Raw genomic sequence first — 114533 nt, forward strand, 5'->3', positions numbered from 1 at the left:
AGCCGATCACTTCGAACATCGGCGGGCAGGACTACACCACCGAACCTGTCGTCACTGACACCTCCTTCACGGACGAAAACGGAACCAGCTGGTCTGGCACAGCCTCGAAGGTGCCGAACGTATGGAGTTGGACGTACACCGACGCACAGGGAGAAGAGCACGACCTGCAGGTCACCTACGACGAGCAGGGTCGCCCGCATCGGGTTTTCGACAACTACACCTCCACTCTGTACCTGTACGACTGGAGCACCGGCGAACCCGTTCTGATCGGCGACCCGCACTATCTGGACCCGGGCGTTGCTTTCGATCAGCCTTACACCGGCGAGATCATGAGCTTCGTTCTCCCACCATTGCGTGGGGGGCGTCTGATTGCTGGCGCAGTCCGGGCCGAAGACCTGATCGTCTCGAACCGGACAGCACCGACCCGCCCCCCGGTTACTTCACCAGCTGTTCCTGCGCAGAGTGTTCCCCGTCCGGGTGCAGTGCTACCGCGCGGGATACCCATCATCGACGGTACCGTTCCACCTGCCGAGCATGATCAACCCTCTGTTCCGTCCGTGAATGAACCTGCACGCCCGGATCCCACGATTCCGGAACCCTCGCAACCCACTTCGCCCGGCGATCCCGATCGTGGCGAGTGGGAATCACCCTCGCCCGGTGAGATTGCTGATCCGGGGTCGAACCCAGCACCGAAGGCTCCCTCGCCAGGTCACGTCGAGGAACCGAGTGTGCCGACTCTGCCCGATGTCGGTCAGGTGCCGGTGAATCCGGATGCTCCCGGCGCTCCGCAGCAACCTGGACCACCGGAATTCGACCCCTTCGCCACCGATCCGAGCACGATCCCCCAACCAGGGGTCATCGATGATCCGACCGAGCGGCCGTCGACCAGCGTAGTTACACCGCCACAAAACGAGCACGAGCCAATCCAGCCGGGGGCCACGTTTGCTGGTCCGCCCGGAAGTGAAGGCGATCGGACGCCAGGCACCAGCCCAACTGTGGAGCAACCTCTCGACAGTACGTGGCCTTTGGGCACCGACTTCCCGTCTGGCGATACAAGTGACAGTCCGGGACCGACCGAACATGTTGACATGCCAGACTTTCCATGGCCACCTGCAAATACTTGGGGTCAAGTATATCCAGCTATTCTTGACCCCAGGACGTTCGAGACGATCCGACCGTTCCCATACGGAATGCCCAGCGTCCCACCAGCGGACCGAGTAACCTGGTCCTCGAGTGCACGTCAAATATTCTTGGCCGAATGGGAGGAAAGAGGTTTTCCTGTTCCGGAGCCGGCCGCCCCCGGAGCGGACCCCTGGGCAGGATGGGAGGTGCATCACATACTTCCCCGGAAGTACGGAGGCACGAATGACTTCTGGAATCTAGTTCCCCTGCCCACTTCTATACATGCACTCTTCACTCGATGGTGGGAATTTTATGCCGATATCTATAACTGATGCGCTGGAGTCCTATCCCGACATCCAGCGGGTCCTAGTCCCGACGCATCCAGGCCGATCATTCGACGTCTACAACACCTACGACCCGCCGGCAGAGGCTGAAGAGGTGTCTCAGTATTGGAACCTAGATACCCTGCCGAGAGATCTCTTCGATTTATGGAGAAGCGCGAGAGAATGCAGACTTCACCACGATAGGGGCTCAGGAAAGGACGGAATAACACTCCTTTCTCCGCCGAAAGCTCGAGAAGTTACGGAACGCGAGCTGGAATTCTGGGATGACGAGGATGGGCGCTTCTTGAAGAGTGACATAATAATCGGCACAATGGTGGTCGAGCCAGATTTCATTGTATTCGACACAAGAAAAAACGACTTCAATGTTCTGTTAGCTTCAACTCTCGACGGACGTGAGGACTGGCCTATCGTGGGGCGGAACATTTCCGACTTCTTGCTGCGTTATCGTGATTTACCTGGAGAAAGCCACTGGCAGCGCTCGATCGTTTGATGCACCGGAGAGCGAAGTTGGCTTCCATCCTCGAGGGAATCGATGGCTTGGCCATGGCGACCCCGAGGAAGGTGCGCGGTTCTGCATGGGAGCGGGTGTTGAAGGCTGCGGCGAGCAACCTTGGCCCAGAGTGGGTTGTGGCACGATCTGGCACCCAGGGGGAGTTGATCCATCTACCAGTGCGATGGTGGTTCAATTCCATTGGGTTGGATCCCAAACCGAACCGGGAAGAGTTGACCTTCAGTCATGTGCCCCTGATGAGAGAATTCACGCCGGGCACTATCACCTTTCGACAGAGTTCATATCAACCTGGTCCCACAGATTCTGGACCACCGAACATGCAGATGGACATCTTCGATACCCGCGGTGCTGCGGAGATCGTGCGCTGGTGGGCGCTCGGTCCGTCCACCAAGTTCTTTGCTGCACCGCCGCTTCCCGACTCGGTAGCTGCAGCCGAGCAGGCTTATGCCGACCGCAAGGAAGAGCCTTGCCGGGATTGGATGATTTCGGCTGGCCTGCGGGTGATAGCTGACACCGGTTCGCCAATCGAGGTCATCGACAGCGTCCTCTGGGAGTTGGCTCGCCGTGACGTCGGTGGCCACGTCCAAAGTTTCTGACGAGAATTTCGCGCGGTCGCGGAAAACAGAGACCGACTAGCGACATTGCAGTGGCTGGACGAAGAACGACGTCGTTCTGTAAAGGATGCATACGGGCTTCGGGATTCTGCGTTTGCAGATGTGATTTTCCGTACTGAGGACTCGTAGCCGAGGGAAGTAGGCGTGAGGGAGTGGAGTCGGATGGATCGCGCGCCGCGTCGGAGAAACCGCTGTCGGTGCGCACAGTCGCTCCTTTTCGTCTACCAAATAATATGAATGGTCCTTTATGGCAAGCATGCACATGAGCGATGACAAGCCTAAGCCACCGAAATCGGTCACTGAGGTCCTTGAGTCCCTGGGAATGGACCGGGATCAGTTGCGGGAGATGGCGAAAGATGCGATCGCAGACTTGACTCCGAAAAAGGGGAGAGGCGCTGCGTGGGAGAAGGTGTTGGGAGCGGCGGTTGAGAAGCTCGGGCCGAACTGGACGATCATCGGGAGCGGGTTGCGAGCCAAGCTGCTGCACACTCCGGTGCGATGGTTTTTCGACACCGTCGGGATCGATCCGATTCCCAACCGTGAGAAACTGACGATTACTCACCTACCACTCATCGAACCCCTCGATCCCGGAACACTCACTGAGTGGCAGGACCACTACGACAGCAGGCATAGCGGACACGACTACCATGGCCGCCAGATTGATATCTTTGATACCGTCTCCGCTGCCGAGCTAGTGATCTGGTGGGCTGAGGGGCCAGCATCCGACCTGTTCGACGCACGATCGGTGGAGGCACTCACCCCACTCCGTGAGAAGCAGTACCTTGAGCGCAGTCAGTCGGGTCCAGCACGCTGGACAATCTTGGCGGGGCTGCGTGTGATCACTGACACCGGTTCACCGCTCGAGGTTATCGACAACGCAATTGAATACTTCCGCGGCCGGGTTGCCGACCCGAAAGCTCCACTTGTGATGTTCTGGACGCAGTTTCGTGAGGTCGCTGCTGCCGGTGATCGAGAGAGGACACTGCGGTGGCTCGACGAGCATCGACGTGCCACGGTGCGTGAGCACTACCCGTTACCGGATTCGGTGTTCGCCGACGTTCTCGAAGACCTGGGCGACGGCTAGCCATGTGAGTACAAGAATCTCGAATTTACTTCGACCACAACACTTCAAGAGGAGAAATCAATGGACCACTGGGTCGTCGTCCCGGAACAGCCAGGGTTTGTCGGGGATCGCACAGTTGTCGACACCGCAACCTCGCCGCCGACGGTAGAGAGGGCGCACTTCGTGTTCACCCGGCAACCTACCGACGGACTGATCGGCGCCGGACCGCTGGTGTTGGCGGACCGTGAGACCGCGGAAGCGCTCGAGGACAACGTCTTCGGCGAAGTGTCCTTTCATCCGGCGTACCTCGATACGGACCCGGCGTCGGGGTTGTTGCGGGTTCCCGACTTTGTGTGGTGTCAGGTGCATGGGCAAGCGGGGATGCTCGATATCGGCCTCACCGAGGACGGTCGCCTGGTGATGTCGGGGCAAGCGTTGCTGGTGTTCCACTCTTTCGGTGGCGGTATCGACAACGCCACCATCTCCGAATGGCTCGGCTGAACCAACTTGCCCTACATATGCTTTGCTGTGGTGAAACTATGTGATGGCATGCCTTGAGCGCAGCGCGCTCCCCCAAGCCGCCGTGATCGAGGAACTACCCACTGACACGTTGATCCGGTTGGGAGACAAGCCTATGCACGTCGGTGCCGCCGACATCGTGGCAGTGCGCGCAGTGTCGGGCTATGGAGATCAGGTCGGATTGGAAAGGACGGGGCGATGAGCTTTTTCGGGCGGCGGCCGACGGTAGCCGGATATTGGGGCACGCGGGTGCAGTCGAGTCAGGAAGTGGCGCAGACGATGCGCGCTTTCCTCGACGACCTGGAAGCGATCGACCCGGAGTTGGCGTTGTCGTTGGTCTCGACTGCCGAGTTCGCCAAGGTGCCAGCAGATCTCAGTGTGGACGGGTTGGTGCGAATCTTCGAGCATTCCCGCTCGAAGGAGATGGGGTATTCGGACACCCCGGGACCGGGCTACGACATCGACTTGTCGCCCGAGGACGGGACCGCGCGCCGGGTCGGTGCCTGGGTCGGCGGGCTGGAAACCAGTGCTCCCAACAGTGTCCGGGTGTCGTTGCCGACGGAGACGCAGCTCACCGACAGTACCCGGCAGCTGCTCGACCCGGATATCGGAGACGCGATCGTGAGAGTGATCGTCAAGCATTGGGAACCGGATCGGGCTCGGTGGAGCATCGGCGACTACCGGCACCTTCAGAATCGGTCGAAAGGTGAGGTGGAGGTGGGATGGGAAACATACTTCCATTCCGGAGTTACGTTCGATCGCAGCGCGCTGCCCCAATCTGCGGTGGTGGAGGAACTGCCCATTGGCACGTTGGTTCGGTTGGGGGACAAGCCAATGGAGGTCGCTGCCGCCGACATCGTGGCGGTGCGGGCGGCGTTGGGTTACCCGGTGTAGCGCCAGAGCCTGTTCCAATTGGTCGATCGTCTTCGAGCAGGAGTGACGTTGTCTGCTTTATCTTTACGTCGTGATCCGACGTCCGGATTGACCTTGAAAGTCATGGCGCGAAAGGGACCGCCGGAAGCCGAATCGGTCACCGCGGCGCTGGCAGCGCGGTCACTGCAGTTCCTTCGAGAGCTTGACCCAGTCTTTGACGTCGACATGTATCGCGCCGTGAGGAATGACCTTCCCGACGGCGTTACGGTCGAGCAGGCTCTGGCATCGAATGGTGGACGGATCCTCACGCTTCAGGCAGAGGACTCCCTCGAGGCCGCAATGATCGAGGGCAGAAAGTCTCCTTATGCCGCAGGCGGGATTTACCCACTCTCATTCGGGCATCAACTCAGGTTGTTCACCGACAACGGAAACATCGAAATTCTCATCGGATTCGGGGGTACGGCAGGAGCAGGTTCCTTACTTTGCACCTTCATCTGGCCGTACCCAGGGGGCTTCGCCGATGAATCTCTGATCTCACTGTCATTGAAACTCGTCCAGGGCATGGCCGATATCTGGGACGCTCCCACGGCCGTGCTCTACCGGGATGCGGAGCTCACACCTCAGTACAACGTGCCCGGCGACGCAACGGTGGGCAGTTGCACCTACTTCGGCCCTGAGATGCCGATCAACGAAACGCAGATCCCACCCACTGTCGAAGCGTTTCCGTACAAGAAAGGAACGATCGTCATCCAGCGTGATCCACGCGCCCCGTTGGTTGCCGACGATATCCGAAGCATCCGTGCAGCAGTCGGCCTGCTGACCGAACGACCGGAGGTTCGCCTACCGAAAGGCTCGCGCCGGCTGTGACACCAGAAGTTACGGCCAAGCTCACGTCCGCAGGTGATGGTGTTCTTAAGAACAAGCTGCGCAGATAATGGAGGATGCGTTCGACGAGGTCATCGGGCTGGAGAACATCAACATCATCGTATTTGGAGGGGAGTGAAGAGTGCCTACATCATCACTGCGCCGCAATCCCATGGCAGGCTTGACGGTGAACGTCATTGCACGCAGCGGCGTACCTGCGGGCGAAGCTGTCACGGCCGCGCTCGCAGCGCGCTCGCTGCGGGTTCTTCGAGAGATCGATCCTGTCTTCGACGTCGACTTGTACCAAACAGTAGGCGATGCCCTCCCCGACGGTGCCGGAGTCGAGCAAGCCTTGGCGTCGAATATCCGTCAGATCCTTGTGCCTCCGACGGAAAAATCGATCGAAGCCGCATTGATCGATTGCAGACGATCCCCCGATGCCACTGGCGGTGTGTATCCACTCTCACTTCCGCAGCAGATAACCCTGTACTCAGATGCCGGGGATCTCAAGGTCATGATCGGTTTCGGGGGCACCTCACGCACCGGCTCGTTCTCGTGCACCTTTGCCGACGAATCACTGATTTCGCTGGCATTGAAGCTCGTACAGGGACTAGCCGACATCTGGGACTCGCGTGTCACCGTGCTCTACCGCCGAACCGAATCATCGCCTCAGCGCAACGTACCGGGTGACGCAATCGTGGGCAGTTGCACCTACTTCGGTCCTGAGTTGCCGATCAAGGAAACGCAGCTCCCGCCCAGCGTGGAGGCATTTCCCTACCAGGACGGCACAATCGTCATCCAGAAGAATCTGTCCACGCCGTTAACCGTCGAGGACATCCGAAGCATCCGCGCAGCAGCAGGACTGCCGACCGAACGACCGGAGATTCCTCTACCCAAAGGTTTCAGACGGCTGTGAGCCCTACGTTGGGCGCACTCGGGGCTGCCTGCAGGTAGGGATGGCGCGGACCGACCAGCCTGCCCGCAATTACCGCGCCGCGATCCCGATCCGGCTACGCACCAGCTGATCGACGCTCCGGGTGGAGTGCCACCGCGCGGCATACCCGCCATCGACGGCACAGTTCCACCTGCCGAGCATGATCAACCCTCTGTTCCGTCCGTGAATGAACCTGCACGCCCGGATCCCGCGATTCCGGAACCCTCGCAACCCACTTTCCCGGCGATCCCGATCGTGGCGAGTGGGAATCACTCTCGCCCGGTGGGATTGGCGATCCGGGGTCGAACCCGAGACCCGAGAACTCCACCCCGGAGGCTCCCTCGCCAGGTCGCACCGAGGAACCAAGTGTGCCGACTCTGCCTGATGTCGGTCAGGTGCCGGTGAATCCGGATGCCCCCGGCGCTCCGCAGCAACCCGGACCACAACTGTTCAATGACAATGATTTGCCGAGAACGACTATGACGATCGCAGAGTGGCTGGAAAGGAAAGGTCGATGAATTCGGATCGTGGCGCGACAGTGATCGGGTATTGGGGCCCTCGGACGCAACCGGTAGAAGGCATTGCAGCGGAGGTGTTCTCGTTTCTTCATAGTCTGAGGAACATTGATCCAGCACTTGGACAAGCTTGGGTGTTTTCGCCCGAGACTGCCTTCGAGTCGACCGATCTAAGCGTGGAAGGCCTAGCGAAAATCTTCCGGGCAGCGAAGGATGTCGAAGGGCAATCCGTTGCTGCCTTCGACCTTGGCTACATCGTGAGTTTGTTGCACCCGGACAGATATCAGTTCTTGAGAATCCAATTCTCTCTCGGCCGGAATGTTCCGAGGGTTCCGAATCTCGTCAACGTCACCCTCCCTCCGGAGAAACAAGCAATTGGGGAGGCATCGCGGTTGCTAACCGCAGGCGTCGGTGACGCCATCATGAAAGCGATCATCGAACAGTGGTCTCCAGACAAAGCCCGTTGGGGAACGCCGGTATACCAGAAAGCCCAAGGGAAAAAGGCTGGAGAGGTGGAAGTCGGGTGGGAGACATACATTCGGTCCGGGATCGATCTCGATCACAGCAAACTGCCCGTCGTCGCCGCACTGGAGGAACTCCCCAACGGAACGCTGATTCGGTTGGGCGAGAAACCGTTAGACGTCGATATTGCCGACATCCTGGCGGTGCGGGAAGCACTGGGTTACCCGGTCTAAGACGCCGCGTGACCGCCGACCCTTGCTCATGTCGCGACACGTAGTCGGACGGAGACTATTACGCAGTGGTTGGAAAGGACGGGGCGATGAGCATAGTCGGGCGATGGCCGACCGTGATCGGATATTGGGGCACGCGGGTGCAGTCGAGTCAGGAGGTGGCGCAGACGATGCGGGCTTTCCTCGACGATCTGGCGGCGATCGACCCGGAGTTGGCATTGGGTGAATACGAAGCAACGAAGTCGAGGCATTGCGGATCTCAGTGTGGACGGGTTGGTGCGAATCTTCGAGCACTCCCGCTCGGGGGAGATGGGGTACTCGGACACCCCCGGACCGGGGTACAGCATCAGTTTGTCACCGGAAGACGGAACCGCGCGCGCAATCATTGGCTGGGTCGGAGGCTTGGAAACCAGTGCACCCAACAGTGTTCGGGTGGCGTTGCCGACGGAGACGCAGCTCACCGACAGTACCCGGCGGTTGCTCGACCCGGATATCGGAGACGCGATCGTGAGAGTGATCGTCAAGCATTGGGAACCGGATCGGGCTCGGTGGAGCATCGGCGACTACCGGCACCTTCAGAAGCGGTCGAAAGGTGAGGTGGAGGTGGGATGGGAAACATACTTCCATTCCGGAGTTACGTTCGATCGCAGCGCGCTGCCCCAATCTGCGGTTGTAGAGGAGCTGCCCACTGGCGCGTTGATTCGGTTGGGGGACAGTTTAATGGAGGTTGCTGCCGCCGACATCGTGGCGGTGCGGGCGGCGTTGGGTTACCCGGTGTAGGCCCCGCAACGGGTCTGGAATTCACCATTGCATCAGATGGCGAGAAATGTGTTAACCGGATGGCCTGCTTCGCCTTTCGATAGTATTGCCAGATGGCATCCCGAACCGACTTGCTCGCGTGGCTCCTCGATTCGGATCCAGCGATTCGGTGGCAGGTGGAGCGCGACCTGCTGAACGAAGCGCCCACTGTGTGGGCGGCGACGCGCGCGTCGATCGCTACCAAAGGATTTGGCGCACGCCTGCTTTCATTGCAGGGTCGAGACGGTCAATGGGCGGGCGGGGCGTTCTTCCCGGCAGAATTCGACTTTGCGGGACCCGAAGCAGCAGAACAAGGTTCGCAACCCTGGACGGCAACAACCTGGACGCTCAACTCATTGCGTGAGTGGGGCCTCGACGCCGGTGTTCTGCGAAAGCGTCGTACCGCAGAACTGCTCGCGGAGAACTGTCGCTGGGAGTACGAGGGCCGGCCGTACTGGGACGGTGAGGTCGATTGCTGCATCAACGCCTGGACGGTGGCAAACGGTGTGTGGCTCGACATGCGTGTTGATGAACTGGCTGATTGGTTTGTGCAGCATCAACTTCCGGATGGTGGGTGGAACTGCGAGTGGATCGAAGGTTCGACGCGATCGTCGTTCCATTCGACGCTCAATTCACTCAAAGGGCTTCTCGCGTACGAGATCGCGACCGGGGGAACAAATGAGACGTGCGCGGCTCGACGATCCGGTGAGGAATTCTTGCTGCAGCGCGGTCTGTTCCGGAGACTCTCGACCGGGGAACCGGTGGGGGACTGGATCGGCCGGTTCGCGTACCCGTTCCGGTGGCGTTTCAACGTGCTCAACGCAGCCGACTACTTCCGCGAAGCGTCGTTGTCGGATGAAAATGAGCCTGATCCGCGAATGGCGGACGCGATCGAGATGATCCGGGCCGCTCGAGCCTCGGATGGGACGTGGCTCCAGGCCGGTCGCCAACCGGGGCGGGTGTGGTTCGAGGCCGACGCAGAGGTGGGGGAGCCGTCGAAGTGGCTGACTTTATCCGGCATCCGAGTGCTCGCCTGGTGGGATCAATCCTCCCCTCTAGGTTCTGCATAACAAAAGAGTTACAGCGAAAGTCATTTCACCTTTAAAGGTTATCGAAAGGTGATCTTCGGCCTTCCAGTCGAAATATCCAGTACGGATGAAGAACATATTAACGACAGGATTGCCCTCAGTGCGGTGAAGGTTAATCATCTGAACAGGTGAGAAGATGTTCGGTGAAATTACCTACCCGATTGGATAGGCGGGTCACCGACGTTGGTAATCAAATAAGGTACTCGCAGCTGTCTTGGTTAGGGAGCTAAGTCCCGAGCTGGAAACGGTATTTCTGCTCCAAAATGGCGCTCACCTGCGGCTACCTTCCCCATTTTGCAAGACTTAAACCACTTTCGGCGAGAATTAGTCCCGGAATTCTAGGTTGTGGAGCGTCCGCAATGTTTAGGCAAAGTCCCATCTTTTCCCAGAACAATGCTCTACTAAACGTGAAAACCGGATGTTCCCCCGATTTTGCTGAGAAGGTGCAACTATGGGGCGTAGCGTAACTGTCGCAGCGAACCGGAACATCGCGAATTGCTGCTCTAACCAATGACTTTGTTCAGGTCCGAATAATGCTCGGAGGTCGTCGATGTCGATGGAAATGGTGTTAGCCGAAGCAGTGATAGACAGTGGGGACACGGCGTGGGTGCTGATCTCCGCCGGCCTGGTTCTCTTCATGGTTCCCGGACTCGCCTTCTTCTACGCCGGTCTGGTGCGTGGTAGCAGTGCGCTCGTCATGTTGCAGCAGAACCTCGTCCCACTCGGACTCGTCTCGATTACCTGGGTCGTGTTCGGATACAGCTTCGCGTTCAGTGGAGACTGGGGTTCCGGCTTCCTCGGTGACCTCAAATTGTTCGGCTTGCAGGACATACACACTGCCGCCGCCCCGGGCTTCCACCTGATCGAGGGTGCAGTCGCGGTACCGACTCTGGCGTTCGTGGTCTATCAGATGATGTTCGCGATCATCACGCCCGCGCTGATCACCGGTGCGACCGCAAACCGGCTCAAGCCCTTGGGCTGGGCCGTTCTGCTCGTGCTGTGGTCGATCATCGTCTACCCCCCGATTGCGCACTGGCTCTTCAATCCCGAAGGCTGGTTGGCGCTCCGCGGAGCTCAGGACTGGGCCGGCGGAATTGTCGTCCACGCATCCGCCGGTGCCGCCGCCCTGGCAATCTTGCTGGTGGTCGGTAAACGTCCGGGATGGCCCAACGCCGAGGCAGTCCCGCACTCGGTGCCTCTGGCGTTGATCGGCGCAGGCATCCTGTGGTTCGGCTGGTTCGGATTCAACGCAGGCGACGGATTGGCCGCCGATGGTGTTGCGGCACAAGCCTTGATGAACACTCACATCGCCGCAGCGGGTGGCATGGTCGTCTGGCTCGTCATCGAAAGGTATACCGAGGGCAAGGCCACGGCGATCGGTGGAATCACCGGCGCGGTAGCCGGTCTCGCGACCGTCACCCCCTGCGCCGGCTTCGTCAGCACCTTCTCCGCGTTGGCGATCGGCGCGCTTGCCGGACTGGTCTGCCACTTCGCGCTCGCGCTCAAGTCGATCTTCAAGTTCGACGACGCGCTCGACGTCATCGCGGTCCACTTCATCGGCGGCATTCTCGGTTCACTCCTTCTCGGTTTGTTCGGCGAAAAGGCGATCAATTCGATCGGCCGCGATGGACTCTTCTTCGGCGGCGGCGCAGGACTACTCGGCGAGCAGGCGCTGGCGTTGATCGTCGTCATCGCTTTCTCGTTCGTGGTGACCTGGCTGATCGCCACGGGCATCGAGAAGACCATCGGTCTCAAGCTGGCCCCGAAAGACCAGGTGGACATCGACCGTCGTCAGCAAGGCATGGACGCATACCGCTACAACGCCGCATTCGTCGACGCAGGTGGTGCGCCGCAGACCAGCGGGTTCGACTCGGGGGTCCTGGTCGAGGGGGCAAAACTTGTTCCGAACCTCGGCGCCCCGAAGCACGAACTCATCACCGCGGTATTGCAGACCATCGAGTCCGAGAAGCTACGGGAGGCGCTGCTGGCCGCCGGAGCGGAGTCGATAGTCGTATCGGAAGCGCATGTCTCCGCGAGTGACTCGGCCTCGCTCAAGTTCCGCGGACAACGCAACGACGTCGTGTTCACCGAGCGGTTGCGTGTCGAGGTGCTGGTCGCCGCGGAACATGCCCAGGCAGTTCTGGACGCGATCAACGAGTACTCGGGCGGCAGGAGGAGCGGTTTCGTCCAGGAGGCGGCCGAACCTCTCACCGAAGCGACGGAACAGGGGAGCTGACATGTATTCGACGACAGGGAGTTACCGCATGATCGACAAGGAGCGTTCGGAATGCATCTGACACCGCGAGAACTCGACAAGCTGACAATCCTCATGTTGGCGGATGTCGCACTGAGGCGAAAGGCCAAGGGGCTCAAACTCAACCATCCGGAGTCCGTCGCAGTCATCACTGCAGCCGCTCTGGAGGGAGCTCGGGAGGGCAAGACTCTCGAGGAGGTCATGGCCGACGCATCGCACGCCTTGACGGTCGACGACGTGATGGACGGTGTCGCGGAGATGATTCCGCGTGTGCAGGTCGAGGCGGTGTTCCTCGACGGTAGCCGGCTCGTCACCGTGCACTCTCCGATCCAGTAGCCCGACCGAGATGTCAGGAGCACTCCAAGATGGCAAGCAAATCGACGAAGAAGGATTCCGGCGGCGAGAAGAAAGTACCGGTCGGCGGATACGTGTTGCGGGACGAGCCGATCGAACTCAACGAGGGCCGTCCACGTTTGAAGCTGCGAGTCCGAAACACCGGTGATCGTCCCATCCAGGTGGGTTCGCACTACCACTTCATGGAAGTCAATCGCGCGTTGTCCTTCGATCGTGAACAGTCCTTCGGCTGGCGCCTCGACATTCCCGCGGGCACGGCGGTCAGGTTCGAGCCGGGCGACGAGAAGGAAGTGACGTTGGTGCCGTTCGGCGGCAAGCAACGAGTGCAAGGCTTCAACGGACTTGTCGACGGTTGGGCGCCGACCCACGCCGCCTACCGGCCTCGGTTACCCGGAGCCGTCCAGCGTGCCGAAGAACTCGGCTTCCTGTCCGAACCTCAAACCGACTGATTCTCGTTCACGGCGGACGAAGGAGAGCAACACCCATGACAAGCATTTCGAGACAAGAGTATTCGGGTCTGTTCGGGGTCACCACGGGTGACCAGATCAGGCTCGGCAACACCGACCTGTACATCGAGGTGGAGGAAGATCTTCGAACGATCGGCGACGAGTCGATCTACGGCGGCGGCAAGACGCTGCGCGACGGCATGGGCCAGGATCCGGAGTCGTGCAGCATCGACGGTGCCCTCGACCTCGTGATCACCAACGTGGTCATCGTCGATGCAACCATCGGCGTCGTCAAGGCAGACGTGGGAATCAAGGACGGCAAGATCGTCGGCTGGGGCAAGGCGGGAAACTCCAGCACGATGGAAGGCGTCACCCCGGGGCTGACCACCGGTCCGGCGACCGACGCGATTTCCGGTGAGCAGATGATCCTCACTGCCGCCGGCATCGATCCACACGTTCACCTCGTGTCACCACAGCAGGCGTACCACGCACTCAGTGGGGGAGTGACGACGCTGATCGGTGGCGGCATCGGCCCGACCGACGGAACCAACGGCACCACCATCACTTCCGGTATCTGGAACATGGAGATGATGCTCAAGGCCAACGAGGGTTTGCCGGTCAACGTCTGCATGTTGGGCAAGGGGAACTCGTCCGGGCATCAGTCGCTGGTCGAACAGATCAAGGCCGGTGCGGCCGGTCTGAAGGTCCACGAGGACTGGGGCGCGACACCGGCCACAATTCGTGAGTCTCTGCGGGTGGCAGACGAAATGGACGTTCAGGTCGCCATTCACACGGATACCCTCAACGAGGCCGGATACGTCGAGGACACCATCGCGGCCTTCGAAGGCCGTACGATTCACACCTATCACAGCGAGGGTGCGGGTGGCGGTCACGCACCCGACATTCTGCGAGTGACGGGCGAGGACAACGTACTTCCGGCGTCGACCAATCCGACGTTGCCGTACGGCATCAACACTCAGGCCGAGCTCTTCGACATGATCATGGTCTGTCACAACCTCAATCCCAAAGTGCCCTCGGATGTTTCGTTTGCCGAGTCCCGCGTTCGCGCCGAGACGATCGGTGCCGAGAACGTACTGCAGGACATGGGCGTCATCTCGATGTTCTCGAGTGACTCACAGGCGATGGGCCGGGTTGGAGAAAACTGGCTACGCGCGATCCAAACGGCGGACTGCATGAAGCGGTCCCGCGGCAAGCTGCCCGAGGATTCGCCGACACACGACAACTTCCGCGTGTTGCGCTACGTCGCGAAGGTCACGATCAATCCAGCGTTGACGTTCGGTCTTTCGCATGTGGTCGGGTCGATCGGTGTCGGGAAGATGGCGGATCTTGTTCTCTGGGAGCCCGCATTCTTCGGCGCGAAGCCGAAGACGATCATCAAGAACGGTCTGATCAGCTGGCACGCCATGGGAGATCCGAATGCGTCGCTCCCGACACCACAACCGGTGATCTACCGGCCGATGTTCGGTGGATTCGGCAAGGCGTTGCCGCAGAGTTCGGTCTCGTTCGTCTCGCGAGCGGCGCTCGACGACGGCATCAAGGATCGACTCGGACTCGAACGTCAGGTTGTCGCCGTCGAGGGCACGAGGACGGTCACCAAGCGTGATCTGGTTCGTAACTCGGCTACTCCGGAAATCAAGGTGGACCCGGAGACCTTCGCGGTGACTGCGGACGGCGTCCATGCGTACGTCGAACCCGCCGAATCCATTCGCTTGAACCAACTTTACTTCTTCAGTTAGGGGTCTCCAGTGTCGGGAACTATCACACACACGCACGGCGCCGATGCGGCGCCACACACGCACGGCGAGATGACAGCGCCGAGCGGCAAGCCGACGCGAGTCGACGCGCTTCTCGGGAAGGAGACCGACGAGGAGTGGGCCGGTCGACTCGAAAAGGCTGTAGTGGACGTCTTGTCGCTCGATCAGTGGGAAGCGCAGAAGAGTCGATTGCGACGCACCACGATCGGTGGCCGTGAACTGGCCGTCTCGCTCGACCGTGGTATTCAGTTGCAGGACGGCGACATTCTGCTGTGGGACGAGCCGGCGAACACCGTCGTCGTGGCGAGGATCAACCTCAAGGACGTGTTGGAGATCGACCTGAGCGCACTGGTCGACGTCACGCCCGAGAAGATGATTCAGACGTGTTTGGAGTTGGGACATGCCGTGGGTAACCAGCACTGGCCTGCGGTGGTGAAGGGAATGAAGGTCTACGTTCCGTTGACCGTCGACAAGGCAGTCATGGGCTCGGTGATGCGGACACATGCTTTCGAGGGCATCGAGTACACCTTCATCCCGGGCGCCGAGGTCATTCCCTACATCGCTCCACACGAGGCACGCCGTTTGTTCGGTGCGGCCGCGCGTGAGGGCGAGGGGCATACCCATGACCCTCTCGTCTGAGGGATCTGGGCTCAGCATCAACCGCGCGATGCGGATGATGCAGTTTTCCGATTCCATGTTCCCGGTCGGTTCCTTCTCGTTCTCCAACGGTTTGGAATCGGCCGTGGCGCAAGGAATTGTCACGGGTGGTCCGTCGCTACGGGAGTTTGTGCTCTCGGCCACCCATCAGGGCGCGACGTGTGACGGTATCGCCGTACTCGCGGCGCACCGGGGTGCGGCAGCCGGTGATTTCTCGGCGATCCTCGCGGCCGATCATGCAGTGATCGAACGCAAACTCAACGAAGAAGCACGCACGATGAGTACCCGCATGGGTAAGAAATTGGCCGAACTCGGTGGGCGCTTGGCCGGTGAGACCCTGTTCAACAAGTGGTTGGCCGCGATCGCATCGGGGGAGACGCCGGGTACCTACCCCGTCGGCCTCGGAATTGCGTTCGCGGAGATGGGTTCTCCGGAAGAGGACGCTTTCACGGTCAATCAGTACGGTGTCGCGATGACGTTGCTCGGCGCTGCCCTTCGCATCGTCCGAGTCGATCACCTCGCGACACAGGAGATTCTGTTCGAGGTCAATCAGACCGCCGGCCGTGAGTACGACGCAGTGCGTGACTACGGACTCGGCGACATGTCCAATTTCGCCCCGATGATCGACATTCTGGCTGCGGTGCACGTCAAGGCGCACGTCCGAATGTTCATGAACTAGAAGGAGAACGATGAAGAAGACAACGCGCATCGGAATCGGCGGACCCGTGGGTTCGGGTAAGACCGCGCTCATCGAGGCGATCACACCGGAGTTCATCAAGCGGGGCACCAGCGTTCTGATCATCACCAACGACGTGGTCACCACCGAAGATGCCAAGCATGTGCGCAAGGCTCTCAAAGGTGTTCTCGTGGAAGAACGTATCGTCGGCGTCGAGACGGGGGCTTGTCCACACACAGCCGTCCGCGAAGACCCGAGTATGAATCTCGCGGCCGTCGAGGACATGGAGAAGACGTTCCCCGACACCGACGTAGTGTTCATCGAAAGTGGTGGTGACAATCTGACTCTGACATTCAGTCCGGCTCTCGTCGACTTCTTCATCTACGTCATCGACGTGGCCGCAGGGGACAAGATTCCGCGCAAGAACGGTCCGGGAATCTCGCAGTCCGACATCCTGGTCATCAACAAGACCGACCTCGCACCGTACGTCAACGCCGATCTCGGCGTCATGGATCGCGACTCCAAGGGAATGCGCGGCGACAAGCCGTTTGTCTTCACCAATTGCATGACCGGGGAAGGCATCAAGGAAGTGGTGGACCTCATCGTGCACGGAGTCCTCTTCGACGAAGAGGAAGTGGGAGCGAGCGTACCGTGAGTGCACCGCCCGTCCCGGGAGCATCGCGGTCGCTCCCGGGGCCGATCCCGACCATCCCGGAACTCGATCAGTACCAGGATCAGCCGAAGCAGGCGCCGGCCGGCAAGGTCGGTAAGACCGGCGTTCTCGAGATGCGATTTGTCGACCGCGGCGACAAGACGATTCTGCGGGACATGTACCGCAAGACACCGCTGCTGGTTCAGCAGGCGCTGTACTGGGACGAGGCTTTGCCGACCATGCCGTGCGTCTACATGATCTCGACGTCCGGCAGTGTGCTGCAGGGCGATCGGTTGTTCCTGACGATCGAAATGGAGCCAGGTTCCCTCGCACACGTGACCACCCAGTCGGCCACCAAAGTCCACCGGATGGATGCCAATCACGCGTCACAACTCCAGAAAGTGGTGCTGGCCGAGAATTCGTATCTCGAACTGATGCCGGGAGTGACGATCCCACACCGCAACGCGAGGTACTACGCGCGCACCGACGTCACGGTGGATCCGACTGCAACGCTATTGTTCTCGGAGATCGTGATGCCGGGTCGCAAGTATCACGACGGCGGAGAGATGTTCGTCTACGACCTGTACTCCACATTGATCAAGGCGAAGCGTCCGGACGGGAAGAATCTCTTCACCGAGAAGTTGGTGATCGAACCGGCACGCTTCCCCGTGCGATACGGCGGAATCATGGGTGACCACGACGTGTTCGGCAATGTCATCCTGCTGACGCCGAAGGAGCACGCCGACGCCATTCTCGAGGAGATAGTTCCGGGCCGTGACGGCAAGGTCGTTTCCGGAGCTAGTCGGCTACCGAACGACGCCGGTCTCATCTTCAAAGTCCTCGGCCCCGAGAGCGAACCCGTCAAGGCGAAGGTTCGTGATTTCTGGGCTCTGGTACGAAAGGCAGTTCTGGACACCACCATTCCGCCCGTCCCGCTCTGGGGATGACGCGGATCGCCGGATATGGATCGAGGGACGTGCGATGACCACCATCACCAAACCCTGGGACGACGTCGCGGACAAAAACGTCGTGCTCAGATTCATCGACACGAATCTCAAAGGCTCCGGGCAGGTGATGTTCCAGGGCAATGCGCTGACCGGCCTGCTGTTTCTGGTCGGCATCTTCTGGGGCGCGATAGCCGCGGACACGATCACCGTCGCAATCGGTGCCGTGGTGGGTCTGGTGGTATCTACCGTCACGGGCATGATGCTGCACTCCGACGACGGTTCGATGCGCATCGGCCTGTATGGATACAACGGAGTTCTTGTGGGAGCAGCCTTTCCGACGTTCCTTGCCGGTGGCGTGATGCTGTGGATCTACCTCGTGGTGGGAGCTGCTGCGTCGACCATCGCGTTCCTGGCTGTTGCCAATGTCTTCAAGACCTGGGGCGTACCGGCGCTGACCTTTCCGTTCAACCTCGTCAACTGGTTCTTCCTTCTTGCGGCGTTCCAGTTCCTGCGGATCGAAACATCGGACCTCAGCGCGGGCCAGTTTCCTCAGCACATCGGGGACGCGTCGGCCCATGCCGACATCACCTTCAGCTTCCTGTGGGACACGCTGTTCCGCAACGTGTCCCAGATATTCCTGATCAACAACACCATTACCGGAATCATCTTCGTGATCGCGCTGCTGGTCGCGTCGCGTTGGGCGGCGGTGTTCGCGCTCATCGGTTCGGCGATAGCAATGGGTTCGGTGCTCGCGCTCGGCGCCAACACCGTCGACATCGGCAATGGTCTGTACGGGCTCAGTTCGGTGCTGACGGCAATCGCCCTCGGTTCGGTGTTCTACAACCCGTCGTGGCGCGTGTTCGTCTACACAGTCTTCGGAGTGCTGGTGACTGTTGTCATCCACGGCACCCTGGTGTCTGCCTTCGCTCCGATCGGTCTGCCGGCGGGCACCGGTCCGTTCGTCTTCGCGACGTGGCTGTTCCTGCTGCCGAAGAAGAAGTTCGTTCCTGTCCAGCACGACACCATCGAGGGTGGAGCGGCCGAGGGCAAGGACTCGATCGCGAAGGCGAACGGATAGAAACGTGATTGGCGAGGCGCCCGTACGCTGGGGCATGCGATGAGTTCATCTATTCGTCCTGCCGCCACCGTCGAACAGAAAGCATCCACATGACAGACGCCAGCACCCCTCGCATCCATCTCGGTCCTGTCGACGATCCTCACCTTGCCGACGGGATTCGCCGAGCCGGTGGAGTTCTCGTTCCACTCGCAGAGGCGGAGGGTGTCGTGTGGGCAGACGGGCCGGACACGTTCCCGTCGTCGCTACCCGATTCGGTTCGCTGGGTACAGTTGCCGTTCGCCGGGATCGAGCCATGGTTCGACGCCGGCGTGATCGACGAGAAGCGGGTCTGGACTTCCGCTGCCGGAGCGTATGCGGGCAACGTGGCCGAACATACGATGATGCTCCTGCTCGCCGGAGTACGCTCTCTCCCCGAACAATTGGCGGCACAGTCGTGGCGCAAGGAAGAGTTCGACCCGCGAGTGGGCACCCTGCAGGGCTCGAGCGTGGCGATCATCGGTTGCGGCGGAATCGGCCGGGCATTGATCCCGTACCTCGCCGCCTCCAAGGTCAAGGTCATCGCAATCACCCGCTCGGGCACTCCCGTCGAAGGTGCTGCCGAAACGCTCTCGGCCGACCGTACCGGTGAAATTTGGTCCACGGCAGATCACTTCGTGATCGCAGCACCGTCGACATCCGCGACGCGGCATCTGGTCGGCAAGGCAGAACTGGACCAGATGTCGGAGTCGAGCTGGATCGTGAACATCGCACGCGGCAACCTCGTCGACACGGACGCGCTGGTCGATGCTCTCGAAGCGGGTTCGATCGGCGGTGCGGCACTGGACGTCACCGACCCCGAGCCGCTGCCGGACGGGCACCGGTTGTGGAAGCTCCCCAACGCGATCATCACTCCGCACGTCGCTAACCCGGCTACGTCGCTCACTCGTGTGCTGGCAGATCACGTGGCTGCCAACGTCGCTCGATTCGCTGCGGGTGAGGGTCTTGCTGCGGTAATCGACCCGTCGGCGGGCTACTGAACCGACAGAACGCGCAGATCCTCGAGACCGTCCACGACGGGAACTCGCCACGACGCAAGCTCTTCCGGTCCCTGCTCGTCCCACAGCTCGAACAGTTCCGAATCGGTCGATGCGATGGTGCGCTCCACCATTTCGATCAGCCAGGTGAGCCGTTCACTGGTCAGGGCCGAGGTGAAGGAGTCGAGATCGAGGTCTTGGGTGGCAGGGTCACGCTTGCGGTCGGCACGCACGATCAGTACCAATTCGAGCAAGGCGACGGCGATTTGACCGCCGTCGACCTCGAGGTAGTCGTCTTCGAATGCCCACTTCACCGATTCGAAGGTGAAATCACCGTGCCCGATGGACGCGATCAAATCCCCTGCACCGTCGTTCTCGAACGGTCCCGATCCCCACGCGCCCACTGTCTGCTCTTTTCCGATTGCCGTCTCAGCGCGCTTCGAGCGCGATCTTCGCTCCGAATCCTAGAAGAACTGTTCCGGTTATGCGCTCCAGTGCCTGTCGCACTCGGGGCTTCTCGAAGGTGCTACGTGCCCGCGAGAGAAGGACCACGTAGCCGCTGAGCCACACGATGGTGATGGCTGCGTGGATGAGCACCAGCAGTGCAAGCGACGGTCCCGTGGGCCACCCGGCCGGAACCAACTGTGGCAACAGTCCGGTGTAGAAGACGGCGATCTTGGGGTTGAGCAGGTTGGTGGTGAAGCCCGTCTTCCACGTTCCGGCCTTCTGCGACCGTGGAGTGCCGACATTGTGTTGCATGCGCGAAGACCGGCTCTCCCACAGTGCTCGTACCCCGAGATAGATCAGATAGGCGGCGCCAGCGAGCTTGACGACGGTGTAAGCCTCTGCGGATGCGGCCAGGATCGCTGAGAGCCCGAGAACGGTCAGCAGCCCCCACACGAGGAGGCCGGAGACTATGCCGGCCGCAACCCGGAATCCGGCGGATCTTCCGGCGCCGAGCGCAGCCTGCGTCACGACGGCCATGTCCGGCCCGGGGACCAGAGTCAGTAGGGCGAGCACAGCTGTGGCAGCGAGCAGAGCGGTCAGCATGCAACAAGTATGAAGTCGGGGTGGGGAGCGTTGTCGGCCGGTGGTGTCGTGCCTGTGAACAAAGAATGGCGCGGTGGTGTGAACTGCGTGGACACGCCCGGAAACCGGCGTCTCGCGAGCCCTGTTCGACAAAGTTATACACACTGTGGGGAAACGGATCGTTGCAGGTAGGAGGAATAACTCTGTTGTAATTCATCCTTTTGTCCACAGGTTATGCACAACTGGGAAGTGGATGTGAATGAAGTTATCCACACCTGTGTGTGCATCGGTGGAGAACTGTCCAACTCCATTGGATACCCGCGAGTAATAAATCCCAACCAGTGGGTTGACCCCGGGACGTTCGTCCTGTCCAATCGAGGGTTAGCGATAGTCGTGCGATGCTCAGGGGGCGCTTGACGGATGCGGAGATTTGGGTTTGTCGGAATTGTGTTGGTCGTGCTCGCGCTTGTTGTGGGCGGAGTGGCGTATGCCGAACCGGCGCCTGAAAATCCACCAGGAGATCCGGCCGGTCAGACCGGCGCCCACATCAATCGCATAGAGCGGTTGTCGCCCACTCGCAGTGCCGTGTTCGTCGATTCGCCGGCGATGCGACGCGAGGTGCAAGTGCAGGTTCTGCATCCCGCGACCGACGCCGGCACGCGTCCGTCCTTTTATCTGCTCGACGGCGTCAGCGCCGGATCGGAATCCGGATACTCCGAGAGCACTTGGACCCAGAAGACCGACATCGAAACATTCTTTGCCGACAAGAACGTCAACGTCGTTCTCCCCGTAGGCGGTACCGGCAGTTTCTACACCAACTGGAAGAACGACGATCCGAATCTCGGCGTGAACAAGTGGGAATCGTTTCTCGCCGAGGAGCTTCCGGCATTGATCGATTCGGCGTTCTCCGGAAACGGGACGAACGTGGTCGGTGGGGTGTCCATGGGTGCGCTCGGCGCGGCCAACCTCATCACTCATCATCCGAAGCTTTACACCGGATTAGCCTCGTACAGTGGCTGTCTCGACAACTCCGAGTCGTCCTCGCAGGATTCCGTGCGGCTCACCGTGGCCAGCAAGGCCGGCGATGCCACCAACATGTGGGGCCCGGCATCGGACCCCGACTGGCAAAAGCACGACCCGTCCACCAACGCGGAAATGCTGCGCGGGAAAACGATCTATGTTTCCTCGGGCACGGGTGCGCCCGGAGAATACGACAATATCTTCACCCTGAGCGGCCTGCAGACTGCCATCGAAGGCGGACCGCTCGAGGCGCTCGCGAACACCTGCACACAGCTGTTCGAAGCGACGTTGGGGGAACTGTCGATTCCCGCAGTGTTCGCCTATCGGAACGACGGCACCCATTCATGGCCGTACTGGCAAGACGCGCTTCACGATTCCTGGCCGACGGTGAAGACGGCGCTGGGAATGTGAACTGAGAGTTACTCGGCCAGTGCCAGTTCGAGCAACTGGAGTGCGCCGTCACGGGTCTGTGCAGCTGCGATGAACCCGGCCTTGTGGCAGAACACCGAACTGTCGACGCCCGTCTCGGCGGCAAGATCCGAGCCGTTGAGGCCGCGCCACTGCTCCGGCAACAGCTTTCGTGAACCGAATTTGGAGTCGGCGGGCTTCACTGTCTGAATCGACCAGCCGCCGTTGGTGTTCGGGAAGATCGTGAACAGCAGTTCCGGTTGGGCCGATGCGGCGCGGCCGTGGGGAACGAAACGTTCCAACACGACGAAGCGCGGATCCGTTGCCTTCTCGTAGGTCTCGGTGAACTCGCGTTCGGCGGCCGCGTCGCCGGCGTACTTGGCGCGCAGGCGAATCAAGACCTGAGTTGCGAGAACGACGGCCAGCTCGAACTGGGTGTCGAACTCCTCGTCGGTGGACGAGATGGGGTTGAACAGGTCCAGCACGGACGACAGATCAAAAGGCTTGGTGCCGAAATCGTTGAGGGTGTAGATCTCCTGGCCGTTGTCGACGGCGTCGATGCCCTCGACCAGTCGGCTGTCGATCCGTCGGAAGACGGACGCGTCGCCTTCGCAGAACTTCAAGCCGTATTCCTGCCAGAGCAGGCCGAAGGCGGAGTACAGAATGCCGTTGCTGCGCTCGCCGGCATCACGCTGGTGATGGTCGAAGCGGCCTTCGGCCGGGTTGTAGCGACCGCCGACGTCGAGCACGATGTCCGCGCTGTCGAGGACGTCCTCGTCACGGCTGCGAACGACGGTGGCGTCGGGGTACAGCTGCTTGAGCAGCGATACGCCGAAGACGTCGTCTGCGTGGAACTTGCCGTTATGGGTCGCGATGATCACTCGTCGAGACTAGGCAATCGAGCGCGGGGATGCCTATTCAGCCGATGGTGCGGATGCGGTCGGTGGCAGGTGGCGAGACCGGTGACCCGGCTGCGAACAGGGCGGTCAAGGCGTCGAGGTCGTTGCCCGCGCCGGTCATCTGGGTGGAGTTCTTCAGTGCGGTGAAGCCGTCCCCGCCCTCGGCGAGGAACTTGTTCACCACGACGCTGTAGACGGCGTCGGGTGCGATGTCCTGCCCGTTCAGGCGCATTTCCGAGATTCGCGTACCCGGCGCTGCCCGTCGGTCCAGGGTGTAGGTGAAGCCCGCGGACGGTGAGAGGATGCGCTCGGTAGCGGTGCCGTCGAGGTCGATCTGGAATTGCTGTTCGAGAGCGTCCTTCAGTACCGCTCCTGTGACGGAGAGCACCTCGAGGCTGTTTCCGAAGGGTTGCACACCGTAGGCCTGGCGGTAGGTGATCTGGCCGGAAGTGCCGAAGTCCAAGTCCTCGCGCATGCCGCCGGGGTTCGTCAACGCGAGTTGAGCGCCTCGTGTCGATCCGGCTGCGAGTTGAGCGTCGGCGACCAGGTTGCCGAGTGTGGATTCACCGCTGGGTACCCGGTCCCGGGTCAGGTCGGCGGTGATGGTCCCCACCGGCCGCTGCGCGCTTTCCGACGCCTCCGACCAGGCGCGGTCGGCGAGAGCCTGAATATCGGGATCCGGCGAAATATCGTGTGTCACTATCTGATTGAAAGCGGACGTCTGATCTCGAACGACCTCGCGGGTGTTGCGATCGATCGTCACATCTGCGACGGACACGATCCGGCCGTGCGAAGCGCCCTGCATCACGACTCTGGGATTGCCTGCGGGATCAGGGAATTCGCAGTTGTACTGCTGGTGGCTGTCGGCGGTGAAGATGACGTCCACCTTCGGTGATGCGCGTAAGGCGATGTCGCGGGCCGGCCCGGACTCGACGTTGCAGTCGTTCGGCCCGCCCTCGACGGCAGGTTCGTCCCCACGGTGCAGGAGGACGGTGATGGCTTTGACACCGAAGAAGTCGAGGACGTCGGCGGTGCGGTTGATCGCTTCGACCTCGTCGCCGAACTGCAGATCGGCGATCCCGCCAGGGGTGACGATCTGCGACGTGTTGGCGGGGGAAATCGCGATGACTCCGAGCGGAATGCCGTCGACCATGTTCACGGTGAACGGCAGCGTGGCCGGAGCGCCGTTGGTGTACGTCATGTTCGCGGCCATCAGTGGGAAGTTGGCGCCGCCGAAGGACGGGCTGAACGTGCATGCGTCGACGGCGGAGCAACCACCGGACTGCATGCGGCGGAACTCGGCGAGCCCTTTGTCCAGCTCGTGGTTGCCGATCGCGGAAGCGTCGATCTTCATCCGGTTCAGGAGTTCGACCGTCGGTTCGTCGTTGAACATCGCCGACTCGAGCGCCGACGATCCCCAGTTGTCACCGACCGAATACAGCAGCGAGTTGGTGGCTTGGCTGCGAAGTTGTGTCACGTAGGCCGCGAGATACGCCGCGCCACCTGCGGGAGTGAGCGAGCCGTCGGACTGCCTGATCTCGCTGCGAACACCTTCCGGCGGGCGGAGGCTGCCGTGCAGATCGTTGAAGGCCAACAAGCGGACCGACACCGTGTCCTGCGACTGGGCAGTGGCGACGCCACTCAGGGAGGTCGCGGTGGTGGCGAGAAGGGTCGTTGCGAGCACGGCACACGTTCGTGTCATGCGTCGCGTCATGCGTCGTGCTCCCTCACTCGGACCGGCCTCGAACCTCCCTGAGTGTGCCCGTCCGCCGAAACGAATTCCAGTCCTCGGCGTAACAGTTATGTATCGAGTGTCACGCGGTGACGCCGATGCCCGCCGCCTGCTTCGCGACGGCAGTGTTCGCGAAAGCGAGGAACGCGTCGTTCTCGTGTGGGTCGCCGATGGTCATCCGGACGCCCTCGACGCCGTACTGACGGATCAGAATGCCCGCTTCGGTACTTGCCTCGGCGAAACCGGGCGAGAGCTCTCCGAGGGGGAGATAGACGAAGTTCGCCGACGACTCGGGGACGGTGTAGCCGGCTTCGATCAGAGCGGTCCGAACTCGGGTCCGCTCGGCAATGACGCCCTCCGTGCGCGCAAGCAGTTCGTCTGCGGCAGCCAGGGAAGCGATCGCGGCGGCCTGGGCAACGGCGCTCACGGTGAACGGGGTGTGCACCTTGCCGAGGGCCACGATGATCTCCGGATCCGCGACGGCGTAACCGACGCGGATGCCGGCGAGGCCGTACGCCTTCGAGAAGGTGCGCAGAACAACGACGTTGGGGCGGGTGCGGAACAGTTCGATGCCGTCGGCGTCCGAGCGTGAGTATTCGAAGTACGCCTCGTCGAGTGCGACGACGACGTGTGCCGGGACCGCGTCGAGGAAGCTTTCGAGTTCCGCCTTCGACAGCGCATTGCCGGTCGGGTTGTTGGGGTTGCACACGAAGATCAACCGCGTGCGATCGGTGATCGCGGCCAGCATCGCGTCGAGGTCGTGGCCGAAGTCCTCGGTCAGCGGAACCTTGACCGAGACGGCGTGGCCGACCTGGGTGACCACGGGGTACGCCTCGAACGAACGCCATGCGTAGATGACCTCGTCACCCTGATCGCACGTGATCTGCACGAGTTCCTGGCACAGCGTCACGGAGCCACAACCAGCGGCGACGTTGGCAGGCTCGACTTTCAAGAAGGTGGCCAGCGCCTCGATGAGGGCGACCGCAGCGTTGTCCGGGTAGCGATTGGCATTCGCGGCGGCGTCGGCGACGGCATCACGCACACCGGGCAACAGGCCCACCGTTGTTTCGTTGCTCGCCAGCTTGATCGCACCCGGAAAATTGCGTCCGGGAACGTAGGCGGGAATGGAGGCGAGGTCGGGGCGAATGTGTGCGGTCACGAGTCGATTATGCGCGCACTGATTTGGTGCGATGCGGCCGTCTGCGTGTCACAGTTGGAAGATGTCGGAAATCTTCCGGGCCACCGCATATCTGCGCGGAGCCGAAGGGGAGGTCGCCACGGCTGTTCCACTGACGGTGGTGGAGCCGGACGGCCCGACACGAGGCGGAATCGTCGTGCTGCACGAAGCCCGGCAGTTCAGCCCGGCTCTGCTGAATCTGATGTGCGCACTCGCCGGCGAAGGGTGGGTGAGCGTCGCACCGCACCTGTTCCATCGCGAACCCGAACACATGCAGGGCGAGGTGTTCGGTGACAACCTCTTCGCCGACTTCGACGCGACCCTCGATTGGCTCGTCGCGCGCGAAGTTCTCGCTGACACCATCGGGGTGCTCGGGTTCGACGACGCCGGTACCGCCGCGATGCTCGTGGCCACCAGCCGTCCCGTCGGCGCCGCGGTGAGTGTCGCCGCGCGAGGAATCGTCGAAGCCTTGTCGGTGGACGCTCAGGCGCTTGTCGATGCGGCCACGTTCCTGCAGGCGCCGTGGCTGGCTCTGTACGGGGAGGACGATCCCAGCACGCCTCGCGAACACGTGACGCTGCTCCGGGAAGCGACCGCGAAGGCCGACGTCGCGACGCTGGTGGTCAGTTACGCCGGACTGGCTCACCGGGCCGACGAACCGCCACAGCTGTCCGAGGACGCCGACCTCGACGACCCGGGTTCGGCCTCGATCATCGAAGCTCAGACCCGGATCTTCGACTGGTTCGACAGCCACCTGCGATAAGTCGACAAAACAGGGCGCTGACCACACGTTTTGCCTTTGGTGGCGAAGGGTGTGTAATCTTTCGATCCGGCGGTCCGAAAGGATCGGAACCCCCAGGGAGGCGTGCCAGAGCGGCCGAATGGGACTCACTGCTAATGAGTTGTCCCTTTTACGAGGGACCGGAGGTTCAAATCCTCTCGCCTCCGCCAAGCCGGTGATTTTGACCGGCGGGTTAGAAATGATAGAAATTACGACGGCAAGACACGCAAGACCAGCAAGACAACAGAACATGCGCCCGTAGCTCAACGGATAGAGCACTTGACTACGGATCAAGAGGTTAGGGGTTCGAATCCCTTCGGGCGCACAACAGAAAGCCCCTCACCCGCAGAGATGCCGGTGAGGGGCTTTCTTGTTCTTTCGTGGCGACGTTGGTCACATCTTGACCTGGTTGGCGGCTGACCAACCTGACCTCCGAATTGACGTTCTCGATCCTCGTATCGCGCCGCGGCGTCTCGGGCGGGCGGGCTCGCGACTCTCGGGACTTCGCCAAATCGCCATTTAGCGGTCCGATCGGTCTGGTATGCATTGCTGATGAATCGGACTATCTCGGTTGTGCTCGTGAGTGGTGTTGCGGTGGGAGCTCTTGTTGGGTGCTCGAGTCAGTCCGACACCGTTGTAGTTTCATCGACGCAGTCGCCCTCGTCATCCGCAGCGACAACGATTGAGGCCGCACCGCAGCGTGGCGATCAAACGCAGGAGGGCTTGGAGGCCGCGCTGGACGAGCAGTGGGCACTCGCGCAGAATGCGGACTGGGCTGGGATCTATGAATTCAGTTCGCCTCGTTGCCAGGTTCAATACTCGGTCGAAGAGTTTGTGGCAGCGCTCGACGATGCGTACGCGGATCGGGACTTCAGCGGGACGCCCGAGTATCTGATCAACATGAACGGTGACTCGGTAGCGACCGTTGTCATCAAGGCTCCGGACGGCAAGAGTCCGATGACGCCGGGGACATGGAGTTACATCAACGGTTCTTGGTACGACGACGACTGCTAGGCCGATCCTGCGAGCGAAGTTGTGGCGTCCGTCGAAGCGGCCTGCTCCCGAGGACGCACTGAGCTTGCGGGACATGACCGCCGAGCAGCACAGCGTGCGCGTCGAGGACCTCGAACCAGCCAGACAAGAGGCATACCGCAAGCACCTGTACTGAGCGCAGATTTGTCACCTATGTCCGATAATGATCCGTGCCTTCAATTGCCTCCTCGCTGTTCTGGATTGCGCTGATCGCGGCCATCGCGCCGATAGTCGCGGGCCTGATCCCGCGTCGGCTGGTTCCCGAAGTGGTGTTGCTGCTCGTCGCGGGCGCAGTGGTCGGGCCGTTTGCCCTCAACATCGCAGCTGACAGCGAAGCGATCGGCATCCTTCGCGAACTCGGCCTCGGCATGCTGTTCCTCCTCGCAGGCTACGAGATCGACCGACAAGAACTCAGTGGGCGCGGAGGACGTCGAGCGCTCTATACGTGGCTGTTCTGCCTCGCCCTGGCATTTGCGGTGGTCGCGCTGCTGGGCATGAGAAACGTGATCTCCGCGGAAGCCGCTGTTGCCATCGCGATGACGTCGACGGCTCTGGGCACGCTGCTGCCGATCCTCAAGGACAACAAACTCCTCGACACGCGCTTGGGTAAGACCGTCCTCAACCACGGGGCCGTCGGCGAGCTCGGGCCGGTCGTCGCGATGGCTGTGCTGCTGAGCGCTCGTGGTGCCGTTCTGTCACTGGTCGTGCTTGCCGTCTTCGCCTTGATCGCCGTCATCGTGGCGGTGCTGCCCGGCAAGCTGATTCACGAAGGTTCGTGGACACATCGGCTGGTGCGGGCAGGGGCGGACACCACCGCGCAGACGACAGTCCGCCTCACAGTGCTGTTGTTGGTCAGCCTCGGTGTGCTGTCGGCAGTGTTCTCGCTCGACGTCATTCTGGGCGCGTTTGCCGCCGGCTTCATCCTGCGTCGACTCATGCCCGAAGGCGACGAGCGCCTCGAGATCAAGCTCGACGGAATCGCCTTCGGGTTCCTCATCCCGATTTTCTTCATCACCTCCGGCATGGCGATCGACGTCTCGGCAGTCGCCGCGAGTCCCGGCATACTGATTGCGTTTCTGATCCTGATCGTTGTGGTCCGCGGCGTGCCGGTGTTCTTCGTGACGAAATTCGAGAAGGTCGAGCCACCCTTCACCACGCGTGAGAGTGCGCAAGTCGCGCTGTACGGAGCTACCGGGCTACCGATGATCGTGGCTGTCACGGGCGCCGCCGTCGACGCCCATCAGATGTCGTCGGACAATGCGTCGATTCTTGTCGCGGCCGGTGCGATCACCGTTCTACTGCTGCCGATGCTCGCCACTCTGTTGACGAAAAAAGAGAAAGTGTCTTGATTCAGATATCCAACTGCTCGTCGAGCCAGTCGAACATCCGCTGATCCGTCAGGCGCCTGGCCATGGGCTGGCAGTGAAAGTTCGCGCCCTCGGCAGCGGTGAAGGGGACAACTGTCGTCGGTCCGCCGGAGAGGGCGGCAAGGCGCTTGGATTGACCCGGCCAGAACTGCTCGCCCTCCGGATCGGTGATCAGCAGGGGAGTGGAGATCGAGCCGGCGACGTGTTCGAGGTGATACTTCCGAACTGCGGTGAGGGTGTTGTAGTAGCCGTCGGCGAGGTACGGACGCGCTCGGAAACGCCAGATCCGGGCGCTGTCCTTGGAGAATTTCATCCCCAGCCCTATCGCCATGTCGCGGTCGAAGGCCTCCGACTTCTCCTCGTCGAGCAGCTTCTGCATGTTCTTGGGCATATGGGCGAGCCACGACGCGGCCACGTCCACGACTCCAGGATCGGCGATCGCTGCCGCGATCCGATGCTCGAACGCCAACGACTGCGGCACCCAGTAACCGCCCTGACTGATCCCGTACATCGCCAGCTTCGACGCATCGACGTCCGGCCGGTCCACCAGATAGTCGACGACGGGCGTGATGACGGCTTCCCAGTCGTGACGGAACGGGATGTTGCGCTCGAAGAGCATCGACTGCTGACCGGGACCGTCGAACATCAACACGTTGTAGCCCCGCTCGAGGGCTCCGGCGCCGCCGCTGCCCCACAACCCGCTGATCGGGCCGTCGCTGCCGTTCACCATGATCAGCGTCGGCCGACGTACATCTCCGGGCGGCCGGAAGAAGTACCCGGGCAGGTCGGTGTCCTCGTAGGGGATCCGGACGCGCTCGACGGGCTGGGCAGTGGTGTCGACAAAGCGATCCCACGCTTGTCGGTGGCGTTTGAAAGTGGGGACCAGAACGGAGTCGTCACTGAGACCGTCGACGGCGTTGATCGCCACACCGAAGTACGATGCTGCCCGCAGATACGCGTTGGACGCGCTTCGTGAATGCCCGGCCTCGGCTGACCCTTCGGCCTGCCCGAATACCCGTGTGCCGAGGTCGAACCAGGCCTCGTACCAGCCTTCGAGGTCCTTCTCGCCGACGTGAGCGATGGCCGAGAGCACTTCGCCGGTGTCTGCCGCGCCGTAAGTGGCTTGCCCGAGAACGACTCGTAGCTCGAAGTCGAAAGATTCGTTGCGATAGAAACCAGCGGTGAACGCCTGGTGCGGATGGGCGAAGAACGACGACGCGAGAGACATGGGCACACCTTCGCTAGTTCGGGGCAGCCATTTTCAGTTGTAGTTCCAGGATCGCCCGAATCGCTTGCCGGAAAACCTGTCAGCGCGGCGACGCCGGGAGCCCGGTGGACGGCGGCCTCGACATCGCAAATGCCAGGGTGCACAACCACAACGACATTCCCAGCACCTGCGCACGTTGAGCGATACCCAGTCCGAGATTACCGCCGCCCGAGACCTCAATGCTGTTTGTCGTCAACATCCACACCGTCGCAAGGGAAGTCAGGATCAAAATGGTCAGGCCGGTCGTGCGCAACGACCGGTGTTCGCGATACCTGAACGCCCCCACGGTGAATGCGATCATGGCGGTGAAGATCGCGAACACCGCCACGCTGCTCGTCAATGCGTGAACATGGTGAAGCTGCGGAAGCAGGCCGTCGGGTGCGCTCGACGGGCAGCCCTCGCCCGAGCATTCGAGAGGGAACGACGCGTCGGCGATTGTGGCGACGCCGAACACTGCAAGTGCAATCCAGCCCGTGACGTAGAGCCTGCGCCTAGGCGTGATCAGCAGACCAAGCGCTCCCGAGATCAACATCAAGATCGCGGACAGGACGTCGGCATTGCCGAAGACATCACGGTATTTCTGGTTCTCGGCATCGAGTTCGCTGAGGAACGATGTCACCGGGTCGAGGCCGGTGTCGAGGAAGAATTCGAGAATCCACGACGAGTAGACAATTCCGCCCAGAGCCAGCGCAGCCACCAAACCCCACCGCGCAACATTGCGTTCCTTCACGGAATCGAGCTTACGGACCGAGCAGGGCTTTCTGGACGCGTTCGGCTGCTACCAGCGGATCTTCGTGCTCCCAGATGCGGATGACGGTCCAACCCTGCTCTGCCAGACGTGCATCGGTGTCACGGTCGCGAACCACGTTGGCCGCCAACTTGTCCGTCCACCACTGAGCGTTGTTCTTGGGGAAGGTCGCATGCTGCGGGCAGCTGTGCCAGAAGCATCCGTCCACGAACACCGCGACTTTGCGGCGTGGAAATACCAGATCAGCGCGTCGGCGAACACCTTTGACCGGCGCCCGGTCCACGAAGTATCGCAGCCCGCGCCGATGAAGCTCGCGTCGAAGTGCGATTTCGGGTTTGGTGTCGCGCCGACGCTGAGCGCTCATCCGAGCGCTGGTGGCAGGATCCGTCGCAGGCACTGTGGTTCTCTCAGCCGTCGGAATCGTCGCTGTCTTCGGGATCGGACCAGGTAGGCGCAAACCTGTTGCGACGCTCCACTTCACCGTGCACGACGGTCACGAAGTCGGTGAACGAGAGCGTCTGGCTCTCGGTGGGGCGGCCGTTGCGCGGCGGCGGTTCGTCGACATCGAAGAACCGAACCGCACCATCGGGTTCGTAGAGTCCGATGTAGACCTTCTCGAAGAGGTCGTAGCGGGTGTCCTCGGCGCCGAGATCCACCCAGGCCTTTCCCGGAACGCCGACCACCGCGCGCTTGCCCCGACCCGAGCGCTTCGAGAGTGTCGTGACGTGGTGTGCAAAAGAGGATTTGCCGGTGTCGCTGGTCTTGGTCGGGTCGCCGTCGTCGCAGGTGGCGTACGGCTCGAACATGACGGCGACCAACACGCTGTAGGGCTGGCGCTGATGCAGAACCATTGCCTCGCCGCGTAATTCGTGGTCGTTGCGGACGATGTTCTTGGTCCACCGTCCCAGCTTGCCGCTGCGCGGACTGTAGTCCTGGAAGTTGTACGTCTTGATGGAGACACAGAGAATCAGGCCGAGGGTGGGGTCGAGTGCCTTGACGTCCAAGCGCTTTCGGCCCTTGGCGACATCGACCGTTGCCTCCTGGCCTTCGCCGGATGCCGTCGGGGTGATGTTGGGATACAGCGGACGCAGAGCATCGGCCACCGTCTGTGCCAGTTGATTGGACAGTCGCTGCGCGTAGTTCTTCTTCTCGCCGCGATCGGCGTCGGCCGGGGGTTTGTCACCCGCGAGTTGCAGTGCGCTCCAGAGTGGTTCGTGGTCCGGCTCGGAAAACAGTGTCTCCGGAAACAGGGGTTCGGGAAACAGTGAGTCCGTCATGCCGCGGCCTCGGGATATCCGCCCATCCGCTCGAGATGGCTTTCGACGTCCTCGATGAAACCGGGGATGAACCGAAGATTGCCCATGCGTGCGCGCTTGAGGAAGCCGGCCGTCGCCCGCGCCGACAGCAACCGCGTGTCTTCGAGGAAACCGCTCAGATCTTCGTAGTCGTACTGCACCGGCCACGTCGACGTGTGTACGCGGAAAGCCTGACGATTACGACCCCAGGCCGCGCTCGGCCACGCGTCGCCGGGCTCGAGGGGCGTCTCGCCGGCGGCGTCGTATTCGATGGGATCGCTCAACCGGCCGCCGACCCACGACGCCATTCGCACGCTCACGGCATTGCCGACGAGCTTCCAGCGATGGCTGTGGCGAAGGCCGGGGACCTCGACGGACGGCAGCGTCCAGTCGGGATCGAAACCCTGTAAGCGTTCGGCGTCGACGAGGCCGGGGGTGACGATCTCGCCGGACGGCAACCGGACTGCCGGTTGGCTGGGGATGCCGACGGACGAGCCGCCCTTGAGCGTCGGCACGGCGTTGACGGCCCATCCGAGTCCGCGTGTGCCTTCGGTCCAGTAGAAGCCGCACGGGTAGTCCGCGGGATCGCCGCCCAGGCGCTCGCCGGCGTCCTGGCCGAACAGGATTTCGCGGGGATCATCTGTGCGCGAGGCGAGCATGATGACCCGCTGGCGACGCTGGGGGAGTCCGAAGGCGCGGGCGTCGACCACCCGGTACGCCCACGTGTATCCGAGGTCTTCGAGCGCGTCGGTGATGTGCCGCATGGCAGCGCCCTTGCCGAGCTGCAGCATGAACGGAACGTTCTCGATCAACAGCCAGCGCGGGCCCTTCTTGCGCTTGACCAAACGGAACACCTCGTCCACCAGGCCCGAACGTGCGCCGGTGATGCCTGCGGTCTTGCCGGCCTGCGAGAGGTCCTGGCAGGGGAAACCGGCGGCAACCAATTCGATGTCACTGGGCAGCGCACGCAGTTTGGTGACGTCACCGTGCAACGGCACGTCAGCGAAACGCGAGCGGAGAACTGCCTGGGCGCCGGGATCGATTTCACACAGCAGTTCGGTGTTCCACCCATGCTCCGAGAGCCCCAACTCGAGCCCACCGATACCGGCAAACAAACCCACCATGCTCCGCGACGACGTCACAGCACCCTTCCTCACGAACCGACCTAGAAGCACGGTACTCGAGAACTCCGACACCATTTGCCAACTATTCGGTCCGCGGCGTGCTCCTTACGGAAGAACCGTTGTGAAACGCCTTACATCGAGATCTTCGGGGCCGATCGAAGTCCCTGAAAGGTCCCTGATCCGGCCAATAACCCGAACCAGCGGTGCTCCGCGCCCGTTCGTCCATTACCGTGGTCGGGTGAGCATCCAACCTTCCGGTGACGCGTCCTGGCCCGCGGTATTGACCTGGCAGGCCCACAACGCTCCTCGTATGGAGTCTGTTCGTGTGCAGCTGAACGGAAATCGCATCAAGGCTTCCGGCCGAATCATCGGTGGAGCCTGCAGCGAGCACCCGGCATTCAGCGCGTCATACGACCTGGTCACCGACGAGGCCGGCATCACCCGCAGGCTCTCCGTGCGGACCGCCTTGGCCGCCGGTGAGCGTCAGATGTCGATCAGCCGGGACGAAGAGGGCACCTGGATGGTCGAGAACGGCGCCAGCCATCAGCGCTCGGCGTTCGACGGTGCACTCGACGTCGACGTGATCCTCAGCCCGTTCTTCAACACGCTGCCCATCCGCCGCGTCGGTTTGCAGAACGACATCGAAGACGCCGAGGTTCCGGTCGTCTACGTCAACCTTCTCGACCTGCGCGTCGAGGGTGCGACCATCACGTACAGCAGCGGCACCGACGGAATCAGTGTGTTGTCCCCGGTGTCCAGCTCGACGCTGTCCGTCGACACCGAAGGCTTTGTCCTCGACTACCCGGGTCTGGCAACTCGTATCTAGGTTTCGTAGTTCTAGGTTTCGTAGTTCTAGATTTCGGATCGCCGGATGACGCCACCGCGTCGACCGGCGTCTCGCATTCGGTCGATCCAGTCGGGTTCACCGACCTGAACGTCTTCGATGTCCCAACGCTCGTGCGACTCGTAGGCGCCGCGCGCCGCGAACCCTGCGTCCACCAATCGTGCCGTCGAGCCGTTGTCGAGCAGATCGGTACGTGCGCCCTGCAGAAGGTCGAGCGCTTCGTCCAGCGCGACCAGCAGGGCGTCGCGGTTGCCCTCGCACATCGCCCGCACCAGGCCGGGTGCGCTTCCCGCCACGCGAGTGCCGTCGCGAAATGATCCGGCAGCCAGCCCGAGTGCCAGTTCGCCGCCGGCCGCTCCCGTGATCGCAAGTGTTTCCGCCAGCAGGTGAGGCAAGTGCGAGATACGCGCGACTGCTCGATCGTGCTCCAGAGATTCGGCAGGCACGACCACCGAGCCGCAGTCCAGCGCGAGATCGGCGACCTGCTTCCACACGTCTGCGTCGACGCCCTCGTCGGTGGCAACGACCCACACCGCGTCGACGAACAGATCGGCATCTCCGACCGCCCAACCTGACGCCGACGTCCCTGCCATCGGATGTCCGCCCACGAACTTGGCGCTCAGACCCGCTCGTTCGACAGCGGCCTTCACTTCACCCTTGACGCTGACGACGTCGGTGATCGGATTGTTCGGCGCATGCGCGGCGATGACCGCCAAGGTGGCGTCGACGGCGGGCATGGGCACGGCGATCACGATGACGGCACCGCTCTCGTTCGCCCTGCGCAGTGTGGAAACCAGGTCGGTGTCGGCGTCGAAACCGTCGGCTCGGGCTGCCTCGGCGGACTCGATGGAACGGTTGTAACCCCATGCTCGACGGCCGGATCGGACGGCGGCGCGAAGTAGCGAACCGCCGATCAATCCGAGGCCGAGAACGCAGACTGGTGGGGCGGAATCGATCGCAGACACGAGTTCAGGTTGGCACATCGATGCTCGGACTTCACTCACTGGCACCAGGCGGGCTACCGTTGCGCCATGGGTGCACAGCGCGCGGGTAACAAGAGCGCCTCTTCGAACCAGTCGGAGGAGCTTGAAGGCTTCGGTGTCGCGGTGGTCCGTGAAGAGGGGCGTTGGACGGTCAAGGCACTGACGCCCGACGCGTTGACCTCGCTCTCGGCCGCCGAAACGCAGCTGCGTGAGCTGCGAAGTTCGGGTGCCGTCTTCGGTCTTCTCGACGTCGACGACGAGTTCTTCATCGTGTTGCGTCCGGCTCCGTCGGGCACGCAGTTGTTGATTTCCGACGCGACCGCCGCCATCGACTACGACATCGCCGCTGACGTCCTCGACGCCTTGCACATCGAGATCCCCGACATCGACCCGGACGACCTCGATGATGTCGAACCCTGGGAAGAGGGCGATCTGTCCGTCCTCGCCGATCTGGGCCTGCCGGAACCCGTCCTCGCCGTCATCGCGGCCGAGACCGATCTCTATCCGGACGAGCAGTTGGGGATGATCGCGCAGCGACTCGGGTTCGCGTCCGAGTTCGGCGCAGCGCTCGACAAGCTCCCGCGCTAGATGACTCTCGCTGACGATCAGCGCATGATCCGTGCGGCCATCGTGGCTGCGCGCTCTGCTTCCGACGCAGACGTCCCGGTCGGGGCCGTCGTGTTCGACGGCGACGGCGTCGAAGTTGCTCGCGCTGCCAATGCCAGGGAAGCGTCGTCCGATCCGACTGCGCACGCCGAGATCGTCGCGTTGCGTGCTGCCGCAAGAATCTACGGCGACGGTTGGCGACTGGAAGGTGCGACGCTGGCCGTCACCCTCGAGCCCTGCACGATGTGCGCAGGCGCTCTGGTCCTCGCCCGGGTCTCCCGAGTCGTTTTCGGGGCGTGGGAGCCGAAAACCGGTGCCGTCGGATCTTTATGGGACGTAGTTCGAGATAAAAGATTGACCTACCGGCCGCAGGTGCGCGGCGGGGTCCTCGAGGACGAATGCGCTGGGCTTTTGGAAGATTTCTTCCGCGAGCAGCGAGCCTGAAATCGCTATTCCCCATCGAGAGTGATCGCACACTCGGGTAGCCGGAACCGGTAAACGAGGGCATGGTGGAGGCAGATGCCGTCAGGGTATCGGCGGATCGTCGGAAGGCGATTCGTTCGCGTTCACGGAGGAGAACTCATGGGAATCGCAGACAAGGCTCAGAACAAGGCCGAAGACCTCGGGGGCAAGGCCAAGGAAGCTGCTGGCAGCGCTACCGGTGACCGGGACCTCGAAAACGAAGGCAAGGGCGACCAGGTGAAATCGGCCGTCAAGGATGCAGGCGAGAAGGTCAAAGACGCCGCGTCCAGCATCAAGGACAAGCTCACGTAATACCGCTCCACCTGGCGATTTCAGCCACGGGCACTCCATCCGGTAAAGTCACCAGCGGTGGCGTGTCCGAGCGGCCTAAGGAGCACGCCTCGAAAGCGTGTGACGGGTAACCCCCGTCCGAGGGTTCAAATCCCTCCGCCACCGCCAAAGCTCCCCACCTGTTCACACAGGTGGGGAGCTTTTTTTGTGCGTAGATCTCGACTGCGAGCGCTGCCGACTGTCGGGGACGGACACGCTCCGGCTGGACTGTCGGGCGACCGGCCAGGTCGAAGCCCGTGTCCATTCATCCGGGGCGGATCCGTCGTTCCGAACGTAATCCGTAGTCAAGGAACAAATATTCGGATTGGGTGGAAATCCGTCGTTGGGACGAGAGCGGCTCCCGACCTCGGGGGAGATCGGGAGCCACACTCGTTCTTATAGGGGAGGCCCGCCCCAGTCGCGGTGTAAAACCCGTTCAACGACAAAGCCGTTCGTTACTTCGAAGGTCGGGCTGTTGTCGTTCCTCTGGGACCTGTTTCTGCCGGGCGGCCCAACCTCTCTTTGTGTGGCGGATTGAAACGTTCTGCCGGACGAGCACTACTGACCGTCGGCGAGTTCCCTCAGTTTTGCGCGAGATACTTTGCCGGCGGCCGATCGCGGAAAGTCCTCGACGAAGATGTATTCGCGCGGGCGTTTGAATCCGGCGATCTGTTCACGTACGTGCTGCTCTAGCGCCGTGCGAAGGTCGTCGTCGCCGTTGAATCCAGATGCCAACTGGACAACCGCCACAACTTTCTGGCCCCACTCGGGGTCGGCCACACCGACAACTCCGACATCGTTGACGCCGGGATGTTGGAGCAGTGCGCCCTCGACCTCCGCCGGGTACACGTTCACGCCGCCGGTGAGAATCAAGTCCGCACGGCGATCCAGTACGTACAGGTAGCCGTCGTCGTCGAAGCGTCCGACGTCTCCTGACGTGGTGAAGTCACCCCAACGCGCAGCAGCGGTCTTCTCCGGGTCGCCCAGGTATTCGAAAGGGCTGGCCTTGAAGTAGATAGTGCCCTCTTCGCCCGGAGCGGCCTGTTCTCCGTCCAGTCCCCGGAGCACCAGGGCACCTGGATCCGGTCGCCCGACAGTGCCCGGATGTTCGAGCCACTCTTGCGAGGAGCACGTGGCCGCGCGGCCCTCCGTGGAGCCGAGATACTCCCACAGGACCGGCCCGAACCAATCGATCATCGCGCGCTTGGTCGCCGGAGGACACGGAGCGCCGGCGTGCAGCAGAACCTGCATGCTCGAGACATCGGCACCAACTCGAACGCCTGCCGGCAAATCGAGGAGTCGTTGAAAGTGCGTCGGAACCATGTGGGAGGAAGTGATTGCGTTGTCGCTGATCGACCGAAGAACATCTTCGGCATTGAAGCTCGGCAGGATGTAGATCGTGTGCCCAGAGTGCAAAATCAACAGTGAAGTGGCACCGGGTGCAGCGTGGTACACGGGCGAACAAACCAAATGACGTCCAGGCTGCCCTGGTGGAATCCCTATCGTCGCCAAAAGCTGCCCGCCCGGCCCGAGCGAACTCTCGGGCGTTGCGTCGGGGAGCGGTCGGCGTACGCCCTTCGGCCGTCCAGTGGTCCCGGAGGTGTACATCATGAGCGAACCGAGTGAACGTGTCGCAGGAGTGTCGTCCGAGACGTCGGTAAAGGATTCGTAGCTGGACCAGCCGGCCGGCGAGCTACCGATAGTCACGAGATGTTGCACTGCGTCGTCGACCCTGCCGATGACCTTGTCGGCGAGTTCGGCGTGCGCGATGAGAACTGACGCATTGGAATTGCGCACTATGTATTCAACTTCGGGCGCAGCCAGATGGGTATTGATCGGAACGAAATACAAACCACTCTGCGTGCATGCCAGGGCAATTTCGTAGTACTCGGAACCGTTCAACAGCAGACCCGCGACGACGTCGCCTCGGCTTAGACCCAACTCCATGAACTTGTTGCTTAGCTGGTTGACCTTGCTGATGAGCTCGCCGAAAGTCTTTGTCTTGCCGTCGATAACGATCGCGGGACGGGTGGGGTCGCGTTGGCCAAGCAGCCAGGCTCCAGGCGTCGAAGGAACAGACGGGTGTTGGGGATCCGCGCGCTCGCTGTTGACCACGGTAGACATGAGAGTCCTCTTTCTGGAGGGATTTTGGTGACTATTGCGAAGTATTCGTAGTTTTCGGGTTTGTGCGTTGTCGGGAACGCAAACGGGTTCTGATCACCCTCACCACTGGAAATTCGACGGCAACCAACGTCCAACTTTCTGGACATTGGTTGCCACGGGTCGACCGCACCGTTGTGTCGATGCGGCGTGGCCGCCAGCCGCTTCTCTGTCGAGCGCGCATCCAGTCGACGATCAGACTTCGATCTTGTCCCGCAGACGCTTGACTGCCTTCGGGGTGAACCCGGAGCTGATGATCTGGTGGAATCGCGTGTGATCAGGCGGATCCATCATCACGAAATTCGGGGCCCGGACATTTCTGGATCGCTCGGCGGACGGAAGTGAGGTGGTCATGCAGATACCTTTCTGTGGCTCCAGCGGTGCGGGTTGTTCGGTCGACGAAGTTCCCAGGCTTTACGGGCGCCGGTTCGACAGGACCAAACTGCCGGCGGCACCGAAGAAGAACCCGACTCCTTGGACGAAGCTGATCTCGACTCCGGGAACCTGCTCGCACGCTTCCCCACGTAGTTGGCGCACAGCCTCTTGAATGGCGAACATCCCGTACATTCCGCTGTGTGTGTACGACATTCCACCGCCGTTAGTGTTCATCGGAAGTCGACCACCCTTGGACGTATGTCCCTCGGCGACAAAGTCTCCCGATTCGCCGAAGCCGACAAACCCGAGGTCCTCGAGCATGTAGAGCGGGACGTGGGCGAAGGCGTCGTATGCCATCAGATGGTCGACGTCGGCATGAGTGATTCCCGCGGTGGCGAAGGCCTCGGCGCCGGCGCGACGGAAGGCACCGAACGATCCGGGGTCCTGCATCTGGGAAACCAATGGAGCTTCGGCAGATTCACCGGATCCGAGAAGGTAGAGATGTCGATCGGACCCCGGCATATCTGCTGCTCGTTCTGCGCTGGTCAGGATCACGGCGCCGCCGCCGTCGGTGAGCACACAACACATGTCGCGGGTAAACGGGTAAGCCACGCGTGGTCCAGCCAGCACTTCGTCTACCGTGGTCGGCTTGCGGCGGAAAGCGCGAGGATTGTCGAGTGCCCAGTTACGCTGCGAGACAACGAGCTCGGCCATGTGTTCGACGGTCATTCCGCGCTCGTGCAAAAAGCGCAAGGCGGGAAGTGTGAAGGTCGAATACGGCATGGTTGCGCCGTACACAGTCTCGAACTGACCCGTCATGGAGTCCAAACTCCGCGGATACGGTGGGGCGCCGACGCGGGACCTACCCGACTCTCCGTGGGTCACGAGGACAACGTCAGCGGCACCAGAAGCAATGGCGGCTGCCGCATGGCGCACATGCAGCATGAAACTGCATCCGCCGACGCCTGTCCCGTCCAGCCAGCGAGGTGTTATTCCCAGGTGGTGAGAGACCTCGAGGGAAAGCGGTCCGGTGGTAGCGACGCCGTCGATGTCCGCCGGTGTGAGACCGGCGTCGGCCATCGCGTTGCGGGCGGCATTGGCATGTAGATCGAGGACCGACGTGTCCGGCAATACGCCGATTTCCGTTGTCTCCGAAGCACCGATGATCGCGATGTTTCCGTTGTGTATTGATGTCATCGGGCCGACTCCTGCAATGGCGTGAACATCGGGAGCTTCATTTCGCCACGCTCGATGAACGTGACTTCGAGCTCTAGGTCGAGTGGCAGGTGCTCGGGTTCTGGATCCACCCCGATCACGTTGCTCATCAGACGGGGTCCCTCTTCGAGTTCGACCAGGGCGACGACGATGGGAGTCGTGGGGTCGAATGGTGGAGTCGGTCGGTAGTTGATCACGTAGGACACCAGTCGGCCTCGGCCGCTGACAGGGGTCCACACCACGTCGTCGGAGTTGCAATTGGGGCAGAAAGGGCGAGGGTAAAAGTAGTGCTGTGTGCACGACTTGCATTGTTGAATGGTCAGTTCCTCCCGCTGTGCACCTTCCCAATAGGGAGCGGTCGCTGGCGTCGGAACCGGTACAGGCCCTGTCAAGGGACAGTCCTTTCGTCGCGTGTTTCTACGATGGGTTATCAAGACATTCAACGGATTACGTTCCGCGAAGTCCTCTAAGTAGAACGCGTTCCGCTGTGCTCGTTGGTCGGAACACCTTCCGTTACATTTCTTTCAGCGGGGCGAAGTATGTGTCGCTCTCCTAAACGGAACGCGTTCTGTCACGATCAGATTGATCCAGTTCATGTCGGATGTCAAGACTTGGGTGTGAAGTCCGAAAAATCAGGTTGCAAGCGCGCGAATGGGACTTGCCAAGAACATACGTAACGTGTTCTCTTTAAGGGGAGTGAGTTGTCGGACAACACTTTCGGTGCACAGGCTGATTGGTGTCACATATACCGTCCGGTAACCCCGCTTCACTCCCGCAAATATCTACTTGGATGAAATTGAGGTCCTTCATGCCTATCGATAGCTCACTCGTCGGACTTACCGGCAAGCCTGTCTGGAAGACGTGGACGTCGACAGATGCACTGCTGTACGCCCTGGGCGTCGGGGCTGGTCAGGCTGACCCGCTCGACGAGTTGGAGTTCACGACGGAAAACAGTGACGGCATCGCGCAGAAGGTTCTCCCGACGTTCGCCAATGTCGCATTCTCCGGCGGCGGAGACGGACCCTCGCTACCCGACGACATCGACTACAGCAAGCTCTTGCATGCGTCGCAAGCGTTCAGCCTGACGGGCCCTCTCCCGACCGCCGGTCGCGTGGAAACTACCCGCACGATCACCGGCGTGTACGACAAGGGATCCGGCGCCTTGGTCACGACGGAAATCGTCGCCCGCGACTCTGTCGGTCAGGTCGTGGGAACCATCGAGTCCGGGGCGTTCTTCCGTGGCTACGGAGGGTTCGGCGGCGAGCGCGGGCCGGCAACCTCATGGGAAAAGCCGACTCACAAGCCGGATTACGTGGTCACGTACACAACTCGACCGGATCAAGCGCTTCTCTACCGACTCACTGGTGATCGGAATCCACTGCATTCGGACCCCGTATTCAGCGCCCGCGGCGGGTTTTCCACTCCAATTCTGCACGGCATGTGCACCTACGGCTACGTCGGCCGGGCGCTCCTGCATGCTCTCGCCGATTCGGATCCGACACGTTTCACCGGTATGTCGGGGCGGTTCACAAAGCCCCTGTTGCCCGGACAGGCCATCACTACCTCGATCTGGGTTGACGGCACGGGTGCTCGGTTCCAGACGGTCGATGATGTCGGTGACGTGGTCATCGACTGCGGCACCGCCACGATCCGCTGACGGTGCCGCCGAAATCCACTGACACCCAACCCCATTACAGACTCGTTGCGAAGTTTTCGCGACATGAACAAAGGAAAGATTCATGGGTTCACTCGAAGGTCGCGTAGCGATCGTGACCGGCGGCGGTCGCGGCATCGGCGCGTCGATCAGCAGATTGCTCGCCGCCGAAGGCGCCAAACTTGTCATCAACGACCTCGGCTCGTCCACGGACGGTCAGGGCGGGGACCAAGGACCGGCGCGTGACATCGCTGCCGAAATCGTTGCCGGTGGCGGTGAAGCCATTGCCGACGGAGGCGACATCGCCGATGTCGCGACCGGTCAGCGCCTGGTCGATCTCGCCCTGGAGCACTACGGCAAGCTGGATATTCTCGTCAACGTCGCCGGCATTCTGCGTGACAAGATGATCTTCAACCTCCCGGAAGAAGACTGGGATGCGGTCATTCGAGTCCATCTACGTGGCCACTTCAGCACGATCAAGCCGGCGGCGGCCTATTGGCGAGCGCAGCGAAACCCGGACGGTCACTACCGCATCATCAACTTCACTTCCGATTCCGCGTTGCAGGGGTCGCCGGGCCAACCGAACTACGCCGCAGCCAAGATGGGCATTGTCGGTTTGACTGCGTCCACGGCCAATGCACTAGGGCGATACGGCGTCACTGCCAACGCAATCGCTCCGGGCGCCGTCACGCGTCTGACGCAAACCGTGCCCGAAGAGAAGAGCATGGGAGGTGGCCTCGACGGCTCCGTCTCGCCGGACAACATCGCGCCCATCGTCGCGTACCTTGCCGGTACGAGTTCCGATTGGCTGTCTGGCCGCACCATCGGCGCCGCGGGCTATGCGGTAAAACTGTGGAACAGCCCTGAGGTCGTCTCCACGGTCACATCGGACGGGCCGTGGAACCTCGAAGACCTGGCCGCAAAGGTCGAGCAGGACTTCCGTCCATTGGCTGACGGTCTGCACCCGTCCATCTTCATGGCCCAGGTTCCGTCCTGACCGTGGTGAAAGCCGGATGAAAGGGGAGGCGCTGCCCTGAGGGCGTGCGCTGGTGTCGGGATGGGGGCGATATCGTGGTGGCTGACGCGACGGTGTCTTTTTGGTTCACGATGGGGGAAGGCTGGATGGCCGCAGCGAAGGTGAATGGCCGCACGGCTGAGGCCAAGGCATTCCGTGTCGAGCGAGTCGTCAGAGCGACCCATGAGCTGGCATCCGCAGGAGGCTATGAAGCCGTGCAGATGCGTGAAGTCGCACGCGTTGCCCAAACTGCCTTGTCAACCCTGTACAAGTACTACGCATCCAAAGATGACCTCATCTCAGCAGCTGTTTGGTCGGAACTGGATTCCCTGGCTGACGACCTACTCCGCCGTCCGCCGCGGCAGCGGACGGAGGAGGGCCGGGCTGGAGAGGTCTTCGTCCGGGCATTTCTGGGGATGGTTCGAGATCCGGGGTTTGCTCACGCTGCGATGTCCGCGCGCAAAACGTTGCGTGAGTTCAGTCCCGATCTCGGTGAGCGTCCTGATGAAAGCAACGAGATAGCGGCCTGGTCCACTCCGTTTGGTTTGATTGCCTCCACTCAAGCGTGGGGCCCGGACCATCGTTGCACTCTGATGCAGTCCCGCACATTGGCCATGCTGGAGACCCTGTGGGTCGCCAGCGTGGTCGGGTGGCTGAATGGTGACATGTCGGTCGACGAGGTGAAACGGCGTCTCCGGCTGGCTGCGAAGCGTTTGCTGGCCTCCGACCCTGCTGTCCTGGACGGCAAGTCGGTAGACGACAGCTGACGCTATCAGTCGCCGTGATGCGAGTTCCAAATCGGCTCTGCGAGTGAGCTTTCAAGACTTACCGTTGAAATACGTGCGGGCTTGACGACGCTCAGGAGTGTCGCGCGATCCATTCTGCAGCGGCGGCATCGATGTCCTGCTTCAGCTTTTCGAAGAACGACGGTGACGGGGTAGGGATCAAATCGGCTGCGGTCGTAAGAGATTGACTGAGGGCGATTCGACGCTCACGCAACTCGTCGTCGCTCAGGAGGCTCAGGTCCGGCATCGCGAGCCCCCTCTTCCAGTGCGATTCGTATTTGGGCAGACCGTGCGCATCGGGATCGATGCATGATTCGATGCGCACGGCCAGTGCACTCCAGGCTGGGGGCCGGAATGCAAAATCTACTTTACCAAATGATTACTAATCGTTGTGGACGGCCTCCTCGTCTTCAATTGCCATGGAGAGCTTTCACAGCGTTCTCCCAGGTGTTAAGTCCTGACAACCGTTGAAGCTGCAACTATCGTCGAATCCATGAAAAAGATCTGGTGGATCGGTGGAGCAGTAGTTGTGGTCGTACTCGCCCTGCTCGTGGGGCCGTGGGCGTACGGGAAGTTCATCGCTGAGGACGATGCACCGGCGGCCGTGGTGTCCACTCAGGGCGCAGAGGCGGCGTCCGGATCCATCGACGGACAGTGGACCGTCGTTGCCGGGCAGGGAGACAACCAGACGGCAGCCGGATACACCGTGCACGAGATTCTCAACGGATCGAGTGTGACCGTCGTCGGAACCACCGGCGAGGTGAGCGGAAACGCGGTTGTCGAGGGCGAAAAGCTCACGGCCGGCGAAGTTGCCGTGCAGGTGGCGAGCATCAAGACCGACTCGGATCGGCGCGATGGCCAGTTCACCGGCAATGTGATGGATACCAGCACGTACCCGACGGCGACGTTCACGATCGACTCGCCGGTGGACCTGTCGGCTGTACCGACCGATGGCACAACCGCAACGGTCACGGTCTCGGGAACATTGACCCTCAAAGGTCAGTCCAAGCCGGTATCGGTCGACATGACTGTGCTGCATTCGGGTGATTCGCTGATTGCTTCGGGCTCGATTCCGGTCACCTGGACCGATTTCGGTGTCGAACCCCCGTCGCTCGGCTTTGTCACCGTTGACGGCAGCGGCTCGGTGGACTTCCTGGTCTCGCTCGCCGCGAACTGAATTACGTCCACCCGATTCGCACTGCTTCGGGGCGGGCAGGGAAGATTAAGGACATGACCTTCCTTTCTTCTTGTCCGTTCCGAAGGCAGCAGGCGAAGTCTGCCGGGACGGAATGAACAGGTGATGCCCCGGTGGAGACCGTTCCGAACGGGTGAAGACCCCGATCCACGGTTCACTCTCGCCAACGAGCGGACATATCTGGCCTGGATCCGCACAGCGACGGCCTTTGTCGCGTCGGGCGTCGGACTCGAGGCCTTCGGCGGCGACATCCTCAACCCGACGGTTCGCGCCGGCTTGGCCGCGTTGCTGCTCGTCGGCGGCGCTCTGATCGCCATCACTTCTTTTGTCCACTGGATCAGCGCCGAGAGAGCGCTCCGTGCCGAGCGCTCGTTGCCGGTGCCGCTGATGGCGCCGGTGGTCGGCATCGTGCTGGTGATCTGCGCGACTGTCCTGGTGGTCGAGGTTGTGAACTGATTGACCGCGCTGGAACCTTCGGAAGGACTCACGCCGCCAGACAGGGGCCTGCAGTCCGAGCGCACATCGCTCTCGCTCGTGCGGACGAGTCTGTCGATCCTCGGCTTGTCCGCCGCCTGCCTGAGATGGTTGCCGCCGTTCGGTTCGGTGGCACTGATCGGGCCGTCCCTCGCTGCGGTGCTTGTCGTTGCGGTCACGGTTCACGAACGTCGGTCGCGGCCCAGACGGTTGGCCCAGTTCTCAGCTGAAAAGGCAACGCCTGCTTTGGGTATGGGAGCAGCGCTCGCGCTGAGTCTTCTGTTGCTCAGTGCGACGGGGCTGTGGATTCTGTTGACGTGACTGCAGCTTTCGGCGCCCAGCCCGGCGGGCCGAACGCGTAGCCGGCTCGCTGCCGCCACGAGGTCGACGCCTTCCAATCGCGAGCGATGGCAGCGTATTCGCGCGTTTGGAGCTTCCAGATGTTGTACGTTCCCACCGGTGTCGTGAGTCCGTAGGTGGGCCTGTGGGTTTCGGCCGCAAAGGTGCCGAATATCCGGTCCCAGATGATAAGGATCCCGGCGTAGTTTCGGTCGAGGTACTCGGCGTCGGAACCGTGATGGACGCGATGGTGCGAAGGCGTATTGAAGATGAATTCGATGGGGCTCCAAAGTTTTCCGACACGCTCGGTGTGGACGAAGAACTGGTAGACGAGGCTGACGGAGAAGCCCACGAACACCATCCACGGCGGAATCCCGAGGAACGGCAGTGGCAGCCACATGATGATCTCGCCGCTGTTGTTCCACTTCTGCCGCAGTGCGGTGCTGAAATTGAAGTACTCGCTCGAATGGTGAGCCTGGTGCGTAGCCCAGATGACTCGAACTCGGTGCGCGATGCGGTGATACGCGTAGTAGAGGACGTCGATTCCGAGCAGCAGGATCACCCAGGTGTACCAGGCTGTGGGCGACAGATGCCACGGCGCGAGGTACACCCAGATTGCCGAATAGCCGATCAGCGCCAGCACTTTCCAGAATGTGCTGGTGCCGATCGACACCAGTCCGAGGAGGATGCTGGTCCGAGCGTCGATGCGGCGGTATCCACCCTGCGCGGGCCGTGCGCGTCCGTCGGCGTCGTCCGGATGATCTTCGAGCGCACGGGCGGCGAACCACTCGATGCCGAGGAAGATGACAAACGCGGGGATTGCGAGAGTGACCGGGTCATGGAGTGGTTCGAGCAGTGACCGCCATGATTGGAGGAGGGTATCCCACACGCGATTTGTCCTATTCTCTCGCTTTAATCGTTACATCATGCATTAATATGTAACGTCGCGGAACCCTTTGGGGCAAGAATCTTGCGGGTTTGTTGCGACTTTTCATAGAACAATGGTAGGAATTGCCGGTGCATATCACCGCGAAGGTGGACTACGCCGTGCGGACTCTGGTCGAGCTTGCGGCAGTCGGTCCGGACCCGGCCAAGGCCGAGTTTCTCGCCAAATCCCAGGTCATACCCCACAAGTTCCTGGAAGCGGTGCTCTCTGACTTGCGGCGCGGCGGCCTCGTCAACAGCCGTAGGGGTCCGGACGGCGGGTACTGGCTCGCTCGGTCCGCGGACGAGATCACGATTGCCGACGTCATCCGCGCCGTCGAAGGACCGCTTGCGTCGATTCGGGGACAGCGACCGGAAGACGTCGACTACGGGGGACCGGCAACACCCCTCAAAGAGGTGTGGATTGCAGTGCGCGTCAATCTTCGCGCAGTGCTCGAAAACGTCACGCTCACCGATGTCGCAGGCGGTGAACTGCCCGAGTTCGTTCACGAACTGACGGCAGATCCCGAAGCGTGGAATCGGCGCTGATACAGCTGCGATTTCAGACTGTCCGTCGGGGACGCGGAACAGTCAGAGGCGCAGTGTTGGCCGAGTTGCCGCCCGCGGATTTTGCGTCGTACATCAGATGATCGGCCGCAACGATCGCTCGGGAGAACTCGTTGTAGTCGAACTCCTCCTGGTGAGGGATGAAAGGTAGCGTCGCTGCTCCGACGCTGACCGTGGACAGCGGACTGTCGGAGGCGCTCACCACTGCTTTGGGCAGTGTCGCGATTCGTTTGCGCAATCCGTACGGGGTGCCGATCATTACGACGGTGAATTCCTCGCCGCCGGTGCGGGCGGCGTAACCGAAACCGTTCACATGCTCCTGCAGGCGCGTTCCGGTCCGGATGATGACTGCGTCACCGACTTCATGGCCGTAGGTGTCGTTCACCGCTTTGAACTTGTCGATGTCGACGACGACAACAGCGATGTCGGCACGATTCGCCGACGCGACCGACCAGATGCGCTCCGACATGTCCCAGAGCCCTCGTCGATTCAGGAGACCGGTGAGTGCGTCCACTTTGGATCCCGTTGCGCGCGCGAGTAATTGCCGCCAAGTGAACTGAATCGTGGCTGGAATGAAAATCACGGCGCACAGTACGACGTCCGTGCGCGCAATCACGCTGGTTGCCGAGTAGTCGCCGTTCGTCAGGCCGAGCACGGTCAGGGCGATGACAAATGTCGTGGCAAAGGCGAGGTGGAAGGCCAGCCAGCGGTAGTCGAGAAAATACGTGAAGTAAGCACCGGTGGCGACGAAAAGGACCGCGCCGAACAGTGCGGCGTTGTGGTTGGTGAACGTGATGAGAATCGAGGCAGTTCCGAGATCGGCCCAGAGTCCGTAGAGCTTGAGCGTGCGCGCCCCTCTGATGCGGCCGACAAACCAGAGAAAAGTCGGGATCAGGTTGATCGTCGCGACACCGATGACCCAGGCGCGCGCGAATGGGCCGTCGGGGCCCTCGGTGCTGAATAGAAACAGGTAGGCCACGAGCGAGAAATTGAGCGAACAGAATCCGATGGTGAGGTACACGAGGCGCAAGACCGAACCTCGTCCGGCCTTCGATCCCCACAGCATGACCGAGGATGAAACCGGCCAAGTGTGCAGGAGCGGGTCCATCGAATTCCTTCGTCGAACTACTTGCGGTTAATGAATAGCAAAGTATGTCAGGCCATGTTGATTTACGCGTCAACTTGGCCGGGGCTGCCAATGGGGGGTGATGCTCGCGACCCCTTCTGTTGCCTCTGTTCAGGCATTTAGCGTGCACATGTGTGAGCCACGCCTCGAGAATCCTGGCTGTGTGTTGGATCGCACAAGTTTGCAGATCTCTGCAAACTTGCAGAGGTCTGCAAGTTCGGTACGGTGGTGGAGTGATGACCGAGCCAAGCCTTCGTGACCGCAAGAAGGCAGCAACCCGCAACGCACTCAGTGGCGCGGCGGCACGACTGGCTCGTGCTCTCGGGATCGAATGCGTCACCGCTGACGCGATCGCATCCGAGGCGGGAGTGTCGACGAGGACCTTCCACAATTACTTCTCCAGCAAGGAGGAGGCAGTCCTCGCCAGCTTCGAGGAGTCGATCGCCTCGTGGATCGAGGCGCTTGCGGCCCGACCCGCGGACGAACCCATTCTCGACGTGCTCGAGAACCTTGTGGTCGAAATCGTGAGCGATTCCGGCCCGGGTGTGGAAGAAAAAGTAAACATCTGGATGTTGTCGGACTCGAGTCCTGCTCTCTATCGGGATGCGGCAGACATGCACCAGCGAATAAACCGTGCAGTCACTCGGGCATTGGCCGAACGCACCGGCACGGACGCCGAACGGGACCTGTATCCGACCCTCCTTCTCGGGGTTGTGGCCGGAGCCTGCAAATCGGTGATCGACATCTGGACCGGAGGAAAGTCGGAGGCTTCCGGTCCAGAAGAACTGGTCCATGACGCTTTTCGTCAAATTCGAGCGGGAATGCCGGCACCGGCACCGCGTCTCTGAGACCTACACGTAATACCTGTCCACGTACACGCACCGAAACAGCAAGGAGCCCGTCGTGGCCACCTATCTCTATCGGATCGGCAAGTTCGCCTACCGGCGAAAAGGTGCGGTCCTCAGTGTTTGGCTGATAATCCTGGTCCTGATGGGCGTCGGGGCAGCCACCCTGTCCGGCCCCACCAAGGATTCGTTCTCCATCCCGGGAACCCCGGCGCAGCAAGCGCAGGACTTGATGGCTGAGCGATTCCCCGATGCTCCCAATCCGATGGATTCGCTGAGCGCCCGATACGTCGTCCAAGCTCCGGCAGGCACAACGCTGGCTGATCCGGCGAACGTCAAGGCAATGGACGCCATGCTCGCGAGTATCCGCGGCATCGACAAGGTCGCCGATTCTGCCAAGGTAGACCCGGCAACTGCCACTCCGGAACAGGCCGCGAAGGCACTGGTCAATCCGGTTACCGGCAACGACTCCATGGTTGCGATGTTCAAGGAAAAGGCAGCTGCGGCTGGAACTTCCGAGGCACAGGCCGTGGACGACGCGCGTGCGTTGTCGCCGCTCAGTGCCGACGGCACAGTCGGTTACGTCGAGGTTCCGTTTGCCGGTGACTTCGCCGATCTCGACCAGGCGTTGCGCGATTCGATCAACTCCGCAGCCGATGTCGGGCGAGCTGAGGGACTCAACGTCCAGGTCAGTGGTTCGGCCGCTCAGGAAGCTGAGATGCCCGGTGGCGTCACCGAGCTGATCGGCATCGCCGTTGCCGCAGTCGTTCTGGCCATCACCTTCGGTTCGCTTGTAGCCGCAGGACTTCCGCTGCTCACCGCGATCATCGGTATCGCTATCGGCAGCCTCGGAATCACTGTCGCCACCGGATTCATGGATCTCAGCTCCATGACTCCGACGCTGGCGATCATGATCGGCCTGGCGGTGGCGATCGACTACTCGCTGTTCATCATGTCCAGGTTCAGGCATGAGCTCACGCTCACCGACAACCGTGCCGAAGCAGCAGGCCGCGCTGTCGGAACTGCCGGTTCCGCAGTGGTATTCGCCGGATTGACAGTGATCATCGCGCTGGTTGCATTGCGCGTCGTCGGTATCCCCTTCCTCTCGGACATGGGTGCGGCAGCAGCCTTCACCGTGCTGATCGCGGTCCTGATCGCTCTGACCTTGCTGCCTGCGATCCTGGGTATGTTCGGGCGCAAGGCTTTTGCCGGCAAGATTCCCTTCCTCAGCAAGCGTGCGGAGGAGTCCGAAGACGAGGATTCGGGCAAGCCGAAGTTGGCTCTGCGCTTCATCAACGCCGTCGTCCGTCGCCCGCTCGTTCCGCTGATCGGTGGTGTAGTCCTACTGGGCGCATTGGCCCTACCCGCAACGGGATTGAGTCTGGCATTGCCGTCGGAGGCCACCGGTGACCCGGCGACCAGTGCGCGTCAGGCATACGACCTCATCGACGAGGGCTTCGGTGACGGCCGAAACGGACCGCTGATCGCCGTCGTCGACGCCAAGGACGCCAGTGTTTCTGCCGAAGAGGCGTTCGCGGAGGTCGTCTCGACCATCTCGGGCTTCGATGACGTCCAGAACGCACAGGTCGTCGGGGTCAACGAGGCCGGCGACACCGCGCAGGTACTGATCACTCCGAAGAGTGGTCCGACCGACCCCGCCACGATGGATCTGGTGTCCAGCCTTCGTGGAGCCGAAGGCGGACTCAACGATTCGATCGGCGTCAGCTACGGCATCACCGGTCAGACCGCACTCGAAGGCGACGTCTCGGACACGCTGAAGGATGCATTGGTGCCCTACCTGGCCGTCGTCGTCGGCCTTGCATTCATCTTGCTGCTCTTGGTGTTCCGTTCGATCTTGGTTCCACTGACCGCGACGCTCGGCTTCCTGCTCAGTGTGCTCGCGACATTCGGTGCGACGGTGGCGATCTTCCAGCACGGTTGGTTGGGCATCATCTCGAACCCGCAACCGCTCGTGAGTTTCATGCCGATCTTCCTGATCGGCGTGGTCTTCGGACTGGCGATGGACTACCAGGTGTTCCTCGTGACGCGTATGCGTGAGGAGTACGTCCACGGTGCAACCGCGAAGGAGGCCGTGACCATCGGCTTCAATCACGGTGCCCGGGTGGTCAGTGCGGCCGCCGTCATCATGATCTCCGTGTTCGGTGCCTTCATGGCAGAACCCAACTCGTTCATCAAGTCGATCGGATTCGCGCTCGCTGCGGCAGTGTTCTTCGACGCCTTCATCGTGCGCATGGTGATCATCCCGTCCGTCATGGCACTGCTCGGCGACAAGGCGTGGTGGCTGCCGAAGTGGCTGGACAAGATTCTGCCGAACGTCGACATCGAGGGCGAGAAGCTCAGCAAGGCCCTCCGTGACGAGAAGGAAGCGGATCTGCAGTCCACTTCCGCTTAGTCTCTGCTGTGCGCCTTTATTAACCCCCCGCGGTTAATAAAGGCGCACAGCTGTTTTCCGGGTATCGAAATATCCAGCGGCACATGTCGGCCAGGATTGGTAACCTTCGCTCACTATGCTGATCAGGCTGCTGCGCACTTATCTGACGCCGTACCGGGGTGAACTCACGGGCGTTGTCGTCCTGCAGTTTATTTCGACTATGGCGGCCCTTTACCTTCCGAGTCTCAACGCCGACATCATCGACAACGGCGTGACCAAAGGCGACACCGGCTACATCCTCTCCACCGGCGGGATGATGCTCATGGTCACGCTGACGCAGATCTTGTGCTCGGTGGGCGCCGTCTTCTTCGGTGCGCGAGTCGCCATGGGCGTCGGACGCGACCTCCGGGCGTCAGTGCTGCATCAGGTCGGGACGTTCTCGGCCAGGGAGGTCGGCCACTTCGGTGCGCCTTCGCTGATCACCCGTAACACCAACGACGTCCAGCAAGTGCAGATGATGGTCGTGATGAGTTGCACCATCCTCGTCATGGCGCCGATCATGTGCGTCGGCGGCATCATCATGGCTCTGCGTCAGGACCTGAACCTGTCGTGGATCCTCGGCGTCAGTGTCCCGCTCCTGGTCGTCTCGATGGGTTTCCTGATTGCCCGTATGGTCCCTGGATTCCGGGTCATGCAGGGCCGCCTCGACGCCGTCAACCGTGTTCTTCGCGAACAGATCACGGGCATCCGTGTCGTCCGAGCGTTTGTACGGGAACCGTACGAGGTAGAGCGTTTCGGGGACGCCAACCGCGAGCTGACGGAGACTGCACTCGGCGTCGGCCGCCTCATGGCGCTGATGTTCCCGCTCGTGATGCTGATCAGCAACGTCACCAGCGTCGCGGTGATCTGGTTCGGTGGCCATCAGATCAACGAGGGCTCGATGCAGATCGGCTCGCTCACGGCGATGCTCAGCTACATCATGCAGATCCTGATGGCAGTCATGATGGCCACCTTCATGGCGGTGATGCTGCCGCGTGCGTCGGTGTGCGCCGAACGTATCTCCGAGGTCCTCGACACGGATTCGTCGGTGATCCCGCCCGAGAATCCTGTCCTGGAGTTGAAGGACCCGGGCGTCGTCGAACTTCGTGGCGCCCAGTTCCAGTTCCCCGGAGCCGAAGAACCCGTATTGCGCGACATCACTTTCCGCGCCGAACCAGGTAAGACGACAGCGATCATCGGCGGTACGGGATCGGGAAAGACCACTCTGCTCAACCTCATTCCGCGATTGATCGACTCTACTTCCGGATCTGTATCGGTGGGTGGCGTCGACGTCCGCGACATCGACACGGAGTTGCTCTGTTCGGTGATCGGTCTGGTCCCGCAGAAGCCGTATCTGTTCTCGGGCACCGTCGCCACCAATCTTCGCTACGGAAACCCCGAGGCAACCGACGAATGGCTGTGGGAGTGCCTCGAGATCGCCCAAGCTGCCGACTTCGTCCGCGCCATGCCCGAAGGCCTGGACACACCGGTGGCGCAAGGCGGTACGACGGTATCGGGCGGTCAGCGTCAGCGACTCGCCATCGCCAGAGCGTTGGTGCGTAAGCCGCAGATCTATCTGTTCGACGATTCGTTCTCGGCACTCGACCTCACTACTGACGCGAGGCTGCGTGCGGCGCTTCGGCCGGTGACCCAGGATGCATGCATCGTCGTTGTCGCGCAGCGCATTTCCACCATCGTGGAAGCCGATCAGATCATCGTGCTCGACGACGGCGCCATCGTGGGCATCGGCACGCACGACGAGCTCGTGGTCAGTTGTCCCACTTACGGCGAAATCGTCGCCTCTCAGCTAGCCGTACAGGACGCATCATGAGCAATCGACCGACTTCCTCGCCTCCCATCGGCCCGCCCGGTGGCGGCGATCCCACCAAGAAGGCCATGAACTTCGGCCCTTCTCTCAAGCGTCTCCTCGGACGCTTGAGCCCGGACAAGCCGATCGTCGTCCTGATCTTCGCTCTGGTGACCGTAAGCGTCGTACTTTCCTCGATCGCTCCGAAGATCCTGGGAAATGCCACCAACCTGATCTTCGACGGCATCGTCAGCAAGCAACTCCAGCCGGGGACTACAAAGGAACAGGCTGTCGAGGGGTTGCGTGCCTCGGGGCAAGGTCAGCTCGCGGACATGGTGTCCGGCATGGCCGTTGTGCCCGGAACCGGAATCGATTTCGACGCCGTCGGCAAGGTCTTGATGATCGTGCTGCTGCTGTTCGTCTGTGCGTCGCTGTTCAGTTGGCTGCAGGCGTATCTGCTCAACATCGTGGTCCAGCGGACCGTTCGCCGGTTGCGTGAGGATGTCGAGCAGAAGATTCACCGACTTCCCTTGCGGTACTTCGATACCCATGCCCGCGGCGATGTTCTCTCGCGCGTGACCAATGACATCGACAACGTCGCGCAGAGCTTGCAGCAGACGCTCAGCCAGTTGGTCATGTCGGTGATGACCGTCCTGGGCATTCTGGTGATGATGCTGTGGATCTCACCGTTGCTCGCCTTGATCGCGGTGGCAACTGTTCCGCTGTCGATCATGGTCACGGCGTTCATCGCGAAGCGTTCGCAGAAGCACTTCGTCGCGCAGTGGAAGAGCACCGGCGGAATCAACGCACAGGTCGAGGAAGCGTTCAGCGGCCACGAGTTGGTCAAGGTGTTCGGCCGCCAGCAGGAGGTCGAGGAGCGCTTCCGCAAGCAGAACGAGGATCTGTACGAGTCCAGCTTCAAGGCGCAGTTCATCTCCGGTCTGGTCATGCCGGCCGTGATGTTCCTCGGCAACCTCAACTACGTTGCCATCGCAGTCGTGGGTGGCATGCGCGTCGCATCCGGAACGATGACGCTCGGCGACGTGCAGGCGTTCATCCAGTACTCGCGGCAGTTCACACAGCCGCTCACGCAGATCGCGTCGATGACCAATCTGCTGCAGTCCGGCGTCGCTTCGGCAGAGCGTGTGTTTGCGCTGCTCGACCAAGAGGAGCAGTCGGAGGACCCGAAGGGCGCGAAGTCGCCGACGGTCGACAAGGGTCGCGTCAAGTTCGATAACGTCACGTTCAGTTACCAGCCGGAACAGCCGCTGATCGAGGACTTGTCCTTGACCGCCGAGCCGGGTCAGATGGTGGCGATCGTCGGCCCCACCGGCGCCGGCAAGACCACCCTCGTCAACCTCATCCTGCGGTTCTACGAACTCAATTCGGGCCGAATCACCTTGGACGGCGTCGACATCGCCGACATGACGCGAGACGATCTGCGTTCACGCATCGGAATGGTTCTGCAGGACGCGTGGCTGTTCGGTGGAACAATCCGCGAGAACATCGCGTACGGCAAGCCCGGTGCCACCGACGAGGAAATTCGTCGCGCTGCCGAGATGAGCTACGTCGACAAGTTCGTGCACTCCCTGCCCGAGGGTTACGACACGGTCATCGACGAGGAAGGCAGCAACGTCAGTGCCGGCGAGAAGCAGCTCATCACCATTGCCCGCGCCTTCATCTCGCAGCCGTCCATCCTGATCCTCGACGAGGCGACCAGTTCGGTGGACACGCGCACTGAACTACTGGTTCAGAGCGCCACCGCGGTCCTGCGCAACGACCGCACCAGTTTTGTCATCGCACACCGTCTTTCGACAATTCGTGATGCAAACCTGATCGTGGTGATGGAGGACGGCCGGATCGTGGAGCAGGGGAGCCATGAAGCTCTGCTCGAATCCCGCGGCGCGTACTTCCGTCTGTACAACAGCCAATTCGTGGGCGCGGAGATCTAGTACCACGTTAAATTCAGAGGTCGAGGGACGGCCGGCGTCACAGATACGCCGGCGGTCCCTCGATCGTCTTCAGACGGAGTGAGACTCACTGAGTTTGTGGTACTCGGGCCACGGAATTAGGGGACTGGATGGAGCCGTGGGCCTGCTTGCGCAGCTTGCGGGTGCGGGTTCCGGCCCTCATCTCTTCGCAGAGCTGTTCGTAACCCTTGGTTACTTCGTCCCACCTGTACGTGGCAGCCGCACGCGACTGTGCCCGGAGACCACGTCCCGCGGCGGCAATCGGATCGGATTCAGTTGCTTCGAGTGCTGCGCTGAGTTGTGTCACTTCGTTGAAGAAGGTTCCGTTGTCTCCCAGTACTTCACGGTTGAAGTTCACGTCCCAGGCGATGACATTTGCGCCTGCCCCCATCGCACGCAGTAACGACGGATTAGTGCCGCCGACTGTGTGCCCGTGCAGGTAACTTGCCGCTCCCGCGTACAGAGTATCGAGGAGGTCTTGGTCCCAGACGCCACCGAGTTGGCGGATGCGGGAATCCGAAGCGGCGAGCTCGTTGACTCGTTTCTCGTGTTCGCTTTCGTACGGAACGGAGCCGACAACGATCAAGGGCAGCTGTGCGTCGCTTTGCAGATAGCCCTCGATGATCTTGTCCACTTGGTTCTCGGGCTCGAGGCGGGCAACGATCAGATGGTAGCCGTGTTCGGTCAGATCGAGCTCCGTCAGACGACTCAAATCTGTGGTGTCGCGGATTGGCGCACCGTATGGCAGGAACATGCTCGAGGTGTTGTACCGCTCGCGGTAGTAGTCCGCGATTCCTTCGGCATCGGAGATCAATTCGTCTGCAAGCCAGACGGATACACGCTCATTTGCCAGGTAGTATCGGCGGCCGACAGGGCCCCACTTTCCGCGCTTCCACTCCAACCCGTCGACGTGCACGGCCACTGGGATGCGAGCTGCGCGGATTGCGGGCAGCAGTGGTGCATTGGCAGCGTTGAAAACGATCGCCGCATCGCATCGGTGACGCAGGAGATGTCCGACTGATAATGCGGTGTGGCTCAACGTCTCCAGGATAGGGTGCTTCAAAGCGGGTAGTGGCACCCGTTCCATGCCGCGGTAGTTCGGCGACCTGTCTTTGCCGCGGCAATAGACCACTACTTCATGGCCGCCTTCGACCAGTCGTGAGCCGATTTCTTCAACTGCAGTTTCGAATCCGCCGTAGCGTGCGGGCACTCCCCGTGTCCCGATCATTGCGATTCGCATGAGCGAACCCCCCCTTGTTGATTTGTGCTCGGGATTAGTCGGATTCGGCGTCCGATGCGTATGGGTCAGGCCGTGCGGTGACCGTTCCGATATTTCCGAGATTTGGAAAAGGTTACCAAAAATCGAACCCGCATCCAAGCAATAGACAACGCTCAGCAAATAAATAACAGCAGTTAAAAAGTATTAAATATACTAATTGAGACAAATGGTTACCTGGCGGCAAATAGTCTGTTTAGTCCCCAAAGTTTCGAATCTCCCGGTACCACTTCGGTAGCGCGGCGCACAGAAACAGAGCCGTGCCGATCAGAAGCAAAGCGTACGCAACGGCGAAGATCGACTGCCAGGCGAAGAGAACGAAGATCCCGCACAGCACGCCGTAATCGGTAGGGATGACCAGAATTGATCGGAGAGTGGCGCTGGCGCTGGAATCTGCCGGTGCCGGTGCGCGATCCGGGTGTGCGCGCCGCAACTGGTCGGTCAGAATCTGGACGAAGAAAAAGACGGATGCCACCAGCGTGAAACCGATTGGAAGCAAGAATAATCCGACATCCGTGACGTCGGAGTGGCGATACCAGCCGATCAGGACTGCGAGATGCAGTGCAGTGGTCTTGATGCTGTCGACCACATGATCGAGCCACTCGCCGGCAGGCGTGCCACCCCCGCGCAGGCGTGCGAGTTGGCCGTCGGCCGAATCGAAAGCGTACCCGACAAGTAAGCCAATGGCGATGAGGATGCCGACCCACCAATGTGGCTGTGCCAGTGCAATAGCCGCGATAGAGGCAGCGCTGAAACCGGCGCTGATGTACGTCACTTGGTTGGGTGTGAGACCGACTTGGTACGCGGCTGCCGCGATGACGCGTCCGATCTTCCTGTTGACGAACCGGGAATAGGCGGGCGAACCCTTGGCCGGTGGCTTCTGCGCTCCGGCCAATCGTCGCACGGTATCGGCAAACGACTCTTCCGGTAGCGAACTATTATGGTGGACGGTCATTTTCGAATGCTCCCGATTGATGCGGTAAAGGTCTCGGCGATGTCGGTGTGATACCGCTCCGGCGAGAATCTGGTCAAGGCCTCGGTGCGCGCACCGATTGCCTGCTCACGCGTGGAGTCCCAACTCTCGATCGCCGTTTGGATTGCGTTCGCCAGTGCAACAGCGTCTCCTGGCTCGACAAGGCGACCGTTTCTGCCGTCTTCGATGATTTCGGTGAGGCCCTGAACTGCAGAGGCCAACACAGGTCTTGCAAAAAGTTGGGCTTCGACCGCAACATTGCCGAACGGTTCGGCTCTCGACGGCACCAGGGCAATATCTGCGGAATCCAGTGTTCCCCATACCTGCTCGATTACGCCGAGGTATCGGATGCGGTCGCTGACATCCGAGGCAGCAGCGATACGCCTGAGATCGTCTTCGAACCATTCGTAGCCGGCAAAGACACCGCCGACCAGATCGAGTGTCACATCCACCCCGCGTCGGACGAGGATTGCGAGTGCTTCGACCGCGACGTCTGTGCCCTTCCGTGGGGCAATGCGCCCGACCAACACGAGGCGAATCGGCCCGGTGAGGCTCTGTCTGGGTGCCTTCGGTTCGGTACTCGGACCGGCGACACCGTTGTAGATCACACGGATCCGGCGCCTCAGTATCGGGATGTCGCGCAGGATCAGTTCACGGCAGGCATTGCTGTTCGCGATGACCCGTTGCGACAACAACAGTTGGGCACTCAGCCCTATTCGGATCGGCTTGGATGCAGTGTCTTCAGCTTCGTGCACATGGAAGATCACCGGGTAGCCGAGGAGCTTCGCGACCACGGCCAACCAGGGGATGGTCACGGTGCTGATGTACACGACGTCAGGTGAGAAACGTCGAAGCGCCCGCACGATGGACGGCGTTGAGCGGGCTGCCTCCAGCGCGAGCGAGAGCAAACCGCTTGCCGACATCTTCGATTTGCGCAGAATCGGCATCGGCATGATCACGGCATCGGCACCGGATTCCTCCACGCGGGCCGCCAACGGTCCTTCGGACCCCAATATCACGGTCACGTCCCAGCCCGTAGTTGTCAGAGCAGATACCGATTCCAGCACTATTCGGTCCGAGCCGTACAGTTCGGCACCCGGATGAGCTACTAGCGCGCGGCGGGCAGGCGCCCCGATGTAATTCAAGTATTCCCCCCGGAATGTCCAACTCGGTGTCAATCGTCAGCGCCGTCTGCTCTGAAGCGAGGGGCAATCGGATGTAACCGTATAGTTGCAGAGAGGCTAGTCTTCGGCGGGGGGCAATGTCCACTTGGTCTCCGGAACTCGAAAGAAAGCGAAGAATGAGTGGAAAACATTTGGAATCTCGCTCGTGCGAGGTGGATTCTGCTGATTGCGGGCGTGTTGCTCGGGGTGATCGGTGGTGCGGTGTATGCGGAAACGATCGCCGTTGAGCACCGCTCGACGGCGGTAGTCTATTTTGCTGTCGACCGGGCCAAGACGGCGAGCGACTACACTGCAGGCAGTTCGTTCGCGCAGAGTGTCATGCCTTCGTTCGCTCAGATCGTGAAGTCGCCGGTCGTTCTCGATCCGGTGATCGAAGAACTTGACCTCCAGACAATGCCCCGGAACCTCGCCGGTCGGATACAGGTGGATGTGCCGTCGAATACGACGGTGATGAACGTGACGGTCACCGACACGACCAGTCTTCGCGCGGCGATGACGGCCAATGCGGTGGTCCGACGTCTCGACGAAGCGGTCCGCACGCTCTCGCCACGCGGTGAAGAGGACAATCCCGCAATGAGAATGTCGTCGGTATCTCCCGCGGTTGTCTCAGAGAAGCAGTCGACTGTCAATCGGGTGACATTCGAATTGCTCGGCGCGCTGGGCGGTTTGCTTGTGGCAGTGGCGGTTGTGGGAATCTGGGAATCGGTGACCAGACCTGTTCGGTCGGTCTCGGACGTCGAGAACGCGTCGTTGACTCCGGTACTTGCCGCCATCACATTCGACGGAAAGCGGGCGGTGGCGCCCGTCGACCCTCATGGATCGGAGAGTGCTACCGGGACCTTGGTTCTGCACACGAATATCGCAGCGGCATGTGGGAAACGCGGAGGTGTGAAGTCCGTTGCCGTGGTTCCGGTGACTGCGAGCGACGACGCGAGGGCGGTTGCCGTCGACCTCGCGTCGGTCATGGCTCGGGCTCGGGACCGAATTCTGTTGGTCGACGCTGATTTACGATCGGCCTCCGTCGCGGGCATGCTCGGCGTCGAATCGGCTCCCGGCCTCGCGGAGATCCTGGTCGGGTCAGCAGAGTTCGGGCAGACACTCCAGGCGAGGTTAGGGCTGGATTTCGTCGCCGCAGGCAGAGCTGAGGGAAATGCCCCGGAGTTGTTGGTAAGTTCGCGGCTGAAACCCTTTCTCAAGGTCGAGTCGACGCGCTACAAGATGCTCCTCGCGGTTGGTGGCGCGGCAATACCCGTAGCGGACGGTGCAACGTTGGCCGCCGCTGCCGAGGTCACGGTTTTGGTGGCGCGGCGTGGGCGGACCACGCGTCGTGACCTTGTTGCGGCTGTCGACCGGCTGTCATCGGCGGGAGGGATTCTCGCTGGTGTCGTTCTTGTACAACGGCGCTCGGGACTTGCGCGAGTTCTGATGCGAAGAAGGAAGCGAATTCAGGACGGTAGAAGTTGATCGCCGTATGGCGGAGGTGTTCTTCGGCCGGCGTCTCGGTAGGCGCGGATATGCGCGCGGCCGAGTTGCGGCCATTTCCTGGCCGACAGGTCAGGGGATCTGGCAGGCGAAGGAGCGGCGAGCGCAGTATCGAGTGTCGCCGTCGTGAGTGTGCCCTGATAGAGGTGGACCCAGCCGGGCCCGACCTCGTCGGCCAGCGCCCGGGTTATTTCGGTATCCGGAACCAGCACGGGGCGTTCGAGTGAAAGCGCGAGCAGCAGGGCGCCGGAGTTGTGCATGTTTTGATACGGGAGGACAACCAATTGCGCTGCGGTGATTTCCAGCGCCAAGGTGCTGTCCTCGACGTAATCGAGGACAGCACTGATTCGGCTGCTGTTGCGCACCGCAGATTCGACGACGGCGCGGAGTTCGTCGGTGCTCGGCTTGCCGACGATACGCAGGCTTGCGCCGGTAGTCGTGACATGCGCGAAGGACTCGAGCAGCAACTCGGTTCCTTTGTAGGGTCGGATCAATCCGAACGAAATGACCCGGCCGGCCGTGGGTTCAGATTTCGGGTATCCCGCAAACCAGTCGGCGTAGTCGCCGTGAGGAATGAGTACCCGTTCGGTTCCTATTGGTACAGTGGACAATTCGTTGAGCACGATCCAGGTTCGGGTCTGTCGATCGCACCACCGCAAGAGGGCGGCCTCCGTGCGGCTACCGGTTTCGTGTGCTCGAACATTGTGTGCCGTACGGACGATAGGTGTGCCGGTGAACCGCAGGCGCAGCATCAACATCATGAATCGGACTTGGGCGGCTGCCCGCGCGAGGGCACCGTCACGGCGGATCATTACCTCGGGCCAATGGATGTGCAAGACGTCGTAGCGGCCGAAAAGAGCTGTTTGCCAACTGAAGTACCGGACACTTGCACCGCAAGTTCGAATCGAGTCCGCGAGTTGTACGACGTAAGGGTTGGTCGTCTTGGATGGCCCGCGAGTGGACAACAAGACTCTCAACGCGTCTTCGCCGGACTGGCTGCCGTTGCCGATTCGAGGTGTCATGCGACCGTATCCTAAACGTATTCAATCCCTGGGCGCACTGGTGGTTCGCTGCGAACAAATCCGGGAGTACTCGTGACCTTCAGGCATTTTCGGCCGGACGTCACGGTCACGCTGATCGTTCTGGTGTGGGCGATGTACGCGATGCCACGGCTGCTGCAGTCGCTGACAGGAGTGAAACGGCGGGCGACGGTGGGCGACGCGGTGCCGATGAACCCGTTGGCAGTCAAGCTGGAATTGCTGTTACTGCTGCTCGTATTTGCCCTGTGCGCGTTTGTCATTCTCCGTGGCACAGCGACGTTGCCCACCGATAGGCGCCTGCCGTTGGTCCTCATGCTTGCCCCCTGGGTGTACGTGGTGATCAGAGACCTGTACATCGATCAGGTCCCGACGCGCGGCGGAATGCTCTATCCAGTGCTGGTGGTCGCGATCTGGATCCTGCGGCCACAGTTGAGGAAGCTCGCCGTGCTCGGGTACCTCGTTGTCCTCACCGCAGTGATGTGCATTGCGTTGGGGGTCTTCCTGCCGGAAAGTGGAATATTCATTTCGAGTGCCGGTACCGCAGTGGCACCACCGAAAGAGATTCTGCCGTTCGGCATTTTGATCGGAATATTCACCGACGGTAACAATCTCGGGCAGTACCTGGTTCTCGGTCTGCCGACAGTGATGCTGATTCCACGTCGCATGGTGCGTGCGGCGGGCATCGCCGTCGTCCTGTTTGCGATCGTGTGGACGTCCTCGAGATCGTCGTTGGCCGCAGCTGCACTCGCATGCGGCATGTGGGTGCTGATGGCCGTCACGCCGTCTGTACTCCGCCGACCCATGTCCTGGGGGCTGGTGGGAGCGGCCGGGGCGGTGATGATCTGGTGGCCGCTGTCCACTCCGGCAGACGACGCGTTGACCAACCGCGGTGCAATCTGGCGTAATAGTCTCGATGCCTGGCGGAACACGCCCTGGTTCGGTTCCGGCTCGAATTGGTATTCGGTTCTGCCGCAACACGTCGGAAGCCTCGGCGGCTTTGCGTTCCACGGGCACAACCAGTTCGTGCAGACACTCGCAACAGGCGGATTGATCTTCCTGTTCCTCGTGGTGGCGATGTTCGTGACTATCGCTTGGGCGGCTTCGCAGTGGAGTGCGCGCGGCATTTTCCAGCCGGCAACGCTGTTGGTGGCTCTATTCGCTTCATCCACATTGGAAGTTTCGTTCGGGTTCGTCGACCGAGCATTCCTCCTTGCTGTGACCGTACTTCCGTTGATGTTCGCCGTGTTTGCCCCTCTTCCCGAGCGTGGGCACGCGATGCCGGAGAGCAAGTCAGTTGCCAGGCTGTAGGTGCCTCCGGTCGGCACGGGTGCGTCGGCGGCTCAACTGCCAATCCCAGGAGACGGCGGCGATCACCGCGAGCATCAGCCCGGTGGCGGCGCCGGTCAGCAGGATCAAGCCGCGGCGCGGTGTTGACGCGAATTCAGGTACGGGTGCCCGCGTGACGGTGAACCCCAGCATGTCCGACTGTTCTATTTGAATCATCCGACCGGCGAGGTCGGCCAGCTGCTCGGCGACGGCGTCGGCGATCTGTGCCGCGCCGTCGGCCGTGTTTGCCCGGACGGTGAATTGCATGGTGATGGTGTCGGTGGGAATGGTGACTTCGATGTCGCGGGCCAGGGATTCGGCGGAGGTGTCGAGCCCTAAGCGGCCGATCACCGGTTCGAGGACGGCGGTGGACGTGGCGAGCGCGGCAAATGATCGGGTGAGCGACAGCGCTTGGGGATAGCGCTCACTTATCTGGCGCGGAGTACCGACTACGCCGAGTTGCAGGGCGGCCTCAGATCGGGCGATGTAGGTATGTGGTGTCAAGGCGATAGTGGAAAGGGCAACTGCCAGTGTCATCACCAAGACCGTCAGAAAGATGCGCCATCGGTTCTTGACGATGGTCAGGTAGTTCCACAGCGTCATAGTGCTCGCCGTTTCCGTGGACGCGAGCCCGCGGTGGTCTCGTCGGTCGGAGTGGAGAAGAGAATTGCGGTCGCCAGCTTCCTTCGGAGGACGGGGAGGACGGCCGAAGGCTCGTCTCGCGAAGTCGAGCATGGTCGTCAAATCGTTTCGTACAGTGGGAAAGACCGCTGCGGAGAAGGTGGCTCCGGCCAGGGCGGAGAATATGCCCGCTGCCAAGGACGCGGATGGTGCGACAAACAGGTGAGATCCAGCAAACGCGAGCAGTCCGGCCGGTGCGCCGAACAGAAGGATCGCACGCAAGGAGTTCCGCAGCAACATCATGCTGTCTACGCCGGCCACGCGGTGTACGTGCCACAGCGTGACCAGCCAGTCCACGAGAAAGCCGATCGACGATGCTGCTGCTACTCCGACGGCGCCCCACGGAAGACCTGCAAGCGTGATCACGATGACCGCAGGCCGGAGAAACAGGTACAGGCGCAACTGCGCGCCGGTCAGTCCATGAGACAGATAGACCCAGTAGCAGATTTGGGCGACCGAGCGGAATACGCCACCGATTGCCAGGAGCGCGAAAATCGGGGCAACGGCAGGCCACTGTTCACCGAAGGCGACGGTGATCAGCGGCTCTGCGACGCCGGCGCTGACCGCGAGGACCGAAGCGGTGAAGTACCCGCCGATCAATTGGGCTTTGGCCAGGTACCGCCCATAGATCACCGGGTTGTCCTGAACTTTGGACAGGACTGGGAGTGCGACGTTGGTGAGTGGGGCGTTGATCTGGTTGAGCGGAGTCATCAGCAATTGGTATGCGCGGTTGTACAACCCGAGCGTGGTTGACCCGTACATCGCGCCGATGGCGATGCTGTCGATGTTCTTGGTGGCATACCCGAGCAGTTGGGTGCCGAGTAGTCCACCACCGAAACGGAAGAACCGTTTGATCGACACATTTCGGTGTGGGAGCCCTGGCCGCCACCGACACATCAAGGCGCTGAGCACCAGAGTGGCAGCAGCCACCATGACCAACTGCGCGACAATGGCCCAGTATCCGACACCCGAAAGCGCAAGCAGCACTGCCGTGCCGACCCCGATGGCATTTGCCAGTACATCGGTGGTGGAGAGTGCGGTGAAGCGAAGACTGCGCATGAGTTCGGCGCGGAACTGGGTGGCCGCGCCGCTGAGGACGAACACGCCGGCCACGGCAAAAACGATGGGCAATAGTTCGGGCTTGTCGTAGATCCACACGATCAGTGGCGCCGCTGCCGAGACGACCACGCAACAGACGAACCCGATGCCGGTGTTAGCCCAGAACAGGTTGGTCCGTTCGGCGTCGCTCAACTGCTTGGCCTGCACGGCGGCGAGTGAGAGGCCGAAGTCGCGGATCAGATCTGCAGCGCCCGTGATGGCGACGACCATGGCGACGATACCGAAGTCTTCCGGCGTCAGCAGCCTGGCCAACAGGATCAACGACGCGGTCTGAACGATGAATTTCACGGCCTGGAACGCAAGCGTGACACCGCCGCCCCGTGCAGCCTTGTCCGCGAGGTTCATTGGTACTCAAGCACCGGTGGGGCGGCTGTACTCGAGGTAAGTCCGGCCAAAGGCGCCCGCGACGATTCCCGCTCCGCGAGCGACAATTCGGACGCCGTTTGCGCGATGGCGAGGACTGCGACCCAATACCCCGAGCGCGGCACGCGCTGTTCCCCCGATTACTCGGACCGATCCGGCCAGCAGCAGCGCTGCGCGAAGCCGAAGGGTGTGTGAATGTGCCGGTATCAATGCCAATTCCGTACGAGCCCAGGAGTTCCCGATTCGATAGCGCCGACGTATTACCCAGTCGCGGGTGGCTCGTTCGGCCGGAACGACATCGGTCACCACCGCCTCGTCACACCAGACCAACGTGAAACCGGCTCCGGTGTACTGGCGGGTGAACAGACTGTCGGATCCGCCACTTGCACTGAAGCTCTCGTCGAACTGCAACGACAGGGAGCGGACGAGACGCAGATCGAGGAGCAGATTGTTTGTCGCAGCCACACGCACTTCGGTGCCGGTAGGTAGGCGTCGACGGTCGAAGAAACCGCCGTCGGCGATCCAGGGGTCGAGTGGTGCCGCAAATGCCGACACGACCGGGCCGACAACTCCGTCGGCGCCGGTGCGCATGCGGGTTGCGAGCAGTGACGTCAGCCAGCCGGATGTCGGACGTTCGTCGTCGTCGATGAACACGAGGAGATCGACGTCGACGGATTCGGCAAGAGCTCGGTTGCGGGCGGCAGCGATGCCTGGAGTCGGTTCGTGTACGTAGGTGACGCCCGGGCCGAACCGGGTTACGGTCTCGCGCGCCCCACCGTCTGGGTCGTTGTCGACGACAAGCACGGTTGGTTGTCGAATACCGTACCCAACGGACGCCTGAAGGCTATGTTTCAGCAATTCGGGAAGCAATTCCATCAGATCATCGGGGCGCCGGAACGTCAAAACGGCCACAACAGCCGATAGGTTGGTCAGGTGTTTTCCGGAAACCGAATCGATGGTCGAATTGTTACGTTCGCTGCTGATCACCAGGAATATGATAGCGCTACATGTTTGCTGAAACGCGCCAATGGCGCAGCCTTGGGGGAGAATGGAAGTTTCCAGATGCTGTGGTCTACACGCCCTAAACGGTCCCTTCGTGCGATGGGTCTTGCATTTGCCGCATTGCTCGCGGTCGGTGGCTTGAACGTAGGTATGCCGGCGGTAGTCGAGGCTGCGGTGCCGACGACATTCGGGCTACCTGCAGGAACGCCGCTACGAGTGCACAACGGGGACCTGACGGTGCGGACCCCCGGAGCGGTGATCGAGAACCTGGATATTCGTGGCTTCGTCAGGATCGAGGCCAGCAACGTGACGATCCGACGGTCGATTATCCGGGGGCGCAATCCGGGGCAGATCAATGAATCGCTGGTCGCGGCCTACGGTGACCATCGAAATTTCAGGATCGAGGACACGACACTGCGGCCCTCGACGCTGTCACCGTACGTCGACGGAATCAAGGGTCGGAACTTCTACGCCAGGCGGCTCGACATCTCGGGTGTCGTCGACTCGGTGGTGATTTTCGGGGACAACGTCGATTTCGGTTACAGCTGGTTGCACGACAATTTGCACTATTCGCCCTGGCCGAAGCAATGGGACAACCAAACCCACGACGACAATGTGCAAATCGAGGGTGGCAGCAATATCTCCGTGCACAACAGTCGTCTGGAGGGTGCGCACAACGCCGCGGCGATGATCACGCAAAACTATGCGCGCGGTGTGAACATCCAGATCAACGACAACATTCTGTCCGGTGGTCAGTGCACGATCAACGTCGACGAAAAGGGGCGAGGGCCGGTCGGCTTGACGATCAAGAACAACAGATTCGGGACATCGGGAATCCGAGATTGTGGGATTCTCGCGCCCAAGACGACGGTAGGTGATTGGCCGAGGAATGTCTGGCTTGCTACCGGCGCTCTCGTTCGGGTTCGCAATCCTCGAAAAGGTAAGTAGCCTCTAGATTGCTGACGGCGGTTTCGTCGGCGAATTCAGCGCATAACGGGGGGGAAGATTCCGGGTGCGTTCCTTATCGCAACCAGGAGTACGAATGGTCGACATCGCCGGTATGCGCGCCGACGGATATCAGGATCGCCGGAAGAAATTTCGCGGTTTGGTGAACGCGTTCGTTTCGCTGGGGACAATTCTAGCGGTGGTGGGTTCGCTGGGCATCGGTGCAGCAACTGCTGACACCGCCCCAGTGGACCCTGCGATCCCCGGGACGGTGTCCGCGGATCCGTTGCCCACCGTTCAGGTGGACGGCGTGGTCTGGGCACAGATCGTTGTCGGCAACAAGGTGTACGTGACGGGCAAATTCGCCAATGCCAGACCTGCTGGGGCAGCGCCGGGCACCAACCTTGTTCCGAGGTCGAACGCGCTTGCATACGACCTCGAAACCGGCGAACTCGCGCCGTGGGCTCCGGCGCTGAACGGTCAGGGGCGCGCTCTCGAAGCGTCTGCGGACGGCAAAACCGTCTTCATCGGCGGCGATTTCACCAATGTCGGTGGCGTCAACCGGTACCGGTTGGCCGCCGTCGACGCGGAAAGTGGCACGGTACTCAACACTTTCAAGGCGCCGCTTGATGCGGGTGTGCGCGCTCTCGAAGTTCGGGGCGACACGCTGTATGTCGGCGGGATCTTCAACAGCGTCGGCGGACAGGCGCGCCAGCGATTGGCGGCGTTCAACGTAGTAACCGGCGAAGCTCTGCCGTGGGCGCCGAAGGCCAATGCCGAGGTGATGGCCATCACGGCGCCTCCTGGGAGCACCAAGGTCGTGGTCGGCGGTCGCTTCACGACGCTCAACGGTACGAACAACGTCGGCGTCGGCTCTCTCGACGGCACAACTGCTGCAACTATCTCGTTTCCCACCAACACAATTGTGCGCAACTCGGGTGTCAACTCCGCGATCTACAGCCTGAGCAGCGACGCCGGCACCGTGTACGGCACCGGTTACTCGTACGGGTCGGGAAACCTGGAGAGCGTTTTCGCCTCCGATGTGGCGACCGGAAATCTGCGGTGGGTCAGCGGCTGCCGGGGTGACACGTACTCCAACATCACGATCGGCGACGTGATGTACGTGGCCGGGCATCCGCACGACTGCAGTCAAATCGGCGGTCTCCCGCAGACGGAACCGTGGAGTTACCAGTGGACGCTGGCATTTCGCACGAATGCGTCCAGCCCGGTCAACTCGAGTGGCAACTTCCTCGGAAAGCCTGCACCAGAGTTGTTGCACTGGTTACCGACATTGGCTCCCGGAACATTCACGGGCCAGAAGCAGGCTGGTTGGTCGATCGCCGGAAACGATCGCTACATCGTCGTCGGTGGCGAGTTTCCCAAGGTCAACGGCGTGCCGCAGGAGGGGCTCGTACGGTTCGCGATCAAGGACCAGTCGCCGAACAAGGAATCGCCGAACGGTTACAACGAGTTGTTGCCTGCGATGACCGGAATGGGTCCCGGCGCGGTCCGCGCAACGTGGACGGCGGCTTGGGACCGTGACAACAGCCACTTGACCTACGAACTGCTTCGCGGCGCTCAGCTGTCGACTGCCACGGTGGCGGCTACCACCGCCAACGATGCACAGTGGTGGAACCGGGGGCGGATGGGTGCCACGGATACTTCGGCGCCGCCGGGATCGACCCAGACGTACCGGGTTCGGGTCTCGGACGCATTCGGCAACAGCATGGTCGGACCGACGGCGACGGCCACAGTGCCGGCCGGAAGCGCGTCGCCGAGCGCGTACCAGGAGTTGGTCGCCCGCGACGGTGCCGTCCATTACTGGCGACTGGGGGAGGTGTCGGGGACTCTCGCATCCGATTGGGCCGGCGATTCCGATCTGACTCTCAAATCGGCCCAGCGAAATGTCGGGGGTGCGATAGTCGGTGACCAGAACACCTCGACGACGTTCTCAGCCGGATCGAAGACCGGTGGGGCAGCGCAGTTCGGACCGCAGTCGTTCAGTGCCGAAGCATGGTTCAACACGACCACCCGTTCGGGAGGGAAGATCGTCGGTTTCGGAAGCGTGAACACCAACAACAGTAGTTCCAGCGATCGTCATGTGTATATGAGTAATTCGGGTCAGTTGTTGCTGGGTGCGAACGCGAATGGATTCCGGACGGTGGCCAGTCCGCGGTCGTACAACGACGGCAAGTGGCATCATGTCGTCGGTGTTCTGGGATCTACCGGGATGCGACTGTATGTCGACGGTGAGCAGGTGGCCGAACGTGCCGATACCGTTCAGGCCGAGTACCGCACTGCAGGATATTGGCGGGTCGGCGGTGACAGTCTGGGAGGTTGGCCATCGGCGCCGAGCAGCACCAACTTCTCGGGTGCGCTCGACGAGGTGGCAGTCTACAACTCGGTTTTGAGTTCGGCTGCGGTGCAGGCGCATTGGCAGCGAGGACAGGGCGTGGTGGCGAACCGGCCGCCGGTGGCGGCGTTCACGGAAACCGTGACGGATCTGGCAGTCGCCTTCGACGGCAGCACTTCCACAGATCCGGACGGGACAGTCGTTTCGTACGAGTGGAACTTCGGTGACGATGCGACGGGAGCCACGATTACGAGTGCCGACGCGAGGCTGGACCATAGATATGCTGCCGCCGGTACGTATGCCGTGACCTTGACCGTCGTGGACAATGCCGGTGCGAAAAGTACTGCAACACATTCGGTTACCGTCAAGGATGTGGTTGTTCCGGTTGACGGCGAGGTGGCCAAAGACAATTTCGACCGGGAAACGGTCTCGGGTCTCGGCGAAGCGGAGGTCGGTGGCGTCTGGTCGGTGACCGGTGGCGGAGCCAAAGCTTCAGTGGAATCGGGTTCGGCCAAAGTGACGGTACCCGCGGGCCGTTCGGCGACGATGTTGTTGCCCGCGGTTGCTCCCGGTGACGTAGACGTGTCGCATTCGATGTGGCTCGAGGCGATGCCGACCGGTGGCGGCGCCTACCTGTCGACAGTGCTCAGGAGTGGAGCTTCCGGCGATTACCGTTCGCGGGTAAGGATTCTCGCTGACGGCTCGGTGCAGGTGTCGTTGACCAAAGTTGTGGCAGGTGCCGAAACGGTACTCGGTTCGGTCGTGACATTGCCGGGCCTGACGTACACGGCTGGTAAGCATCTGCGAGTCCGCGCTCAGGTCCTCGGTGTGTCACCGTCGACCCTGCAGGTAAAAGTGTGGGACGAGGAAATGCCCGAGCCCGCGCAGTGGACCAGATCCGTCACCGATTCGACTCCAGAACTGCAAGCCCTGGGTTCGACGGGGTTGGCGGTGTACATCTCGGGATCGTCCACCGAGCCGGTAGTGGCCCGGTTCGACAACTTCGAGGTCGCTCGACCGGAGTAGACGTGCATACAACACCGCCCGCCCCTGTACGAGGAGGCGGGCGGTGTTGTATCTCGGGGAGGTGTGTCAGCGATATGCGACGCTGGCGTTGCGAAATGACGCCTGGGCGTTGTCGCCGGAATAGTTGCGCGCCAATGTGAAGTAGCCCCCGAAAGCCGTGCGGGCTGGGTTCGGAGGGCCCGGCCAGATAACTTCAGGATGAGCACATGAACCCTCGAACCCCAGCTTCAGCAAGGTAGGGGAGTTGAGTCTTTCGAGCACCTCTGAGAATGTGGGAATCGGGTGCCGCCCCAGCCCGGACCCACCCAACGGGTGAGATCCACGGGATGCGTGCTCAGCTCGTCGTGAGTGAGGTCCGCAAGGCCCAATCCGAGGAGCGTCGCAGTACGGAGCACGCTGCGCCTGGACGGCGCGGCATGCGCGACCACCTCGGCCGGTATCAGCGAGCGACGGCGATGACGTTCTGGGAATCGCTGTGGCCCACTTCGAATATGGCGGTGTCGATCCCGTCATCCGGTATCTGGAACACGTACACACCCTGTTGGTGGTCGCCAGGCGGAAGCAGTCCGCTGACTGCGGTGGCCGTGTCGGTCGCGCCGGGCGCCGCCGGCAGTCTGTCGCCGTAGTAGGCGTTGACGGTCAGACTGTCCAACGAAATGTCCGTGGCGGACTTGTTCACGAAGTCGAGCGTCACGCTCAAGCCGCTGCCCGCTATCTCACCTGGACCGTTGGCAGTGAGTTCGAGCGGTTCGGTAGCCACCGCGGTGACTTCCAGACCGTTGGACAGCGGGCTCGGGTGGTCGACCGGCACTGGCGGCAGCGTGGAGATGTTCTCGGCACGGTCGCCGGTGATGCCCGGCGGCGGTGGTGCGTCCACGGTGACGCCTGGCGGTGTGGTGCTGTCACCGTTCGATGTATCGGAAACTGGGCTGGAACACCCCGTGAGCGCAGCTATCACCAGTAGAACGGACGCTCCGACCATCCGAGTCGCCGAGGCGGACTTGTGAATCACTTGTGCTGTTCTCATCGGTTGCTGCCCGTTTCGTGCTGATTTCTGTGATGCATGCGCTAGCGGGTCCCGGTTTGTCGCGATTCGACGGACTTTTCCAGAGCTGCGCGCAGCAGGGTACTGGAGGTGTCGAGCGTGTAGGGAAAATAGACCACCTCGACGCCGACGGCGGCAAATTCCTTCTCCAGTGCAAGGCCTTTCGGTGTTCCTCGCCAGTCGTCGCCTTTGAAGATCGCATCGAATCCCACGTCGCGCCAGGTGTCGATCTTGTGCGGCTTGGTTTCGGCGACAGCCTCGTCGACGCAATTGATGCTTGCGACGATCGCGATCCGCTCGGCTAGCGGAATCACCGGGTCACGACCTTTGGCCAGGCGCGCCATCTCATCGGACACAACCCCGGCAATCAGGTAGTCACATTGGCTTGCTGCGTGACTGAGGATGTTGAGGTGCCCGATGTGGAACATGTCGTATACGCCGGGTGCATAACCGATACGACGTGTCATGGAAACCTCCTTGCCTGAAGTTTGCTATGAGTGTCAGCTAGCCGCTTTTTCATGTATGTCCGGTTTCGGTGTTGTGATCACTGCCTGATTGCTGGATTGAGTATGCTCGATTCGTCTACCAGGGTGGACGCCGAACTTCTCGCTGTATGATAGAGAATAGCGTCAGTGCAGCCCGTCTGGGCAATTTAGCCGCAACATGTGTGCGGCTCGGGGGATGGCCGAATTCAATGGAGGCTCAGTGTTTGCACGACGGATAGTTGTCGTCGGTACGGGGTACGTGGGACTGACGACGGGTGCGTGCTTGGCGTCACTCGGACATCATGTGATCTGCGCCGATGTCGACGAGGAGAAGATTCGACGGCTACGGGACGGGAAAGTCGACATCCTCGAGCCGGGCCTGTCGGAACTGGTCGTGGAAGGACTTGCTGCCGGCCGCCTTTCGTTCATCGTCGGCGCTGCGGTCGCGCTCGAACAACACACTGCGGGCGTCGAGGTGGTATTCCTCTGTGTGCCAACGCCGATGGGCGTCGGCGGGGTTGCTGATCTGCGGGCCGTGGAGGCGGTACTGGACGAAATCCGCGATAGGCTCCCGGCCGGTTGTGTGATCGTGAACAAATCCACTGTCCCCGTCGGCACCGCCACCCGAACTGCGGAGTTGTTGGGGCGATCCGACGTCGCGGTCACCAGTAATCCAGAGTTTCTGCGAGAAGGTACTGCAGTTCGCGACTTCCTCAACCCCGATCGGATCGTGGTGGGTGGGGAGGCGCAGGATGCCGCAGAACGTGTGGCGGCGCTGTACTCCAGGCTCGGGGCGCCGACAGTGCTCACCGACTCGGCCAGTGCCGAACTGGTGAAGTACGCGGCCAATGGATTTCTGGCCATGAAGTTGTCGTACGTCAACGCGGTAGCTGAACTGTGTGAGCGACTGGGCGCCGACATTCTGGATGTGACCGAAGGTATGAGCTACGACCGCAGGATCGGTCGTGAGTTTCTCGATCCGGGCCCGGGTTGGGGTGGTTCGTGTCTCCCGAAGGACACTCAGGCATTGCTTCAGGTAGCGGACGCTGCTGATTTCGAGTTCCGTCTCATGCGGGCGTCGATCGATACCAACACCCGCCAACGACAGCGGATGGTGGACAAAATTCGCCTGGCAGTCACGGGCAATCGAAACGGTTCGCTCACTCACACCCGCGTGGCACTGCTCGGTTTGACCTTCAAAGCGGGAACCAATGACCTTCGCGATTCCCCTGCCCTGATGATCGCCGCTCTGCTGCGGCAGGCAGGCGCTGAGTTGGTCGGGTTCGATCCCGCACTCCCCGTGTCGACGTCGCACCAGGATTTGGAGGGCATCGAACTGGCCGCTGACGCGTATTCCGCCGTCGCACAAGCCGACGCCGCCGTGGTGCTCACAGAGTGGCCGGAGTTCCGCACGCTCGATTGGCCGCGGATCGCCGCAGTGATGGGCACTCCTCGAGTGATCGACACCCGAAATCTGCTCGACCGAGACGTCCTGACTCGAGCGGGTCTTACATGGACCGGAGTGGGTCGACGCCAAGCTTCGGACGCCACTGTTCTGGCTGCGCAGTAGAACTGTCGCAGGTGCTCGTCGCGAGCATGCCGCCGCGGCAGTATTCGCAGTTATGACAGGATTGGCACGTGAATTCTGCAGTACAGCCTCAGTCCGGCGCGTCTCCTTCGAAGCGTCCCGAGTCGATTTTCACGATAGGGACCAGGCTCGAGGACAGGCTAGGACGAACCGGCACCATCCACACACCGCACGGCGACATCGCGACGCCGTCGTTCGTGGCCGTCGGAACCAAGGCCACGGTCAAGGCCGTGCTGCCCGAGTCCATGAAGGAACTCGGTGCGCAGTCGTTGCTCGCCAATGCGTACCACCTGTACCTGCAGCCGGGACCCGACATCGTCGACGAGGCCGGCGGGCTGGGCAAGTTCATGAACTGGGACGGGCCCACCTTCACCGACAGCGGTGGCTTCCAGGTCATGTCGCTTGGTGTCGGGTTCAAGAAGGTGCTCGCGATGGAGGCCGTCGGTGTCCAGTCCGACGACGTCATCGCGAAGGGCAAAGAGCGTCTCGCGACGGTCGACGACGAGGGCGTGACGTTCAAATCGCACCTCGACGGCAGTAAGCATCGCTTCACTCCCGAGGTGTCGATGCAGATCCAGCATCAGCTCGGCGCCGACATCATGTTCGCGTTCGACGAGCTCACTACGCTGCTCAACACCCGCGGCTACCAGGAGCGATCGGTCGAGCGCACGCAGGCGTGGGCGATCCGCTGTATCAACGAGCACGAGAAGCTCACCGCTGAACGCGCCGACAAGCCCTACCAGGCACTCTTCGGCGTGATCCAAGGCGCGCAGTACGAGGATCTGCGTCGTCAGGCCTGCCGTGGCCTCGAGTCGATCGAAGGCGAGAACGGATACGGATTCGACGGTTACGGCATCGGCGGTGCCTTGGAGAAGCAGAACCTCGGAACGATCGTGCGCTGGTGCAACGAGGAACTACCCGAGAACAAGCCGCGTCATATGCTCGGCATCAGCGAACCGGACGACTTCTTCGTCGCAATCGAGAACGGTGCGGACACCTTCGACTGCGTCAACCCGTCGCGTGTTGCTCGCAATGCTGCGATTTACGTCCGTTCCGGCAGGTTCAACATCAACACCAGCCGATTCCGCCGCGACTTCACACCTATCGACGACGAGTGTGACTGCTACACCTGCGCCAACTACACCCGCGCGTACATTCATCACCTCTTCAAAGCGAAGGAAATGCTCGCGTCGACGCTCTGCACCATCCACAACGAGCGATTCACCGTGAAGTTGGTCGATGACATCCGAGCCAGCATCGAAGGCGGGTACTTCCACGACTTCAAAGCGGACATGCTCGGAAAGTTCTACGCGGCGAAGACGCCTGCACCTCAGGCGTAGGTCGGTTCGCGCTTCTTCACGTAGGCGATGACGCGGTAGGTGATCGGCATGACCAGTACCTCGACAAGGGTCTTCCACAAGAAGCCGACCAGCACGTAGTTGATGAAGTCTTCCCACGTGCTGATGCCGATGACACCGGCCGCGATGGAACAGAAGATGAGGGTATCGGCGAATTCGCCGACGACGGTCGAGCCGATCAGGCGCGCCCACAGGTGCTTCTCCTGCATGCGCTTCTTCATCATGACCAGCACCAGGGAGTTCAGGAGCTGGCCGACGAGGTAGGCGGCCAAGCCTGCGACCAGTAGCCGGGGAATGACGCCCACTACGGTTTCGAGGGCGGCCTGGTTCTCGTAGAACGCCGCCGACGGGAGCTGAACGGCAATCCAGAAGCACGCGGCAGCAAGGATCAGCGCGCCGAAGCCCAGGTAGATCGCGCGTCGGGTCGCTTTGAAGCCGTAGACCTCGCTGAGCACGTCACCGAGGACGTATGCGAGCGGGAACAAGAAGAAGCCGCCGTCGGTGATGATGGGCAGAATCTGCAAGGGGCCGAGCGAGAAGTCGGAATCCGCAAAGAAGGCGACCCCTTTGGTCGCCGCAACGTTCGAGATCAGCAGCGTCGCGGTGAAGAGCGCGACGATCGTCGGGTAATAACCCCTGCTGACGTGCGCAAATTTGGTTTCGTGGGTCGATTCGTCTTGCTGATCCTGAGCTGTCACGTCCGTCATCCAAGCACCACAAGGCGCTCGGATGCGAGTTGGCGACCGTCCAGTTGCGCAGAACACACCGAAGGCCCTGCGGTTTCACGTGGAACCGCAGGGCCTTCGGATTCAGAACATCAGGCTACGGAGCTACCTGACGACCGGTGAGAACTCGATACGCGTACGTGCTCGCGATCAGGGTCACCGGAATGGTCACGAACCATCCAAGGAAGCAAGGGATCGCACCGAGAATGTTGATGCCGATGAGAGCCAAGGCCAGCACGATGAGGCTACTGAAGTTTTTCGTGGTCAGCGAGAAGCTCGATTTGATTGCGGCAATCGGATCTTTGTCCTGGTCGACCACGAAGGTCAGTACGTAGTACAGCAAGTAGGCGACGATGAGAGCAGGAAAGAAGCACAGAACGAGTCCGATCGACGTTGCGAGACCCACGAGGAATCCTGCGACGATGACGGCAACGATATTCGAAAACTGGAAGAACGTACCGAACGCGGGCTTGACCCCGTCGACCTCACTGAGAGCGCCTCGAATAAGAGCAGCTTGAATGATGTATCCGACGATAGTTGCGACAAGGACACCAATTGATCCGATCGCGCTGTAGGCGATCTCGTTGTCGGAATTCAGCGAGGCTGGATTTCCGAAGATGAAGCTGATGAGGGCGGGGATTGCTGCGGCCAGAAGCGCCATCACCAACCAGACAACGGCATTGTCTTTGAACTTGTTCCAACCGTAGGTAATTGCCGCACCCACCGAGAGTTGCGGTCCACCGAACCCTGAGCCGTAGTCATTGGCGGGCGGCGGCGGGAAGTTGCCGCCCCCGGGAGGAGGCGGGTACCCACCAGGCGGCGGGTAGTTGCCACCGGGAGGGGGATAGCTTCCACCCTGCGGAGGTGGTGGGTAGTTGCCCTGCGGAGGTGGTGGGTAGCTGCCACCCTGTGGAGGAGGCGGATAGCTTCCGCCCTGCGGAGGACCGGCGGGAGGTGGGTAACTTCCGGGAGGAGGTGTTCCCTGCTGGCCATATGGATCCTGGGGTGGGAATTGCTTCCCGTCCTCTGGATTCTGGTTGGGGTCGTACCCGCCGGTTGTCATGTGTTCCCCTCAGTCGTAAATATCGCGCTCGAGTGTGACAGTGGATATGACCCTACTGGGATCAAAGAGCGATGTGGATGACATCTGCTCACTTGGATTCGGAGGTCACCTGTGGTTTAGGCTGCGTTGTATGACGAGTTCCGGGGGCAACAACGACGATTCTTCGAGCGATTACCAGGCAAAACCTGGATACGGAGAATTTCCGAGCCTGCCTCCCGAGGGGTACGGCGTGTCCCCGTCCGAAACGCAGTCTTCACCTGAAGTTCCCGGATATACCACTCCCAACGAGCAGTACCCGGGTTATCCGCCGCCGTCGTACAACCCGCCCGGTGATAACCCCCAGCCGGGTGGAATTGGTGAACCCAACCCGTACCTACCGCCGCAGAATTTCGGACCGCAGAATCAATACCAGCCGAATCAATATCAGCAACCCGGACAATACGGACAATCTCAGTACGGACAAGCTCAGTACGGACAACCTCCGAACCCGTACGGTCAACCGAATCAATTCGCGGGTGGGTACGCACCGCCGATGCGGCCGGTCGGCACCAATGGTCTCGCAATTGCATCGCTGGTTGTATCGCTGGTAGGTGGCTGCGCCTGGAGCATCGGCGGAATAGTTGGGATTATCCTGGGAATTGTCGCTCTGAATCAGATCAAGCAGACAGGTCAGGAAGGCCGCGGACTTGCTATCGCCGGTATTGCGATCGGAGCGGTTTTCCTTGCGTTCTTCTTGGTGATACTTGGGTTTGGGATCTTCGGTTCCTATCGATACTGACCATCGCAATCGCGCTCACACGGGAGTGACGATGGACGACGCAGGAAGTGGCTTCCCGAAGTAATAGCCCTGGCCCATGTCGCAGCCGGCTCGCAGGACGTTGGCTGCGTGTTCGGCGGTTTCGACGCCCTCGGCTATCGAATCAAGCCCGAGTTTCCGAGCGATGTCGGCGATGGACTCCATGACCATGAAGGCGCGATCTCCAGCACGATCCGCTGCGCTGACGGCCCAGGTCAACGATTGGTCGATCTTGAGAATGTCGAGCGGCAATTCCGATAACGCGGAGAACGATGCGAAGCCCGCCCCGAAATCATCGAGGGCAATTCGAATTCCTTCGTTGTGCAGGATGTGAAGGGTCTCGGCGGCATGCCGACCTACGACGCCGAGTTCGGTGACTTCCACGATGATTCTGCTCAGTGGGGTTTCAGAACTGTCGAGCGCTCCGAGGATTTCGTGAGCGGCGTGCGGGGTAGCGAGTTGGCGAGGCGAAAAGTTGACCGCGACCATCATGTGCTCAGGCCACGACGCTGTTTGAGCGCAAATCATGTCCAGAGCTTGTAATCCGATGGGAATGATGAGTCCGGAAGACTCGGCGGAGCGCATGAAATCTTGAGGCTCGATCAACCCTCGAAGTGGATGGCGCCACCGCAGAAGGGCTTCATAGCTGATAATTGCTGACGAGCTCAGATTGACCTGGGGTTGATACAACACCTCGAATTGATGGTCGTCGAGTGCCTCGCGAAGCTCGCGGACCATGCGTATTCCTTTTCGTCCTGAGTCGCCCGTGCCGCACGTGCGTGTCAGCGTGGATGCTGCAAGTGGGTACTGCGGTCGGATTCCAGGTTCAGATCCCGGGCGTCGTTTTGCAGGGACCACTCGCCCTGAATTGCCTTCGCCAGTCTCGACCGTACTTCACTATTCGAGAATTGCCAACGAATAGCTATTGCGGACGGCTTTGTCATATCGGACAATCGACCCTTTGTTCCGTCGAGGTGCCAATTGATCCTTCGCTTACTTCGCCGGGAAAATCCACGGGGTCCGGGGGACCTTCCGAGAATCGAATCGATCCGCCAATAGTGGTGGTGTGACAACTTCGCCGGGTTCGGCGAGGCCGATGCTCGACGCGATCATCGTCAGAACCTGTGCGGCACTGCGTCCGGCCTGGAGTTGATCTGCAAGAGTCACTGCGCCGTCGCGCTTCGCGAGGCGTTTGCCTTCACTGTTCAAAGCGAGAGGAACGTGGGCGTACGACGGTGGTTCGATGTCGAGCAGTCGAGCGAGGTAGGCCTGGCGTGGAGCCGAGGTCAGAAGGTCGTCGCCGCGGACCACTTGGTCGATGTTCTGGGCGCCGTCGTCGACGACAACGGCGAGGTTATAGGCGGGTACGCCGTCACCGCGGAGCAGGACGACGTCGTCGACTTGGCCCGTCACCTCGCCGAACAGTTCGTCGTGCACGGTGAACGAGTCGATGCCGGCCCGTAGCCTCAGCGCGGGGGATCGGCCGCTCGCCGCTTTCTCGACGCGTTCGGGCTCCGACAGGTTTCGGCACGTGCCGGGGTAGGCACCGTCGGGAGCATGGGGAGCGGACGGCGCCTGCAGGATTTCCTTGCGTGTGCAGAAGCAAGGATAAGTCAGGTCACGCTCGCGTAATAGTTCGATAGCCTTGTGGTACAAGGGAAGACGGTGTGACTGTAAGACGACGGGGCCGTCCCAGGTGAGGCCGAGCCCCCGCAGATCGTCGAGTTGCCGTTCCATTGCGCCGGGGCGGACACGGTCGAGATCCTCGACCCGAATGAGGAAGTCGCGCCCGCTGGTGCGGGCGAACAGCCAGGCCAAGAGGGCAGTCCGGAGGTTTCCCAGATGGAGATCGCCGGACGGGCTCGGCGCGAAGCGCCCTGCTCCTGCCACGTCAGCTGGCGAGCCCGACGGAGGCCAGCGGATTCTCGGCGTCGTGCAGGGTGAGGCGGATCGCGGTTTCCAAAGCGTGATCGAGGTACTGCGGCGGATACATGGCGGGACTTCCGAGTGCGTCGAGTGCTAATCCGTTGACGGTTGAAAGCAGAAGTGCCGCTCTGGTTTCCGCTTCCGGAGTTCCGATCCCGATCAAAACCGTCGAGATGCCGGTGCGGATTGTGAACAGAGTTGTCCGGCGGATTTCGGAGAGTGACTCACTGGTTGCGGCACGCACGGCAAAGGCGGCGAGCACATGAGCTTCGCGCGTGCGTTGTTCGTCGAGGGGCAGCAGTTGCGAGAGTGCCTGGAACAGAGAGGCATGCGGGTCCGCGTCGGCGGACGACTCGGCCAGTCTCGTCAACAATCGATCGACGAGTGTTCGCAGTGCAAATGCGAACATCTCGTCCTTGGTCGAAAAATGATGCTGCACTGCGCCGATCGAGACGCCCGCCCGTTTTGCGACCTCGCGGACGCTGGCATTTTCCAGTCCGGATTCCGCGGCGACGTCGAACAATGCCGCCGCAAGCAGGTCTGGACTCGTGGAGGATTTTCGACGCTCTGGCATACCGCGACATTACATGTGTATGGAAGTAATGCCCACGTCAGGGGTGCTTTTTCATGCCTTCCTACCGAGGAAGGCAAGGAGTTTCGTTGCTTTGTCAGCGTTGTCCGGAACCTGTATTTCCGGGCCGCATACGCCGCTCATGCGGATCGAGTCGCCCAGGCCCGCGGCGATCTCCGACACCCAGTCCACGTCCGCGTCTCGCATCGCCGTATCGGTGCCGGTTGCGGCCGCGAGGTCCCAACCGTGGATGACCAGATCGAAACACAAAAACCCTTCGACCGTGGCCCCGAGGTTGGTCCTGCCGAAGTGCCCGTCGTATTCGAGGGTGGACTTTGCCGGATCGTCCAGGATTTCCTGCATCGAATCGCGGACGGCCGCCCAGGCTGCGGACGGGTCGTCGTCAACCGACGGGCCCGACGCCAATTCCAGGCCGACTACCTTGACCATGTCTCGTTCGCTGTCGAGCACGTGTCTCACCACGTCGCGGGCGGTCCAGCCCTCGCAGGGGGAATCGTTGTCCCAGCGATCTGCGGGTACGGCGTCGATCCGCGCCGTGAATTCGGCGGCCAGATCCCGGTAGCGTCGGGCGGGGGAGATCTCTGTTGAAGTCATGCGTCGATCCTTCTCCACCGCGGAGCGTTGTGATTGATTATTTCGGACATTCATTCGATTTCCGGAGCGTCCGCCCAGATATCCATCGGTACGACGCCGGCACTCTTGCCTTCGTCATCGAGAAGACGGCCGACCCTTTTCATGGATCTGAGCACCACCGATCTGTTCAACACCACCAGACCCGGCGCTTCTTGGGCGAGTTGCACCTCGGTAATGGGGGTTTCGCGCAGGGAATGGGCGGCGATCGCGAGCAATGTGTTGGCGCGGCCTCCGGATATCCGCATGCACACGCGCATGCCCGGCACTCGATCCACCAGTGCACGGATCGTCGACCGGTCCGTGGGATCGACATATCCCCACACCCAGGTCACGAAAGGCCAGCCGGACAGCGGCAGTGACACGTCGCAGCGGAACACGATCTGGTTGCGCGACGTCAGTTCGGCAAGGCGCCGCCTGACCGTACTTTCGCTGAGGCCGGTACCGACCGTGAGTTCTGCAATCGATGATCGACCGTCCTCGCCCAGCTTCAAGATCAATTGGCGATCGACCGCGTCGAACGTCTTCCCGTGATGGCGCTGATCCGTCGGTGCATATCTGTAGCGCACAGGCCGGTCTGTCATCACCGCCCGCTGCGTGGCATCGAGTACCTGCAACTTCCAGTCGTCTCCGATCGCGAAGACTTCGGTGACGAGATGTGCACGCGAACTGATGATTCCGGGCACTGACGCGAGCGAACGAAGCATGAAGCGCGACAGGAAAGCCATGTCTCTGACTTCGACGAGAAGAGTCAAGTCGCCTGGGCCGCTTGTGTGTTCGACGCTCAGCACCTGCGGCCAGAGGGCGAGCCGCTCGGCAATCGCCAAGGCGTGCGAAGTCGTGCAGTCGACTTCCACGAATGCCAGACACGATTCCGGGCGGCCGTGGCCGGTTGCCCGCGCGGAGACCCAGGCTGTGCCGGAGTCCTGTAGTCGCTGCCAGCGGCGCGCGACGGTGACCGGATCGACTTTGAGTGCGTCACCAACCGTGCGCCACGACGTTCGCGGGTCGAGTTGCAGGCAATTGATCAGGGCGAGGTCGACGTCGTCGAGTACGGCGGAATCCTGCGTTTGTTCGATCACGATGCAAGTATCGTGCATCTTCGTTGTGTCTGGGATCACTTCATTCATGCTCGAAGCGCAGAACGCGGTGGCGAGTGCCCACCGCGTTCCTGCTGTGAGAGGAGAATCCTGATGCCGTCCACCACGTTGTCCGCCGTTCCGACCGAGAGAAGCCTCGAGTGGGTGAAGCGCCTCATCGGTATCGATACGACGAGTGCCCTGAGCAATCGGCCGTTGATCGATCTCGTTGCTGCGGAACTACGTCGCCACGGCGTTGAGCCGATACTTGTTCCCGATGACGGGGGAACGAAGCTCAACTTGTTGGCCACGTTCACGCCTCCTGACGGAAGTACTTCCGGTGGGGTGATGTTCTCCGGCCACACAGACGTCGTGCCCGTCGACGATCAAGACTGGAGCAGCGACCCTTTCACCCCCGAAATTCGCGACGGAAGTCTGTACGGACGTGGCACGTGCGACATGAAGTCGTTCATCGGGATTGTCGTCGCCTCGATCCCCGACATCGTTGCTCGGCCACTGGCGAAGCCGATTCACTTTGCGTTCTCCTACGACGAAGAAGTCGGCTGCATCGGTGCCGCGGGGTTGGTCGAGGAGATCGGCACCCGGAACCTGCGACCTGAAGTGTGCATTGTCGGAGAGCCGTCGGAGATGCGAGTCATTCGCGCACACAAGTCGATGAATGTCATACGTGTTGACCTGCAGGGCATTTCGGCCCACTCGTCGCTCACTCCACAAGGAGTCAACGCGATCGAATACGGCGCCGAGTTGATTCGATTCGTCAGAAGCGTGGCCGACGAGCTCCGCGCGTCCGGCCCGTACGACGACGCATTCGACGTGGCCTGGACAACATGCTCGGTCAATTTCGTATCCGGCGGAATAGCAGTCAACACAGTGCCCGAGGATTGCTCCGTCACTTTCGAGTTCAGGAGTATCAGCACAGCAGGCGCCGAGGATCTGCTCGAACGCTTTGCCGCCGAGGCGAATCGGATCGAAAAGCTGATGCGGGAAGAGAATCCGTCGGCCTCCGTGACGATGCACGTCTCGGCCTCGGTTCCTCCGCTTGAGACGGATGCGAATGCTTCGGCGGCTGCACTGGTCGAACAATGGGGCGGTCTGCCCACGGACGAAAAGGTCGCCTACGCCACCGAGGCCGGGATGTTCGCGAGTATCGGTGTCCCCACTGTTGTGTGCGGTCCGGGAAGCATCACTCAGGCGCATGCACCTGACGAGTACGTGACACTTGACCAATTGGCACAGTGCGAGCAGTTCGTTCGGAACGTCATCGCTCACGCTCGCGCCTGACCCACCCTCACCCCCCTAAGGAAAACCATGTCCACGGCAACTACGCCAACCTCCGGAACTGTCACCCCGGAACGCCTGGCCGCTGCTCGCAAGGCGGTGATCAGCAGTTCGCTCGGCGCTGCACTCGAATGGTTCGACGTCATCGTCTACGCATCATTTGCAGTGGTCATCGCCCATAACTTCTTTCCCGGCGGCGACAACACTCTCGGCTTGATACTGACGTTCGCGACGTTCGCGATCTCGTACGTCATCCGGCCACTGGGCGGGATGGTTCTCGGCAGCTACGCCGACCGTCGCGGGCGCAAGAACGCCTTGACGTTGACGATGATGCTCATGATGATCGGCACGCTCATCATGGCTGTGGCACCGACGACCTCGATGATCGGTCCGTGGGCCGGCGTCGTCATCCTGGTTTCGCGGCTCATTCAAGGATTCTCCGCAGGTGGTGAATTCGGTACTGCCACAACATTCCTCGTGGAAACTGCGCCACACAAGAAGGCGTTCTACTCGTCCTGGCAGGTAGCGAGCCAAGGTGCCTCGGTGTTCCTGGCGTCGTTGTTCGGTTACGTGCTCAACACCCATCTTTCGCATGAAGCGCTCTACTCGTGGGGCTGGCGCGTTCCGTTCTTCTTCGGCATCATCGTCGGCCCGGTCGGTCTCTACATCCGTGCCAAGCTCGATGAAACGGATGATTTCAAGACGAGCGTCCCGGAAAAGGCCCCGCTGAAGACGACGCTGACCAGGCATCTCGGCCGGGTGCTGACCGGTGCCGCAGTAGTGGGCGTCGCGACGATCTCGATCTACCTCATCTTGTACATGCCGACGTTTGCCGTGAAGAACCTCGGAATATCCGCCTCTGCCGGCTATCTCGGCGGCATCGTCGCCGGACTGGTCACCTTGATCACCGTGCCGTTGATCGGTCACCTTGCCGACCGGGTCGGACCGGCGAGAGTTATGACCTGGGCCGCCGTTGCGGCAATCGTCTTGGCCTGGCCGCTCTTCAAATTGATGGTCGATCACCCGTCGACTCTGACGCTCGTCCTGGTTGTTTCTGTCCTGGGTGTCATCATGGCGTTTGCCTTCGGTCCCTTGCCTGCCTTGATGAGTTCGCTGTTCCCGGCGGAGATCCGGGCTACCGGGATGTCCTTGTCGTACAACCTCGGAGTGACTTTGCTCGGCGGAATCGCGCCGTTGGTCTTGACCTGGTTGATCAGTACAACAGGCTCGCTCGACGCCCCGAGTTACTACTACATGACGGTCGCAGTTCTTTCCCTCGGCGGCCTGTGGTCTGCCAGGACGCTTTTCAGTCAAAAGTGACGGCCAGGGGACGACGGTCGCGACTATGCGACCGCGTCTCCCTCGGTCAGAGCGACGACGGTATCCGACCCGTGCCAGTCGGGGGCTTGGGTTCGGAGTAGAGCCGCCGGGGTCAGCGACGAGATTCGGCGGCATTCACGCGTCAAGTGGGCCTGATCGCTGAATCCGCAGTGGGCAGCGGATTCAGCGAGTCCCAACGCGGGTCGACTGCGAGCGAGTGCCATGAAGCGCTGGAGACGCAAGATTGCGCGCAGCGTTGCAGGACCGTACCCGAAGGCGTCGTTGCAACGACGCTGGAGTTGGCGCGAAGTCAGGGCCGCCGCGTCGGCGAGAGAGCTGACATTCCACGCATGTTCGGACAGTGCGGTGCGAACATGGTTGATCACCGGATCGTGACGGAAACTCGAACGTGCCCAACTTCGGACAGCGTCTTCGAGGATGGAGACCTGTTCGTGGTCTTCGGAATTCTCCAAGCGGTTCAACAGTATTCGTGCTGTACGTGCGTCGGTTACATCGCTGAGGTCAGCGCGAGAATCCCGAAGCTCGGACGCCGAAGTTCGCAGCATGGGCGAGGCTGATCCAGGGCGGAATCGAACACCCACGGAGCGTGTTCCTGGCGGAAGAGTGAAGGACCACGCAGCGGTTTCCGGGCCGCAGACGCGGATGCCGACGCCACGTATCCACAGCACGTCCATGCAGGCATCGGGCACGAGGAGGTGCTCGCCTTCTGCACACGCCGTCCAGCCGCACACCAGGATGTCGGAGAGATCCGGGGCGACCGATTGTGGTGTGTACCAACCCATGGCAGAAGCTTATCGAGCGGCACCGACACGAAGGTGAGTTCAGTCGACCGGGCCGAAGCGGTATCCGAACCCCCGAATGGTTTTGATGTATTTCGGTTTCGCGGGATCGGATTCGAGTTTGGACCGCAGGCTGAGAATGGTCGCGTCGACTACTCGCGTCTTTTCGTGGGCGGAACCCCAGACGTTTCGGATCAGGTGATCACGCGAGTACACACGCCCCGGCTCGGTCGACAGTTCCAGGAGTACTCGCCATTCGGTCCGACTGAGGACCAGCAGCTTTCCGCCCATCGTCGCCGTCATCGCACGTCGATCGAGGAGCAAATCACCGTGACGTTGATGTTTGCCGGCAGCGGGATGTGCGGTTTCACGAAGGATCGCGGTTACCCGAAGATCGAGCGCGTGAGAATCGATCGGGTTCAGTACAAAGTCCGAGACAGCGCGATGTGGTGCTTCGTCGATGTCCTCGTGGGTGTCCACCAACATCATGATCGGCATCGAACTGCGTAAGCGGATCTGTCGTGCGATCTCGTAGCCGTCGATGTCCGGCAGCAGAAGGTCGATCACCGCAATATCGAAACTATCGGTGTCCAGGTCGTCGAGTAGTCGACGCCCGGTGCGGACGAGCTGTATCTGGTGCCCGAAATGTATTAATTCGGTACCAAGTGTCTGGACAAGCTCCGAACGATCGGTAGCTGCAAGTATCAAGCTCACGTGAAATCCTCCCCCCGAAGGTGTTACTAGTCGTAACAGCTTGCATTGTGGCAGACCATCGACCGCGGGACCAGACATAGGGCGGCCGATCGGAAGTTTGGCGGAACCGGGGGCGTTCGTCGCTAGACTTCTTTCATGGGCACTCTGTTCGCGTTGACGCTGCCAGGCTTGCTCGTGCTTCTGGTCCTGTTCGCTTTCGCCGAGACTCTCTGGAACCGGCTCACCGGCGGCCGGGCACTGCCGTGGACTCGGGGACGCACGACTCGTCCGGTCTCGGCGGCAGGCTTCGAAGAGGTTGCTGCCCTGTTTCAAGGATCGAAGCATCATGAATTCGAACAGCGGCAGAGCGCATTGATGCATCGTGAGGACGGAACCGACGGTGACCCGCCGTGGGTGTCCGTCGATCCCGAAGCCAACAAGGTGGTTCTCCGTCGACGGAGTTGACAGTCGCCAACAGTCGCCAACAGTCGTCTGGCTCAGGCCCAGCTGCTGGGGCGGGTCAGCGAATCGGGAAGCGTGGTAGCCGAATCGCCGATCGCCGCGTTGATCTGGAACTGAGTGAGAAAGATGCTGCCGCGGAGTTTTGCACCGCGAATGTCGGTGCCGCGTAGGTCTGCACCGATCAGGTCGGCTCGATCGAGATCGCAGCCGCGGAGATCTGCCCCGATCAGATAGGTCCCGCGAAAGTTGGCCCCGCGCAAATCGGAGCCACGAAATTTGGCGCCGATGAGGTCTGCGCCGCGGTGGTCGAGTTTGCGACCCTTCTTGCCCGAGACCGGTGAGCGCACAAGGTCACTCGTCTGCACGAGCAGGGTGTTGACTGCCGCTCGGTGTGCTGAGACGTCGACGGCTCGAATCTGCGAAGGCGTGCCGTGGGTCAGGCTTTCCGTCTCGGCGAGTACTGCGTCGAGTTCCTTCCGAATCGAGTGGGTCTGCTTCAGCGAGCGGGCTTCGGCGAGATACCAGAGCAGTTCGTGCAATTGGCGTACGACAGGGAAGGTTTCGTACATGTCCGACGCGGTCTCAGTGGCGTCACGCCAGCTGACGCCGCGGTAGGTCTGCTGTGAAACCTTCTGTCCCGCACCGAAACAGTCGTAGACGGTGCAACCGGTGAAGCCCTTCTTTCGCAATCCGGTGTGAATGCCGCAACCGAAATCCTCCTGCAGGTTCTTGCAGGGGTCGCCGGCATTCTTGTTGGTCGCGAAGTCGGAAGACTTGGAAAAGGGGAGTGCGACGCAGCACAGACCGAAGCAACTGCTGCAATCTGCGAGCAGATTGGTCTGGCCGGCAATCACGCGTACTCCCGATTGTTGGGTTGGACCGAAAGTGTGTCTTCGGGTTCGTGAGTCTGTCAAACGAAATTGCGCGGTTCTAAAGCAGTCGATGCGCTGTTACGCTGCTTTTTCGCATGTCGATTCGAAGCCGGGGGGCTTGGGTGGGGAACGAAGTACTGCAAGCGGGCGGCGGTCGGATTCGGGACAAAAGGCGTTGGAAAAGGCCGGAATTTTCGGGTCGACTTCGGTGGCGACTTGGTACGGATACGATGCGCCGCAAACGATTCGACAAGCCGGGCTCGACGGGTATGCCGACGGCGGCGCCGGATCGCTCGGCCGGTTCCAAGACGGACTGCGTGCATCCCACGACGGCACGCATTCATGTAACACGGTCATCGGACACATTTGCGGATCGACCGTGATCGGCGCTGCGGCCTCGGACGGACGATCAATGGACGCGAATGATCTGTTCTTCGTGGGAAGCCCCCGAACATGTCGGTGGCAATGTGTACGCCACTGCCGCGGCCAACGATCCGGTTCCGATGATCGGTGACGTGTTCGGTGGTCTGTCGCATGGCGCGAATCCCGCGAACGATCTTCCGTTGATCGGATTCGGTGCCACTGTCGTCGATTCCGCTCGCGGGACCGGGATCGACGCGGGTCTGCTCGGTGAGCTCCCCAGCCCAGCCGCGCACAGTGAGTACTGGGAAATCAACAATCCGGCTCTTGCCGGTATGGGCCACGTGATCGCCGGACTAGGAGCGCCATGACCAACGCAACTCGACGCCGTAAAGCATTCGGCGTGAGCAGTATCGCGGTGGCAGTGCTGCTGTCTGCGTGTACGACGACGGAGAACGGAAAAGTGATGGAAGCCAACGTGAATCTGACCCGCGTGCAGGCACAGGCCAAGGTGATCGAGTACCTGACGGACACGATCGCGATACTGCCGCCGGGCGCCTATCTGACGCGGTATTCCGAACTGAACCAGAAGGTCACCCTCGATCCGGGTGGCACCGTCCCGTGCAACGACAGCAATCTGTCGAAAAACACATCCGTGGACTACGGCGTGATGTATTTCCTCGAGTCTTCTGACGCTGCGAGCATTCCAGGGTTCGGCGATACGATTCGCAATCTGTGGACTGAGCGCGGCTGGAAGTTTCGAACGTACGACTCCGCTGGGGACACGACGAGCACCGAAACTGTTTTGCCGGATGGATATCGAATGGTCTTCGACGAGCATCCACGCGGAGCGGGCCTGACCGGGTCGTCGCCGTGTTTCCCCCGACCTGCCGCGTCGGATCATCCGGACGCGCCCGTGCAGATCGATCAGTCTTGAGCGGGCCCGCATCCTCGTTTCCCGAGTTGACTGTCCTCGCTCGCCAAGCCGACGCCGAGGTCGGGAAAGTTCGCGCGCGCGCTGAAGCGGGAGGTGGTGCCGTCAGCGTCGAGGTTGATGCGTACGGCGCGATCACTGACTTGCAACTGACCGATAGTTGTCTCAGGGGCGGGGCGGCTGCGCTCGCCGCCTCGATCACAGCGGCCCATCGAACCGCTTCTGCGGCAGCAGCGTCTGCCGCGCAGGAACTACGCGCCCCACTCCTCCGTGACCCTCGCGTCGCCGGGGCAATGAATGCTTTCAATGCAGTGGACGCGTTCGATCAGACACCTGCCGCACCTGAAACTCACGTGTTGAAACGAGCCGACCGCGGGTCAGTCGATGACGACCTACCCTGCGACGGCGGTTCGTTTATGCGACGTGCCTGAACCCGGGCAAGAAAGAACCCCTATATTCAGCTCCAGTTCTTTCATGAGTCTGCTTACCGATCGGCCGATACGACGACTACGCGGGAAGAAACGCTTCAAGGGCTGGACGACATTCGCCATACCCACATCAGGTGCGATGGCATCAGCTTCACCAACCGCGTTCAACAAGGGCACGGTCGTTACTCCGGGGCAGGGATTCGAACTCAATTACAAACTGCCGCTCACAGGATCCCTGACTTGGGATCTCGTGGGCGGCAGTTTGTGCCCGTGCGCTCTTTTGTTGCCCATCGCATCGCCGCGGGGATCACCGCGACGCCATGATCCTGGGACCAGACGGATAGGAGAGATCAGCTCATTTCTTCAGCACCCATGAAGCTACCCAGGAACGGTAGCTGCAGTACGGTGCCGAAAAGGATGACGATCTGGGGCCAGTATTTTGTCAGCATAGTGATTCCGTTTCAGTTCGGAGGGAAGACGAGAGCCATTAAGAAAGTAACCAGTGCGCCGACTGTGGCGATTCCTGATCCCGATACAAGAAGTGTGAGGTCTTTGCTCATTCTGATGCTTCTTTCTACAGCTCGATGCCGAAGGAAATATTGAGAGGCATTCTGACGAGTATGTTGAAAAGCATGTCAGAAGCCAACGGTAGGTAGTCTGCCAGCGATAACATTTGTGCTCCTTATACCTGGGCGGGTTGTTCTGCAGAGAATGTGGTGATGAGGGTCGCTAGAGACCCGAACCCGGTGCTGAACAGGGTCTTCAGGAGCTCTCCGAAGGCCGTCCCAAAATCGATCGACACAATGGTTCCTTTCCATGTAGCTGTGGGATTTCAGATCGAGGAATAGATCGGTACGATCTGGAATTGTTCGAGATGGGTCGCATATCAATCGAGAGCGACTCTGACTAGCGCGACGGCAATTGCAGTCATCGACACTGAATTCGCAAGAATTCGCACTGGCCGAGACGAGGTAATGATATTCGATTCGTTTCGCGGTGTCATGGGTTTCGAAATATACTCAAGAAGAGTTTTGGTGGACTACTGCGGAAGTTCACTCATCTCAGCGACAGAGTTTGACGCAGGTCCAGCTGTCGCGGACGGGCTCGAGGGGATACTCCGCTTTGACCGCGAGAATCCCTGCCGACACTGACTTCGACCGCCACCTGTAGGCGTAAATTAACGCCTACAGGCGGCTTCGTCCTGGACCAGCTAGCTAGAACGCGACGTGGAAATTGGTTGCACTCGTTGTGCCGACGGCGTGAGTGGCAAAGTCGCTCTGCGTGACCGGATTATGGAAGACCGTTCCTCCAGGCGAACTGATTTCGACGACGCCACCCAGGGCCACGGTGCCCACCATGCCGGCGTTGCCCTGGAAGCAGTAACCGCCGTTGGCGTCGGAGGTTGCAGTGTAGGTCGCGACGGTCGACCCGCCCAGCTTGAGCTTGCCGGTGACAACCTTGCCCGACAGCTTGGTGACCGTAGCTGGAGGATCGACATTGTCGACGATCGCGCCCTGGTAGGTGTAACCACACATCTGGTAATTGCCGGTGGGTGCGGGGCCGGCCTGAGCTACACCAGATCCGATAAGTCCCGCCGATGCTACTACTGCAGCGATGGCGAATCCGATACCTGATTTCCGCATGTGCATTCCTTTCGTTAATGGGGGTATCCCTGAAGGACCCCGAATTTCGAACTCCGACGGCGATGCCGCGGAGGGAAGCTTTCTTGCAGATCACGGTTTGGCGTCCCAGTCCATGATGCAGGTCACGATAGAGCAAAATTTGTTGCGGGGAGCGATTTTGAGCTCTTTTGTTGGAACGCGTTATAGTTTTTCAATCTTTAGTGCGAGCTGACATAATGTCAGGTCAGGGCACTTTATGTGGCTGGCGGTAGCGGTATAATTGCCTACTACGGAAACGTGTTCATTTTTCAAAACTCGCTTCCGGCTATGTCGTGACTATCTAGTACTAAAGCATTAAGAGTGAAGTATGAAACTGATAAACGTCGAAGGATGTTCGATGAAAAATTGCCCAGGTTTACTACTTTGGTTTTAGCACCAAAGTGGTAGTCCGTTCTTCTTGAAGTTTTTCTGGCGGCCAGCTTCGTGGGGGTCTAATTCGGCGAGCTCGGGTTCGCGGTTGCGTCGCTGTCGAAAATTGTCACAGCCTGCCGTCCGTGCGGTGTCATCCGTCCCAAATCAGATCAGTGGCAGCTCCGCAGAATACCCGCCATGATGTTTCTCTGGTAGGATTTTTTATGTCATTCTGTGGTTAAAAAGTGTTGAGCTGCAACGAAATACGTTCACGGTGAATGTGCATCGTCAGTGTCGAGTGGCAGCGTCGCTACCAGAGTGCGAGCGGACATTCTGCAGCGGCGGCCGCAGCGATGCGCTCTTCGACCGTGGCGCCCTCTAGGTCCTGCTCGATCCCGATACGGATCGCGGCGGCGATGGCCGAGCGCGACCCGCGGGTCCTCGAACGTCGACAAGTGGGCTGGCGATGTTGTGTCGCCGAAGCTCGTATTCGCTGCGTTTGCTGCGGTTGGTTCCAAACTGCATGTTTGCTGGGTTGGTGCAGCCGGCGAAATCGCATTGATGGCACGGCACCGCGTCGTCAGTGTTGGACAAGCCCAACCTCGAGATGGCACCGTATTCGAGCTGGTACGCGAACAAATGCGCTGGCACGGCCCCGCGCCGGGACGGCCGGGCAGACTCGCCGCCCGGAACGAACCATGCCCGGTCGACGACACCCCGCCGATCCAGAGACCAACTCAACCAGTTCGGAGTGTGCGGTCAAGGGTTGCCGACAGCGTGAATGAAGTCGGACTTAAGTTCTGCGACCACCTGCTCCGGTGAAGCGGCATCGTCGACGTCGACATCTACCAACCCGATCCCTGCGGTGTTCAATACAGCTTCCAGACCGTCGATCCTCGGGCGGAACTTAGAAAGATCTGACGCATCCGTGGCGGCACGGATCGCAAGGACTGCTGGCTGCACCGCGGACGCGAACGGTCCGCCGGCTGGAACCAGTCCTGCCGTCTCCGCATTGAGGAGAGTCGCCAGCGCTGGCATGGAACTGAACTCTCGGAAGAAGTTGTTCGGCATGTTGATTGGCGATCCGGCGTCTTCGGCCTGCTTCAACATCGCCGCCAGGTGTCGTGCGCAGATCGACGCTTCTTGGAGCGCCTGCAGGAGCCGAACTTTCGGGTTGATCAGTGATATGCAAAGAAACTACATGCGTGGGAATGACGCCCGGAGTCCCTTCTCGCGGGGGGAAGAGGAAGCCAGTTCCGCCGCCGGGAGATCGAGCTTATGCCTGCGGTGCGAGAACCGGTACAGGGATCGTGACGACAGAAGTTGCCTGCTGCACGACGTACGAGCTGTCGGGAAGATCGGTAACGACTTGAGTTGCCGTGCCCGGGGCGACCCACACCTTGATCGTAGAAGGATTGACCTCCATTGAGAATGACTTCGACAGGCGGCAATACACCACCAGGCGCAAGGCCCAACGAAGTCGCACAGGTCAGAGGCGTTTCCGAATTGTTGGTAATCGTGATGGTCACTGTCGACCCATCTACCGCGACGTGAACGACACATCGTCGGCGTCGGCCGCTGACCCCCAGCAGCAGCCGAGTCCATACGCACCCGACTCGAAGGCGACGACCCCGCCGCGATCTATACCCGCATCGCGGGCGATAACCGAGCCGGGATGGACCGTCACCCGCGAACACATCGACGGTGAAACGTACGGCCGCACCAGCCTCGACGGATCACGCCGCATCATCGTTGACGACACGATCAGCGACGCCCAAGTCGCGAAAACGATCGACTAATAGACCTGGCAACTGCAGCAGGCTGCGCCTGCGCAAGCTCTAGGAAGATATGGTCGGACGGGTGAAGGTTGTGGCGTCCGAGTCGCGTGACGTCTTGAACTACTTCGGTAGCTGCCCTGTATGTGATCACCCGGCTCGGGCGGTAAGCATCACCGCTGAGTGCAACGACGGACGAATCGAGAGCGAAGTCGTAGCGTCCTGCGGAGGAGGGTGCAGATGGAAGCGGCCTGTCGAGCCCACCACAATGACAGGTTCCATTCCCGTGATGAGGCCAAGTCAGGGGATGGTGCCAACCGCTGGTGCCCACTCGTCCCACGCAGCGCTGCGCCACTGAAATGGACTTATAGACTCAATACCTCTCAAGTCAGTCGACGACATCTCTCAAACAAAGTCGACCAGGCGATCAAAAGGACAGCCGGATCCGAGCAGGGCGCACCGAGACCACCGAACACCGACGGCCCGCCGCGACCGGAGCGCAGGTGTTGACCCGACGCATCAACGATGCGGGCTGTGCGAACAAATGCCGCACCTGTAGCGGCGTCGGTGGTCAGTTCGAGGCGGCTGGCGCCATCGGCGTCAACGAGGCAGAAAAGAACCCCTGCGAACCGCTTCTCAGCAGTTCACAGGGGGTCCCTTTGGCGGAGGATAGGGGATTTGAACCCCTGAGGGCGTTAACCCAACCCGCGTTCCAGGCGAGCGCCATAGGCCACTAGGCGAATCCTCCGTGGAGCAGCATACCCAATCACGAGCGTGAAGCGTTAAACGGGTACCTGACCTGCGAAGAGCCGGTGGATCTCAGGGTTTGCATCTCCACCCCGGTAGGTGGTGTGCAGCGGCCGGCGAAAGCCGTCTACACTGTTCATTGGATCCCGCGCGGCGCGCATCCTGTGAACTCCCCCAGGGCCGGAAGGCAGCAAGGGTCAACGGGCTCTGCCGGGTGCGCGGGGTCCTCTATTTTTTTCACATACCCGACCCCGCCTCGTCGGTGAAAGGCCGCTCCGGATGCCTATCCAAACCCAGATCGGGTTGATGAGCCATGAAGAACTCACCTCCGAGCATGAGAGCCAGAGCGCGAAGTACACGCAGCTCCAGGCGCAGAAGCTCGCACTCGATCTGACCCGCGGTAAGCCTTCCCCGGAACAACTCGACCTTTCCGCAGAGCTGCTGACGCTGCCCGGCGACGGTGATTTCCGAGACGGAAGCGGAACCGACTGCCGTAACTACGGTGGACTCACCGGTCTGCCGGAACTGCGCGCCATCTTCGGCGAGCTGCTGGGTATCCCGGTTGCGAACCTTCTCGCCGGCAACAACGCGAGCCTCGAGATCATGCACGACAACGTCGTGTTCTCACTGCTGCACGGCACACCGGATTCAGCTCAGCCATGGGCGCGTGAAGAGAAGATCAAGTTCCTCTGCCCCGCACCGGGCTATGACCGCCACTTCGCGATCACCGAGTCCCTCGGCATCGAGATGATCGCGGTGCCGATGAACCACGACGGCCCGGATGTCGTCAAGATCGCCGAACTTGTTGCGTCAGATCCGCAGATCAAGGGCATGTGGGCTGTTCCGGTTTACGCGAACCCCACCGGTGCCGTGTACTCCGAAGAAATTGTCCGGACGCTTGCATCGATGCCGACAGCCGCGCCTGACTTCCGCCTGTACTGGGACAATGCGTATGCCGTGCATCCGCTTGTCGGCGAGACTGCACCTTCCTACGACATTCTGTCGATGGCAGCGGAGGCCGGACACCCCAACCGTCCGCTCGTGTTCGCGTCGACGTCCAAGATCACTTTTGCCGGCGCCGGTGTGAGCTTCTTCGGTAGCTCGGCGGAAAACCTTGCCTGGTACCAGAAGTTCCTGGGTAAGAAGAGCATCGGACCTGACAAGGTCAATCAGCTTCGCCACCTGCGTTTCTTCGGCAATGCCGACGGCGTTCGTGCGCACATGGAGAAGCATCGCGCGTTCCTGGCGCCCAAGTTCGAGCTCGTACTGCGGATCCTCGAGGATCGTCTCGGTGCGTCGAAGGTCGCGTCCTGGACCGAGCCGAAGGGCGGATACTTCATCAGCCTCGACGTGGTCGACGGCACAGCCAAGCGAGTCATCGAACTGGCGAAGAACGCGGGTATCGCGCTCACTGCGGCAGGTTCGGCTTTCCCGTACAGCACGGATCCGGATGACCGGAACATCCGGTTGGCCCCGAGTTTCCCGTCCACAGCTGAACTCGAAGTTGCCATGGACGGCGTGGCTACGTGTGTCCTGCTCGCGGCCACGGAATCGCGTCTCTCCGAGATCTGAGCGCTCGAAGCGGCGTGCCTGGTCGGTACTTTTCGGTGTCGTCTTGTACCGTTCGGAACATCAATTCCCGACGTAGGGTGTAATTCCCGGAGGTTGTAGTGACGGGCGCGATCAACGCTTCGGATGGGCCCTCTTTCGAGGCACACACCGTGAATTCAGAGTCGTTCCCCGAAGCTGAGGTACCGCAACGTCGACTACGCGTCGGGGTCCTCGGATTCGTCGTTCTGGGCGTTCTGGCCATCGCGTCCGTACTGATGGTCTTGTTCGCGGTTCCGATGAATACGCGGTACTGGGGGATCTTCGAAAACTTTCTCGACCTCGACGTGTATCGCCACGGAGGCAGCGTCGTGGTTCAGGGCCTTCCGTTGTACGACGGACCGGTTCTGCAAGGAATGATGTTCACGTACACACCGTTTGCGGCTTTGCTGTTCACGGTGTGGGCGGTGCTCTCGTTCAAACAGGCGATTGTCGTGTGGACGGGTTTGAACATCGCAGCCTTGTTCGCAGTGATCGTGTTGTGCTGGAAGTACCTCGGTTATCGGCTCGACGCGAAGACGTACGCCGTGAGTGCGTTGGCGACCACGATCTTCCTGTTCATGGAACCGATACGTACGACGCTCTGGCTCGGGCAGATCAACATCTTCCTGCTGCTCCTGATCGTGTGGGATCTAGGCCGGGACGAGAAGAGTCGCCTCCGAGGAATCGGAGCCGGCATTGCCGCCGGGGTGAAGCTGACGCCGGCCTTCTTCTGGGCATACCTGTTCATCACACGCCAATGGCGCGCGTTGGTGACTGCCGTCGTGACGTTCGCAGTGACCGTAGCGATCGGCTTCGTCGTGATCTACAACGACGCGTACAAGTACTGGACCGGCACTCTTGTCGACAGCGAACGCGTCGGACCGACGGATGCTCCGAGCAACCAGTCCGTGTCCGGTTTGATCGCTCAGCTCACTCACACTCCGACGCCGTCGCGGATTCTGGTCCTCGTTTTCAGTGCGCTGGCGGCATGCCTCGGACTCGGCGCGGCGTGGGTTGCTCACCGGCACGGCCAGAAATTGCTCGGCCTCACCATGACGGGTTTGACGGCGACCACTGTCTCGCCGTTCTCGTGGGGACATCACTGGGTGTGGTTCGTGCCGTTGGTCGTTCTCGCAGCGCACTACGCGATCGTGTCGCAGAAGCGTTGGGCGTGGGTAGCGCCTTTCGTGTTCCTGCTTCCCGTACTGAACTGGTCTCACACCTGGTGGGATCCGTCGGTCATTCCGGGTACGGATCGCTTTGTCGGCATGGGCTTGTTCATGTTCGTGCCGCCTGAATATCTGCGGATCCCGACCGTCGGCGTCTACCTCTGGGTCTTCACGCTTGCCGCGGTCTCCACCTTGGTTCTGTTCGGCTGGAGGAAGTGGAAGATTCCGGTGCCGGATGCACCGGCGCCGGTCACAACTGCTGCCTGACGTGGCAGTATCGGACTCATGGCACTTCATCTGAACCTTGTCGGTGACCCCGAAGCTGATGCCCTCCTCGCCGAAGACCCGTTGGCGTTGTTGATCGGAATGCTTCTCGATCAACAGGTTCCGATGGAAACGGCCTTCCGCGGTCCGAAGAAGCTGGCGGATCGGCTCGGCGGCATCGATGTCAGGCGAATCGCCGACATGGACACCGACGAGTTCATCGCGATCTGTGCCGAGCCCCCGGCTGTGCACCGATTCCCCAAGTCGATGGGCGAGCGCATCCAGCTCATGTGCCAGTTCATCGTCGAGAACTACGACGGCGACACCGCGGCGATCTGGACTTCGGACAACCCCGATGGCAAGGAAGTGCTGAAGCGGCTCAAGGCTCTGCCCGGTTACGGCGACCAGAAAGCCCGGATCTTCCTTGCATTGCTCGGCAAGCAGATCGGCGTCGAGCCGAAGGGCTGGCGCCAAGCGGCCGGCGACTACGGCCTCGAAGGTTCGAGGCGTTCGATTGCCGACGTGGTCGACGAGCAGTCTTTGCTCGAGGTCCGTGAGTTCAAGAAGGCAGCAAAGGCCGCGGCGAAGGCGAAATAGGTCACTGGTCTTCGCGTTCGTGCCTTTCGCGATCCTCACGCTGACGCTGGAGGAACGGGCTCGGGTTCTGTCCACCGATCGGACCGTGGCCGAGGACCCCGTGCTCGTAGGCGGACTCCGCGTGCAGGGCAACGTCGATGCCGCGGGCCTCGTCTTCACGTGAAATGCGGAAGCCGAAGGTCTTGTCGATGAGCTTTCCCAGACCGTAGGTCACTCCGAAGGCATAGAGCGCGACCACGACGACACCGACGAACTGCTTGCCCAACTGAGCGAACCCACCGCCGAAGAACAAACCTTCCGGACCGCCCGTCATCACGGCCGTCGCGAGAAGTCCGATCAGCAACGAGCCGACGATTCCACCGACGAGGTGCACGCCGACGACGTCGAGGGAGTCGTCGTAGCCGAGCTTGTGCTTCCATCCCACGGCGTACGAGCAGACGATGCCCGCGATCAGACCGATGACGAGCGCGCCGAACATGTTCACCGTTCCGCACGACGGGGTGATCGCGACCAACCCGGCGACGACGCCCGAGGCCGCGCCGAACGTGGTGGGGTGACCGTCACGGTTCTGTTCGACGAACAGCCAGCCGAGTAGTCCGGTGCAACCGGCGACGAGGGTGTTGAGGAAGATCTGCGAGGCCATACCGTCGGCAGCAAGGGCCGAACCGGCATTGAAGCCGAACCAACCGAACCAGAGCAGGCCGACGCCGAGCAGGACGAACGGCAGATTGTGTGGACGCATCGACTCGGCCTTGAAACCCATCCGCTGGCCGAGGACCAGGGCCAATGCCAGACCCGACGCTCCGGACACGATCTCGACCACGAGGCCACCGGCGTAGTCGAGTGCTCCCATCTGGGCGAGCCATCCCTGCGGATTCCACACCCAGTGAGCGACGGGGACGTAGACGAGCAAGGACCAGATGGGGACGAAGATCATCCAGGCGGAGAACTTCGCTCGGTCGGCGATCGCACCACTGATGAGTGCTGCAGTAAGGATCGCGAACGTCAATTGGAAGGTTGCGAACAACACTTCCGGAACGTTCCCGTGCACGGTCGACGGGTCTATGCCCGCCATTCCGACGTGCTCGAGCCCACCGATGATGCCGCCGTGATCGTCGCCGAAGACGAGGCTGTAACCCACGAACAACCAGGCAACGGTAACGAGCGCGATCGAGACGAAGCTCATCATGATCATGTTGAGGACGCCGGTCGAGCGGACCATGCCGCCGTAGAACAGTGCGAGTCCTGGCGTCATCAGAAGTACCAGTGCAGTACTGACGAGCAACCAGGCAGTTGCTCCGGCATCGATGGTGGCGGGCACAGTTTTCTCCTCACGCACACGGACCAGCCCGCATGCACGGAACCCACGATGCGTGCGTGCGGTTTCCTACGCACTGCGATTGTGTTGCGAACATGTTTCGGGAGAAGTCGGCGTTGCACCCGCACCGGACCACCTGTCGTGGGTCGCCGGTAGTCTTTGCGCGTGGCCCTGTACCGGAAGTATCGACCCGCGTCCTTCGCCGAGGTGGTGGGGCAGGAGCATGTCACCGCACCGCTCAGCACGGCCCTCGACACCGGACGCATCAACCATGCCTATCTCTTTTCCGGCCCACGCGGCTGTGGAAAGACGTCGTCGGCGCGCATCCTTGCGCGTTCACTGAACTGTGAGAAGGGTCCGACGTCGACGCCGTGCGACGTGTGCGACTCGTGCGTTTCGCTGGGCCCGGGCGGCACAGGCAACCTGGACGTGACCGAACTCGACGCCGCAAGTCACGGTGGCGTCGACGACACGCGAGAACTCCGAGACAAGGCATTCCACGCACCGGCCGCTTCTCGTTATCGCGTCTTCATCATCGACGAGGCACACATGGTGACGGCGGCGGGCTTCAACGCGCTGCTCAAGATCGTCGAAGAGCCGCCGGAACACCTCATCTTCATCTTTGCGACGACGGAACCCGAAAAGGTTCTCCCCACCATTCGCTCGCGTACACACCATTACCCGTTCCGCCTGTTGGCGCCGTCGACCATGCGCGGACTCCTGGAAAAGATCTGCGCCCAAGAGGGCGTACCGGTCGAGCCTGCCGTATATCCGCTGGTCATCAAGGCCGGCGGCGGTTCGCCTCGTGACTCGTTGAGTGTCCTCGATCAGCTGCTCGCGGGAGCCGGCGAAGAAGGCGTCACGTACCCGCGCGCGCTCTCCCTTCTCGGAGTCACCGACGTCGCGCTCATCGACGAAGCCGTCGATGCTCTCTCCGCCAGTGACGGAGCCGCCTTGTTCGGCACCGTCGATCGCGTGATGGACGCCGGTCACGACCCACGCCGCTTCGCGCTGGATCTCCTCGAACGTCTGCGTGATCTCATTTTGATGCAGGCTGTCTCCGACGCCAGCGAACGAGGGTTGGTCGACGCACCCGAGGCGGAGCTGGTCACGATGCGTGAGCAGATTCAGCGAGTCGGTCCGGCCACGCTCACCCGTTTTGCCGAGACCGTCCATGCCGGGCTCAGCGAAATGCGTGGGGCGACGGCGCCGCGGCTGCTGCTCGAAGTGATGTGCGCGCGAATGCTGCTCCCCTCTGCCTCGGACGCCGAGTCGGCCGTATTGCAACGGCTCGAGCGCCTGGAACAAGGTATTCCGGCTGCTGGAGTCGCGGCTGCCGCTGCCCCTCGCGCAGCAGCAACGCCGGCACCGACCGTGCCGCCGCTCGAACCGGAGATTGCTTCCAAGTTCCAACGGCCCTCCCAACGTAAGGCCGAGCCCGAGGCACATCCGGAACCAGCCGCCACTGCTCCCGCGGCGGTGCCTCCGGTTGTCGAGGCTCCTGTCGTCGAACCTCCGGTGGCGGCAGTTCCAGTCGTCGAGCCTCCCGCCGTCGAGATCGTGGCGCCGCCCGTTGCCGAACCCACCGTTGCCGAACCCGCCGTTGCCGAACCGCCGGTTGTCGAAGCTCCAGTGGTTGAAGCTCCCGTGGTGGAACTACCGGCTCCAGCTCCTGTCGAAGCGGAAGAGCTGATCGGACTTTCCGAGCCGGAACCCGACTACGAGCCCGAGGCCGAGCCCGAGTTCGAGGAGCCGGCGGCTGCAGAAGTTGCGCCGGTCTCGGCCGGCCCCACGGTCGAGACACTTCGTGAATCGTGGAACACCTTGCGCAACAAGGTCGGTGAACGAAACAAGGTTCTGCCGGCCATGCTGTCCGCTGCTACGGTTCACGACGTGCGTGGTCACGTCGTGGTCATTGCTCACGGCTCGCCGGTTCTGGGTGCTCGTGTGACGCAACCGCATAACGCAGCGGTCATCTGCGAGGTCCTTACCGAGATGTTCGGTGGCACTTGGCAAGTCGAGTACCAGGAAGGTGCGCCGCCCGCGCCTGCCGGGTCGAGCGCGCCCAAGGCGGCAGAGGCTCCGACTCGCCCGGCCGCTGCGCCGCGATTCTCGCGCCCCAGTCAGGAACGCGCAGCGCAGCAGCCCAAGGCTCCGCAGTCCCAGCGCGGAGATTCGGACGACATTCCGCCGCCCGAGGCTCCTGACTACCCGGAAGACCCTGGACCGGCCCCTGCTCCCGAGGTCGATTACGAGGCAACTCCTCCGCCTGCGACACGTGAAGACGAGGACGAAATGTTCGCGGAGGCGGCTGAACCCGCCGATCCGACGGCCAGGCGTGATCCCGAGGACGTTGCAAAGGAACTGCTCAAGGACGTCCTTGGAGCCCGCAGACTCGAAAGTTGAGTCGTTGTCACCTCGAGCGCGGGTGGAGCAGCAGCCAGAACGCCCCGGGACCGGCTGCTGCGGAATCCGCCGGCTCAGATGACGCTGAACAACCTGACGTTCAGCACCACCGACGTCGAGAGACCGCGGCAGGGCACCGTCGAGCAGTGGAACATCGTCAACACCACACCCGACCCGCATCCGATTCACCTGCACCTGGTGAACTTCCGAATTCTCGGCAGAACGCCGATGCGGACGCTGGATTACCTGATCCGTCATCCGCAGCCGGTGATCGGCAACAAGTGGACTCCGTCGCCCGACGGGTTCGAGGCGGGACCGACGATTGCGCAGGCGCCGTGGGAAGCCGGGATGAAGGACACCGTCAGGGTGGACGGTGGCACGGTCACGCGGATCATCGTGCGATTCCCGACCGCGGACGAGCTGGGTTTCGATCCCGACGCGATGTTCGATCGTCTTCCGAGCGCTGTGATGCCGGGCGGTGGAATGCCGGGCGGTGGGCGCCACGGTATGAGTAACACCGGTCAACTCCAGGGATACGTGTGGCATTGCCACCTACTCGACCACGAAGATCACGACATGATGCTGCCCTATCGAATCGTGCCGTGAGCGCCGCCGGAAGCGCACTCGAAATGAACCGGAGCGGGCAGGCGCACGCACGTCGGATCACCTCGGTCACCTAGCAGGATCGCTTCGGTCCTTCCCATGAATTTGGAACACGTTCTACAGTGAAAGGGCTGAGGTCTGTACCTCGGCCATGCGCCACCACCGAAGGCGGCGCGGACGATCTGCAGACCGGTTCGACGAATTACACGGAAGGAACACCTCACAGTGACCACAGAGGCATTCATTTATGAAGCCATCCGTACCCCGCGAGGCCGCGGCAAGAAGACCGGGTCGTTGCACTCGGTCAAGCCGATCTCGCTGGTCACGGGTCTGATCCAGGAACTGCGCGTGCGCTTTCCCGACCTCGACGAGGATCGGATCTCCGACCTCATCCTGGGCGTCGTCACCCCCGTTGGCGATCAGGGAATGGACATCGCCCGCGTTGCAGTCAACGATGCGGGACTGCCCGACACCGTCGGCGGCGTTCAGCTCAACCGTTTCTGCGCTTCCGGTCTCGAAGCCGTGAACATGGCTGCTCAGAAGGTCCGGTCCGGCTGGGACGAACTGGTGATCGCCGGTGGCGTCGAGTCGATGTCCCGCGTTCCGATGGGATCCGACGGTGGACCGTGGGCGCTCGACCCCGCCACCAACTACGACAACTACTTCGTCCCGCAGGGCGTCGGCGCAGACCTCATCGCCACCATCGAGGGCTTCTCGCGTGACGACGTCGACGCATACGCCGTGCGCTCGCAGGACCTCGCCGCCAAGGCGTGGACCGGCGGATACTTCGCCAAGTCGGTAGTGCCGGTCAAGGACATCAACGGCATCACCATCCTCGACAACGACGAGCACATGCGTCCGGGCACCACGGCCGAGAACCTCGCCGGCCTGGCTTCCGCATTCGGTGTGATCGGTGAAATCGGCGGATTCGACGCCGTGTCGCTGCAGAAGTACCACTGGGTCGAGAAGATCAACCACGTTCACCACGGCGGCAACAGCTCGGGAATCGTCGACGGCGCTGCACTCGTGCTCGTCGGCAGCGAGCAGGCCGGTAAGGACATGGGCCTGACGCCGCGCGCTCGCGTCGTCGCCACCGCCACCAGCGGAGCCGACTCCACCATCATGCTCACCGGCCCGACGCCGGCGTCGAAGAAGGTTCTGGCTGCTGCCGGCCTGACCGTCGACGACATCGACCTCTTCGAGATCAACGAGGCGTTCGCCTCCGTCGTCCTGAAGTTCCAGAAGGACCTGAACATCCCGGACGAGAAGCTCAACGTCAACGGCGGCGCCATCGCCATGGGCCACCCGCTCGGAGCAACCGGCGCGATGATCACCGGAACGATGGTCGACGAGCTCGAGCGTCGTGGCGGCAAGCGCGCCCTCATCACCCTGTGCATCGGCGGCGGTATGGGCGTTGCCACCATCATCGAGCGCGTCTGACGCGGCGTCCGTCCTTCCAACGAGGCTTACCAGGAGTCAATCAAAGTGACTGATCAGAACATCATCAACTGGGACCAGGACGCCGACGGCATCGTCGTGCTCACCATCAACGATCCCAACCAGGGCGCTAACACCATGAACGACGCGTACATCGCGTCGATGAAGGCCACCGTCGACCGTCTGGTCGCCGAGAAGGACTCCATCACCGGTGCCGTCATCACCTCCGGCAAGAAGACCTTCTTCGCGGGTGGTGACCTCAAGAACATGATCAAGGTCGGCCCCGAGCAGGCCGAGGAGATCTACAACCACAGCGTCGAGATCAAGGCAGACCTGCGTCGCCTCGAGACTCTCGGCAAGCCGGTAGTCGCAGCCATCAACGGCGCGGCACTCGGCGGCGGCCTCGAGATCGCTCTGGCGACCCACCACCGCATCGCGGCGGACGTCAAGGGCGTCAAGATCGGCCTGCCCGAGGTCACCCTCGGCCTGCTGCCCGGCGGCGGCGGCGTCGTTCGCACCGTGCGGATGCTCGGCCTGCAGAACGCGCTCATGGGCGTCCTGCTTCAGGGGCAGCAGCGTGGACCCGTTCAGGCCAAGGAAGTCGGCCTCGTCGACGAGGTCGTCGGCTCGGTCGAGGAACTGGTTCCGGCCGCGAAGGCATGGATCAAGGCCAACCCCGAAGGCGGCGTTCAGCCGTGGGATGTCAAGGGCTACAAGATCCCTGGCGGAACCCCGTCCACTCCGGCATTCGCTGCCAACCTTCCGGCGTTCCCCGCGAACCTGCGTAAGCAGCTCAAGGGTGCTCCGATGCCGGCTCCGCGCGCCATCATGGCCGCAGCCGTCGAGGGCTCGCAGGTCGACATCGACAACGCGCTGCTCATCGAGGCGCGCTACTTCACCTCCCTGGTGACCGGCCGCGTCGCGAAGAACATGATTCAGGCGTTCTTCTTCGATCTGCAGTCGATCAACGGCGGCGGTTCACGTCCGGCAGGCATCGAGAAGTCCACCATCAAGAAGGTCGGCGTCATCGGCGCAGGCATGATGGGCGCGGGCATCGCGTACGTCTCCGCCAAGGCAGGCTTCGACGTCGTCCTCAAGGACGTCACCATCGAGGCTGCGAACAAGGGCAAGGCGTACTCCGAAGGCATTGAGGCCAAGGCACTCTCGCGCGGCAAGACCACGCAGGAGAAGTCCGACGCACTCCTCGCCAAGATCACCCCGACGGCTGACCCGGCCGATTTCGCCGGCGTCGACTTCGTCATCGAAGCCGTCTTCGAGAGCCAGGAACTCAAGCACAAGGTGTTCCAGGAGATCGAGGACATCGTCGATCCCAAGGCACTGCTGGGCTCGAACACCTCGACGCTGCCCATCACGGGTCTCGCCACCGGCGTGAAGCGTCAGGAAGACTTCATCGGCATCCACTTCTTCTCGCCCGTCGACAAGATGCCGCTGGTGGAGATCATCCGCGGTGAGAAGACCTCCGACGAGACTCTGGCCCGCGTGTTCGACTACGTCCAGGCAATCCGCAAGACGCCGATCGTGGTCAACGACTCGCGTGGCTTCTTCACCTCACGTGTCATCGGAACCTTCATCAACGAGGCCATCGGCATGCTCGCCGAGGGCGTCGAGCCGGCCACCATCGAGCAGGCAGGTATGCAGGCCGGTTACCCGGCTGCGCCGCTTCAGCTTTCGGACGAGCTCAACCTCACCCTCATGCAGAAGATCCGCAAGGAATCTGCCGAGGCAGCCAAGGCCGAAGGCAAGGAATTGCCGGCAGATCCGGCCGGCGAGGTCATCAACACCCTCGTCGAGAAGTTCGATCGTAAGGGCAAGCTCGGTGGAGCAGGCTTCTACGATTACGCAGAGGGCAAGCGCACCGGCCTGTGGTCCGGACTCCGCGAGAACTTCAACTCCGGAACCTCCGACGCCCCGATCCAGGACCTCATCGACCGCATGCTGTTCATCGAGGCGATCGAGACGCAGAAGTGCTTCGACGAGAACGTCCTGATCACCACGGCGGACGCCAACATCGGCTCCATCATGGGCATCGGATTCCCGGCCTGGACCGGTGGCGTTCACCAGTTCATCGTCGGCTACGAGGGCGGCACTGCCGGCTTCGTCGCTCGCGCAAAGGAACTCGCTGCGCAGTACGGCCCGCGGTTCAACCCGCCGGCGTCGCTAGAGGCATAGCCCCCGTGCGCCTTTTTGGTAGTTGTCGCTACCAAAAAGGCGCACAGGGGTTTATCCCCAATTTGTGAGTTATCCACAGACGAACTTCGACAGCGAATTTCACGTCAGTCCTGTCGGAGTTCGGCCTGACGCTTGGCGCCATGACTACATCTCATGGTGGAAGCGAGTTTCTCCGTATTCTCGATGCGCAATCCGGTCTGATACGGCAACAGCAACTCTCGTCATTCGGGTACAACCGAGGCACGCTGCGGAACTTCCTGGACCGCGGCGAATGGCAGCGCGTTCTACAAGGCGTGTATGCAGTGACCGCTGGCCCGCTGACCAGAGAAATGATCCTGAACGCCGCTTGGCTTTACGGTGGCCCGCAGGCGATTCTGAGCCACGACACTGCAGCTGAGGAATGGGGAATGCGTCGCATCGACGCAGACAAGCCAGTCCATGTCACCGTGCCCTACGGCAAGTCCGCTCGCTGTCAGTCCGCGACAATCCGCCGAGTTCCAGCGCGAACGTCAGGAGCGCTTGTCAGAGTGGGCGGCGTGGTTCACCCCGGGGTAGTCGTCCACCGATCCCGAGCTCACCGATTCATCGGCGTGCCGTCAGTCATACCTCGCACGTCGCGGGCTGATACCGCGATTGATCTTGCGACTGCCGAATCCACAGCGCGAAGCGCCTATGTTTCACTCATCACCACAGTGACAAATGCGCGAATCCCGTTGAACGATGTGCGCCGTCGGATAGACGAACGAACGCCACATCGATTCAAGGGTGCGCTTTCCGATGCGGTACGACTTCTGGCAGACGGGGTGCAGTCATCGCTCGAATACCACTATGCGGTCGACGTGGAGCAGGCGCACGGGTTGCCGCCGGCCAGACGCCAATCACCGGTGCGCGTCGACGGCCGCACGCTGTACGAGGATTGTGATTACAGCGAAGTCGGTGTGCCGCTGATCGTGCGTCTCGACGGCCGGTGGGCGCATTCCATGGCCGAAGTGGCATTTCGTGATCGCCGCCGCGACAATGCGGCAGAGTTGGCAGGTCGTCCGCGGTTGGTCTACGGATTCGACGAGGTGATGAAGACTCCGTGCCAGGTTGCGCACGAAGTGGAGACCGTCTTGCGGCGGGGAGGCTGGGTGAGGACGCAGTCGGGTGCCTGCGGCACCTGTGCGCCTTTTTGGTAGTGCCGACTACCAAAAAGGCGCACGGGGAGCGGAGCTCCCTAGGCCTTCCACCACGGGCGAAGCGGCACATGCGCCTCACCCTTGGGGCCGAGCTTGACGGCCAGAACCTGGTGCAGCTGAACGACATTGCGCTCGAATCCGAGCCGTGAACCCGCCATGTACAGGCCCCAGACGCGTGCGGTTCCTTCGCCGACCTCGGCGACGCAGGCGTCCCAGTTGTCGACGAGGTTCTGGCACCATCCGGCGAGCGTCAGTGCGTAGTGCTCGCGCAGGTTCTCCTCGTGCCGCACCTCGAGGCCGACGTTCTGGATCTCGGAGATGATGCGACCCGATCCGGTGAGCTCCCCGTCGGGGAAGACGTACCGGTCGATGAATCCGCCTGCCTTGGCGCCGCTTCGGTTGTCCGGACGGGTGATGCAGTGGTTGAGCAGACGCCCACCCTCGCGCAACTTGCCCTTGAGGAACTCGAAGTACGCCGGGTAGTTTCCGACGCCGATGTGTTCGGTCAGACCGATCGAGGACACTGCGTCGAACCCGGTCTCCGCGACGTCGCGGTAGTCGGAGAAGCGGACCTGCGCGAGATCGGCAAGCCCCTCGTCTTCGATGGCCTTCTGTGCCCAATCTGCCTGTTCGCGTGAGAGAGTCACGCCGATCACCTTGACGCCGCGCCTGGCCGCGTAGCGAACCATCGAGCCCCAGCCGCAGCCGATGTCGAGAAGTCGATCACCCTTCTGAAGTCCGAGCTTCTCGAACACCAGGCGGTACTTGTTCTCCTGGGCTTCTTCGAGGGTCTGCTCCGCATTGTCGTAGGCGGCGCAGGTGTACGTCATGGACGGGCCCAGGACGTACTCGTAGAAGGTGTTGGAGACGTCGTAGTGATGGTGGATGACCTCGGCGTCACGAGTTTTGGAGTGACGCAGTCCTTCTGCGACGCGACGCCAGCGAGGGAGATGTTCCTGGGGCGGCGGGGCGATGGGCCGCAACAGATCCCAGCCCAGCGAGCGCGTGATGCTGGCGAGAGTCAGTGCTGACGGGCGCTTGAGGTGGAGTTCGTCGCCCATGATGCGCAGAATCTCGTACGGATCACCGGGGTGGACACCCTCGGCTTCGAGATCGCCGGAGACGTACGCGCGGGCCATGCCCAGGTCGCCGGGAGCTGTTGCGAGATAAGTGGTTCCGCGAGTCGACTTGAGGTGCAGTCCGTAGTCGGCATCTTCGGGGCCGGCGGTGCTGCCGTCGTACGCGGTGAATCGAAGCGGCAGCATGCCGTCGGAAAGCGTCTCGAGAATCTCTGCGATGGAGAGCTTGTCCTGGCTTTTGGAGTCTTTGAACGTGGTCATTTACGTTGCACCGCCTTAGAGAATAGATCCAATAAACGGGATTTCGGGTCGTAGCGTTCCTTGAGTCCGATGTACCGGTCGCCGCCGTAGTACAGCTCCTCGAAGTCTTCCTTCGAGTAGTAGGAGTCGGAGTAGAGCGATTTGTGTCCGTCGAAATCGCTGACCTTTTCTTCGATCAGTCGATTTGCTGCCCCCTCGCGCTCGCCGGGAACGATCGGCACCGAAGACCAGAAGCCGATGTTGACGTAGGTGCGCTTGGGTTCGAGGGGGTAGAGGGGCCACGGCCGCGATGTGGCCAATTGATCCAGCCGCGATGCGGAGGCAGCAGCCGGGCTGGGCTCACGAAGGCGTAACGGGCACAACCACAGTGGTTCGATCGGAATTTCCTCGAGGAACCACGAGACGAAGTCCGCGGTTCGTTCGATGGGTACCTCGACGTCCTGGACGACGCGTTCGCGCGGGGGCTTGCCCTTGCGCTTTTCGAGGCGATCTCCGATGTCGTACTTGTGGTCGAGGGCAATCAGCTTCCAGTAGAAGCTGCTCCGCAGGTACTGCTTGGGCCAGAAGCGCCGGATCTTCGGGTTCTGTGCACCGAAAGCCCGTGAGCACCAGAACCAGTCGGTGTCCCAGCGCCACAGGTAGTCCCGAATGGTCAAGCGGTCCGTCTTGGGCTGTGTGAGTGACGGATGCTGGATCGACCGGTAGAAGATGTCCTGGTCGGTGTAGTCGCTGACCGGGCCTTCCTCGTCGGTTTGCACGCCGAGTGTGAGGTAGCTCTCGGAATCGGTGAAGACCACCCCGTCGAGGTAGTCGACGGCGATCCCGTCGTACTCGCGCTCGGTGACGATGCGATCCATCGTTTCTTCGAGCTTCTTCAGCGAATCGAAGCGCACATGACGCAAGGCGACGTACTTCTCGACCGGTTCGAGTGCGATCTTCAATCGCGTCGAATAGCCAAGGGTGCCGTAGGAATTGGGGAAACCGAAGAACAGTTCGGCGTGTTCACCGTCCGGCGTTGCGGTGATGATCTCGCCGCTTCCGGTCAGTACGTCGATTTCGAGTACCGACTCGTGCGGTAAGCCGTTGCGGAACGAGGTGGACTCGATGCCCAGCCCGGTCACCGCACCGCCCAGGGTGATGGTCTTGAGCTGAGGCACGACCAATGGCGCCAACCCGTAGGGCAGCGTCGCGTCGACGAGGTCTTCGTAGGTGCACATGCCGGCGACGTCGGCGGTGCGCGCCTGCGCATCGACGGCGATGACACCGGCCAGACCGCTGACGTCGAGGCCGGGGGCCGACGTCTTGGCGCGAGCGCGGAACAGATTGGATGTCTTCTTTGCCAGGCGTACAGAAGCATCGGCGGGAATGGCGCGGTATGACGCGAGTAGGCGTTCGACGCCTTCTCTGTGCTGCTCGAACCCCATTTCACGCGCAGCATCGGAACCCGGGCCTTGCTTTGTCCGGATTCGATCGAACTTCTGAACTACCCCATTGAACGAGAGAGTCACACCCTGACGCTATCGGTAGTTGCGCGTGCAAGCTATCTGGAGGGGTCTTAATGCCCGAATTTGATCGAGTTGTTGCAAACGAACTCGATAAATGCGCCAACAGGTGAACCAGCTCACAGGACAGGGCAGATTGTCGAGATACCGGGGCGGGACAGGCAATATGGAAAGGAATGTCTGCGCAGTTCGAGGTGCGGATTCGAGAGTCATTCGCGGTATCGAGCCGCGTTGGTCGAACAAGGAGACGTAGGGCATATGGGTCAGGTCAATGCAATGAGTTCGATAGTCGTCACAGCAGCACCCGACAAGGTGCTCGCGGCGCTCTCGGACTACGAGACGGTTCGCCCGCGAATCCTCTCCGAGCAGTACCTCGACTACAAGGTCGTCGAAGGCGGTCAGGGTGACGGAACCGTCGCGCAGTGGACGCTCAAGGCGACGGAAAAGCGTTCGCGCAACGTCAAGGCCACAGTGACGGTCGACGGCAACGTCATCACCGAGAAGGACGCCAACTCCAGTCTCGTCACCACCTGGACCGTTGCCCCCAACGGCACCGGAACGACGGTTACGACGCTCACCCAGTGGCAGGGTGCCACCGGAATCGGCGGCTTCTTCGAGCGCACCTTCGCTCCGAAGGGTCTGCAGCGCATCCAGGCCCAGGTCCTGGACAACCTCAAGCGCGAACTGGTCTAACTGATTCTGCATCACTGAAAGATGGCGTCGTACCTTCACCGGTACGGCGCCATCTTTCATGCGCCGGTAATGATCCGCCCCAACTCGGCGAGTGCGGGGTTTCCGCTTTCCCAGTAATTGCTGTGAACTCCGAACCCCGGCTCCCCGGGTGATCCGTCGAATACCTGCGCGCCGAATTCCGGATCCGACGGGTCGAATCCGTGGACTCCGAGGATCTTGGGTATTAATTGGACCGGATCCCAGAAGGCCGTCGTCGAATGAACACGACGCGACATCTCGGAGGAGTCGACGCCGTCCAGGCTCAGTTCGCTCACACGCTCGGCATCGACTCCCGGGCTTGCGACAAATACCAGTTCGTCGACGTCGAGAGAAGCGCCACGGGTAGTCGCGGCACCGATGACGGTGCTGCCGTAGGAGTGTCCGATCACGACGTTGTGCGACGGCGGACCGTCATGTGAGGTGCGTAGCCCGCCCTGGAAAGTGTCCAGCCCGGGCGCCGCGGAGTCTGCGTAGCGATCCGAACCGGCGTCGGGAATGCCTGGGGGAGCGTCGTACCCGGACCACAGGATCACTGACGTGGCTTCCGTCGGTGCCGCGCTGACGGCTGCGTCGTACATGGCTCTGGTTCGTTGTAGATCTCCGCCGACGCCCGAGAGTCCGGAGCCGGTTCCGGGAATCAACGTTGCGACGTTGTCGGCGGCATCGGGATTACCGACAGCGACGACGGCGTGCCCACCAGTGACCGAGAGAAGGAAGGTATCCGGTCGAAGTTCGCCGCGCACAGCCGCGTATCCGGCCGCTACCGTGCGATCCGGCGAGGACTCGGGTGCAGTTTCCAGCGCAGTGAGGTACCGCCGGTTGTAGTAGTCCCGGTCGAGAGCGGGAAGGCCGTCGCGACTTCCGATGGACGGATCCCACCTCGCCAATGCGTCTTTCTCGCTGGGAGTGAGCGATTCCCACAGTCGGTGTAGCTCCGCGGGTGTTCCGGGGAGTGCCGACCTCCCGTCGAGAATGTCGACGACAGTGCGGCTGAGGCGATCAGGCTGATTACCCAGGAGTGATCCGATCTCCCGGAATGCCTGACGTAGAGCAGTCGCGGCCCGGTTGTCTTCATAGTCCAGCGCCGACAAAGAGTCGAAGATTCGCTGCTGAAAACTCCGTGCAGCCGTAGCGTTTTCGGAAGCCTGCATAATGTCGGCCAGATTCCACGGCTGCGTCGACGCAGGCGCCGATACAGCTCCACTGTCCGACACCGTCAAGCCGTGTTCGAGAGTCGCCTCCTCGACCAGGTCCAGAACTGTTCTTCGCGCGGTGCCAATCGTATTGGCCGCTCCGGCATACAGATCCGCGACCACGCGAATTCCAATCGACAGGTGAGAAGCGGTAAGCGAGATGCCCGACCACTGCACTGCCGCCGCGCTCGACGCTTCGCCCCGCCAGAACTCGCGGACGGCGTCGATGCTGCGACCGGCGTCGCCACTGAGAAATTCGACTTTTCGATCGATTTCGACGAGTTCCGCAGCGCAAGTGCGCAGTTGCTCCGGTGACCACGCGCGAAGCTGAGAGATGTTGGGCCGCATCAGTGTTCTCCGCGCAGTTCGGACACCACGTCGGCCTCGGTAGCGTCGTACAGGCGTGCTGCAGCAGCGGTTCCGGACGCCACGAGCCCCAATTGCGTAGCCAGGTACCGGTAGGCGTCGGCGATCACGCCGGCATGCTCCGTCGATACAGCCATGACAGCGGACGAATCCAGGCTCGTCGCGGCTTCGAAAATCGGGCTAGCGGAGTCGATCCCCGAGATCTGATCCGCAAGTCGAGACAGATCAGCCGAAAGTTGCTGCAACGCAGCGATGTCTACCTGAAGTATCGGCCCCATGGCTGAACCGTAGCCAGGCGAACTGGCTATCGGGGCCGTGCCGGCTTTCCTGTGGACAAGCGGGTTTTCTCCACAGAAGCCGGATCAGGGGGTTGTCAGGAAGGCCGTGACTCCACTGGTGACGGCGGCTGCATAGTCCTGCTGACCGTCCGGGCTCGTCATGCGCGCTGCCTCGTCGGCATTACGCATGTTGCCGAGTTCGACCAGAATCGACGGCCGCTGCGACAGATTGAGTCCCGTCAGATCGGCACGTGGCGCCAACCCGTCGTCACCGATGTAGGTCGACGGGGTGAGGCCGGCGGTGACGAGTGAGTCGCGCATGGTTTCCGCAAAAGCCACGGACGGGCCGGCCTGAACCGAGTTCAGTGGGGGAGCGGAGTAGCAGACGTGGAAGCCTTCGGCCCCGGCCGCTGCGCCGTCCGCATGAATACTCACCACGACGTCGGCGCCGGAGGAATTGGCGGCTTCGGCGCGTGCGTCGACGCAAGACCCGACGCTGACGTCGTCCGGTCGACTCAGGACGACTGTGGCGCCTTGGCCTTCGAGTTCGCTCTTGACCAGGCTCGCGACTTCCCAGTTGAAGGTGTGTTCGGGGAACCCGGCGTCGGTGTTGGTGCCGGTGGTCTGGCAGTTCTTGGTGCCGCCGCGGCCGGTGGGGACCTGGGTGTTGATGCTGTCGTCGTTCGCACCACTGTGCCCGGGATCGAGGAAGACGACCTTGCCGGTGAGGGCTGCGGGGATGTCAGCGGCAACAGTGCTGAGCGGAGACACCTCGACCGAAGTCGTGGCCTCGGGCGCCGTGGCGTCGGCAGTCTCGGTCGGAATAGTGCACGCGGCGCTCAGAAGCCCGGCCCCGACTACGGCAATGAGCGCGGTGGAGCGGAACACACGTGATGCCATGTTTGACCCTCTTGACGGTTTTACGGTGTCTGACTGGTTCCGGCGCACCCGCTCACGGTAGCGCGCACCGACTACGCTGGTGGGGATAACTCTGTAGAAAGGACCGCTCGTGCAACCAGGTGGAGCACCCGACATGTCTGCTCTGTTGGCTCAGGCTCAGCAGATGCAGCAGCAATTGATGGCGGCGCAGCAGGAAATGGCGCAGGCCGAAGTGACCGGTCAGGCCGGCGGCGGGCTGGTTGTCGCCACGGTCAAGGGCACCGGTGAGGTTGTCGGTCTGCAGATCGATCCCAAGGTCGTCGACCCCGAAGACGTCGAGACGCTGCAGGATCTGGTGATCGGCGCGATCGAGGATGCTTCGCGCAAGGCACAGGAAGTCGCTGCTGAGAAGCTCGGCCCGTTGGCCGGCGGACTCGGCGGAGGCCTTCCCGGTCTCCCCGGCTTCTAGAAACGAGAACGCGTGTACGAAGGTCCGGTTCAGGATCTGATCGACGAACTCGGGAAGCTTCCCGGAGTCGGGCCGAAGAGCGCTCAACGCATCGCTTTTCACCTGCTCTCCGTGGAGCCTCCCGAGATCGACCGTTTGAAAAATGCATTGCAGCGCATCCGTGACGGCGTTCAATTCTGCACGGTGTGCGGAACTGTGTCCGATCAGGAGAAGTGCCGCATCTGCGCCGACGCACGTCGCGATCGCACGGTGATCTGCGTCGTGGAGGAGCCGAAGGACGTCCAGGCCGTCGAGCGCACCCGGGAGTTCAAGGGTCGCTATCACGTGCTCGGCGGTGCGCTCAATCCGCTCTCGGGTATCGGCCCGGACCAGTTGCGCATCCGGGAGTTGTTGGCTCGCATCGCAAATCAGGAGGACGGCGTCGACGTGTCCGAGGTCATCATTGCCACCGACCCCAATACCGAGGGTGAGGCGACAGCTACCTACCTCGTCCGAATGATGCGAGACATCCCGGGGTTGACGGTGTCTCGGTTGGCTTCGGGCCTTCCGATGGGCGGCGACCTCGAATTTGCCGACGAGTTGACGCTGGGGCGGGCATTGTCCGGCCGTCGTGAATTGTCGCGGAACGCTTGATGAGCGGCACGGAGCAAGGTCAGCAAGTGCGTCGTACGTCCGAGCAGACCCGCGCGCAGATCATCGCGTCGGCCGGGAAAGCATTCGCGACTCGGCCGTACCGCGAAATCACGCTCAAGGACATCGCCGAAGACGCAGGCGTCAGCGCTCCGCTGATCATCAAGTACTTCGGTTCCAAGGAGCAGTTGTACGACGAGTTGGTCGACTTCCGTGCAGCGGCGGTCACGGTGTTCGACGCACCCGACGACTCGCTCGGCGAGCGCATGGTCTCGCTGTTCACCAAGCCGCTGGAGTCGTACAAGCCGCTGTCCATGAGCTTGTTGTTCATGAGCGGTGTCAGTGAAGAAAGCAACCGCAAACTGCGCGAGAACTATTCGACGCAGATGATCGACACCCTCGCCGCTCGTCTGTCCGGCCCCGACGCCAGATTGCGCGCGGAACTGGCGATGTCGATGGTGGTCGGAGTGGCGATCATGCGCCGACGGATGATGGCCGGCCATGCCACCGGCACCCAGGACGAGGTGGTCGCGCTGTACGCACCACTGGTGCAAAAGCTCCTCGACGGGTGAGCGGCGTCACAATTCTTGCTAGGTAAATATCCGTTCACCTAATGTAGGTGAACGGATATTTACCTAGTGAGAACAGGCGGTGTGGGGTGACGACGCTCGACCGTCCGCCGGGTACTCCGACAGTCCCCACCCCCGACGCGAGTCTTGCGCAGCCGCGTTCCCGCTTCCTCTTTCCCATCGTTGTCGCGGCCGCCGTGTTCCAAGCAGTCCTGCAAACCGTCATCGTTCCGCTGCTGCCGGAGCTGCCCCACTTCACGGGCGCCGG

111 protein-coding genes, 4 tRNA genes, 1 other RNA gene and 3 pseudogenes (1 of these 119 cut by a window edge) are annotated in these 114533 nt (G+C 61.5%); 72 read left to right on the forward strand and 47 right to left on the reverse strand.

From position 1 onward, the window contains the following. The first annotated feature begins 1404 nt into the window (after positions 1 to 1404). The 21 genes from ACFT1A_RS01735 (at position 1405) to ACFT1A_RS01835 (ending at position 19792) form a co-directional block, all read left to right on the forward strand. Positions 1405 to 1956, forward strand: a complete 552-nt coding sequence (locus ACFT1A_RS01735; RefSeq protein ID WP_209206205.1) for a hypothetical protein — start codon at positions 1405 to 1407, stop codon at positions 1954 to 1956. Positions 1957 to 2294: 338 nt separating this feature from the next. Next, complete coding sequence (locus ACFT1A_RS01740; RefSeq protein WP_041814521.1) at positions 2295 to 2573, forward strand: hypothetical protein; 279 nt, start codon at positions 2295 to 2297, stop codon at positions 2571 to 2573. A 340-nt stretch (positions 2574 to 2913) separates the two neighbouring features. Further along, positions 2914 to 3675, forward strand: coding sequence for a hypothetical protein (locus tag ACFT1A_RS01745; RefSeq protein ID WP_378445585.1), 762 nt, complete (start codon positions 2914 to 2916; stop codon positions 3673 to 3675). Positions 3676 to 3735: 60 nt separating this feature from the next. Then, entirely contained in the window at positions 3736 to 4155 is a 420-nt protein-coding gene (locus ACFT1A_RS01750; protein WP_378445586.1) for a hypothetical protein, read from the forward strand. A gap of 43 nt (positions 4156 to 4198) precedes the next feature. Next, positions 4199 to 4375 (forward strand): hypothetical protein, encoded by a 177-nt coding sequence (locus ACFT1A_RS01755; protein WP_378445587.1) that lies wholly within the window; start codon positions 4199 to 4201, stop codon positions 4373 to 4375. Continuing rightward, positions 4372 to 5067 (forward strand): Imm52 family immunity protein, encoded by a 696-nt coding sequence (locus ACFT1A_RS01760; RefSeq protein WP_378445588.1) that lies wholly within the window; start codon positions 4372 to 4374, stop codon positions 5065 to 5067. The genes ACFT1A_RS01755 and ACFT1A_RS01760 overlap by 4 nt, the downstream gene beginning before the upstream one ends. Before the next feature lie 48 nt (positions 5068 to 5115). After that, positions 5116 to 5913 carry a hypothetical protein gene (locus tag ACFT1A_RS01765; RefSeq protein ID WP_378445589.1) on the forward strand — a complete coding sequence of 266 codons (798 nt, stop codon included), beginning with the start codon at positions 5116 to 5118 and terminating at the stop codon, positions 5911 to 5913. A 139-nt stretch (positions 5914 to 6052) separates the two neighbouring features. Further along, positions 6053 to 6826, forward strand: coding sequence for a hypothetical protein (locus tag ACFT1A_RS01770; protein WP_378445590.1), 774 nt, complete (start codon positions 6053 to 6055; stop codon positions 6824 to 6826). A gap of 532 nt (positions 6827 to 7358) precedes the next feature. Continuing rightward, entirely contained in the window at positions 7359 to 8054 is a 696-nt protein-coding gene (locus tag ACFT1A_RS01775) for an Imm52 family immunity protein (RefSeq protein WP_378445591.1), read from the forward strand. Between the two features lie 219 nt (positions 8055 to 8273). After that, positions 8274 to 8831, forward strand: a complete 558-nt coding sequence (locus ACFT1A_RS01780) for an Imm52 family immunity protein (RefSeq protein WP_378445592.1) — start codon at positions 8274 to 8276, stop codon at positions 8829 to 8831. 92 nt (positions 8832 to 8923) lie between these two features. Further along, positions 8924 to 9919: a squalene cyclase gene (locus ACFT1A_RS01785; protein WP_378445593.1), complete on the forward strand. Its 996-nt coding sequence runs from the start codon at positions 8924 to 8926 to the stop codon at positions 9917 to 9919. A gap of 574 nt (positions 9920 to 10493) precedes the next feature. Further along, positions 10494 to 12173 (forward strand): ammonium transporter, encoded by a 1680-nt coding sequence (gene amt / locus ACFT1A_RS01790; RefSeq protein ID WP_378445594.1) that lies wholly within the window; start codon positions 10494 to 10496, stop codon positions 12171 to 12173. 51 nt (positions 12174 to 12224) lie between these two features. Continuing rightward, complete coding sequence (locus tag ACFT1A_RS01795) at positions 12225 to 12527, forward strand: urease subunit gamma (protein WP_007731718.1); 303 nt, start codon at positions 12225 to 12227, stop codon at positions 12525 to 12527. Positions 12528 to 12556: 29 nt separating this feature from the next. Beyond that, positions 12557 to 12994 carry an urease subunit beta gene (locus ACFT1A_RS01800; protein ID WP_003943812.1) on the forward strand — a complete coding sequence of 146 codons (438 nt, stop codon included), beginning with the start codon at positions 12557 to 12559 and terminating at the stop codon, positions 12992 to 12994. A 35-nt stretch (positions 12995 to 13029) separates the two neighbouring features. Then, positions 13030 to 14748 (forward strand): urease subunit alpha, encoded by a 1719-nt coding sequence (locus ACFT1A_RS01805; protein ID WP_003943847.1) that lies wholly within the window; start codon positions 13030 to 13032, stop codon positions 14746 to 14748. 9 nt (positions 14749 to 14757) lie between these two features. After that, positions 14758 to 15405 carry an urease accessory protein UreE gene (gene ureE / locus ACFT1A_RS01810; RefSeq protein WP_378445595.1) on the forward strand — a complete coding sequence of 216 codons (648 nt, stop codon included), beginning with the start codon at positions 14758 to 14760 and terminating at the stop codon, positions 15403 to 15405. Further along, entirely contained in the window at positions 15389 to 16102 is a 714-nt protein-coding gene (locus ACFT1A_RS01815) for an urease accessory protein UreF (protein WP_378445596.1), read from the forward strand. The genes ureE and ACFT1A_RS01815 overlap by 17 nt, the downstream gene beginning before the upstream one ends. 10 nt (positions 16103 to 16112) lie before the next feature. After that, positions 16113 to 16754 carry an urease accessory protein UreG gene (gene ureG / locus ACFT1A_RS01820; protein WP_003943822.1) on the forward strand — a complete coding sequence of 214 codons (642 nt, stop codon included), beginning with the start codon at positions 16113 to 16115 and terminating at the stop codon, positions 16752 to 16754. Next, on the forward strand, positions 16751 to 17698 hold the full coding sequence (locus ACFT1A_RS01825) for an urease accessory protein UreD (RefSeq protein ID WP_378445597.1): 948 nt from the start codon (positions 16751 to 16753) through the stop codon (positions 17696 to 17698). Before ureG ends, ACFT1A_RS01825 begins: the two co-directional genes overlap by 4 nt. 34 nt (positions 17699 to 17732) lie before the next feature. Then, positions 17733 to 18776 carry an urea transporter gene (gene yut / locus ACFT1A_RS01830; protein WP_378445598.1) on the forward strand — a complete coding sequence of 348 codons (1044 nt, stop codon included), beginning with the start codon at positions 17733 to 17735 and terminating at the stop codon, positions 18774 to 18776. A gap of 89 nt (positions 18777 to 18865) precedes the next feature. Beyond that, on the forward strand, positions 18866 to 19792 hold the full coding sequence (locus ACFT1A_RS01835) for a D-isomer specific 2-hydroxyacid dehydrogenase family protein (RefSeq protein WP_378445599.1): 927 nt from the start codon (positions 18866 to 18868) through the stop codon (positions 19790 to 19792). Here ACFT1A_RS01835 and ACFT1A_RS01840 read toward each other — a convergent pair. Both ACFT1A_RS01840 and ACFT1A_RS01845 read right to left on the reverse strand, forming a co-directional pair. Further along, entirely contained in the window at positions 19786 to 20193 is a 408-nt protein-coding gene (locus tag ACFT1A_RS01840; protein ID WP_003943873.1) for a DUF4259 domain-containing protein, read from the reverse strand. The genes ACFT1A_RS01835 and ACFT1A_RS01840 overlap by 7 nt on opposite strands. A gap of 25 nt (positions 20194 to 20218) precedes the next feature. Next, positions 20219 to 20839 carry a LysE family translocator gene (locus ACFT1A_RS01845; RefSeq protein WP_378445600.1) on the reverse strand — a complete coding sequence of 207 codons (621 nt, stop codon included), beginning with the start codon at positions 20837 to 20839 and terminating at the stop codon, positions 20219 to 20221. 399 nt (positions 20840 to 21238) lie between these two features. On the opposite strand from ACFT1A_RS01845, the gene ACFT1A_RS01850 reads away from it, so the two are divergent. Then, positions 21239 to 22249, forward strand: coding sequence for an alpha/beta hydrolase (locus ACFT1A_RS01850; RefSeq protein WP_378445601.1), 1011 nt, complete (start codon positions 21239 to 21241; stop codon positions 22247 to 22249). A gap of 8 nt (positions 22250 to 22257) precedes the next feature. Here the strand turns inward: ACFT1A_RS01850 and ACFT1A_RS01855 are convergent, their stop codons facing one another. The 3 genes from ACFT1A_RS01855 to hisC all read right to left on the reverse strand — a co-directional run bounded on the left by ACFT1A_RS01855 (position 22258) and on the right by hisC (position 26036). Continuing rightward, entirely contained in the window at positions 22258 to 23127 is an 870-nt protein-coding gene (locus ACFT1A_RS01855; RefSeq protein WP_317826611.1) for an MYG1 family protein, read from the reverse strand. A 37-nt stretch (positions 23128 to 23164) separates the two neighbouring features. Beyond that, a complete protein-coding gene (locus tag ACFT1A_RS01860) occupies positions 23165 to 24859 on the reverse strand; it encodes a bifunctional metallophosphatase/5'-nucleotidase (RefSeq protein WP_378445602.1) in 1695 nt (564 codons plus the stop codon). A 100-nt stretch (positions 24860 to 24959) separates the two neighbouring features. After that, positions 24960 to 26036, reverse strand: a complete 1077-nt coding sequence (gene hisC, locus ACFT1A_RS01865; RefSeq protein WP_378445603.1) for a histidinol-phosphate transaminase — start codon at positions 26034 to 26036, stop codon at positions 24960 to 24962. Between the two features lie 61 nt (positions 26037 to 26097). Here hisC and ACFT1A_RS01870 point away from each other — a divergent pair, with 61 nt between their 5' ends. The 5 genes from ACFT1A_RS01870 (at position 26098) to ACFT1A_RS01890 (ending at position 29216) form a co-directional block, all read left to right on the forward strand. Continuing rightward, a complete protein-coding gene (locus tag ACFT1A_RS01870) occupies positions 26098 to 26817 on the forward strand; it encodes a dienelactone hydrolase family protein (protein WP_378445604.1) in 720 nt (239 codons plus the stop codon). A gap of 96 nt (positions 26818 to 26913) precedes the next feature. Next, positions 26914 to 27005, forward strand: a tRNA-Ser gene (locus ACFT1A_RS01875). An 82-nt stretch (positions 27006 to 27087) separates the two neighbouring features. Then, positions 27088 to 27160, forward strand: a tRNA-Arg gene (locus ACFT1A_RS01880). A 227-nt stretch (positions 27161 to 27387) separates the two neighbouring features. Beyond that, complete coding sequence (locus ACFT1A_RS01885; RefSeq protein WP_378445605.1) at positions 27388 to 27849, forward strand: hypothetical protein; 462 nt, start codon at positions 27388 to 27390, stop codon at positions 27847 to 27849. A gap of 188 nt (positions 27850 to 28037) precedes the next feature. Further along, positions 28038 to 29216, forward strand: coding sequence for a cation:proton antiporter (locus ACFT1A_RS01890; protein ID WP_378445606.1), 1179 nt, complete (start codon positions 28038 to 28040; stop codon positions 29214 to 29216). A gap of 1 nt (position 29217) precedes the next feature. Here the strand turns inward: ACFT1A_RS01890 and ACFT1A_RS01895 are convergent, their stop codons facing one another. From ACFT1A_RS01895 to ACFT1A_RS01915, 5 genes are all read right to left on the reverse strand, one after another. Next, on the reverse strand, positions 29218 to 30462 hold the full coding sequence (locus ACFT1A_RS01895) for an alpha/beta hydrolase family protein (RefSeq protein ID WP_378445607.1): 1245 nt from the start codon (positions 30460 to 30462) through the stop codon (positions 29218 to 29220). A 79-nt stretch (positions 30463 to 30541) separates the two neighbouring features. Then, positions 30542 to 31231 carry a DUF998 domain-containing protein gene (locus ACFT1A_RS01900; protein WP_378445608.1) on the reverse strand — a complete coding sequence of 230 codons (690 nt, stop codon included), beginning with the start codon at positions 31229 to 31231 and terminating at the stop codon, positions 30542 to 30544. Between the two features lie 10 nt (positions 31232 to 31241). Continuing rightward, positions 31242 to 31646 (reverse strand): very short patch repair endonuclease, encoded by a 405-nt coding sequence (locus ACFT1A_RS01905; RefSeq protein WP_019746481.1) that lies wholly within the window; start codon positions 31644 to 31646, stop codon positions 31242 to 31244. 10 nt (positions 31647 to 31656) lie between these two features. Continuing rightward, on the reverse strand, positions 31657 to 32526 hold the full coding sequence (locus ACFT1A_RS01910) for a hypothetical protein (protein ID WP_378445609.1): 870 nt from the start codon (positions 32524 to 32526) through the stop codon (positions 31657 to 31659). After that, positions 32523 to 33668 carry a DNA cytosine methyltransferase gene (locus ACFT1A_RS01915; protein ID WP_030535749.1) on the reverse strand — a complete coding sequence of 382 codons (1146 nt, stop codon included), beginning with the start codon at positions 33666 to 33668 and terminating at the stop codon, positions 32523 to 32525. The genes ACFT1A_RS01910 and ACFT1A_RS01915 overlap by 4 nt, the downstream gene beginning before the upstream one ends. Before the next feature lie 238 nt (positions 33669 to 33906). Between ACFT1A_RS01915 and ACFT1A_RS01920 the strand changes: the two genes are divergently transcribed. Continuing rightward, positions 33907 to 34494, forward strand: coding sequence for a putative glycolipid-binding domain-containing protein (locus ACFT1A_RS01920; protein WP_230816634.1), 588 nt, complete (start codon positions 33907 to 33909; stop codon positions 34492 to 34494). 26 nt (positions 34495 to 34520) lie between these two features. Here ACFT1A_RS01920 and ACFT1A_RS01925 read toward each other — a convergent pair whose 3' ends face one another. Continuing rightward, positions 34521 to 35495 carry a prephenate dehydrogenase gene (locus ACFT1A_RS01925; protein WP_378445771.1) on the reverse strand — a complete coding sequence of 325 codons (975 nt, stop codon included), beginning with the start codon at positions 35493 to 35495 and terminating at the stop codon, positions 34521 to 34523. Positions 35496 to 35543: 48 nt separating this feature from the next. On the opposite strand from ACFT1A_RS01925, the gene ACFT1A_RS01930 reads away from it, so the two are divergent. The 4 genes from ACFT1A_RS01930 (at position 35544) to ACFT1A_RS01945 (ending at position 37022) form a co-directional block, all read left to right on the forward strand. Then, positions 35544 to 36083: a tRNA adenosine deaminase-associated protein gene (locus tag ACFT1A_RS01930; protein ID WP_003943823.1), complete on the forward strand. Its 540-nt coding sequence runs from the start codon at positions 35544 to 35546 to the stop codon at positions 36081 to 36083. Next, positions 36084 to 36545: a nucleoside deaminase gene (locus ACFT1A_RS01935; RefSeq protein ID WP_378445610.1), complete on the forward strand. Its 462-nt coding sequence runs from the start codon at positions 36084 to 36086 to the stop codon at positions 36543 to 36545. Positions 36546 to 36683: 138 nt separating this feature from the next. Continuing rightward, entirely contained in the window at positions 36684 to 36875 is a 192-nt protein-coding gene (locus ACFT1A_RS01940; RefSeq protein WP_003943869.1) for a CsbD family protein, read from the forward strand. A gap of 56 nt (positions 36876 to 36931) precedes the next feature. Then, positions 36932 to 37022 (forward strand) — tRNA-Ser (locus ACFT1A_RS01945). A gap of 429 nt (positions 37023 to 37451) precedes the next feature. Here ACFT1A_RS01945 and ACFT1A_RS01950 read toward each other — a convergent pair. The 5 genes and pseudogenes from ACFT1A_RS01950 to ACFT1A_RS01970 form a co-directional block, all read right to left on the reverse strand. Then, the gene (locus ACFT1A_RS01950; protein WP_378445611.1) at positions 37452 to 39017 is read right to left on the reverse strand and encodes an AMP-binding protein; all 1566 of its coding nucleotides are present in this window, start codon (positions 39015 to 39017) and stop codon (positions 37452 to 37454) included. A 231-nt stretch (positions 39018 to 39248) separates the two neighbouring features. Next, complete coding sequence (locus tag ACFT1A_RS01955; RefSeq protein WP_378445612.1) at positions 39249 to 39407, reverse strand: hypothetical protein; 159 nt, start codon at positions 39405 to 39407, stop codon at positions 39249 to 39251. A 60-nt stretch (positions 39408 to 39467) separates the two neighbouring features. Next, positions 39468 to 40625: a thiolase gene (locus ACFT1A_RS01960; RefSeq protein WP_378445613.1), complete on the reverse strand. Its 1158-nt coding sequence runs from the start codon at positions 40623 to 40625 to the stop codon at positions 39468 to 39470. Then, the gene (locus tag ACFT1A_RS01965) at positions 40622 to 40885 is read right to left on the reverse strand and encodes a Zn-ribbon domain-containing OB-fold protein (RefSeq protein WP_378445772.1); all 264 of its coding nucleotides are present in this window, start codon (positions 40883 to 40885) and stop codon (positions 40622 to 40624) included. The genes ACFT1A_RS01960 and ACFT1A_RS01965 overlap by 4 nt, the downstream gene beginning before the upstream one ends. Positions 40886 to 40894: 9 nt before the next feature. Continuing rightward, positions 40895 to 41086: pseudogene (locus tag ACFT1A_RS01970) on the reverse strand (zinc ribbon domain-containing protein); the annotation flags it as partial. A gap of 365 nt (positions 41087 to 41451) precedes the next feature. On the opposite strand from ACFT1A_RS01970, the gene ACFT1A_RS01975 reads away from it, so the two are divergent. The 3 genes from ACFT1A_RS01975 (at position 41452) to ACFT1A_RS01985 (ending at position 44079) form a co-directional block, all read left to right on the forward strand. After that, positions 41452 to 42300 (forward strand): MaoC/PaaZ C-terminal domain-containing protein, encoded by an 849-nt coding sequence (locus ACFT1A_RS01975; protein WP_378445614.1) that lies wholly within the window; start codon positions 41452 to 41454, stop codon positions 42298 to 42300. Between the two features lie 82 nt (positions 42301 to 42382). Further along, positions 42383 to 43294, forward strand: coding sequence for an SDR family NAD(P)-dependent oxidoreductase (locus ACFT1A_RS01980; RefSeq protein ID WP_378445615.1), 912 nt, complete (start codon positions 42383 to 42385; stop codon positions 43292 to 43294). Positions 43295 to 43371: 77 nt separating this feature from the next. Further along, a complete protein-coding gene (locus ACFT1A_RS01985; protein ID WP_378445616.1) occupies positions 43372 to 44079 on the forward strand; it encodes a TetR family transcriptional regulator in 708 nt (235 codons plus the stop codon). Between the two features lie 91 nt (positions 44080 to 44170). Here the strand turns inward: ACFT1A_RS01985 and ACFT1A_RS01990 are convergent, their stop codons facing one another. Beyond that, positions 44171 to 44422, reverse strand: coding sequence for a hypothetical protein (locus ACFT1A_RS01990; RefSeq protein ID WP_378445617.1), 252 nt, complete (start codon positions 44420 to 44422; stop codon positions 44171 to 44173). 168 nt (positions 44423 to 44590) lie between these two features. Between ACFT1A_RS01990 and ACFT1A_RS01995 the strand changes: the two genes are divergently transcribed. From ACFT1A_RS01995 to ACFT1A_RS02005, 3 genes are all read left to right on the forward strand, one after another. Continuing rightward, positions 44591 to 45274 (forward strand): YceI family protein, encoded by a 684-nt coding sequence (locus tag ACFT1A_RS01995; RefSeq protein ID WP_378445618.1) that lies wholly within the window; start codon positions 44591 to 44593, stop codon positions 45272 to 45274. A gap of 123 nt (positions 45275 to 45397) precedes the next feature. Continuing rightward, a complete protein-coding gene (locus ACFT1A_RS02000) occupies positions 45398 to 45748 on the forward strand; it encodes a YidH family protein (protein ID WP_029537421.1) in 351 nt (116 codons plus the stop codon). Continuing rightward, a complete protein-coding gene (locus ACFT1A_RS02005) occupies positions 45749 to 46087 on the forward strand; it encodes a DUF202 domain-containing protein (RefSeq protein ID WP_378445619.1) in 339 nt (112 codons plus the stop codon). Here ACFT1A_RS02005 and ACFT1A_RS02010 read toward each other — a convergent pair. Beyond that, positions 46053 to 46994, reverse strand: a complete 942-nt coding sequence (locus tag ACFT1A_RS02010; RefSeq protein ID WP_378445620.1) for a sterol desaturase family protein — start codon at positions 46992 to 46994, stop codon at positions 46053 to 46055. The genes ACFT1A_RS02005 and ACFT1A_RS02010 overlap by 35 nt on opposite strands. Positions 46995 to 47122: 128 nt before the next feature. Between ACFT1A_RS02010 and ACFT1A_RS02015 the strand changes: the two genes are divergently transcribed. Beyond that, complete coding sequence (locus tag ACFT1A_RS02015; protein WP_046377779.1) at positions 47123 to 47578, forward strand: Rrf2 family transcriptional regulator; 456 nt, start codon at positions 47123 to 47125, stop codon at positions 47576 to 47578. Positions 47579 to 47591: 13 nt separating this feature from the next. On the opposite strand, the gene ACFT1A_RS02020 is transcribed toward ACFT1A_RS02015, so the two are convergent. After that, complete coding sequence (locus tag ACFT1A_RS02020) at positions 47592 to 48704, reverse strand: GGDEF domain-containing protein (protein ID WP_378445621.1); 1113 nt, start codon at positions 48702 to 48704, stop codon at positions 47592 to 47594. Between the two features lie 254 nt (positions 48705 to 48958). On the opposite strand from ACFT1A_RS02020, the gene ACFT1A_RS02025 reads away from it, so the two are divergent. The 4 genes from ACFT1A_RS02025 to ACFT1A_RS02040 all read left to right on the forward strand — a co-directional run bounded on the left by ACFT1A_RS02025 (position 48959) and on the right by ACFT1A_RS02040 (position 55757). After that, entirely contained in the window at positions 48959 to 49570 is a 612-nt protein-coding gene (locus tag ACFT1A_RS02025) for a TetR/AcrR family transcriptional regulator (RefSeq protein ID WP_378445622.1), read from the forward strand. A gap of 55 nt (positions 49571 to 49625) precedes the next feature. After that, on the forward strand, positions 49626 to 51980 hold the full coding sequence (locus ACFT1A_RS02030) for an MMPL family transporter (RefSeq protein ID WP_378445623.1): 2355 nt from the start codon (positions 49626 to 49628) through the stop codon (positions 51978 to 51980). Positions 51981 to 52095: 115 nt separating this feature from the next. After that, positions 52096 to 53829: an ABC transporter ATP-binding protein gene (locus ACFT1A_RS02035; protein WP_378445624.1), complete on the forward strand. Its 1734-nt coding sequence runs from the start codon at positions 52096 to 52098 to the stop codon at positions 53827 to 53829. Beyond that, positions 53826 to 55757: an ABC transporter ATP-binding protein gene (locus tag ACFT1A_RS02040; protein WP_378445625.1), complete on the forward strand. Its 1932-nt coding sequence runs from the start codon at positions 53826 to 53828 to the stop codon at positions 55755 to 55757. Before ACFT1A_RS02035 ends, ACFT1A_RS02040 begins: the two co-directional genes overlap by 4 nt. Before the next feature lie 85 nt (positions 55758 to 55842). Here the strand turns inward: ACFT1A_RS02040 and ACFT1A_RS02045 are convergent, their stop codons facing one another. The 3 genes from ACFT1A_RS02045 to ACFT1A_RS02055 form a co-directional block, all read right to left on the reverse strand. Continuing rightward, the gene (locus ACFT1A_RS02045) at positions 55843 to 57015 is read right to left on the reverse strand and encodes a DUF1972 domain-containing protein (protein ID WP_378445626.1); all 1173 of its coding nucleotides are present in this window, start codon (positions 57013 to 57015) and stop codon (positions 55843 to 55845) included. A 232-nt stretch (positions 57016 to 57247) separates the two neighbouring features. After that, a complete protein-coding gene (locus ACFT1A_RS02050) occupies positions 57248 to 58006 on the reverse strand; it encodes a CDP-alcohol phosphatidyltransferase family protein (protein ID WP_378445627.1) in 759 nt (252 codons plus the stop codon). Further along, the gene (locus tag ACFT1A_RS02055; RefSeq protein ID WP_378445628.1) at positions 58003 to 59202 is read right to left on the reverse strand and encodes a glycosyltransferase family 4 protein; all 1200 of its coding nucleotides are present in this window, start codon (positions 59200 to 59202) and stop codon (positions 58003 to 58005) included. The genes ACFT1A_RS02050 and ACFT1A_RS02055 overlap by 4 nt, the downstream gene beginning before the upstream one ends. Positions 59203 to 59328: 126 nt before the next feature. On the opposite strand from ACFT1A_RS02055, the gene ACFT1A_RS02060 reads away from it, so the two are divergent. After that, positions 59329 to 60672 (forward strand): hypothetical protein, encoded by a 1344-nt coding sequence (locus ACFT1A_RS02060; RefSeq protein ID WP_378445629.1) that lies wholly within the window; start codon positions 59329 to 59331, stop codon positions 60670 to 60672. Here ACFT1A_RS02060 and ACFT1A_RS02065 read toward each other — a convergent pair. Further along, positions 60654 to 61712, reverse strand: coding sequence for a glycosyltransferase (locus tag ACFT1A_RS02065; protein WP_378445630.1), 1059 nt, complete (start codon positions 61710 to 61712; stop codon positions 60654 to 60656). The two genes, ACFT1A_RS02060 and ACFT1A_RS02065, sit on opposite strands and share 19 nt — an antisense overlap. A 72-nt stretch (positions 61713 to 61784) precedes the next feature. On the opposite strand from ACFT1A_RS02065, the gene ACFT1A_RS02070 reads away from it, so the two are divergent. Next, positions 61785 to 63038 (forward strand): O-antigen ligase family protein, encoded by a 1254-nt coding sequence (locus tag ACFT1A_RS02070; protein ID WP_378445631.1) that lies wholly within the window; start codon positions 61785 to 61787, stop codon positions 63036 to 63038. Here the strand turns inward: ACFT1A_RS02070 and ACFT1A_RS02075 are convergent. Together ACFT1A_RS02075 and ACFT1A_RS02080 are read right to left on the reverse strand one after the other, a co-directional pair. Beyond that, positions 63021 to 65201, reverse strand: coding sequence for an oligosaccharide flippase family protein (locus tag ACFT1A_RS02075; protein ID WP_378445632.1), 2181 nt, complete (start codon positions 65199 to 65201; stop codon positions 63021 to 63023). The genes ACFT1A_RS02070 and ACFT1A_RS02075 overlap by 18 nt on opposite strands. Positions 65202 to 65207: 6 nt before the next feature. Continuing rightward, on the reverse strand, positions 65208 to 66206 hold the full coding sequence (locus ACFT1A_RS02080; protein WP_378445633.1) for a glycosyltransferase family 2 protein: 999 nt from the start codon (positions 66204 to 66206) through the stop codon (positions 65208 to 65210). 114 nt (positions 66207 to 66320) lie between these two features. Here ACFT1A_RS02080 and ACFT1A_RS02085 point away from each other — a divergent pair, with 114 nt between their 5' ends. Both ACFT1A_RS02085 and ACFT1A_RS02090 read left to right on the forward strand, forming a co-directional pair. Then, positions 66321 to 67169, forward strand: a complete 849-nt coding sequence (locus tag ACFT1A_RS02085; RefSeq protein ID WP_378445634.1) for a hypothetical protein — start codon at positions 66321 to 66323, stop codon at positions 67167 to 67169. A gap of 94 nt (positions 67170 to 67263) precedes the next feature. Then, a complete protein-coding gene (locus ACFT1A_RS02090) occupies positions 67264 to 70545 on the forward strand; it encodes a LamG-like jellyroll fold domain-containing protein (protein ID WP_378445635.1) in 3282 nt (1093 codons plus the stop codon). Positions 70546 to 70984: 439 nt separating this feature from the next. Here ACFT1A_RS02090 and ACFT1A_RS02095 read toward each other — a convergent pair whose 3' ends face one another. Both ACFT1A_RS02095 and ACFT1A_RS02100 read right to left on the reverse strand, forming a co-directional pair. Further along, positions 70985 to 71572, reverse strand: coding sequence for a hypothetical protein (locus tag ACFT1A_RS02095; RefSeq protein WP_378445636.1), 588 nt, complete (start codon positions 71570 to 71572; stop codon positions 70985 to 70987). A gap of 41 nt (positions 71573 to 71613) precedes the next feature. Continuing rightward, positions 71614 to 72057 (reverse strand): adenylyltransferase/cytidyltransferase family protein, encoded by a 444-nt coding sequence (locus ACFT1A_RS02100; RefSeq protein ID WP_378445637.1) that lies wholly within the window; start codon positions 72055 to 72057, stop codon positions 71614 to 71616. A gap of 238 nt (positions 72058 to 72295) precedes the next feature. On the opposite strand from ACFT1A_RS02100, the gene ACFT1A_RS02105 reads away from it, so the two are divergent. Further along, a complete protein-coding gene (locus tag ACFT1A_RS02105; RefSeq protein ID WP_378445638.1) occupies positions 72296 to 73645 on the forward strand; it encodes a UDP-glucose dehydrogenase family protein in 1350 nt (449 codons plus the stop codon). A gap of 68 nt (positions 73646 to 73713) precedes the next feature. Then, a complete protein-coding gene (tgt, locus tag ACFT1A_RS02110) occupies positions 73714 to 75003 on the forward strand; it encodes a tRNA guanosine(34) transglycosylase Tgt (protein WP_378445639.1) in 1290 nt (429 codons plus the stop codon). Here the strand turns inward: tgt and ACFT1A_RS02115 are convergent. Together ACFT1A_RS02115 and ACFT1A_RS02120 are read right to left on the reverse strand one after the other, a co-directional pair. After that, positions 74994 to 75728, reverse strand: a complete 735-nt coding sequence (locus tag ACFT1A_RS02115; protein WP_378445640.1) for a queuosine precursor transporter — start codon at positions 75726 to 75728, stop codon at positions 74994 to 74996. The two genes, tgt and ACFT1A_RS02115, sit on opposite strands and share 10 nt — an antisense overlap. Before the next feature lie 115 nt (positions 75729 to 75843). After that, a complete protein-coding gene (locus ACFT1A_RS02120; RefSeq protein WP_378445641.1) occupies positions 75844 to 76809 on the reverse strand; it encodes a hypothetical protein in 966 nt (321 codons plus the stop codon). A gap of 130 nt (positions 76810 to 76939) precedes the next feature. Between ACFT1A_RS02120 and ACFT1A_RS02125 the strand changes: the two genes are divergently transcribed. Further along, on the forward strand, positions 76940 to 77587 hold the full coding sequence (locus ACFT1A_RS02125) for a DUF4190 domain-containing protein (RefSeq protein ID WP_378445773.1): 648 nt from the start codon (positions 76940 to 76942) through the stop codon (positions 77585 to 77587). A gap of 15 nt (positions 77588 to 77602) precedes the next feature. On the opposite strand, the gene ACFT1A_RS02130 is transcribed toward ACFT1A_RS02125, so the two are convergent. The 5 genes from ACFT1A_RS02130 to ACFT1A_RS02150 form a co-directional block, all read right to left on the reverse strand. Next, entirely contained in the window at positions 77603 to 78343 is a 741-nt protein-coding gene (locus ACFT1A_RS02130) for an EAL domain-containing protein (RefSeq protein ID WP_378445642.1), read from the reverse strand. 255 nt (positions 78344 to 78598) lie between these two features. Further along, positions 78599 to 79495 carry a tRNA glutamyl-Q(34) synthetase GluQRS gene (gene gluQRS / locus ACFT1A_RS02135; protein ID WP_378445643.1) on the reverse strand — a complete coding sequence of 299 codons (897 nt, stop codon included), beginning with the start codon at positions 79493 to 79495 and terminating at the stop codon, positions 78599 to 78601. A gap of 1 nt (position 79496) precedes the next feature. After that, the gene (locus ACFT1A_RS02140) at positions 79497 to 80105 is read right to left on the reverse strand and encodes a TetR/AcrR family transcriptional regulator (RefSeq protein ID WP_378445644.1); all 609 of its coding nucleotides are present in this window, start codon (positions 80103 to 80105) and stop codon (positions 79497 to 79499) included. Between the two features lie 51 nt (positions 80106 to 80156). After that, complete coding sequence (locus tag ACFT1A_RS02145; protein ID WP_378445645.1) at positions 80157 to 80717, reverse strand: TIGR03086 family metal-binding protein; 561 nt, start codon at positions 80715 to 80717, stop codon at positions 80157 to 80159. A gap of 50 nt (positions 80718 to 80767) precedes the next feature. Beyond that, a complete protein-coding gene (locus ACFT1A_RS02150) occupies positions 80768 to 81835 on the reverse strand; it encodes an Lrp/AsnC family transcriptional regulator (protein ID WP_378445646.1) in 1068 nt (355 codons plus the stop codon). Between the two features lie 111 nt (positions 81836 to 81946). On the opposite strand from ACFT1A_RS02150, the gene argE reads away from it, so the two are divergent. Further along, a complete protein-coding gene (gene argE, locus ACFT1A_RS02155; protein ID WP_378445647.1) occupies positions 81947 to 83134 on the forward strand; it encodes an acetylornithine deacetylase in 1188 nt (395 codons plus the stop codon). A 27-nt stretch (positions 83135 to 83161) separates the two neighbouring features. After that, positions 83162 to 84451, forward strand: coding sequence for an MFS transporter (locus ACFT1A_RS02160; RefSeq protein ID WP_378445648.1), 1290 nt, complete (start codon positions 83162 to 83164; stop codon positions 84449 to 84451). 23 nt (positions 84452 to 84474) lie between these two features. On the opposite strand, the gene ACFT1A_RS02165 is transcribed toward ACFT1A_RS02160, so the two are convergent. Continuing rightward, positions 84475 to 85254: a helix-turn-helix domain-containing protein gene (locus ACFT1A_RS02165; protein ID WP_378445649.1), complete on the reverse strand. Its 780-nt coding sequence runs from the start codon at positions 85252 to 85254 to the stop codon at positions 84475 to 84477. Positions 85255 to 85293: 39 nt separating this feature from the next. After that, positions 85294 to 85965 carry a response regulator transcription factor gene (locus ACFT1A_RS02170; protein WP_378445650.1) on the reverse strand — a complete coding sequence of 224 codons (672 nt, stop codon included), beginning with the start codon at positions 85963 to 85965 and terminating at the stop codon, positions 85294 to 85296. Between the two features lie 135 nt (positions 85966 to 86100). Between ACFT1A_RS02170 and ACFT1A_RS02175 the strand changes: the two genes are divergently transcribed. Beyond that, positions 86101 to 86409 (forward strand): DUF6191 domain-containing protein, encoded by a 309-nt coding sequence (locus ACFT1A_RS02175; RefSeq protein WP_007731580.1) that lies wholly within the window; start codon positions 86101 to 86103, stop codon positions 86407 to 86409. Positions 86410 to 86441: 32 nt separating this feature from the next. Here the strand turns inward: ACFT1A_RS02175 and ACFT1A_RS02180 are convergent, their stop codons facing one another. Continuing rightward, positions 86442 to 87260, reverse strand: coding sequence for a pentapeptide repeat-containing protein (locus ACFT1A_RS02180; RefSeq protein ID WP_378445651.1), 819 nt, complete (start codon positions 87258 to 87260; stop codon positions 86442 to 86444). 88 nt (positions 87261 to 87348) lie between these two features. On the opposite strand from ACFT1A_RS02180, the gene ACFT1A_RS02185 reads away from it, so the two are divergent. The 4 genes from ACFT1A_RS02185 to ACFT1A_RS02200 are packed head-to-tail and all read left to right on the forward strand — an operon-like array spanning position 87349 to position 89003. After that, positions 87349 to 87792: an alpha/beta hydrolase gene (locus tag ACFT1A_RS02185; protein ID WP_378445652.1), complete on the forward strand. Its 444-nt coding sequence runs from the start codon at positions 87349 to 87351 to the stop codon at positions 87790 to 87792. After that, a complete protein-coding gene (locus tag ACFT1A_RS02190; protein ID WP_378445779.1) occupies positions 87701 to 88009 on the forward strand; it encodes a hypothetical protein in 309 nt (102 codons plus the stop codon). The genes ACFT1A_RS02185 and ACFT1A_RS02190 overlap by 92 nt, the downstream gene beginning before the upstream one ends. Next, positions 88006 to 88575 (forward strand): hypothetical protein, encoded by a 570-nt coding sequence (locus tag ACFT1A_RS02195; protein ID WP_378445653.1) that lies wholly within the window; start codon positions 88006 to 88008, stop codon positions 88573 to 88575. The genes ACFT1A_RS02190 and ACFT1A_RS02195 overlap by 4 nt, the downstream gene beginning before the upstream one ends. Continuing rightward, complete coding sequence (locus ACFT1A_RS02200) at positions 88572 to 89003, forward strand: YbaB/EbfC family nucleoid-associated protein (protein ID WP_378445654.1); 432 nt, start codon at positions 88572 to 88574, stop codon at positions 89001 to 89003. Before ACFT1A_RS02195 ends, ACFT1A_RS02200 begins: the two co-directional genes overlap by 4 nt. A 1211-nt stretch (positions 89004 to 90214) precedes the next feature. Here ACFT1A_RS02200 and ACFT1A_RS02205 read toward each other — a convergent pair. The 3 genes and pseudogenes from ACFT1A_RS02205 to ACFT1A_RS02215 form a co-directional block, all read right to left on the reverse strand. After that, entirely contained in the window at positions 90215 to 90643 is a 429-nt protein-coding gene (locus tag ACFT1A_RS02205) for a hypothetical protein (protein WP_378445655.1), read from the reverse strand. 700 nt (positions 90644 to 91343) lie between these two features. Beyond that, positions 91344 to 91761 (reverse strand): annotated as a pseudogene (locus ACFT1A_RS02210) (hypothetical protein); the annotation flags it as partial. Positions 91762 to 91792: 31 nt separating this feature from the next. Then, positions 91793 to 92143, reverse strand: coding sequence for a hypothetical protein (locus ACFT1A_RS02215; RefSeq protein ID WP_378445656.1), 351 nt, complete (start codon positions 92141 to 92143; stop codon positions 91793 to 91795). Positions 92144 to 92583: 440 nt separating this feature from the next. On the opposite strand from ACFT1A_RS02215, the gene ACFT1A_RS02220 reads away from it, so the two are divergent. Next, positions 92584 to 92832 carry a hypothetical protein gene (locus ACFT1A_RS02220; RefSeq protein WP_378445657.1) on the forward strand — a complete coding sequence of 83 codons (249 nt, stop codon included), beginning with the start codon at positions 92584 to 92586 and terminating at the stop codon, positions 92830 to 92832. Between the two features lie 636 nt (positions 92833 to 93468). Here the strand turns inward: ACFT1A_RS02220 and ACFT1A_RS02225 are convergent. After that, a tRNA-Ser gene (locus ACFT1A_RS02225) sits at positions 93469 to 93556 on the reverse strand. A 136-nt stretch (positions 93557 to 93692) separates the two neighbouring features. On the opposite strand from ACFT1A_RS02225, the gene ffs reads away from it, so the two are divergent. The 4 genes from ffs to ACFT1A_RS02245 all read left to right on the forward strand — a co-directional run bounded on the left by ffs (position 93693) and on the right by ACFT1A_RS02245 (position 97175). After that, positions 93693 to 93792: signal recognition particle sRNA small type (gene ffs, locus ACFT1A_RS02230), an RNA gene on the forward strand. 42 nt (positions 93793 to 93834) lie between these two features. After that, positions 93835 to 95127, forward strand: a complete 1293-nt coding sequence (locus tag ACFT1A_RS02235; protein WP_317553517.1) for an aminotransferase class I/II-fold pyridoxal phosphate-dependent enzyme — start codon at positions 93835 to 93837, stop codon at positions 95125 to 95127. Positions 95128 to 95276: 149 nt separating this feature from the next. After that, complete coding sequence (locus ACFT1A_RS02240; protein ID WP_378445658.1) at positions 95277 to 96581, forward strand: glycosyltransferase 87 family protein; 1305 nt, start codon at positions 95277 to 95279, stop codon at positions 96579 to 96581. Between the two features lie 18 nt (positions 96582 to 96599). Continuing rightward, on the forward strand, positions 96600 to 97175 hold the full coding sequence (locus tag ACFT1A_RS02245; RefSeq protein WP_378445659.1) for an HhH-GPD-type base excision DNA repair protein: 576 nt from the start codon (positions 96600 to 96602) through the stop codon (positions 97173 to 97175). 1 nt (position 97176) lies between these two features. On the opposite strand, the gene ACFT1A_RS02250 is transcribed toward ACFT1A_RS02245, so the two are convergent. Then, the gene (locus ACFT1A_RS02250) at positions 97177 to 98496 is read right to left on the reverse strand and encodes an ammonium transporter (RefSeq protein ID WP_378445660.1); all 1320 of its coding nucleotides are present in this window, start codon (positions 98494 to 98496) and stop codon (positions 97177 to 97179) included. 162 nt (positions 98497 to 98658) lie between these two features. On the opposite strand from ACFT1A_RS02250, the gene ACFT1A_RS02255 reads away from it, so the two are divergent. The 5 genes and pseudogenes from ACFT1A_RS02255 to ACFT1A_RS02275 all read left to right on the forward strand — a co-directional run bounded on the left by ACFT1A_RS02255 (position 98659) and on the right by ACFT1A_RS02275 (position 106307). Next, entirely contained in the window at positions 98659 to 100899 is a 2241-nt protein-coding gene (locus ACFT1A_RS02255) for a DNA polymerase III subunit gamma and tau (protein ID WP_378445661.1), read from the forward strand. A 57-nt stretch (positions 100900 to 100956) separates the two neighbouring features. Further along, positions 100957 to 101505: pseudogene (locus tag ACFT1A_RS02260) on the forward strand (multicopper oxidase domain-containing protein); the annotation flags it as partial. Between the two features lie 222 nt (positions 101506 to 101727). Then, positions 101728 to 102942, forward strand: coding sequence for an acetyl-CoA C-acetyltransferase (locus ACFT1A_RS02265; RefSeq protein WP_003943886.1), 1215 nt, complete (start codon positions 101728 to 101730; stop codon positions 102940 to 102942). Between the two features lie 45 nt (positions 102943 to 102987). After that, positions 102988 to 105129, forward strand: coding sequence for a 3-hydroxyacyl-CoA dehydrogenase NAD-binding domain-containing protein (locus ACFT1A_RS02270; RefSeq protein ID WP_378445662.1), 2142 nt, complete (start codon positions 102988 to 102990; stop codon positions 105127 to 105129). A gap of 140 nt (positions 105130 to 105269) precedes the next feature. After that, complete coding sequence (locus tag ACFT1A_RS02275; RefSeq protein WP_378445663.1) at positions 105270 to 106307, forward strand: type IV toxin-antitoxin system AbiEi family antitoxin domain-containing protein; 1038 nt, start codon at positions 105270 to 105272, stop codon at positions 106305 to 106307. A 38-nt stretch (positions 106308 to 106345) separates the two neighbouring features. Here the strand turns inward: ACFT1A_RS02275 and ACFT1A_RS02280 are convergent, their stop codons facing one another. Next, on the reverse strand, positions 106346 to 107647 hold the full coding sequence (locus ACFT1A_RS02280) for a class I SAM-dependent methyltransferase (RefSeq protein WP_230816598.1): 1302 nt from the start codon (positions 107645 to 107647) through the stop codon (positions 106346 to 106348). Continuing rightward, on the reverse strand, positions 107644 to 109071 hold the full coding sequence (locus ACFT1A_RS02285) for an FAD-binding protein (protein WP_378445774.1): 1428 nt from the start codon (positions 109069 to 109071) through the stop codon (positions 107644 to 107646). Before ACFT1A_RS02285 ends, ACFT1A_RS02280 begins: the two co-directional genes overlap by 4 nt. 336 nt (positions 109072 to 109407) lie before the next feature. On the opposite strand from ACFT1A_RS02285, the gene ACFT1A_RS02290 reads away from it, so the two are divergent. Continuing rightward, a complete protein-coding gene (locus ACFT1A_RS02290; protein ID WP_378445664.1) occupies positions 109408 to 109842 on the forward strand; it encodes an SRPBCC family protein in 435 nt (144 codons plus the stop codon). A 56-nt stretch (positions 109843 to 109898) separates the two neighbouring features. On the opposite strand, the gene ACFT1A_RS02295 is transcribed toward ACFT1A_RS02290, so the two are convergent. From ACFT1A_RS02295 to ACFT1A_RS02305, 3 genes are all read right to left on the reverse strand, one after another. Beyond that, positions 109899 to 111422 (reverse strand): alpha/beta hydrolase, encoded by a 1524-nt coding sequence (locus ACFT1A_RS02295; RefSeq protein ID WP_378445665.1) that lies wholly within the window; start codon positions 111420 to 111422, stop codon positions 109899 to 109901. Beyond that, positions 111422 to 111718: a hypothetical protein gene (locus ACFT1A_RS02300; RefSeq protein WP_378445666.1), complete on the reverse strand. Its 297-nt coding sequence runs from the start codon at positions 111716 to 111718 to the stop codon at positions 111422 to 111424. Before ACFT1A_RS02300 ends, ACFT1A_RS02295 begins: the two co-directional genes overlap by 1 nt. Positions 111719 to 111802: 84 nt before the next feature. Next, positions 111803 to 112618, reverse strand: coding sequence for an Rv3717 family N-acetylmuramoyl-L-alanine amidase (locus ACFT1A_RS02305; protein WP_378445667.1), 816 nt, complete (start codon positions 112616 to 112618; stop codon positions 111803 to 111805). A 109-nt stretch (positions 112619 to 112727) separates the two neighbouring features. Between ACFT1A_RS02305 and ACFT1A_RS02310 the strand changes: the two genes are divergently transcribed. From ACFT1A_RS02310 to ACFT1A_RS02325, 4 genes are all read left to right on the forward strand, one after another. Beyond that, positions 112728 to 113066: a YbaB/EbfC family nucleoid-associated protein gene (locus ACFT1A_RS02310; RefSeq protein WP_003943929.1), complete on the forward strand. Its 339-nt coding sequence runs from the start codon at positions 112728 to 112730 to the stop codon at positions 113064 to 113066. 12 nt (positions 113067 to 113078) lie between these two features. After that, positions 113079 to 113699: a recombination mediator RecR gene (recR, locus tag ACFT1A_RS02315; protein ID WP_003943917.1), complete on the forward strand. Its 621-nt coding sequence runs from the start codon at positions 113079 to 113081 to the stop codon at positions 113697 to 113699. Further along, a complete protein-coding gene (locus tag ACFT1A_RS02320; RefSeq protein WP_378445668.1) occupies positions 113699 to 114268 on the forward strand; it encodes a TetR/AcrR family transcriptional regulator in 570 nt (189 codons plus the stop codon). The genes recR and ACFT1A_RS02320 overlap by 1 nt, the downstream gene beginning before the upstream one ends. Before the next feature lie 86 nt (positions 114269 to 114354). Beyond that, positions 114355 to 114533, forward strand: the beginning of a protein-coding gene (locus ACFT1A_RS02325; protein ID WP_378445669.1) for an MFS transporter. The gene runs 1294 nt beyond the window's last position; the window shows 179 of its 1473 coding nt (coding positions 1-179); it begins with the start codon at positions 114355 to 114357; its stop codon lies beyond the right edge, outside the window.

The organism is Rhodococcus sp. NPDC057135, from assembly GCF_042670865.1.
Classification (GTDB): domain Bacteria; phylum Actinomycetota; class Actinomycetes; order Mycobacteriales; family Mycobacteriaceae; genus Rhodococcus_F.

Coding starts and splice junctions, on each gene's coding strand:
- ACFT1A_RS01735 (WP_209206205.1), top strand. CDS start 1,405: ATGCACTCTTCACTCGATGGTGGGAATTTTATGCCGATATCTATAACT.
- ACFT1A_RS01740 (WP_041814521.1), top strand. CDS start 2,295: ATGCAGATGGACATCTTCGATACCCGCGGTGCTGCGGAGATCGTGCGC.
- ACFT1A_RS01745 (WP_378445585.1), top strand. CDS start 2,914: ATGGACCGGGATCAGTTGCGGGAGATGGCGAAAGATGCGATCGCAGAC.
- ACFT1A_RS01750 (WP_378445586.1), top strand. CDS start 3,736: ATGGACCACTGGGTCGTCGTCCCGGAACAGCCAGGGTTTGTCGGGGAT.
- ACFT1A_RS01755 (WP_378445587.1), top strand. CDS start 4,199: ATGGCATGCCTTGAGCGCAGCGCGCTCCCCCAAGCCGCCGTGATCGAG.
- ACFT1A_RS01760 (WP_378445588.1), top strand. CDS start 4,372: ATGAGCTTTTTCGGGCGGCGGCCGACGGTAGCCGGATATTGGGGCACG.
- ACFT1A_RS01775 (WP_378445591.1), top strand. CDS start 7,359: ATGAATTCGGATCGTGGCGCGACAGTGATCGGGTATTGGGGCCCTCGG.
- ACFT1A_RS01785 (WP_378445593.1), top strand. CDS start 8,924: ATGGCATCCCGAACCGACTTGCTCGCGTGGCTCCTCGATTCGGATCCA.
- amt (WP_378445594.1), top strand. CDS start 10,494: ATGGAAATGGTGTTAGCCGAAGCAGTGATAGACAGTGGGGACACGGCG.
- ACFT1A_RS01795 (WP_007731718.1), top strand. CDS start 12,225: ATGCATCTGACACCGCGAGAACTCGACAAGCTGACAATCCTCATGTTG.
- ACFT1A_RS01800 (WP_003943812.1), top strand. CDS start 12,557: ATGGCAAGCAAATCGACGAAGAAGGATTCCGGCGGCGAGAAGAAAGTA.
- ACFT1A_RS01805 (WP_003943847.1), top strand. CDS start 13,030: ATGACAAGCATTTCGAGACAAGAGTATTCGGGTCTGTTCGGGGTCACC.
- ACFT1A_RS01815 (WP_378445596.1), top strand. CDS start 15,389: ATGACCCTCTCGTCTGAGGGATCTGGGCTCAGCATCAACCGCGCGATG.
- ureG (WP_003943822.1), top strand. CDS start 16,113: ATGAAGAAGACAACGCGCATCGGAATCGGCGGACCCGTGGGTTCGGGT.
- yut (WP_378445598.1), top strand. CDS start 17,733: ATGACCACCATCACCAAACCCTGGGACGACGTCGCGGACAAAAACGTC.
- ACFT1A_RS01835 (WP_378445599.1), top strand. CDS start 18,866: ATGACAGACGCCAGCACCCCTCGCATCCATCTCGGTCCTGTCGACGAT.
- ACFT1A_RS01845 (WP_378445600.1), bottom strand. CDS start 20,839: ATGCTGACCGCTCTGCTCGCTGCCACAGCTGTGCTCGCCCTACTGACT.
- ACFT1A_RS01850 (WP_378445601.1), top strand. CDS start 21,239: ATGCGGAGATTTGGGTTTGTCGGAATTGTGTTGGTCGTGCTCGCGCTT.
- ACFT1A_RS01860 (WP_378445602.1), bottom strand. CDS start 24,859: ATGACGCGACGCATGACACGAACGTGTGCCGTGCTCGCAACGACCCTT.
- ACFT1A_RS01870 (WP_378445604.1), top strand. CDS start 26,098: ATGTCGGAAATCTTCCGGGCCACCGCATATCTGCGCGGAGCCGAAGGG.
- ACFT1A_RS01885 (WP_378445605.1), top strand. CDS start 27,388: ATGAATCGGACTATCTCGGTTGTGCTCGTGAGTGGTGTTGCGGTGGGA.
- ACFT1A_RS01895 (WP_378445607.1), bottom strand. CDS start 30,462: ATGTCTCTCGCGTCGTCGTTCTTCGCCCATCCGCACCAGGCGTTCACC.
- ACFT1A_RS01910 (WP_378445609.1), bottom strand. CDS start 32,526: ATGACGGACTCACTGTTTCCCGAACCCCTGTTTCCGGAGACACTGTTT.
- ACFT1A_RS01915 (WP_030535749.1), bottom strand. CDS start 33,668: ATGGTGGGTTTGTTTGCCGGTATCGGTGGGCTCGAGTTGGGGCTCTCG.
- ACFT1A_RS01925 (WP_378445771.1), bottom strand. CDS start 35,495: ATGTGCCAACCTGAACTCGTGTCTGCGATCGATTCCGCCCCACCAGTC.
- ACFT1A_RS01930 (WP_003943823.1), top strand. CDS start 35,544: ATGGGTGCACAGCGCGCGGGTAACAAGAGCGCCTCTTCGAACCAGTCG.
- ACFT1A_RS01935 (WP_378445610.1), top strand. CDS start 36,084: ATGACTCTCGCTGACGATCAGCGCATGATCCGTGCGGCCATCGTGGCT.
- ACFT1A_RS01940 (WP_003943869.1), top strand. CDS start 36,684: ATGGGAATCGCAGACAAGGCTCAGAACAAGGCCGAAGACCTCGGGGGC.
- ACFT1A_RS01950 (WP_378445611.1), bottom strand. CDS start 39,017: ATGTCTACCGTGGTCAACAGCGAGCGCGCGGATCCCCAACACCCGTCT.
- ACFT1A_RS01955 (WP_378445612.1), bottom strand. CDS start 39,407: ATGACCACCTCACTTCCGTCCGCCGAGCGATCCAGAAATGTCCGGGCC.
- ACFT1A_RS01960 (WP_378445613.1), bottom strand. CDS start 40,625: ATGACATCAATACACAACGGAAACATCGCGATCATCGGTGCTTCGGAG.
- ACFT1A_RS01975 (WP_378445614.1), top strand. CDS start 41,452: ATGCCTATCGATAGCTCACTCGTCGGACTTACCGGCAAGCCTGTCTGG.
- ACFT1A_RS01980 (WP_378445615.1), top strand. CDS start 42,383: ATGGGTTCACTCGAAGGTCGCGTAGCGATCGTGACCGGCGGCGGTCGC.
- ACFT1A_RS01995 (WP_378445618.1), top strand. CDS start 44,591: ATGAAAAAGATCTGGTGGATCGGTGGAGCAGTAGTTGTGGTCGTACTC.
- ACFT1A_RS02000 (WP_029537421.1), top strand. CDS start 45,398: ATGCCCCGGTGGAGACCGTTCCGAACGGGTGAAGACCCCGATCCACGG.
- ACFT1A_RS02020 (WP_378445621.1), bottom strand. CDS start 48,704: ATGGACCCGCTCCTGCACACTTGGCCGGTTTCATCCTCGGTCATGCTG.
- ACFT1A_RS02025 (WP_378445622.1), top strand. CDS start 48,959: ATGACCGAGCCAAGCCTTCGTGACCGCAAGAAGGCAGCAACCCGCAAC.
- ACFT1A_RS02035 (WP_378445624.1), top strand. CDS start 52,096: ATGCTGATCAGGCTGCTGCGCACTTATCTGACGCCGTACCGGGGTGAA.
- ACFT1A_RS02040 (WP_378445625.1), top strand. CDS start 53,826: ATGAGCAATCGACCGACTTCCTCGCCTCCCATCGGCCCGCCCGGTGGC.
- ACFT1A_RS02045 (WP_378445626.1), bottom strand. CDS start 57,015: ATGCGAATCGCAATGATCGGGACACGGGGAGTGCCCGCACGCTACGGC.
- ACFT1A_RS02050 (WP_378445627.1), bottom strand. CDS start 58,006: ATGACCGTCCACCATAATAGTTCGCTACCGGAAGAGTCGTTTGCCGAT.
- ACFT1A_RS02065 (WP_378445630.1), bottom strand. CDS start 61,712: ATGACACCTCGAATCGGCAACGGCAGCCAGTCCGGCGAAGACGCGTTG.
- ACFT1A_RS02075 (WP_378445632.1), bottom strand. CDS start 65,201: ATGAACCTCGCGGACAAGGCTGCACGGGGCGGCGGTGTCACGCTTGCG.
- ACFT1A_RS02085 (WP_378445634.1), top strand. CDS start 66,321: ATGGGTCTTGCATTTGCCGCATTGCTCGCGGTCGGTGGCTTGAACGTA.
- ACFT1A_RS02090 (WP_378445635.1), top strand. CDS start 67,264: ATGGTCGACATCGCCGGTATGCGCGCCGACGGATATCAGGATCGCCGG.
- ACFT1A_RS02095 (WP_378445636.1), bottom strand. CDS start 71,572: ATGAGAACAGCACAAGTGATTCACAAGTCCGCCTCGGCGACTCGGATG.
- ACFT1A_RS02100 (WP_378445637.1), bottom strand. CDS start 72,057: ATGACACGTCGTATCGGTTATGCACCCGGCGTATACGACATGTTCCAC.
- ACFT1A_RS02115 (WP_378445640.1), bottom strand. CDS start 75,728: ATGACGGACGTGACAGCTCAGGATCAGCAAGACGAATCGACCCACGAA.
- ACFT1A_RS02120 (WP_378445641.1), bottom strand. CDS start 76,809: ATGACAACCGGCGGGTACGACCCCAACCAGAATCCAGAGGACGGGAAG.
- ACFT1A_RS02125 (WP_378445773.1), top strand. CDS start 76,940: ATGACGAGTTCCGGGGGCAACAACGACGATTCTTCGAGCGATTACCAG.
- ACFT1A_RS02130 (WP_378445642.1), bottom strand. CDS start 78,343: ATGGTCCGCGAGCTTCGCGAGGCACTCGACGACCATCAATTCGAGGTG.
- ACFT1A_RS02140 (WP_378445644.1), bottom strand. CDS start 80,105: ATGCCAGAGCGTCGAAAATCCTCCACGAGTCCAGACCTGCTTGCGGCG.
- ACFT1A_RS02145 (WP_378445645.1), bottom strand. CDS start 80,717: ATGACTTCAACAGAGATCTCCCCCGCCCGACGCTACCGGGATCTGGCC.
- argE (WP_378445647.1), top strand. CDS start 81,947: ATGCCGTCCACCACGTTGTCCGCCGTTCCGACCGAGAGAAGCCTCGAG.
- ACFT1A_RS02160 (WP_378445648.1), top strand. CDS start 83,162: ATGTCCACGGCAACTACGCCAACCTCCGGAACTGTCACCCCGGAACGC.
- ACFT1A_RS02165 (WP_378445649.1), bottom strand. CDS start 85,254: ATGGGTTGGTACACACCACAATCGGTCGCCCCGGATCTCTCCGACATC.
- ACFT1A_RS02175 (WP_007731580.1), top strand. CDS start 86,101: ATGGGCACTCTGTTCGCGTTGACGCTGCCAGGCTTGCTCGTGCTTCTG.
- ACFT1A_RS02185 (WP_378445652.1), top strand. CDS start 87,349: ATGCGCTGTTACGCTGCTTTTTCGCATGTCGATTCGAAGCCGGGGGGC.
- ACFT1A_RS02190 (WP_378445779.1), top strand. CDS start 87,701: ATGATCTGTTCTTCGTGGGAAGCCCCCGAACATGTCGGTGGCAATGTG.
- ACFT1A_RS02195 (WP_378445653.1), top strand. CDS start 88,006: ATGACCAACGCAACTCGACGCCGTAAAGCATTCGGCGTGAGCAGTATC.
- ACFT1A_RS02205 (WP_378445655.1), bottom strand. CDS start 90,643: ATGCGGAAATCAGGTATCGGATTCGCCATCGCTGCAGTAGTAGCATCG.
- ACFT1A_RS02215 (WP_378445656.1), bottom strand. CDS start 92,143: ATGTTGAAGCAGGCCGAAGACGCCGGATCGCCAATCAACATGCCGAAC.
- ACFT1A_RS02235 (WP_317553517.1), top strand. CDS start 93,835: ATGCCTATCCAAACCCAGATCGGGTTGATGAGCCATGAAGAACTCACC.
- ACFT1A_RS02245 (WP_378445659.1), top strand. CDS start 96,600: ATGGCACTTCATCTGAACCTTGTCGGTGACCCCGAAGCTGATGCCCTC.
- ACFT1A_RS02275 (WP_378445663.1), top strand. CDS start 105,270: ATGACTACATCTCATGGTGGAAGCGAGTTTCTCCGTATTCTCGATGCG.
- ACFT1A_RS02280 (WP_230816598.1), bottom strand. CDS start 107,647: ATGACCACGTTCAAAGACTCCAAAAGCCAGGACAAGCTCTCCATCGCA.
- ACFT1A_RS02285 (WP_378445774.1), bottom strand. CDS start 109,071: ATGGGGTTCGAGCAGCACAGAGAAGGCGTCGAACGCCTACTCGCGTCA.
- ACFT1A_RS02290 (WP_378445664.1), top strand. CDS start 109,408: ATGGGTCAGGTCAATGCAATGAGTTCGATAGTCGTCACAGCAGCACCC.
- ACFT1A_RS02295 (WP_378445665.1), bottom strand. CDS start 111,422: ATGCGGCCCAACATCTCTCAGCTTCGCGCGTGGTCACCGGAGCAACTG.
- ACFT1A_RS02300 (WP_378445666.1), bottom strand. CDS start 111,718: ATGGGGCCGATACTTCAGGTAGACATCGCTGCGTTGCAGCAACTTTCG.
- ACFT1A_RS02305 (WP_378445667.1), bottom strand. CDS start 112,618: ATGGCATCACGTGTGTTCCGCTCCACCGCGCTCATTGCCGTAGTCGGG.
- ACFT1A_RS02320 (WP_378445668.1), top strand. CDS start 113,699: ATGAGCGGCACGGAGCAAGGTCAGCAAGTGCGTCGTACGTCCGAGCAG.